This is a genomic window from Streptomyces sp. NPDC093149, from assembly GCF_044754145.1.
GTDB lineage: Bacteria > Actinomycetota > Actinomycetes > Streptomycetales > Streptomycetaceae > Streptomyces.
The window spans coordinates 1290812-1406154 of the sequence record NZ_JBIVON010000001.1 but is presented as its reverse complement, the minus strand read 5'-3'; the positions used below and the strand labels follow the sequence as shown (position 1 = coordinate 1406154).

The window sequence follows — 115343 nt, the reverse complement described above, 5'->3', positions numbered from 1 at the left end:
GGTCGCCAGGAGCAGCGCCAGGACGTAGCCGAAGGGCTGTCCGGGCAGCCTCACACCGAAGACGGTGCGGCCGACGGTCATCACCAGCGCGGCGGAGCCGAGGGCCGCGGCGCCGTGCAGGGCGATCTGCGCGGTGAGCAGGGCGGACGGCGGTACCGGAGTGGTCGACATCCGGCGCAGGATCCCGCGCTCGCGGTAGCCGGTGAGGAGGGGCGGCATGGCCCCGATCCCGGCCATGATCATGGCGAGCAGCACCGCGACCGGTACGTACAGATCGATGACGCGGCGGCCACCGAGCGCGTCGTCGGGGTCCCGGAAGGACGGGATCAGGCCGAGGATCGTCAGCAGCGCGGTGGGGAAGACGAGGATCCAGAACAGGCCGGCGGGCTCGCGCAGGAAGAGCCGCGTCTCGGTCCTGAGCACCGCTGCCCATGGGGTCGGCGTGTCCGTCGCCGTGGCCGGGTTCGCCGTGGTCATCTCAGGCCGCCTGTTCTGTGAGGTCGAGGAAGGCGTCGTCGAGCGTTGCCTCGGTGACGCGGAGCTGGTGTGCGGTGATGCGGTGGCGGGCCAGCAGCGAGATCACCGCGTTGACCGTCTCGTCGGTGCCGTTGATGACGATCCGGCCGTCGTTCCGTTCGAGGGAGACCGCCCCGGGCAGCAGGCCCAGCTCGGTGTCGTCGAGCGGCTGTGAAGGCGTGAAGGAGATGACCGTGGCGCTGCCGGCCCTGCTGACCAGGCCGGACGGGGTGTCGAGGGCGACGACCTTTCCCTTGTCGATCACGGCGACACGGTCGCAGAGCCGGCTGGCCTCTTCCATGAAGTGGGTGACCAGAAGGACCGTCACGCCGCTGTCGCGTACGTCTTCGATCAGCTTCCAGGTGTCCCGGCGGGCCCGCGGGTCCAGACCCGTGGTCAGCTCGTCGAGGACCACGACCTTCGGGTTGCCGACCAGGGCGAGCGCGATGGACAGCCGCTGCTTCTGGCCGCCGGACAGTTTGGCGAACCTGGTGTCGTACTTGGTGTGCAGACCGAGCCGTTCGGCCAGCGCGCGCCAGTCGGCGGGCTCCGGGTAGAAGGCGCTGTGCAGCTCCAGGGCCTCGGCCACGGTGATCTTGGGCTGGAGTTCGCTCTCCTGGAGTTGTGCGCCGAGCAGCCGGGTCACCCGGTCGTGGTCGGCGACCGGGTCGAGACCGGCGACGCGGACCGTTCCGGCGTCGGGCACCCGCAGCCCCTCGACGCACTCGACGGTGGTGGTCTTGCCCGCGCCGTTGGGTCCGAGGATCCCGAAGATCTCCCCCTCGTCGACGGCGAAGCTCACTCCGTCCACCACGGGGCGCCCGGCGTAGGCCTTGCGCACCCCGTCCACTTCGATGATTGCCATGCCCAGGAGCATCGCGTCGCGGGCACCGGCGCACCATCGTCCATCGCGCTCGAAGAGACATCGGCCGATCGGTTGATACGGGTACGACCTGCGGGTCCCACGGGATCCGGTCCGGGGCTCCGGCCCACCGGGCGTCCGAAAAACCACATGAGCGATGTCAGTGGTGAACCGTAGGCTCGCCTGTGATGCCCGAAAAAGATGCAGAGCCCAAGGAACGGTCCACCGTACGCTCACTGTTGCGGCTGTGGCCCTATGTGAAGCCGGTGCGCAACCGCATGTTCGGCGCCGCGCTGGTCGCGATAGTCGCCTCGTGTATCGGCCTGGTGATCCCTCTCGTACTGAAGTGGATCGTCGACGGCCCGGTCGCGGACCGTGATCCGGGGGGTGTCTGGCTGGGCGCGCTGTACCTGTTGCTGCTGGGCATCGCCGAGGCCCTGCTCTTCGGGATACGGCGGTGGCTGGTGGCCCGGCCGCTGGCGGGGGTCGAAGCGGCGATGCGGGCCGACCTGTACCGGCATCTGCAGCGGCTGCCGGTGGCGTTCCACGATCGCTGGCCGTCGGGGCAGTTGCTGTCACGCGGGACCACGGACCTGATGCTGCTGCGCATGTTCCTGGCCTTTCCGCTGACGTTCCTGCTGGTCAACGGCACGACGATCCTGGTCGGTTTCATCATTCTGCTGATGCAGCAGTGGACGCTGGGGCTGGTGCTGCTCGCCCCGGTGGTACCGATGGTGGTCATCTGCGCGGTCTTCGAGACGAAGTACTCGCTCGTGGCGCGCAAGGCGCAGGACCAGGTGGGCGATCTGACGACGGTCGTCGAGGAGAGCGTGCTCGGCATCCGCATCATCAAGGGCTTCGGACGGCACCGCAGTCAGGCCCTCGCGTTCCGGGCCCTCTCGCAGCGGCTGCGGAGCACGGAGCTGGACAAGGCGCGTCTCCTGGCGGGCATCTGGGCCGCCATCACCACGATCCCGGAGCTGGCCATCGGGGCGGCACTGGTCCTCGGCACGGTCCAGGTCGCGGACGGCGGGCTCTCGGCGGGCACCCTGGTCGCCTTCCTCTCCACGGCACTCGCGCTGCGGTGGCCGATCGAGTCGATCGGCTTCCTGCTGGCGATGAGCCAGGAGTCGGCGACGGCGACCGAACGGTTCTTCGAGGTGATGGACGTGGCCGAGGAGGACGACGCGGCCACCGCCGACGGCCCGGCTCCGAAGGACACGCCGGTCCGCGGCGAGATGGCCTTCGAGGGCGTGGAGTTCCGCTACCCCGACGCGCAGGCCGGTTCCGAACCCGTCCTGTCCAGGATCGATCTGCGTATCCGCCCCGGCGAGACCATGGCCCTGGTCGGGGCCACGGGTTCCGGGAAGACGACGCTCACCGCCCTCGTGCCCCGGCTGCACGAGGCCACGGCGGGACGGATCACGCTGGACGGCAGGGACATCACCACCATGCCCCGGGAGGAGTTGCGCGAGCTGGTGTCCGTGGCGTTCGAGGAGCCGACGCTCTTCTCGGCGACCGTCGGGGAGAACGTGCTGATGGGCGCCGAGGGCGCCGGGGAGGAAGAGCTGCGGCGCGCGCTCTCGGTCGCGCAGGCCGACTTCGTCCACGACCTGCCCGAGGGTACCGGCACCCAGGTCGGCGAGCAGGGGCTCAGTCTCTCCGGCGGTCAGCGCCAGCGGCTCGCGCTGGCCCGCGCCGTGGTCGGCCGGCCGCGCTTCCTGGTGCTCGACGATCCGCTCTCCGCCCTGGACGTGCACACGGAGGCGCTGGTGGAGGCCGCCCTGCGCCAGGTGCTGGAGGAGACGACGGCCATCGTCGTCGCGCACCGCCCGTCCACCGTGATGCTGGCGGACCGGGTGGCGCTGCTGTCGGAGGGCCGGATCACCGCTGTCGGCACCCATCAGGAGCTGATGCGCGACAGTGCGGAGTACGCCTGGCTGATGGCGGGCGCCACAAGCGCACAGGAGGGTGCCCTCGCCGAGGACGCCTTCCCCGACCCGTCCGCCGAGGACCGCCTCGTGCCGGACGTCCCCGCCGAGAAGGGCCGCACCCGATGACCAGTACGACGACGACCGGGCCCGCCGACCGGCGCGAGGCGCGCGAGGCGCCCGAGGGCCCGTCCCCCGCCGACGGCGCCGGGGACCGGTTCGACCGGGACGATCTGCCCACGCCCCGTGGTGCGACCCGCGCACTGCTGATGTCGTTGCTCCGGCCGCACCGGGGCCGGGTGCTGGTGTCCGCCCTGTTGCTGCTGGTCCAGCAGGCGGCGGTACAGGCGGGCCCGCTGCTCGTCGCGTACGCCATCGACAGCGGTGTGCCCGCCTTCCGGGACAAGGACTACGGGCCGCTGATCGCGGTGGCCGTGGGATACGCACTGTGCTCGGTGGCCGCGGGCGCCATGCAGTACGCGTTCATCCTGGCCTCCGCCCGGATCAACCAGGACGTGCTGCTCGATCTGCGCGGGCGGATCTTCCGCCACGCACAGGCGCTGAGCGTGGACTTCCACGAGCGCTACACCTCGGGCCGGCTGATCTCCCGTTCCACCACGGATGTGGAGTCGCTGCGGGAACTGCTCAGCGAAGGTCTGCAGGAACTGATCGGTGTCATCCTGTCGTTCGTCTCCATCTCGCTGATGCTGCTCTGGCTGGACTTCGGGCTGGGCGCGGTCGCGGTGCTCTCCTTCGTTCCGCTGTATCTGCTGGTACGGCTCTACCAGCGGCGGGCCGGAGTGCTCTACGCGGCGCGGTCGACGGCGATCGCCGCGGTCATCGTGAAGTTCGCCGAGTCGATGAACGGCATCCGTCCCGTCCAGGCCTTCCGCCGCGAGCGGATCAACGACCGGCACTTCGAGGACCTCAACAGCACACACGCGTGGACGAACGGCGGCGCGCTGCTGGAGATGGCGCGCTATGTCGTCGGCTCCCGGCTGGTCGCGAACACGGCGGTCGCCGGGATCGTGCTCTGGGGTGCGTACCGCGTGGCGTCGGACACCCTGGCGCTCGGTGTGCTGGCCGCGGCCGTGCTCTATCTGCGCCGGCTGTACGACCCGATCGACCGGCTCGGCATGTTCCTCAACTCCTACCAGTCGGCGGCGGCCTCGCTGGAGAAGATCGCGGGTCTGCTGGCGCAGTCCCCTTCCGTCCCCGAGCCGTCGAAGCCGCGGGAGCTGCCCGCGCTCACGGGTGAGCACCCCGGCCGCGAGGTCGTCTTCGACTCGGTGCGTTTCGCCTACCGCACGGGCGGCGAGGTGCTGCCGCGCTTCGACCTGACGGTGCCGGCCGGCCAGACCGTGGCCGTGGTCGGTTCGACGGGCGCGGGCAAGTCGACGCTCGCCAAGCTGCTGGCCCGCTTCTACGACCCGACCGACGGCCGGGTGCTGCTGGACGGCACCGACCTGCGGGACCTGGCCGTGCCCGAGTTGCGCCGGGGTGTGGTCATGGTGACCCAGGAGGCGTTCCTGTTCTCCGGGACGGTCGCCGAGAACATCGCGCTCGGCAGCCCGGACGCGACGCGCGAGGAGATCGAGCAGGCCGCCAAGGCGATCGGCGCGCACGACTTCATCGCCGGTCTGCCCGAGGGATACGACACGGACGTACGCAAGCGGGGTGGCCGGATCTCGGCCGGTCAGCGCCAACTGGTCGCGTTCGCCAGGGCCCTGCTGGCGAACCCGTCGGTGCTCATCCTCGACGAGGCGACGAGTTCCCTGGACATCCCCGGCGAACGCGCGGTGCAGCGGGCCATGGACACGGTGCTGCACGGCCGGACCGCAGTGGTGATCGCCCACCGCCTGTCGACGGTGGAGATCGCGGACCGGGTCCTGGTGATGGAACACGGGCGCATCGTGGAGGACGGCGCCCCGGCCGAACTCATCGGCGGAACGGGCAGGTTCGCGGGCCTGCACCGCGCGTGGCGGGAGAGCCTGGTGTGACGGGAGGGCTCCAGGATCCCCCGAATCCGTCAGGGTCCTCCGCCCGGCTCGGGCTGGGCCCGGTGCCGGGGATCACGGGGCGGAGGAGGGAGTCTCCTTCTGCCCGGCCGGCGCCCGGCAGGTCAGATCCTCGGCCGGCAGCCTTCCCGTGGTCAGGTAGGCCGTGGCGCTTTTGTCCGCACAGGAGTCGGTGCCGTAGATCCCATGCCCCTCCCCTCCGGCGACAGTGATCATCCGGGAGCCGTGCAGTGCCCGGTGCATGCCCTGAGCGCCGGCCAGGGGGGTTTGGGGGTCCCACTGGTTCTGCAGGATCAGTGCTTCGACCTCGTTGTCGACCGTTGTCGCGGGCTCGCTGCCCCGCTTCCAGAAGGCACACGGCTTGATGTTGGACGCGAAGTCGCCGTACAGCGGATACCGGGCCTTGTCGCGGATCGCGTCGCGGCGGTACTGCTCGGGGTCGCGCGGCCACGGACGGGTGTCGGCGCACAGCACGGCCCAAGCGCTCGCGGCGTCGTTGTCCGAGGGGACGTCACGGGCGAACGCCGGTGGAAGGGAGCCCGTGGCCCGCGCCGGCGTGCCGGACGGGGCGGACCCCTCGCCCTCTGCCGCCTTCTTCAGCTCGGCGACCCTTTCGGCGGCTCTCCGTACGTGGAAGAACATGGCGCGCAGCTCGGAGCGGATGTCGTCACCGGTGAGGGATACCTCGCCGGAGTCGATGGGCGTGCGATCGGCGCGGGCGATCAGCTTGCGGAAGGTCTCGCGGACCTCGGCCGGGGTATCACCCAGGTGGTACGTCGTGTGTCGCTCGGCAGTCCATTCGCTCCACCTCGTGAAGGCAGGCTCGGCCCCCTCCGCCATCCCCTGGAACATGCCCCGCCAGACCCGCCCGGGGTCGGTCGCACTGTCCAGCACGAACCGGTCGGCTCGCTCGGGGAACATCTGCGTGTACACGGCGCCGAGGTAGGTGCCGTAGGAGTACCCCAGGTAGGAGATCTTCCTCTCCCCCAGCACGGCGCGGATGATGTCCATGTCGCGAGCGGTGTTGCGAGTGGTGAGGTGCCGCAGCGTGTCACCCGCCTTGGCCCGGCACTTGTCGGCCACCGTGCGTGCCCACTCCACATCCTTCGCGAATGTCCCGGCCTTGTACGCGCGCTCGTCGTTCTTCTCGTCGTCGGTCAGACCGCAGCTGACGGGAGCGCTCTGCCCGATGCCCCTCGGGTCGAACCCGATGAGGTCGTACTGCCTCTTCACCTCCTCGGGAAGGTTCAATTCCGGGTCGACAGGCATGCTCAGGCCCGGCCCGCCGGGTCCGCCGGGGTTGAGCAGCAGAACGCCGCGACGTTCCTTTGCACTGCCTGCCTTCAGCCGGGACACCGCGATATCGATCTTCTTGCCGCCGGGATCGCTGTAGTCCAGCGGCACCTTGAGAGTCGCGCACTGATAGGCGGCGGGGCTCCCGGCGTCACAACGCTGCCATCGGGGATTCTGCTGCGTGTACTGCCGCAGAGGGGCCTTGGCCGCAGAGGACTGGGGTGCGGCCAAGGTCATTGCGGGTGCAAGGGCCGCAACAAAAATCGCCGCGACACCGACGGCCAGAAAAGATGCTGTTCGCTCGTTCTGCATAATTGCGCTCGTCCTTGCTGGGGAGAGGCGTCCGCCCCTTCCGCCCTTTTACGTAAGGAAGTTCGGCGATTTCATCGCCAGGCCATCGGCCGCCGGTCAGTTCCCGGCGAGCTGTTGGTGGACGCACTGCTTGTATTGCTGGAAGCTGTCGGGCCGGTAGCACTTCTGCGTGTTGTTGGCGTACCAGGCCATGAGGACTGCGACCAGGATGGACACCACGATCGCGATGAAGGACGTCACCACACCGGTGACGGACTTGCCCCGGCCGACGCCGGTCCGCCCGGCCTTCTTCAGGGCGACGATGCCGAGGATCAGGCCGATGACGCCGAGCGGGCCGCCGATGAAGACGATCGAGGTCATCAGGCTGATGATGCCGAGCACCATGGCGCCCACGGCCACGCCGTTCCCGCCTGTCGCAGGCCGCATCCCGTGGCCGGGCCCCTGGGGGCAGGGGGAAGACGGGTCTGCCCCGGCGCCCCGAGTCGATGCCGTCCGACTCGGGGCCGCCCGAGCCGGTGTTGCCGTCGTCCGAGTCGACACGGCCTCATCCGGCGCCGTGTGATGCGGCGATGTCTCTGTCCCGTGCATGTTCGTCATCCGTATCCGTCCTCCCGTCAACTGGGCAGGACACGATCCTGGCCTGCGGGATCTCGAATGCACATCGCGGAAAGGCGGGAGAAAACGCTCCCTCGATCGGGGGAGGCCACCGATGAACCATCCGGTCATACTGGTCTGTCGTGACCAGGGGAATTCGGCCGCTGTTGCGCGGCTCCACATACGCGGGTGCACTGTTCGCCTCTTGCGGCGCTTTGGCGAGCATTCCACTGCTGCCTGTCGCGCTGCTGCCGGCCCTTGCGTGGGAATCCGCCCCGGAGGGAGTGCAGGTTGCTCTGGCCCTGCTGGTCTGGGCGGTACTGATCGGCGTGGCCGGCCTGGCCCGCACCACGCGGCGGGTCCTGATCGCCGGCGCACGTCGGCTGCTGAGGGTGCCGTTGCCGGATCCGGTGGCCGTACGTCGGCCCGCGGGCTCACCCGGCACCGGGCCGGCCCCCGCCGTACCGTCCGGAACCGACCGTTGGCGGACTCCGGCCTGGCTGCTGCTGCACGTGGCACTGGGATGGGCGGGGACGGTGGTGAGCGGTGTGCTCGTCCTCGCGGGCCTGACCCTCCCGGTGGGTTGGTTCCGCGCCGAGGCGGGGCTGAGTCTGTTCGGCCGGACGGTGCGGGTGACGGATGGCTGGAGCGGATGGGTGGCGGCGCTCGGCTGCCTGCTGCTGGCGGCGGTTGTGTGCGTGGTGATCACGCACACGCTGCGGTGGCTGGCGCCGAGGCTGTTGGGGCCGTCGTCGGCCGAGCGGCTCGCGCTGGCGGCCGAACGGGAGCTGCGGCTGGCCGAACGCAACCGACTGGCCCACGAGTTGCACGACTCGATCGGGCACACGCTGACGGCGGCCACGATCCAGGCGGCGGTGGCGGGCGAGATCCTCTCCGCCGACCCGGTGGCGGCGCGTGCCGCCCTGCGCAGCATCGAGGAGTCGGCTCGGGCCGCGCTGGAGGACCTGGACTACGTGCTGGGCGTGCTGCGCGAGGAGAAGGCGGAGACAGCGCCGACTCGGACCTTGGCCGACCTGCCCGAGCTGCTGGACCGGTTGCGGCACGCGGGCGCGGTGGTGGAGCCGGAGTTCTCGGGCGAGCCGGCACAGGTCCAGGGGACGCTCTCCCGGGCGGCGTACCGGATACTGCAGGAGGGGTTGACGAACGCGTTGCGGCACGGGGCGGGCGGCCCGATCGAGGTCCGGGTGGCGGCCGCGCCTCACGGACTGGAGCTCAGTGTGGTCAACCTGATCGGGGCAGGGACGGGCACGGACAGAGCTACGGGCCCGGGTGCCTTCCCGACGTCCGGGCACGGTCTGCCCGGACTGGCCGAGCGCGTGCGGCTGCTGCACGGTGAGATCGAGGCCGGCCCGGACGGCCCGGAGCACTGGCGGCTGGCGGTCCGGCTGCCGGTACGGTTGTCGGCATGATCGGCTCCGACGCGGGAGAAGCCGTCACGACCGGCCCCGAGAGCTCAGCCGTCCTGACCGGCACCAGCACGAGCACCGCCACCAGCACCAGCACCAGCACCAGCACCAGCACCAGCACCAGCACCACGATCCCTGCCGGCACTCCCGTCACGCTCCTGATCGCGGACGACGACGAGGTGACCCGCAGCGGTCTGCGCACCCTGCTCGCGGTACAGCCGGGAATCACGGTGGTCGGGGAGGCCGTCGACGGGGTCGAGGCGGTCGAGCAGGCGCGGCGGCTGCGGCCGGACGTGGTCCTGATGGATGTGCGGATGCCGCGTCGCAACGGCATCGAGGCCACCCGGCAGCTCCTTGCCGAGTCGGCCGAACCGCCGAAGGTCGTGGTGATCACCACCTTCGAGAACGACGGCTACGTCACCGCCGCGCTCGGCGCGGGGGCCAGTGGGTTCGTGCTCAAGCGGCTCCCGGTCCGGCAGATCGCGGAAGCGGTGCGGGTGGTGGCGGCGGGGGAGGCGATCCTCTTCCCGGCGGCACTGCGCCGGATGGTCGCCGCCCGCCCGCTGGGCTCCGCCGAGGCGTTGCCGCGGGCGGCGCTGACGGGGCGGGAGGAGGAGGTGCTGCGGCTGATGGCCACCGGCCTGTCCAACCCGGAGATCGCCGAGTCCCTCACGGTGAGCCTGGAGACGGTGAAGACGCACGTCGGGAACGTGCTGACCAAGCTCGGCGCGCAGAACCGGACCCACGCGGTGGTGATCGCGTACGAGTCCGGTCTGGTGGTGCCGGGCTTCGCCGGCTGACACGTCCGGACGCGCGCCCGGTGCGCACCCCGCGGGCCCGGTGCACACGTCGCGGGTCCGTCCGCCGTGCGCCCCGTTCGGCCCCTCGTCCGCCCCGTCCGCCGCGCGTGACCGGGGCGGAGCTGGTCTGCTGGATCCGGGGGGGGCGTCCGCCCATGACCCGGAGAGATCCAGATGAGCGTCTATCGAACCGCGCAGGTCGCCACCGCCGGTGGTCCGTTCGAGATCGTCGAACGCGAGGTGCCGCAGCCCGGACCCGGCCACGTACGGGTGGCCGTGGAGGCCTGCGGTGTCTGTCACAGCGACTCCCTCTTCGTGAACGGCGGGCTCCCGGGCGTGCGGTTTCCGGTGGTCCCCGGGCATGAGATCGCCGGGCGGATCGAGGAGCTCGGCGCGGGAGCGGAGAACGCCTGGCAGGTGGGCGACCGGGTGGCGGTGGGCTGGTTCGGCGGCAGCTGCGGCCACTGCACGCCCTGCAGGCAGGGCGACTTCGTGGTGTGCCGGTATCTGAAGGTGCCCGGGTGGGCGTACGACGGGGGTTATGCCGAAACGGTGGTCGCGCCGGTGGACTCCCTGGCCCGGATCCCCGACGCACTGGCGGCGGCGGATGCGGCACCCATGGCCTGCGCGGGGGTGACCACGTACAACGGGCTGCGGCGCAGCTCCGCCCGGCCGGGTGACCTGGTCGCCGTGCTCGGCATCGGCGGCCTCGGACATCTGGGGGTGCAGTACGCGGCCGCGATGGGCTTCGAGACCGTGGCCATCGCCCGCGGAGCCGCCAAGGCCGACTTCGCCAAGGAGCTCGGCGCGCACCACTACGTCGACAGCACGGCGGACACCCCCGTCGCGGACGCGCTGCAGGCCCTCGGCGGCGCCAAGGCGGTCCTCGCCACCGCGGCCAACTCCGAGGCGATCTCGGCGACGGTGGACGGACTCTCCCCGCGTGGGGAGCTGGTGGTCATCGGCGTGGACCCTGAACCGCTGGCCATCAGCCCGGCCCAGCTGATCATGAGCGGCAAGGTCGTCCGGGGCCACGCGTCGGGCACCGCGCAGGACGTGCAGGACACCCTGGCGTTCAGCGCCCTGCACGGAATCCGCCCGATGACCGAGACCGTGCCGCTGGACGCGGTCGACGAGGCGTACCGGAAGATGATGTCCGGCGCCGCCCGTTTCCGGATGGTGCTCACCACCCGCTGACACGCCCGGCCCCGCCCCCGGGGCGACGCCGCTTCACCGCCGCCGGTGCTGCTCCTCGGCAGGTGTGCCGCCGCCCGCTTCACCGGCCGGTGCGGACCCCGTGCCCCTGAGCAGGGCGATGGAGAGCACGGCGGCACCGGCCATCGCGAGGGCGGCTCCCGCCGCGGCCGTGTTCATGCTGTGGGTGAAGGCCCGGTACGCGGTGGGCAGGACCGTGTCCCGGAGCTGGTGCGGAAGCTGCCGGGCCACCGCGACCGCGCCGGACAGCGTCTCGCGCGCGGCCTCGGGCACGGAGGTCTCGGTGCCGCGCATGTCCCGGCCGTACACGGCGGCGCCGACCGAACCGAGCAGCGCCATCCCCAGGGCGCCGCCGAGTTCCTGACCCGATTCGAGGACGGCGGCGGCGGAGCCCGCCTGCTCGGGCGGCGCGGCACCGAGGGCGAGTTCATTGGCGAGCGTCATCGCGGAGACCAGCCCGCCCGCGTAGACGGCCGACCCGGCGAGTGTCATCCACAGCGGTGAGTCCGTCCCGATCCCGGTGAGCGAGAGGAAGCCCGCGGCGGAGACGAGGAACCCGCCGCTCATGACGTACCCGCGGTCGAAGCGCCGGGCGAGCGCCCCGCCCACCGGGGCGGCCACCACGACGCCGAGGGAGGGCACGAGGCTCCACATCGCCGCCTCGAAGGGGCTCTTGCCCAGGACGGACTGCACGTACTGGGAGAAGAACGCGGCGAATCCGACGGTCGCCCCCATGGCCAGCAGGTTGACGAGGACCGATCCCCCGAAGGCGCGTCGGCGCAGGAGCGCGAGGTCGACCATGGGGTGGGCGAGGCGGGCCTGCCGGCGGAGGAAGACGAGGCCCAGGGCGAGGCCGACGGTGACGCCGAGGGCCGGCAGGGGTCGGTATCCGTGCTTGGCCAGCTCCTTGATGCCGTGGATCAGCGGCAGCAGCGCGGCGAGCGAGAGCACCGCGCCCAGGATGTCGAACCTGCCCCGGGTGGGCGCCTTGGACTCCGGCAGCAGCAGCGGTGCGAGGACGAGCAGCAGTGCCATCGCGGGCAGGTTGACGAGGAAGACGGCCCCCCACCAGAAGTGTTCGAGGAGCGCGCCGCTGACGACCGGTCCGAAGGAGACACCGGTGGCCATCACGGTCGTCCACAGGGCGACCGCCCCGGAGCGCTGTCGCTGGTCGTGGAAGAGGTTGCGGACGAGGGCGAGGGTGGACGGCATCAGACAGGCGCCGCCCACACCGAGGAGCGCCCGCGCGGCGATCAGCTGCCCCGGGGACTGGGCGTAGGCGGCGGCGACCGAGGCCGCGGCGAAGAGCACCGTGCCGCTGATCAGTACGGTCCGGCGGCCGATGCGGTCCCCGAGTGCGCCCATGGTGATGAGGAGCCCGGCGAGGACGAAACCGTACATGTCGAGCATCCACAGTTGCTGGGTGGAGCCGGGTTCGAGGTCCGCGCCGATGGCCGGCAGGGCGTAGAAGAGGATGGAGACGTCCATCGACACGAAGAGCAGCGGCAGCATCAGCACGCCGAGCGCGGTCCATTCACGGCGTCCGGCGCGCGGGGCCGCGGGCTCGGGCGCATCGGTGGCCGGGGCGGATACGGGTACGGCCGGGCTGTCTGGTCCTGAGGTCATGCGGGGAGCACAGCAGCCTCACCGCGTACACCGCAAACACCGCCGTAGTACACCTCCCGTCGCTCGCGCACTTCCCATCGGATAGCTGGAGTTGACGGGGCGTACGCCGGTTCTGGTGCACTAGTACAGTGCACCCGTGCAGACCGAACCGCCCTACCTCAGGATCGCCGGTGAGCTCCGTCGCCGGATCGTCTCCGGCGAACTCGCCCCGGGCGACAGGCTGCCGTCCACCCGTGCGATCGTCCGGGAGCGGGGTGTCGCCATGGCGACCGCCACCAAGGCGCTGTCGGTGCTGCGCCACGAGGGCCTCGTACGGGCGGTGCCGGGGGTCGGCACGGTCGTCGCCGAGCGTCCCGCTCCGGGGGTCGTCGGCGCGGGGTCCGGCCCCGCCCTGAGCCGTGAGCGGATCGTGCGCACCGCCATCGAACTGGCCGACGCCGAGGGGCTTCCCGCAGTGTCCATGCGCCGGGTCGCGACCACTCTGTCCACCTCCACCATGGCGCTGTACCGCCATGTGCCGGGCAAGACCGAGCTGGTCCGGCTGATGTCCGACGAGGTCTTCGGGGAACGACCGCTGGGCGCCGCGCCCCGTGACTGGCGGCCGGGGCTGGAACTCGCCGCCCGGTGGCTGCGGTCGGTGTACGGGCGCCATCCGTGGATGGCACAGGCCGTGGCTTCCTTCACCCGGCCCACCGCGTCCCCGCACGCGATGCGGTACACGGAGTGGGTGCTGCGCGCCCTCGCGGGCACCGGGCTGCCGGCGTACACGAAGCTGCACATCCATCTCACCCTTTTCGCCCACGTCCAGGGACTGGCCATGGCCGGCGACATGGAGACACAGGCACGGCAGGACACCGGGCTGTCCGCCGCGCAATGGATGGTAAGAAATGAGCCACAGTTCGATGCCATCTCGGCCAGCGGCGACTACCCGTTCCTCAACTCGCTGTTCGAACACGATGAGTTCGAGCTCGACCTGGACTCACTCTTCGAATTCGGGCTGCGACGCACGCTGGACGGCATCGCGGTGATGATCGGTGAAACGTCCGCTTAACGAACATGACCTTTACGGCAACGAACGACTTCCGGCCAACTTGTTGACGCGGTCCTGACAGGACCGTCCTCCGGCTGACACTCTTCACCCCGTTCTGCGCACTTCTCGCTCACCCCGGACGGCACGCCCTGCCGCCGGTACCCCCCTCGCAGAAGGAGTCCGCGTGAGATCCACGCCCAGCCGTCGTGCCACCGCGACCGGCGCTCTGATAGCCGCAGCAGCCCTCCTCGCCGTCGGCGTCCAGACCGGTACGGCCACCGCCACCCCCGGCACCACCGCGGCAGCGGCGGCGACCGCCGGCGCCAAGCACGGTGCAATGGCCAAGCAGCTGACCCCGTCCCAGCGTGCCGAGCTGATCCGTGAGGCCGACGCGACCAAGGCGGCCACGGCCAAGGAGCTCGGTCTCGGCTCGCAGGAGAAGCTCGTCGTCCGGGACGTCGTCCAGGACAACGACGGCACCACGCACACGCGTTACGAGCGCACCCTCGCCGGACTCCCGGTGCTCGGAGGCGACCTGGTCGTCGAGGCGTCCAAGGCCGGCGCGACCGAGAGCGTCACCAAGGCGTCCACCGTCAGCAGCAACACGCTGAAGGCCGTGGACACGAAGGCCGACGTCGCCCCCGCCGCGGCCGAGAAGCAGGCGCTCGGCCTCGCCAGGGCCGACGGCTCCAAGAAGACCGAGGCCGACCGGGCGCCCCGCAAGGTGGTCTGGATGGCCCAGGGCAAGCCGCAGCTCGCCTACGAGACCGTCGTCGGCGGCCTCCAGAAGGACGGCACCCCCAACGAGCTGCACGTCATCACGGACGCGACCTCCGGCGCGAAGCTGTACGAGTGGCAGGCGGTCGAGAACGGCGTCGGCAACACCGAGTACAGCGGCCAGGTCACCCTCGGCACCGCGCCGTCGTACACGCTGACCGACACCGGCCGCGGCAACCACAAGACGTACAACCTGAACCACGGCTCCTCCGGAACCGGGACGCTGTTCACCAACTCCACCGACGTCTGGGGCAACGGCTCCCCGTCGAACGCCGAGACGGCCGCCGCCGACGCGCACTACGGCGCGGCGGAGACCTGGGACTACTACAAGAACGTCCACGGACGCACCGGCATCCGGGGCGACGGCGTCGGCGCGTACTCCCGCGTCCACTACGGCAACAACTACGTCAACGCCTTCTGGCAGGACAGCTGCTTCTGCATGACGTACGGCGACGGCAGCGGCAACGCGAACCCGCTGACCGCCCTCGACGTGGCCGCGCACGAGATGACGCACGGCGTCACCGCCGCCACCGCGGCCCTGGTGTACAGCGGTGAGTCCGGTGGTCTCAACGAGGCGACCAGCGACATCATGGCCACCGCGGTCGAGTTCTACGCCAACAACGCCAGCGACAAGGGCGACTACCTCATCGGCGAGAAGATCGACATCAACGGCGACGGCACCCCGCTGCGCTACATGGACAAGCCGAGCAAGGACGGCGCGTCCAAGGACGCGTGGTACTCGGGCATCGGCAACGTCGACGTCCACTACTCCTCGGGTCCGGCGAACCACTTCTTCTACCTGCTCTCCGAGGGCAGCGGCGCCAAGACCATCAACGGCGTCAACTACGACTCGCCGACCTCCGACGGCCTGCCGGTGACCGGCATCGGCCGCGACAAGGCCGCGCAGATCTGGTTCAAGGCGCTCACCACCAAGTTCACCTCCACCACGAACTACGCGGCGGCCCGCACCGGCACCCTCGCCGCGGCCGGTGAGCTGTACGGCACGACCAGCGCCGAGTACAAGGCCGTCGGCGACGCCTGGGCCGGCATCAACGTCGGCACCCGTGACGGCGGCGGCAACCCGGACCCGGGCGGCAAGGTCTTCGAGAACACCACCCCGATCGCCATCCCGGACCGCGGTGCGGCCGTCACCAGCTCGGTCAACGTCACCGGTATCACCGGCAACGCCCCCAGCACCCTCAAGGTCGGCGTGGACATCACCCACAGCTGGCGCGGTGACCTGGTCATCGACCTCGTCGCCCCGAACGGGACGACTTACCGGCTGAAGAACTCCTCGATCTCCGACTCGGCCGCCAACGTCCAGACCACCTACACGGTCAACGCCTCGGCCGTGGCGGCGAACGGCACCTGGAGCCTCAAGGTCCAGGACGTCTACACGGGCGACACCGGCAAGATCAACAGCTTCAAGCTGACCTTCTGAACCCGGAGCCGGGCCTGATCCGGCAACGACCGCCCGGGAGGAGCTCTCGCTCCTCCCGGGCGTTTCCCTGTGCGCGGCGGGCAACAGTCACTCGGGGTTGTCCGCGTGGGTCAGGGTCTCCCGGGCGACGAGCAGGTTGTTGGACCCGGCGGGCCGCTGCTGCTCGGTGAGTGCCTGGGTGTTGGTCATGGCGATGCCCCCCGGCACCACGGGGGTGCCGGGTCCGGAATCAGGCGCGTCAGCGCATCACCAGGCCCGCGCCGTCCCCCATCGTCTCCGCGGGCAGTGCCACCAGGCCGAGTTCCGCACCGGTGGCCAGGAGCGGATGCGTGGGGAGCACCCGCACCGTGTAGCCGTACGGCCCGGTGCGGTCGAGGGCCAGCGGTCCCTCGTACAGCCAGCGTCCCTCCAGGTCCTGGCCTCCGACAGGCTTCAGCGGAAACGTCTGCGCGTCCGAGATCCCGTCGGCCGCGTCCACCCGGCCGGCCACCGCCTGCACCTCCACGTCGTCCGGCTCCAGTACCCCGAGGGCGATCCTGACCCGCACCACCAGCGCCGAGCCCAGCTCGGCCGAGCCGCCCGCGGCGTCGGGCGCCACGGCCTCCACATGGTCGACGGCGACCCGCGGCCACGCGGCGCGGACCCTGGCCTTCCAGCCGGCGAGCTGCCGCGCGGTGCCGGGATCCAGTGCCCGCTGGGCGCGTGCGGCGGGCGCGTACAGCCGCTCCACGTACTCGGACACCATGCGCCCCGCCAGAACCTTGGGCCCGAGGGTGCCCACCGTGCGGCGGACCATCTCGATCCAGCGCTCGGGGAGCCCGTCGCCGCCCCGGTCGTAGAAGCGCGGAGCGACCCGGTCCTCGATGAGTTCGTAGAGGGCGCCCGCCTCCAGGTCGTCACGGCGGTCCTCGTCCAGGGCCAGAGCGTCGGCCGTGGGGATCGCCCATCCGAAGTCCGGCTCGAACCACTCGTCCCACCAGCCGTCCAGGACCGAGAGGTTGAGGCAGCCGTTGAGCGCGGCCTTCATGCCGCTCGTACCACAGGCCTCCAGAGGCCGCAGCGGGTTGTTGAGCCAGACGTCGCAGCCCGGGTAGAGCTTCTGCGCCATGGCCATCCCGTAGTCCGGCAGGAACACGATGCGATGGCGCACCCGGGGATCGTCGGAGAACCGCACCAGCTCCTGGACCAGCCGCTTTCCGCTGTCGTCGGCGGGGTGGGCCTTGCCTGCGACGACGATCTGGACCGGGCGGTCCGGGTGGAGCAGCAGTGCCCGCAGCCGGTCGCGGTCGCGCAGCATCAGCGTCAGCCGCTTGTACGAGGGCACCCGCCGGGCGAAGCCGATCGTCAGCACGTCCGGGTCCAGGACGCCGTCGATCCAGCCGAGTTCGGCCGGTTCCGCACCCCGGGTGCGCCAGGAGGCGTGGAGCCGCTCGCGCACCTCGGCGACCAGCTGTCCGCGCAGGTGCCGCCGCAGGTCCCAGATCTCCCGGTCCGGGATGTCGGCGGCGGAGTCCCAGCGCCCCGGGGTGCCGCCGTACCGGTTGCGCAGCCGGAGAACCTCGGGTGCGACCCACGTGGGTGCGTGGACGCCGTTGGTCACCGAGGTGATCGGCACCTCCGCCGCGTCGAAGCCCGGCCACAGCCCGGCGAACATCTCCCGGCTGACCGAGCCGTGGAGGGTCGAGACCCCGTTGGCCCGCTGGGCGAGCCGCAGCCCCATCACCGCCATGTTGAAGAGCCGTGGTTCGCCGCCCGGGTAGGTCTCCATGCCCAGTTGCAGGATGCGTTCGGCACTCACGCCCAGGAGCTCGCCGTCGTCCCCGAAGTGCCGGGCGACCAGCTCGCGGTCGAACCGGTCGATCCCGGCGGGCACGGGTGTGTGGGTGGTGAAGACCGTGCCGGCCCGCACCGACTCCACCGCGGAGTCGAAGTCCAGTCCACTGGCGGAGAGTTCACGGATGCGTTCGAGTCCGAGGAAGCCGGCGTGCCCCTCGTTGGTGTGGAACACCTCCGGCGCGGGATGTCCCGTGAGGCGGCAGTACGTCCGCACGGCCCGTACGCCGCCGATGCCGAGGAGCATCTCCTGGAGCAGCCGGTGCTCGCTGCCACCGCCGTACAGCCGGTCGGTCACCTCGCGCTCGCCCGGCGCGTTCTCCTCCACATCGGAGTCGAGCATCAGCAGTGGTACGCGCCCCACCTGGGCCTGCCAGATGTGGGCGTGCAGCGAACGGCCGCCGGGAAGCGTGAGCACCACCCGGCCGGGGGTGCCGTCGGCCTCGCGCATCAAGGTGAGCGGGAGCTCGTTCGGATCGAGTACGGGATAGTGCTCCTGCTGCCAGCCGTCGCGGGACAGACTCTGGCGGAAGTAGCCGTGCCGGTAGAGCAGGCCGACCCCGATGAGAGGCACGCCCAGATCGCTGGCGGCCTTCAGATGGTCGCCGGCGAGGATGCCGAGGCCGCCGGAGTACTGGGGCAGCGCGGCGGTCACGCCGAACTCGGGTGAGAAGTACGCGACGGCGGCCGGGAGCCCGGCCCCTCGGGCCAGCTGTTCCTGGTACCACCTGGGCCCGTCCAGATAGTCCCGGAGGTCGGCGAAGACCTCGGTCAGCCGGTGCAGGAACTGCTCGTCCCGGGCCAGCTCGGCGAGCCGTCCGGCGGACACGGCACCGAGCAGCCGGACGGGGTCGCACTCCGCCGTCCGCCGCACCTGGGGGTCGACGGCCCGGAAGAGCTCACGGGTCTCGGTGTGCCAGGACCAGCGCAGATTGCGGGCGAGGTCGCTGAGCGGTCGAAGGGGATCGGGGAGAACGGGACGCACGGTGAATCGACGAATGGCCTTCACGCATTCCACCTTTACAGGGGACGTACGAATCCGACGGGACGCACCACGGGGTGCGTCTCTCCGTCACCCCCGACGTTAACGGTGGGCCGCACTCCGCAGCCACGGCGCGCGAACGGCTCACGGCGTGTGCCGCCGGACGGGGCGCCCGCACGGCCTCTGCTCCGGGGCGATCTCCGCGCTGCCCGCCCCGTGCCCCACCCACCCCGCCTCATTCGCACCCTGGGGCCCCTCTCGCCCCGTCGAGGCACACCGGTCACACAGGTAATGGCCGATTCCCTTCCCTCGTTCGGTCTTGTGGCACTTCACACCAAGGAGAAAGCTGCCCAGTGGCGTCCGGAAGAGCACCGGTGAGCCCGCGCACGCGGGGCGGTCCTCGGCGCATTCAGGTCGTCGCGGATACGCGCGAGTAGTTGACACACCACCGGATTGGCCCCCCGAGAACTGTGGGAAGGCTTCTTCGGTACACACTCCGAGCACATCCCGACAGCACGCGAATGCCGCCCGAATGCAGCATGAATGCGAAGCACCTGCGGGACCGGCGCCCATCCGGTTTACCTCCGCGAAACACATCCGCACCCAGCCATTCGAGTGCCATTCGAGTGAATGCGGACAGGAGCGGCCATGCCCACACCCCGTCAGCCGTCAACGGAGCAGCTAGAAAGGACGGACCCCATCGTTCGCGGTGCGCGAATTCCGCGCACCGCGGCCGTGTCGCGCCCCGTTCAGCCCGAACCCCAGTCCCCAGGTGATTCCATGATCGGTCGCATTCCCGTACTCGACGTCCGTCCCCTCGTCGACTGCGGCAGAAGGCCCGCCAAGGCCGTTGCCGGTGAGACCTTCCAGGTCACCGCGACCGTCTTCCGCGAGGGCCATGACGCCGTCGCCGCCAATGTGGTGCTGCTGGATCCGGCCGGGCGGCCCGGCCCCTGGACGCCGATGCGCGAACTCGCGCCCGGCACCGACCGCTGGGGCGCCGACGTCACCCCGGACTCCGAGGGGCACTGGACGTATACGGTCGAGGCCTGGAGCGATCCGCTCGCCACCTGGCGGCAGCACGCCGAGATCAAGATCCCGGCGGGGAGCGACACCGGGCTCGTCCTGGCGGAGGGCGCCGCACTGTACGAACGGGCCGCCAAGGGCGTACCCAAGCGGGACGGGCGCGAGGCGGTGCTGGCCGCCGCCGACGCGCTGCGCGACGAGTCCCGCCCGGCCGCCGCCCGGTTGGCCGCGGCGCTCGCCCCCGAGGCGCGGGCCGCCCTCACCCGTCACCCCCTGCGCGAACTGGTCACCGCCGCTCCCCCGCTCCCTCTGGTGGTCGAGCGCCGACGGGCCCTGTTCGGTTCCTGGTACGAGCTGTTCCCCCGCTCGGAGGGGGCCAGGGTCGAACCGGCCGGGCGGGCCGCAGCGGCCGGGAAGGGCAGGGCGGGAAAGGCGGCGGCCGCCCGCCCGGAGAGGATCGTCAGCGGCACCTTCCGCACAGCCGCCGAGCGGCTGCCCGCGGTCGCCGCCATGGGTTTCGACGTCGTCTATCTGCCACCCATCCATCCCATCGGAACCACCCATCGCAAGGGCCCCAACAACTCGCTCTTCCCCGCCCCCCATGACGTGGGCGTGCCTTGGGCGATCGGCTCGGCCGAGGGTGGCCACGACGCCGTCCATCCCGATCTCGGCACCCTCGACGACTTCGATCATTTCGTCGCCACCGCCCGCACCCTGCGCATGGAGATCGCGTTGGATTTCGCGCTCCAGTGTTCTCCCGACCATCCCTGGGTGGAGAAGCATCCCGAATGGTTCCACCATCGTGCGGACGGCACGATCGCCTACGCCGAGAATCCGCCGAAGAAATACCAGGACATCTATCCGATCGCCTTCGACAAGGATCTGGATGGACTGGTCGAGGAGAGCGTTCGCATTCTGCGCTTCTGGATGGATCACGGGGTGCGTGTCTTCCGCGTGGACAATCCGCACACCAAACCGGTGGTCTTCTGGGAGAAGGTGATCGCTGAAATCAACCGGACCGACCCTGATGTGATCTTCCTGGCCGAGGCATTCACCCGGCCCGCGATGATGCATGCGCTCGCCGCCATCGGCTTCCAGCAGTCGTACACGTATTTCACCTGGCGCAACAGCAAACAGGAGATCACCGATTACGTCACGGAACTGTCGGGCGCGACCGCCTCCTACATGCGGCCCAACTTCTTCGTGAACACCCCGGACATCCTGCCCGGTCATCTCCAGGACGGGGGCCGTCCGGCCTTCGAGGCACGAGCCGTTCTCGCCGCGACGCTCTCCCCGGCCTGGGGTGTGTACGCGGGCTACGAACTGTGCGAGAACACTCCGGTCCGTCCCGGCAGCGAGGAGTACCTCGACTCGGAGAAGTACGAGATCCGGGTCAGGGACTGGGAGTCGGCGGAGCGCGAGGGCCGCTCGCTGGCTCCGCTCATCACCCGGCTCAACCGCATCAGGCGCCGTCACCCGGCGCTGCAGCAACTGCGCGACGTGCACTTCCACTCCGTCGACAACGACGCGCTGATCGCGTACAGCAAGCGCGCGGGTTCGAACACCGTTCTGGTGGTCGTCAACCTCGACCCGCACCACACCCAGGAGGCCACGGTCTCGTTGGACATGCCGCGACTCGGCCTCGACCGGCACGAGAGCGTGCCGGTGCGCGACGAGCTCACCGGCGACACCTATCACTGGGGCAGGACCTTCTATGTGCGCCTGGAGCCGGGCGTCACGCCCGCACACATCGTCGTCCTGCGACCGTCCCCGCCGACCGGAGGGTCACCCACACCATGATCGTCAATGAGCCCGTCCACGACACGTTCGAGGACACCCCGGCCAAGGACCGCGATCCCGACTGGTTCAAGCGCGCCGTGTTCTACGAGGTCCTCGTCCGGTCCTTCCAGGACTCCAACGGCGACGGCATCGGCGACCTCAAGGGCATCACCGCCAAGCTGGACTACCTGCAGTGGCTCGGTGTCGACTGCCTCTGGCTGCCGCCGTTCTTCAAGTCGCCGCTGCGCGACGGCGGCTACGACGTCTCCGACTACACCGCCGTGCTGCCGGAGTTCGGCGATCTGGCCGACTTCGTGGAGTTCGTCGACGCCGCGCACCAGCGCGGGATGCGCGTGATCATCGACTTCGTCATGAACCACACGAGCGATCAGCACGACTGGTTCCAGCAGTCCCGGTCCGACCCGGAGGGGCCGTACGGCGACTACTACGTCTGGGCCGACGACGACAAGCAGTTCCCGGACGCCCGGATCATCTTCGTCGACACTGAGACGTCCAACTGGACCTTCGACCCGGTCCGCAAGCAGTACTACTGGCACCGGTTCTTCTCCCACCAGCCCGACCTCAACTACGAGAACCCGGCGGTGCAGGAGGAGATCATCTCCGCGCTGCGCTTCTGGCTGGACCTCGGCATCGACGGATTCCGCGTGGACGCCGTGCCGTACCTGTACCAGCGCGAGGGCACCAACTGCGAGAACCTCCCGGAGACGCACGACTTCCTCAAGCGGGTCCGCAAGGAGATCGACGCGCACTACCCGGACACCGTGCTGCTCGCCGAGGCCAACCAGTGGCCGGAGGACGTCGTCGACTACTTCGGCGAGTTCCAGGCCGGCGGCGACGAGTGCCACATGGCGTTCCACTTCCCCGTGATGCCCCGGATCTTCATGGCCGTCAGGCGCGAGAGCCGCTACCCGGTCTCCGAAATCCTGGCGAAGACCCCGGCGATCCCGAAGAACTGCCAGTGGGGCATCTTCCTGCGCAACCACGACGAGCTCACCCTCGAAATGGTCACGGACGAAGAGCGCGACTACATGTACGCGGAGTACGCCAAGGATCCGCGGATGCGGGCCAACATCGGTATCCGGCGGCGGCTGGCCCCCCTGCTCGACAACGACCGCAACCAGATCGAGCTGTTCACCGCGCTGCTGCTGTCCCTGCCCGGTTCCCCGATCCTCTACTACGGGGACGAGATCGGGATGGGCGACAACATCTGGCTGGGCGACCGGGACGCCGTGCGCACGCCGATGCAGTGGACGCCCGACCGCAACGCCGGATTCTCCTCCAGTGATCCCGGGCGGCTCTACCTGCCCACCATCATGGATCCGGTCTACGGCTACCAAGTCACCAATGTCGAGGCGTCGATGGCCTCGCCGTCGTCGCTGCTGCACTGGACGCGACGGATGATCGAGATCCGCAAGCAGAACCATGCCTTCGGGCTCGGCTCGTTCAACGAACTGCCCTCGTCGAACCCGGCCGTGCTCGCCTTCACCCGGGAGCACGGGGACGATCTCGTGCTGTGCGTGCACAACTTCTCGCGGTTCGCGCAGCCCACGGAGCTCGATCTGCGGTCGTACGACGGGCGTCATCCGGTGGAGCTGATCGGCGGGGTGCGGTTCCCGGCCATCGGGCAGTGGCCCTACCTGCTGACTCTCGCGGGACACGGTTTCTACTGGTTCCGACTGCGCAAGGACGCGCCGCCGAGCTGACCCTGCGCCACCGCGCACCACCCACCGCGGGGCGGTTTCCGCCGCCCCGCACGGGGCACCCTCTCCCCCGTATCGAGCGCTTCCGGTCTCTTCCGGGCCCCCTCCGGCGTTTCGATCCCTTCGAGTCGAGTCCGTACGGACCATCCTGACCCGACACGTCCCGCACAGCCGGACAGCTATTGCCGCAATCCGGGACACTCTTCGCATCCTGTGGTGTGCCCGGGGAAAGGACGCGATGCCATGTCGGAGGCTGCCTCCACTCGGGTCGCCCTGGCTGCCGCCAGCACAGCCCTGCTCCCGTCTCTCGCTCCCCTGCTGCACGAATGGCTGCCCAGGCAGCGGTGGTTCGCGGGCAAGGGGCAGCCGATCACCGCGTTCTCGCTGGTGTCGGCGACCGAAATACTGCCGGTGGACACCGATTCCGCGGGCGTCCGGTCCGGGGCCGGGCTGTTGCATCTGCTGGTCCGGGCCCACCAGCCGTCCATGCCCGCCCAGTCACCGGACGACTGCTACCAACTGCTGCTCGGCGTAAGGGCCGCGTTGCCGGCCCGGCTGGCGCCCGCGCTCATCGGCCATGTGACGGACGGGCCTCTCGCGGGCCGCACCGTCTACGAGGGCCTGCACGACCCGCGTCTCGCCGCACTCCTGCTGGAGCGCTTCCGCACCCCGGGCACCCTCGGCGTCCTGCACTTCGACCGGGGCGGCGCCCCCATCACCGCACCGCTCGCACCGCGCATGCTCGACACCGAGCAGTCCAACACCTCGCTCGTCTTCGGCGATGCCTACATCCTCAAGATCTTCCGCCGGATCTTCCCGGGCACCAACCCGGATCTGGAACTGCCGCTCGCGCTCGCCCGCGAGGGCTGCGGACGGGTGCCCGCCCCCGTCGCCTGGTTCGAGGCCAGCGCACCGAAACCGCTCACCCTCGGTGTGCTGCAGCCGTTCCTGCGCGGCGCGGAGGACGGCTGGCAGCTCGCCCTGCGCGCCCTGGCCGCGGGCCGCGACTTCACCGGCGAGGCCCACGCACTGGGCCGGGCCACCGCCGAGGTGCACACCGCGCTCGCCGCCGCCCTGCCGACGCCCGCCCTGCGCCGCGCCCAGACCGAGCATCTCGCCGCCGCGATGGTCCACAGGCTGGAGGCCGCCGCGCAGGCGGTACCGGCACTCGCGCCGTACGTCCCCGGACTGCGCACCGCCTTCGACGCGGTGGCCGCGCTGGGACACCGGGGCCACGGCTGGGCGGCACAGCGGGTCCACGGAGATCTCCACCTCGGCCAGACCCTGCGCGCGGCCGACGGCTTCTGGTCACTGATCGACTTCGAGGGCGAACCGGCCCGACCGCTGTCCGAGCGCCGCCGGCCGCAGCCCCCGGTGCGCGACATCGCCGGCATGCTCCGCTCCTTCGACTACGCGGCCCGCTCGCACCGCCCGTGGAACGCCGAGTGGGCGGCGCGCTGCCGGACCGCCTACTGCGACGGGTACGCCGGGGCCGCGGGGGTCGACCCGCGCAGCGAACCGGAGCTGCTGCGCGCCCACGAGACCGACAAGGCGGTCTACGAGGTGCTGTACGAGGCACGGCACCGGCCCGACTGGCTTCCGGTCCCGATGGCGGCGATCCACCGCCTGGCCGCCGTCGCCGACTGACGGCCCGGGTGCCGCCCGCCCGTTCGCGGTCCCGCCGTCGCCGCCCCGCTCCCCCGCACGGCCCCGTGCCCACGCCGCCCCGTTCCGCCCCGACAACACCTCCGAGGAGGCTGTCCCCGTGACCGCCCGCAAGCCGTCCCGCACGACGCCCGCCCCCACCGAACCCGAGGTCCGCCAAGTCCGGCCGCCGACAACGGCGAGGACGGCGTCCCCGGCCGCCTCCGACGCATCCGCCGCCGCCGTCCCTGCCGCTCCGGCCGCGTCCGGCGACCGTGCCGAGCGGACGCAGCCGGCGGCCGAGCGGGCCACCGGTGCCGCGCCGTCGCGCCCCCGGGAAGCCGCCGGCAGCCAGGGAGTGCGCCGGGCACGCCCCCTCGACGCCGCCGACCGGGGCAGGCTGCTCTTTGGCGAGCACCACGCCCCGCACGACCTGCTCGGCGCCCATCCCGTGCGCGGCGGTGTGACTTTCCGGGTGCTGCGCCCGTGCGCACGATCCGTGACCGTCCTGGCCAAGGGGTTGCGGGCCCGGCTGCACGACGACGGCGACGGTCTCTTCTCGGGCCTGCTGCCGATGACCTCCGTTCCCGAGTACCGGCTCCTGGTCGTCTACGAGGACGACGAGACCGAGGTGCAGGACCCGTACCGCTTCCTGCCCGCCCTCGGCGACCTCGATCTGCATCTGATCGGCGAGGGACGGCACGAGGAGCTGTGGACGGCCCTCGGCGCGCAGCCCATGGAACATCAGGGCGTCGTCGGCACCCGGTTCACCGTCTGGGCCCCCAACGCCCGCGGTGTGCGGGTCATCGGGGACTTCAACTACTGGGACGGCACCGGCTTCCCGATGCGTTCGCTCGGCTCCTCGGGGGTGTGGGAGCTGTTCCTGCCCGGGATCGGGGAGGGCACGCTCTACAAGTTCGACATCTGCCGCCCGGACGGTTCGCACACCAAACGCGCCGACCCGATGGCCCGCCGTGCCGAGGTGCCGCCCGCCACCGCCTCGATCGTGACGGCCTCGCACCACGAGTGGCGGGACCAGGAGTGGATGGCGCACCGCAGGGACGTACCGGTGCACGAGGCGCCGTTCTCCGTGTACGAGGTGCATCTGCCCTCCTGGAGACCCGGCCTGACGTATCGTCGACTGGCCGAGCAGCTCCCCTCGTACGTCAAGGACCTGGGGTTCACACATGTGGAGCTGATGCCGGTCTCCGAGCATCCCTTCGGCGGCTCCTGGGGCTATCAGGTCACCGGCTTCTACGCACCGACCTCGCGCATGGGCACACCGGACGACTTCCGCTTCCTCGTCGACGCGCTGCACCGGGCCGGAATCGGTGTCATCGTCGACTGGGTGCCGGCGCACTTCCCGCGCGACGACTGGGCGCTCGCGGAGTTCGACGGCCGCCCGCTGTACGAGCACTCCGACCCGTCGCGTGCGGCACACCCTGACTGGGGCACGCTGGAGTTCGACTACGGGCGCACGGAAGTGCGCAACTTCCTGGTGGCCAACGCCACTTACTGGTGCGAGGAGTTCCACGTCGACGGCCTGCGGGTCGACGCCGTCGCCTCGATGCTCTATCTCGACTACTCGCGCGAGAGCGGGGAGTGGTCGCCGAACGAGCGTGGTGGCCGGGAGAACCTGGACGCCGTCGCCTTCCTCCAGGAGATGAACGCCACCGTCTACCGGCGCAATCCGGGCGTCGTCACGATCGCCGAGGAGTCCACCGCCTGGAACGGCGTCACACGCGCCACCCATGTCGTCGGCCCCGACGGTTTCGGCGGGCTCGGCTTCGGGCTGAAGTGGAACATGGGCTGGATGCACGACTCCCTGCAGTACGTGTCGAAGGAGCCGGTGCACCGCAAGTACCACCACGACGAGATGACCTTCTCGATGGTGTACGCGTACAGCGAGAACTACGTCCTGCCGATCTCGCACGACGAGGTGGTGCACGGGAAGCAGGCCCTGGTCAGCAAAATGCCGGGCGACTGGTGGCAGCGGCGCGCCAACCACCGGGCGTACCTCGGCTTCATGTGGGCCCACCCGGGCAAGCAACTCCTGTTCATGGGCCAGGAGTTCGCCCAGGGCGGGGAGTGGTCGGAGGGGCACGGCCCGGACTGGTGGCTGCTCGACCCCTCGTACGAGGCGGAGGGCGACCACCGGGGCGTACGCACCCTGGTCGGTGACCTGAACGCGGTGTACGGCGCGACCCCGGCCCTCTGGCAGCGCGACACCGACCCGGGGGGCTTCGACTGGGTGGACGGCGGTGCGGCCGAGGACAACACCTTCGCCTTCCTGCGCTACGACAAGCACGGTTCGCCGCTGCTCGCCGTCAGCAATTTCTCCCCCGTGGTGCGGCACGAGTACCGCATCGGCGTCCCGGACGTCCTCGGTGACCAGGTCGCATGGGCGGAGGTTCTCAACACGGACGCCGCGCGGTACGGCGGCAGCGACGTGCGCCATCGCGGACCGCTGAAGTCCGAACCGGTCACCTGGCACGGCCGCCCCGGCAGCATTCTGCTGACGCTGCCACCGCTGGCGACGGTCTGGTTCAAGCCGGTGTGAACCGAACGGGGAGGGGCGCGCGACCGTCCTGCGGCCGCGCGCCCCCGCCGCGTCCGCGCGCTCAGCCCCGGAGCGCCTCGACCGTGCTCGCCCAGGAGTCGGCGCCGTGCCCCTTGGCGATGGCACGGTCGGAGACGGCCTTGATCGCCTCCAGCTGGGACGTGTCCAGGCCCCTGCCGGCGGCCGCGTGCAGCACGTGATCGACACCGGCGGTCATCATGGCGAGATTGGCTCCCGCCCCGTCGTACCGCTTCGCATCGATGTCGACCGCCGTCCCGGCCACGATGGGCGGCAGGATGTCCACGATGGTCCGCAGATACGGCGCGATGGCCGCAGCGGGAATGCTCTCCGCCCCGGCCATGGCGAAGGCGTGGACCAGCCCCGCCATGCTCCCGTAGAAGAAGTCCAGCATCGCCATGTCGTAGGCCGCGGCGAGTGCGTGCTCGGGCCCCAGGAACGGGACGTTGGCGCCGAGCGCCTTGAGCACGGCCTCGTGCCGGTCGTACGCGGACCGCGAACCCGAGAAGAAGATCAGCGCCTCCGGCCCGCCGACCACCTCGATCGGCACCATGATCGCGCCCGCCAGGTAGTCGAGCGCATGCGCCTCGGCCCAGGCCGCGGAGGCGCGGACCCGGTCCGGGGTGTCGGAGGTGAGGTCGACCAGGGCGCGCCCGGCGAGGGCGTCCGTCAACGGGGCGAGGATCTGCCGCGAGGCCTCGTGGTCGACGACACAGACGACCACCAATTCACTTGCCCGTACGGCCTCTTCGGCCGAAGCGGCCCGGACCGCGCCCCGGGTGACGAGCTCTTCGCCCTTGCCCGGGGACCGGTTCCAGACGGTGGTGCGGTGGCCGGCGTCCAGGAACGCGCCGGCGAGGGCCCGGCCCATGGCGCCGAGGCCGATGACGGTGACGGTGGCGGGGTTCGTATGCGTAGTCATACGCGTCATGATCATCGCGGTGGACGCACCCGCCAAGAGCCCACTTATTTCTCAGATACCCACCAAAAGGAAAGCATCCAGGCCAGGGCGATCGAGGCTCGGTACTCGGGGCTTGCGCGCGGTGATGAAGGCCGAGCGAATCCGAGACCTGGGCTTCGAGGGTCGGGGTTCGAGCTCCGGGACCGGCTGGTTCACTCTTTCGTGGGTACGAAGAGGGAGCCGGGCCCGGCGCTTGAGCTTCGGGATCCGGGCGTCGGGATCCGGGCTCCGGGATTCGAGCTTCTTTGGTCAACCGGTAGGTGAAAGAAGGGGTTCGGGGAAACCTCCCCGCCCTCCCGGGCCCGTCACGGCCAGCAAGTACGACTGGTCCTGACCGGCTTGCGGCGCGTGATCGCGGCTGCTTACGTTGCCCCCGACGAAACGACCCCGACACGGTGTTAGCAGCACCGGGCCGGGGTCTCACCCCACGATCGAATCGAGCGATCTCGTGGCTACCGAGAACTCTAGTGCCGCATCAGGCAACGTTCGCCCTGTCGATGACTTGGCGTAGGCGTTCGTGGGTGTTGTGGCGGTTTCGCCAGAGGATGTAGGGAGGTCTTCCAGGTCTCTATGCGTTGAAAGGACACGCCCTCCTCGCGGAGCAGGACCCGAAGGCCCTCGTGGCTGATGTCGTCGACCACCCCCTCGGCGACCAGGAAGTCGGCCAGCTTGGCCAGGCTCCAGGTCGAGAACGACAGGCCGTGCTCAGCCGGCTTGGACTTGGCGGTCTTCTTGATCTCGCGGCGTTCCGGGAGGGTGAAGGTCTTTGGACGGCCGCCCTTGTACTTCGGGTACAGCGAGGCGAAGCCATCGGCGTTGAAGTTGTGGATCACGTCGCGGACCCGGTCGGCGCTGGTGAACGTGACCTCGGCGATCTTCACCACGTCCATGCGCTGCGCGGACAGCAGCACCATCTGGGCCCGGCGCAGGTCACCACCGACCCGGTGCCTCTGCGGATGATCCGCAGCAGCCGCTGCCCCTCGTCGTCATCGATCTCGCGCACGCGCACACGTTCAGCCACCTGGGCACCCTGGCACGACGCGCCGCCCGGCACGGAACCCGGCGGCACGTCACTCACAGTAGGGCGGGCGCGACCTGATCTGGCGTCATACGCCAGTGGTGCCGTCGATGCGCTCCCGGACCAGGTCGGCGTGGCCGTTGTGGCGGGCGTACTCCTCGATCATGTGGACGTAGATCCAGCGGAGGTTGACGTCCTGCTCCATGAAGCGGCCTGCGTCGGTCAGAGCACGGTCGGCGCAGAGCTCGCGGGCGCGGGCGATCTCTGCCTGCCAGGTGGCGAGGGCGTCGTGCAGTGTGGCGCCCTCGGCCAGTTCGAAGCCGCCGTCGGGGGCAGACGGGTCGGCCTGCGGGTCGTAGATGGGTGGGGCCTGTTCTCCGGCGAACACTCGGCGGAACCAGTTCCGCTCCACCTCTGCCATGTGCTGGACGAGGCCGGTCAAGGTGAAGCCGGACGGTGGCACGGACGCGACGGCGGCCTGCCCGTCGTCCAGGCCCTCGCACTTCATGGCGAGGGTGGCGCGGTGAAAGTCAAGCCAGCTTTCGAGCACGGTGCGCTCGTCGACGTTCAAGGGCGGCAAGGGGCGTTCGATGGCACTCATCGGTCGATTATCGCCAGCGGCCGAAGCCGTCGACGGGCAGGGCCTCCGACAGGGCGAACGTTGCCTGATGCGGCACTAGCCCCGCCCTGTGTACGCCCGCACCCTCACACCCGTACGCGAAGGCCGGCCCCGGCTACGGCAAGCGGTCGGCACCGGACCAACGCCCGCCGCGCGCCGACGACTTCATGCTGCTGTCCGAGCGGGAGCGCTACATCGCCGGATACGTCGAAGGTCTCTGCCGCCCCTGCCGCACACCCGACCCGGACACCACGGGCAAGCAGCCCGTGGGAGCCCACGCGGAAGAGGACGTCCACGGCCTCGTCGCCGAACTCCGGGGCATGCTCAAACGCCCCTGACACGCGCCTGAGCCTGGGCATCGGCCTACGATGCCCAGCATCGCGGAGAACTTCTCGATCAAGGATCACGACAATGACACTTCTGCGCGCGAGCAGCAGCGGCGACACCGAATCCGTGCGGAAGCTCGTTCGGACCCGGTCCGACGTGGACGTGCGTGCCCGGGGAACGGGGAGAACTCCCCTTCTTGAGGCGGTCATAAGCGGTCACCTCGATACGGTCGCTGTCCTCTTGTCAGCGTCCGCAGATATCGAGGCACGTGACACCGCCGTCGGATTCACGCCGTTGGGCTGGGCCGCAGGACAAGGGAACACGCATCTTGTGCGGGTGCTCCTTGCGCACGGTGCCGATGTCGACAGCGCCAATGGCGACTTCGCTCGCACTCCCCTCATGCTCGCGTCCCAACAGGGCCACGCGGACGCCGTGCGCATCCTGCTTGAGCACGCCGCGTGTGTCGCCATCACGGACAGCTCCGGCCAGAATGCGCTCTCCCTGAACTGTGAATCGAACAGCACCGATGGGGCAGCCCATGTTCATCGGCTGCTCATCGAAGCCGGCGCCGTTCTCCCGCCACCCGTCGCAGAGCCGCCCGCTCTCTCCTGGCCTTCTGTGGACCCCGCCCGAGTGGACTACGACGACCCTGTCGCAGTCGTACGCGGCTACATCCTCCGGATGGCGAAGTGGGAACAGGCCGCCCTCGCCGATCGGACCCGGGACCTCAACGTGCTGTGTGCGGAGCGAGACGTACTCGCGTCGGCCTGTCTCAGCGTCCGCCCGCGCACCTACCGCCCGCACAGCATCGGGACACCGACAGAAGTGGATGAACGCGAGACTCTCCACTCCGTCCACTGTCCCAAGCCCAACAGATGCGAACTCCTCGTTCGTGATCCACTCGGCCACCCGTTTCGTTCCGAGCGGCTCTACACCGCAGTCAAGAAGCATGGCGAATGGCGCCTCGACACGCTGAAGACCCGCAGGCTGGGCACCGCCGACTGGTGCCGAGCGCTGCTCTGATCCCCGGTCGAGGTCCGCCGTTCCCGACAGGGCCCGCGTGGAAGGGTTCGGCCGTACGCCCCGTCTCACGCCGGCGCGAACACGTCCTCCAACTCCTGGAGCAGCTTGCGCTTGGGCCGGGCGCCCACCATCGACTTCACGGGTTCGCCTGAGCGGAACACCATCAGGGTCGGCGTCGCCAGCACCGCGTACCTGCTCGCGATCCCGGGGCTGGTGTCGACGTCGATCTGGACGATCTTGATGCGTCCGGCCTCCTCGGCGGCGACGGCGCCGAGGACGGGGGCGAGCTGACGGCACGGGCCGCACCAGTCGGCGGTGAATTGGACCAGGACGGGGAGGTCGGCCCCGAGCACCTCCGCGTCGAAGGTCGTGTCGGTGACCTCGGCCACACCCTCTGCCGCATGAATCATCTGTCATCCTCCCAGTTCACAACGTGGTTCCGGGCCGCCCGGAAGTTCTGCCGCGGCCTCCATCTCGGCTCTCGCGAGCTCTGCGCCCACCTGGGCGCGTACCGCCCGGAGCTGCTCGATGAGCGAGTCGAGCTCGCCGAGCTTGCGCCGGTAGACGGCGAGCGAGGCGGGGCAGGCGTCACCGGCCGGGTGGCCGGCGCGCAGGCACTCGACGAACGGCCGGGTCTCCTCCAGTTCGAACCCGAAGTCCTGCAGGGTCCGGATCTGCTGGACGAGGCGCAGATCGTCCTCGTCGTACGCGCGGTACCCGTTGTCGGCCCGCCGCGCGGGCAGCAGTCCACGTGACTCGTAGTACCGCAGGGTCCGCGTCGTCGTCCCGGCCCGTTCGGCCAGCTCCCCGATTCGCATGCCCTCGACCGTAGACCTTGACGCCGACGTCAAGGCAAGGAGGAAGCGCGGCAGAAGACGGCCCAGGGCCGTCGCGGAGGGTTCCGCGACGGCCCTGGGCCGTGTGGTGGGGTCGGGAGACACTAGCCCTTCGCCGCTGCCGGCTCCCGGTCGCCGTCGCGCGGCTCCGGAACGCTGTCCGTGCCGTCGCCGTGCCCGGCGTCCTGGTTGAGCATCTCGTCGTTCCACGGGAGCGCGCCGGAGAGGACCCGGTCCATCCGCTCCTTGTCGATCTCCTTGGTCCAGGTGCCGACGAGGACGGTGGCCACCGCGTTGCCCGCGAAGTTCGTCATGGCGCGGGCCTCGCTCATGAAGCGGTCGATGCCGACGATCAGCCCGACGCCGTCGACCAGTCCGGGGCGGTGCGACTGGAGGCCGCCCGCGAGGGTGGCGAGGCCCGCGCCGGTGACGCCGGCCGCACCCTTCGAGGCGACGATCATGAAGAGCAGCAGCGAGACCTGCTCACCGCCGCTGAGCGGGTCGCCCATCGCGTTCGCGATGAAGAGCGAGGACATCGTCAGGTAGATCGCGGTGCCGTCGAGGTTGAAGGAGTAGCCGGTCGGCACGGTGATGCCGACGACGGGCCTGCTGACACCCAGGTGCTCCATCTTCGCGATGAGCCGGGGCAGGGCGGACTCCGACGACGAGGTCGAGAGGATCAGCAGGAATTCGCGGCCCAGATACTTCAGCAGGGACAGCAGGTTGATCCCGGCGACCAGTCGCAGGATGGCGCCGAGCACCACGAAGACGAAGATCGCGCAGGTGAGGTAGAAGCCGACCATGATGATCGCGAGGGACTTCAGCGCGTCGACCCCGGTCTCGCCGACCACCGCCGCCATCGCGCCGAACGCGCCGACCGGGGCCACCCACATGATCATGGCGAGGATCCGGAACACCAGGCGCTGGATGTGGCCGATGCCGCGCAGGACCGGCTCGCCCGCCGACCCCATGGCCTGGAGCGCGAAGCCCGCGAGGAGGGCGATGAGCAGGGTCTGCAGCACCTCGCCCCCGGTGAAGGCGGAGACCATCGTCGTCGGGATGATGCCGAGCAGGAAGTCGACGGTGGACTCGCTCGCGCCCGCCGCCTGCTTCTCACCGGCGGCGCGTACCGCTTCGGTGAGGTGGAGGCCCTGGCCGGGCTCCAGGAGGTTGCCGACGAGCAGGCCGATGGCGAGTGCGACGGTCGACATCACCAGGAAGTAGCCCAGGGCGAGGCCGCCGACCGCGCCGACCTTGGCGGCCTTGCGCACCGAACCGACGCCCAGCACGATCGTGCAGAAGATGATGGGCGAGATCATCATCTTGATCAGGTTCACGAAGCCGGTGCCGATCGGCTTGAGTTCGACGGCGACGTCCGGGGCCACGAAGCCCACGAGGATGCCGAGGCCCACAGCCGCGATCACGGCCAGATACAGATAATGCGTACGGTCCCGCTTGGCGGCTGCCACTCCCACGGGGTTCTCCTCGGCTCGTCAGGGTCGCTCCCCCGTCCCTGGGGGGCTTGGCGACTATCCCGCCCCGCTGTGACGCCGGTCACTGTTACGTACATTTCGTTCATATGTTTTCGGCCAGGCACACTGTGGCCATGCGCTTCCCCCGTCCCCGTACCCGCCCGCGCAGTCTGGCCGGTCAGCTCTTCGCCATGCAGGTGGTGCTGCTCACGGCGGTGGTGGTCGGGTGTGCGTTCTTCACCTATGTCTCCGGCCGTGAGCAGGCGAAGCAGACCGCGACCCGGCAGGTCAGGACCGCCGCGCTGGCGATCGCCGACTCGCCGTCCGTACGGGAGGCCATCCGCACCCCGGACCCGTCCGCCGTGCTGCAGCCGTACGCGGAGAAGGTGCGCGCGGACACCGGGATCGCCTTCGTCACGATCATGTCCCCGGACCGGGTCCGCTGGACGCATCCGGACGCGGACCGGATCGGGGAGAGGTTCCTCGGACACACCGCGCAGGCGCTGCGCGGCGAGACGTTCTCGGAGACGTACACCGGCACGCTCGGCCCCTCGATCCGGGTCGTCACCCCGATCCGGGACGGCGGCCGGATCGTCGGTCTGGTCAGCGCGGGCATCACGGTCGACCGGGTCTCCTCGCAGGTGCGGGCGCAGCTCGGGGCGCTGGGGATGGCGGCGGGCGGGGCGCTGGCGCTCGGCGGCCTCGGGACGTATGTGATCAACGCCCGGCTCCGGCGGCACACGCACGGCATGAACGCGGCCGAGCTGAGCCGGATGCACGACTACCACCAGGCCACGCTGCACGCGGTGCGCGAGGGGCTGCTGATGCTCGACGGGCGGCGCCGGATCGCGTTGATCAACGACGCGGGCCGGGAACTGCTCGGACTCGAACCGGAGGCGGTCGGGCGCAGGATCACCGAGCTGAATCTGCCGGCCCGGCTGACCGGTGCGCTGCTCGCCTCCGAGAAGCGGGTCGACGAGCTGCATCTGACGGCGGACCGGGTGATCGTGGTCAACACCCGCCCGGTGGTCGGCGGGGAGCAGCGCGGCACGGTGGTGACGCTGCGCGATCACACGGAACTCCAGGCGCTGTCCGGCGAGTTGGACTCCGAGCGAGGGTTCACCCAGGCGCTGCGCTCGCAGGCGCACGAGGCGGCGAACCGGCTGCACACCGTCGTCTCGCTGATCGAACTGGGGCGGGCCGAGGAGGCGGTGGGTTTCGCCACCGCGGAACTGGAGCTGGCCCAGGCCCTCACCGACCGGGTGGTGGACGCGGTCGCCGAGCCGGTGCTGGCGGCGCTGCTGCTCGGCAAGGCGGCGCAGGCGAACGAGCGGGGGGTGGAGCTGGTGCTGGCGGACGACAGTCTGATCGACGACGGCGCCCTGCCCACGACGCTGCCGCACCGGGATCTGGTGACGGTCCTCGGCAATCTGATCGACAACGCGGTGGACGCGGCGTCGGAGGCGGTGGCCGGAGCGCCCGGTACGGAATCCGTGCCCGCCCCGCGGGCGGCCGGGCACGGCCGGGCCGCCCGCGCGCGGGTCACCGTCACCGCGCTCGCGGACGAGGGCGAGCTGCTGCTGCGGGTCGCCGACTCCGGGGCGGGGATCGATCCGGACGACGCCGCCGAGGTGTTCGACCGGGGCTGGTCGACGCGCGGCGCGGGCCGGGGCATCGGCCTGGCCCTCGTCCGGCAGGCGGTGCACCGCAACGGCGGGACGGTGACGCTGGACCGCGGCCCGGACGGCGGCGCGGAGTTCACGGTGCGATTGCCGCTGGCCGTCGGCGACCGCACGACGCACACCACGAAGGAGGCCACCGCATGATCCAGGTGCTGGTCGTCGAGGACGATCCCGTCGCGGCGGACGCCCATCGGCTGTACGTGGGCCGGGTCCCCGGGTTCACGGTGGCCGCGGTCGCGCACTCGCGCGCCGAGGCGGTGCGGGCGCTGGACCGCGTGCCGGTCGATCTGCTGCTGCTGGATCTCTATCTGCCCGACGGACACGGTCTGCAGTTGCTGCGCTCGCTGCGCGCGGCCGGGCACTCGGCCGATGTCATCGCGGTGACGTCGGCACGCGATCTCGCGGTGGTGCGGGAAGGGGTGTCGCTCGGTGTCGTCCAGTACGTGCTGAAGCCGTTCACCTTCGCGACCCTGCGCGACCGGTTGGTGCGCTACGCCGAGTTCCGCGCGGCGGCCGGTGAGGCGAGCGGCCAGGACGAGGTGGACCGGGCGCTCGGCGCACTGCGCGCCCCGCAGCCGTCCCGGCTGCCGAAGGGGCTGAGCGGCCCGACGCTGGAGGCCGTCACCCGTGTGCTGCGGGCCGCACCGGACGGCGTGACCTCCGGTGCGGCCGGGGCGGAGCTGGGCATCTCGCGGATCACCGCGCGCCGATATCTGGAGCACCTGGTGACGGTGGGACGCGCGGTGCGCAGTCCGCAGTACGGCCAGATCGGGCGTCCGGAGCTGTACTACCGGTGGGTGGCCCAGGGGCGCTGACCTCGGTCCCGCCGACGCCGCGTCGACGTCATCGGCACGGTGCCCTTCTTCGTCGACGCCGGCCCCTGCGTCGGCGGCATCGTCCCGAACGTCCGGCGCCTCGGCGGACGGGTTCGCCCCGCGACGGCCCCGGACGGTCCTCTATCGCCGGGCCCGTAGTGTCTCCCACTGCGCCGCGGCGCCCTCCAGCAGCAGCTCCAGGGCCGTGGGGTAGGCGCTGTCGACCATACGGGTCGCCAGAAGGGGCGCCGCCTCGGCTATCCGGGGGTGCGTGGTGCGCGGCAGGCGGGCGTACGTCGAGCGCCACATGTTCTCGTCGGAGCTGAGGCTTTCGCGCGGCAGGGCCAGCGAGGCGGCGTCGAGCGCGGCGAAGGCCAGGGTCTGGTCGATGAAGGCCTGGTAGATCCGTACCGTGTCCGGCAGCGGGAACCCCGCCGTGCGAAGTACGTCAAGGATGGCCTCGTCGGCCGCCAGCTCGTGGGCCCGGCCGGTGACCCGGTTCGCGGTCAGCAGTGCCGCGTGCGGATGCTCCAGGTACACGGCGTGGATGCGCAGCCCGAGGCCGCGCAGATCCGACCGCCACTCTCCCGTGGGTCGCCAGCCCTGCAGGGCCTGCCCGATGAGGGCATCGCCGATGGCGAGCGTCAGATCGTCCATGCCGCGGAAGTACCGGTAGAGGGTGCTGGGGTCGGCGTCCAGGGCCAGGCCGAGACGGCGGGCGGTGAGTCCCGCGCTGCCGTGCTCACGCAGCATCCGCAGGGCGGTCTCGACGATCAGTTGCTCGGACAGCACGGTCCCGCTCCTGGTGGGGCGGCGGCGCCGCCGTTTCTCCTCGGGCACCACGGCTTTTGCCACCGTCGCCTCCTCGCTCACCCTTATGCCAACGCCATTGACCTTACCTGGGCACCCGGCGTTGGATCTCCCGGCAGGGGCGCCGCATCTCCGGTCCGCGCGGACATGCCCCGTCTTCGGAGAGAGGAAGTCCGTGTCATGCGTGTTCTGCTTGTGGGAGCCGGCGGTGTGGGCACCGCGATCACCCGGATCGCGGCCAGGCGCTCGTTCTTCGACGAGATGGTCGTGGCCGACTACGACCTGAGCCGGGCCGAGGCGGCGGTCGCCGCCCTCGCGGGCGCCGCGGGCCGCTTCCGCGCCGAGCACGTCGACGCGTCCGATCAGGCGGCGGTGACGGAACTGCTGACGCGGCACGGGTGCGACGTCCTGCTCAACGCCACCGACCCCCGGTTCGTGATGCCGCTCTTCCGGGCAGCGCTCGCTGTCGGCGCAACCTACCTCGACATGGCGATGTCCCTGTCGCGCCCGCACCCCGAGCGGCCGTACGAGGAGTGCGGCGTCATGCTCGGCGATGCGCAGTTCGCGCAGGCCGCCGACTGGGAGAAGGCGGGCGCGCTGGCCCTCGTCGGCATGGGTGTGGAGCCGGGGCTGTCGGATGTCTTCGCGCGGTACGCGGCCGACGAACTCTTCGACGAGATCGAGGAGATCGGCATCCGCGACGGTGCGAACCTCACCGTCGACGGCTACGAGTTCGCCCCCTCCTTCAGCATCTGGACCACCATCGAGGAGTGCCTGAATCCGCCGGTCGTCTACGAGGCGGACCGCGGCTGGTTCACCACGGCGCCCTTCAGCGAGCCGGAGGTGTTCGACTTCCCCGAGGGCATCGGCCCGGTCGAGTGCGTGAACGTGGAGCACGAGGAGGTGCTGCTTGTTCCCCGCTGGATCGACGCACGCCGCGTGACCTTCAAGTACGGCCTGGGCGAGGAGTTCATCCAGACCCTCAGGACGCTGCACCTCCTGGGCCTGGACCGCACCGACCCGGTGACCGTGCCGAGCGCCGCGGGTCCGGTGGGAGTGTCGCCCCGCGACGTCGTGGCCGCCTGCCTGCCGGACCCGGCGACGCTGGGCGAGCGCATGCACGGCAAGACCTGCGCGGGCACCTGGGTGCGCGGCACCAAGGACGGCGCGCCGCGCGAGGTCTACCTCTACCACGTGGTCGACAACCAGTGGTCGATGGCCGAGTACGGCTCCCAGGCCGTGGTGTGGCAGACGGCCGTCAACCCGGTCGTCGCCCTCGAACTCCTGGCCACGGGCGCGTGGACCGGCTCGGGAGTCCTCGGCCCGGAGGCCTTCCCCGCCCGCCCCTTCCTGGACCTGCTCAGCGCGTACGGCTCTCCCTGGGGCATGCGGGAGCAGTGAGCGTCCCCGGCTCACCACGGGATCCGACGTCCCGCCCCGGTGAGGGCGGGCGTCGGACAGCCCTTAGCCACTGTCGGGGTACTCCCAGTTGTCGGCACCGGCCACCGGAAGCTCCTCCCCTGCGAGGGGCGTACCGCGCCGGAAGCCGCACCTCCTGTCGGGAGCGGTCCGGGAAATGACAGGGCACGCCTCGGTCCGGCCCCGGTCGACGACGGGCAGCACGCGGTTGCGGTACTGGGGCGTGCATCGAAAGCAGCGTCGTCCGCCCGCCTGGCAGACGAGACTTTCGAAACACATCCTAGGACGTTCCTACGAGCCGTGATATCGGTGGAACACACCGTAGTCAGGCCACCTGTTGACTCCTACGGTGGGGCCGTGCACCCCTCCCCGCCCTTCAACGCTCCCGCCGCGCGCCGACTCCGCGAGGCCCTGGGGATGCTTCCCGGACATGTCGCGTACGGCCTCGGGGCCCAGTACGGACTCCGGGTCAGCACGGAGACGGTGGTCGCCTGGGAGCGCGGGCTCACCGTCCCGAGCGAGTACGAACTCACGGCACTGGCAGGGGTGCTGTGGTGCTCGCCGGGCGAGCTGCTCACCGCCGCGCGCACGCTGCGGGAGCACCGGGTGGCCCGGGAGCTGGCCGCGGAGGAACTGGCGCGTCTGCTGGGGCTGAGCACCTCCGCGTATCTGCGGATGGAGGAGTCGGGCCGCTGGCGCGGCAACGAACGCCAGTCCGCGGTGCTCAGCGAGGTGCTGGGGCTGACGGCCGCCGGGTTCGTGGCCGTGTCCGGCCGGGAGGAGGATCTGGCGGACCTGTTGCGCGGCGCGGTGACGACGCGCTGGCAGGCGCATGTCCGGTCGGTGGCCAGGCTGGTTCCGCTGGAGCGCGGATTTCTGCAGGACGTGATGGAACAGCTGCATACCGACTACCAGGCGCTGATGGTGTCGACGCTCAGCTGGAGCAGCACCGGCACGGAACACGCCGGGGCGACGGGCGACGCGGGGCGGGAGTTCCTGGCGGGGATCGTGGAACGGTTCTGGCGGACGGCGGGGGTGGAGGGGGCGAGCCACTGAGAGCCTGTCGGGTGGCCTCGGATCGGATGACGGACGCGGTCCGGTGCGTGCGATTGCGAGGCGGAGGAGGGAGTCGGATGGGGTCTCCCCTGCTCGAACGCGGCTGAGAGCTCGGGGAAGGAATGTCGGCGACAACGCGGGAAGCGTGCGTGCCGGGGCGCGCCCGCCCGGTCGGAGGCCACCCGACAGGCTCTGAGCCGTGCGGCTCGCGGTGACCGTGCCGTTCTCAGCCTTCGGCCGCGTGCGCGGCCACCGGGGCGCAGCCCATCCGCACCGCCCCGGTGGCCGCGGGCCGCGGGCCGGCGAGCGGCCCCGACCGTCCACGGGAGGACAGTCGGGGCCGTCGGCCACTGCTGGTGACGCTGCCGCGCGCGCCCGGGGTCAGAAGACCGATTCGGCCTCGTCCATCCGGTCCGCCGGCACCGTCTTGAGCCGGGTGATGGCGTCGGCGAGCGGAACCATCTCGATGTCGTTGCCGCGCAGGGCCGTCATCCGGCCGAAGTCGCCCCGGTGCGCGGCCTCCACCGCGTGCCAGCCGAAGCGGGTGGCGAGCACCCGGTCGTACGCGGTCGGCGTGCCGCCGCGCTGCACATGGCCGAGAATGACGGGCCGGGCCTCCTTGCCGAGCCGGGTCTCCAGCTCGATGGCCAGGCGGTTGCCGATGCCCTGGAAGCGCTCGTGACCGTACTGGTCGATCTCGCCCTTGGCGTACGGCATGGAGCCCTCAGCCGGGTGCGCGCCCTCGGCGACGCAGATGACCGCGAACTTCTTGCCGCGCGCGAAGCGCTCCTCGACCATCTTGACCAGGTCCTCGACCTGGAAGCGGCGCTCGGGGAGGCAGATGCCGTGCGCGCCGCCCGCCATTCCGGACTCCAGCGCGATCCAGCCGGCGTGCCGACCCATCACCTCGACGACCATGACCCGCTGGTGCGATTCGGCGGTGGTCTTGAGGCGGTCTATGGCGTCCGTGGCGACGCCCACCGCCGTGTCGAAGCCGAACGTGCGGTCGGTGGCGGAGATGTCGTTGTCGATGGTCTTGGGAACACCGACGACAGGCATTCCGGCGTCCGACAGCATCCGCGCGGCGGTCAGAGTGCCTTCGCCGCCGATCGGGATCAGCGCGTCCATGCCGTAACGGCGGCTCAGCTCGGCGCAGTTCTCGGCGGCCTCGCGCAGCCGGTCGCGCTCCAGCCGGGCCGAACCGAGGATGGTCCCGCCACGGGCCAGGATGCCGCTGACCGCGTTGAGGTCGAGGGGGCGGAAGTGACCGTCGAGGAGTCCCTTGAACCCGTCCTCGAAACCGATGACTTCATCGCCGTGACCCACCACGGCTCGGTGCACGACCGACCGGATCACTGCGTTCAGGCCTGGGCAGTCGCCGCCTGCGGTGAGAACTCCGATGCGCATCGTGCTGTATCTCCTGCTCGCTAGTGTCGTGCATTCCGGGGGCGACTACAGAATCCCCCGTACCGTGAGCCACCACGATTGTCCCACGTCAGGTCTGGACCTCGCGCTCCCGGCCGACGCGGGGTGACCGCAGGGGTGCCCCGCCGGACATGGCAGTGGATCCGGCGGCGGTCAGACCGGACGAGCGGAGGGGTCCCGCGCCCCTGCGCACACGGCCTCTCGCCCGGCGGGCGGCGCCTTGGCCCCCACAGGTATCGTCAACATGGCAATACCATCCCAAACCACAGAATTGGACGGGAGAGCACGCGTGACGCGCAGCGTGTACGTGACCGGTATCGACCGGGGAGACGGCCGCCAGGTCGTCGATCTGGGAGTCATGGAGCTCCTGACGCGTCAGGTGGACCGGGTCGGGGTGTTCCGGCCGCTCGTCCACGACGGCCCCGACCGGCTGTTCGAACTGCTGCGGGCCCGCTACCGGCTCCCCCAGGACCCCGCTTCGGCCTACGGTCTCGACTATCACGAGGCATCCGCGCTCCAGGCGGAACAGGGTACGGACGAGCTGGTCTCCCAGCTCGTCGAACGCTTCCACCAGGTGGCCCAGAAGTACGAGGTGGTACTGGTCCTCGGCACGGACTTCGCCGCCACCCAGCTGCCCGACGAACTGGCGCTCAACGCCCGTCTCGCCAATGAATTCGGCGCCTCCGTGATCACGGTGGTCGGCGGGAAGGACCAGACCGCGGAGTCCGTACGGGCCGAGGCCCGCAACGCCTACCGGGCGTACGCCGGTCTGGGCTGCGACGTCCTCGCGGTGGTCGTGAACCGGGTGGCGGCCAAGGACCGCGATGCCATCGCCGAGCGGCTGGCGGCCCAGCTTCCCGTCCTGTGTTCCGTGCTGCCGGACGATGCCGCGCTCTCCGCGCCGACCGTCGCCCAGATCACCGCGGCGCTCGGCGGCACGGTGCTGCTCGGCGACGACTCCGGGCTGGCCAGGGACGCGCTGGACTTCGTGTTCGGCGGCGCGATGCTGCCGAACATGCTGAACGCGCTGACCCCGGGCTGTCTGGTGGTCACGCCCGGGGACCGGGCGGACCTGGTGATCGGCTCGCTGGCCGCGCACAGCGCCGGGACCCCGCCGATCGCGGGTGTGCTGCTGACCCTGGACGAGCGTCCCGGCGAGGAGATACTCAAGCTGGCCGCGCGACTCGCACCGGGCACCCCGGTCGTCTCGGTGGCCGGCGGCTCCTTCCCCACCGCGGGGCAACTCTTCGCGATGGAAGGCAAGTTGAACGCGGCGACGCCCCGAAAGGCGGAAACCGCACTCGGGCTCTTCGAGCGCCATGTGGACACCGGCGCCCTGCTGGACCGGATCTCGGTGGCCCGCAGCGGCCGTGTCACCCCGATGATGTTCGAGCACGAACTGCTGGAACAGGCCCGCGCCGACCGGCGCCGGGTCGTCCTGCCCGAAGGCACCGAGGAACGGGTGCTGCGCGCCGCCGACGTGCTGATGCGCCGCGACGTCTGCGACCTCACGCTCCTCGGCGACCCCGACGTCATCCGCAAGAAGGCCGCCGACCTCGGCATCGACCTCGCCGCCACCCAGCTCATCGACCCGCACTCCTCCGAACTGCGCCAGGCGTTCGCCGAGCGGTACGCACAACTGCGCGCGCATCGCGGGGTCACCCTGGAGCTGGCGTACGACGTCGTCGCGGACGTCAACTACTTCGGCACGCTGATGGTCCAGGAGGGGCTCGCGGACGGCATGGTCTCCGGGGCCGTGCACTCCACCGCGGCGACGATCCGCCCCGCTTTCGAGATCATCAGGACCAAGGGGGCCGCGCGGAGCGCGTCGGGCGGGGCGGCGGGAGACGGGCAGGCCCCGGCGGACGCCTCGATCGTCTCGTCCGTCTTCTTCATGTGCCTCGCCGACAAGGTCCTGGTGTACGGCGACTGCGCGGTCAACCCCGACCCGGACGCGGCACAGCTCGCGGACATCGCGATCCAGTCGGCCGCCACCGCCGCCCGCTTCGGTGTGCAACCGCGGATCGCGATGCTTTCGTACTCGACGGGCACCTCGGGATCGGGCGCCGACGTCGACAAGGTGCGCGAGGCGACGAACCGGGTCCGCGAGAGCCGGCCGGACCTCAGGATCGAGGGCCCCATCCAGTACGACGCCGCGGTGGAGCCGAGCGTGGCCGCGACGAAGCTGCCGGGCTCCGAGGTGGCGGGCCAGGCGACGGTGCTGATCTTCCCGGACCTGAACACCGGCAACAACACCTACAAGGCCGTACAGCGCTCGGCGGGCGCGGTGGCCGTGGGCCCGGTGCTCCAGGGCCTCCGCAAGCCCGTCAACGATCTGTCCCGGGGCGCCCTGGTCCAGGACATCGTCAACACCGTGGCCATCACGGCGATCCAGGCGCAGAGCGAGGAGCGAACCGCATGACCACCCCGACCGCAGACGCCCCTTCCATCGCGCCCGCGCATCGCGTCCTCGTTCTCAACTCCGGTTCGTCGTCGGTGAAGTACCAGCTCCTGGACATGAGCGACCACTCCCGCCTCGCGGCCGGACTGGTCGAGCGGATCGGCGAGGAGACCTCCCGGCTGGTGCACACCCCGCTGGCCGTCAAGGGCGCCGAGCCGCGTGAGCGGATCGGCCCGATCGCCGACCACGAGTCCGCGCTGAAGGCGGCGGCCGAGGAACTGGCCGCCGACGGGCTGGGCCTGGACTCCCCCGCACTGGCGGCGATCGGGCACCGGGTGGTGCACGGCGGGCTGCGCTTCACCGAGCCGGTGGTCGTCGACGACGAGGTGCTGAAGGAGATCGAGCGCCTGGTCCCGGTGGCCCCGCTGCACAATCCGGCGAACATCGTCGGCATTCGTACCGCGCGGGCCCTGCGCCCGGACCTTCCACAGGTGGCGGTCTTCGACACGGCGTTCCACACCACGATGCCGGAGTACGCGGCGCGGTACGCGATCGACACCGAGACCGCCGACGCGCACCGCATCCGGCGCTACGGATTCCACGGCACCTCGCACGCGTACGTCTCCCGCAAGGCCGCCGAGCTGCTGGGACGCACCCCCGAGGAGGTCAATGTCATCGTGCTGCACCTGGGCAACGGCGCCTCGGCCTCAGCGGTGGCGGGCGGCCGTTGCGTGGAGACCTCGATGGGGCTGACCCCGCTGGAGGGGCTGGTGATGGGGACGCGTTCCGGCGACATCGATCCGGCCGTCACCTTCCATCTCAAGCGGGTGGCGGGGATGTCGACGGACGAGATCGACGAACTGCTCAACAAGAGGAGCGGCCTGCTCGGGCTCTGCGGCGACAACGACATGCGGGAGATCCGGCGCCGGGTCGACGCGGGTGACGAGCGCGCGGCGCTGGCGTTCGACATCTACGTGCACCGGCTGAAGAAGTACATCGGCGCCTATTCGGCGGTCCTCGGGCGGGTGGATGCCGTGGTGTTCACGGCGGGGGTCGGGGAGAACTCGGCACCGGTACGGGAGGCTGCGATCGCCGGTCTCGAGGAGCTCGGTCTGGCGGTGGACGCGGATCTGAACGCCGTACGGTCCGGCGCATCGCGGCTGATCTCGCCGGACCACGCACGGGTCGCGGTCGCCGTGGTACCGACGGACGAGGAGCTGGAGATCGCCGTCCAGACCTTCGCGCTCGTCGGACAGGACCACAACTGAGCACCCCCGCGCCCCTTTGTACCTTCCACCAGACGGAATATTCCGCAGCGAAACAAACCGATAGGATCCGCCTCATGCGCCGTTCCAAAATCGTCTGCACACTCGGTCCCGCCGTCGACTCCCATGAGCAGCTCGTCGCTCTGATCGAGGCCGGCATGAGCGTGGCACGCTTCAACTTCAGTCACGGCAGCCACGAGGAGCACCAGGGTCGTTACGACCGGGTCCGTAAGGCCGCCGCCGAGACCGGCCGTGCGGTCGGTGTCCTGGCCGACCTCCAGGGTCCGAAGATCCGCCTGGCGAAGTTCGCCGAGGGCCCCGTCGAGCTGGTCCGCGGGGACGAGTTCACCATCACCTCGGAGGACGTCCCCGGCGACAAGTCGATCTGCGGCACGACCTACAAGGGTCTGCCCGGCGACGTCGCCAAGGGCGACCCGATCCTGATCAACGACGGCAACGTCGAGCTGAAGGTCGTCGCGGTCGACGGCCCCCGGGTCAGGACCATCGTCATCGAGGGCGGCGTCGTCTCCGACCACAAGGGCATCAACCTGCCCGGCGCGGCGGTCAATGTCCCGGCCCTGTCCGAGAAGGACGTCGAGGACCTGCGGTTCGCCCTGCGGATGGGCTGCGACCTGGTGGCGCTCTCCTTCGTACGGGACGCCAACGACGTCAAGGACGTCCACAAGGTGATGGACGAGGAGGGCCGCCGGGTCCCCGTCATCGCCAAGGTCGAGAAACCGCAGGCCGTCGAGCACATGGAGGGCGTCGTCATGGCGTTCGACGGTGTGATGGTCGCCCGCGGCGACCTGGCCGTCGAGTACCCGCTGGAGAAGGTCCCGATGGTGCAGAAGCGCCTGGTGGAGCTCTGCCGGCGGAACGCCAAGCCGGTGATCGTGGCGACCCAGATGATGGAGTCGATGATCACCAACTCGCGGCCGACCCGCGCCGAGGCGTCCGACGTCGCCAACGCGATCCTGGACGGCGCGGACGCGGTCATGCTGTCGGCCGAGTCCAGCGTGGGCGCGTACCCGATCGAGACGGTCAAGACGATGTCGAAGATCGTCGTCGCCGCCGAGCAGGAGCTGCTGTCCAAGGGCCTCCAGCCGCTGGTGCCGGGCAAGAAGCCCCGCACCCAGGGCGGTTCGGTGGCCCGCGCGGCCTGCGAGATCGCGGACTTCCTGAACGGCAAGGCGCTGGTCGCCTTCACCAAGTCCGGCGACACGGCCCGCCGTCTCTGCCGCTACCGCGCCGCGCAGCCCATCCTCGCCTTCACCACGGACGAGTCCACCCGCAACCAGCTCGCCCTGAGCTGGGGCGTCGAGGCCCACGTCGTCCCGCACGTGGACAACACGGACGCGATGGTCGACCTGGTCGACGCGGAACTCCTCAAGCTGGACCGCTACAACGAGGGCGACACGATGGTCATCACGGCCGGCTCGCCCCCCGGCATCCCGGGCACGACGAACATGGTGCGGGTGCACCACGTGGGAGGCGGGGCGCGCGACTGACGCGACCCGTACCCCTGCGGAAAGGCCTGTGGGCCGCGCTCCGGAAGGAGTGCGGCCCACAGGCCTTTCCGCACGGGCCGACACCGGCCAGGACCTCTCGTTCGGATCACGCCGGGGCCCGGGCCACGGCCGTACGGGGCGCCGACAGAACAGCTGACCGACAACACTCCCGCCCGGCAGAAGCCACCGGCAATAATCGGCCACTTTGATGCCACACCAACCACACGGCCTTCACAGCTCGCACACAACTCGCACACAAAGCGAACCCTTGGTGCCCGGCGGCCACACGCGCCAGCCGGGACCACGGCGCGAGCCGGGAGCTATGGAACAGTTCACGCCAACCCGCGTTCCAGGGAACTCTATTCGCCGCCCTGAAGTATCGACTTCTCCTTAAAGTGACGCAGCACCTGACCGGATCCTTCTCCTTTCCGCGATCGTGCACGTCTTTTGAGCGACCGGGGGAGCAGTGACGCCGAGGGGGAGGCATGTCGCCATGCCGCAGCATTCGTATTCCGCGCATCTCGTGCCGGCCGGACGCCGTCTTTCCTGACGCCGCGTCGGCGGGCCGGACGGTCGGTCCACGGCACCCCTGATCCGGCCGTCGGCCTCCTTACGGTCGTGTCCGCCCTTCACGAAGAGGTTGCGCACTTGCGTTCCACATCACCAGGGTCGCCAAGACCCGTGCCCCGACGGTTCCGGCGGTCAGCCCGCATCGTCCCGCCCCTGCTCGTCGTCTCACTCATGGCGGCTCTCGGAGTCCGCCCGGACGTGCTCGACCGGTTCGCCGGCCCGGCCACCGAACCGGTCGGTGGCTCCTACGACTGGTACGAGGACACCGCCGCCGAACAGTTGCGACAGGACCAGTGCCTGATGAGCGACGTCCTGCGGCTCGGTGGGCCGTCCATGGCCCAGACCGCGCAGGACGGCCTCGGCAAGACGCCCGAACAACTCCATGTGCTGGCGAACCGGGACCACTGGGAGGACACCCCCCTCGCGGTGTCCTACGACAAGGACCGCAGCACCGCAGAAAGTAAACTGGCCGCCATCGACGCCCTCCATGAGGGCTGGAAGGCTCCGGTCTCCGGTCTCGAGACTCCGGCCGGCTTCACCGGCGCTGCCTTCCACTGGCCGCCGGGCACCAGCAACGACGGCCAGAAGGACTTCCACACGCAGACCGGCCTGACCACGTGGGTCGCCGATCAGTTCTGGAAGGACGAGAGCGACTTCTACGAGGACCCCACCCCCCGGGCGGACGACCGGACCGTCAAAGCCGTCAAGGACCTGGGCACCCCGCTGTACGGGCACGATCCGGACCCCGGTCTCCCCTCGGACGAATGGAACCGTGCGCTCGCCGAGCGGGACGCCTTCGAGTATCTGACGGACTGGTCCCTGGAGCCCACCGGCGCGGACAACTCCCGCCTCTTCCTCGCCTCGGGAGGATTCGCCCGCACCGCTCCCGATCCGGGTACACCCGAGCACCGCATCGCGGTCGAGGACATGAAGTCCCGGTTCGCCGCGTGCGCGTGGCGTGACCCGATCGACCCGAACAAGGTGCTGGGCGACATCTCCGCCACCGCCGCCGCGGAGTGGCAGCAGGAGATCGCCTCCCAGGCCACGCAGCGCGATCAGATCCTGAACGCCGACAAGGACGCCACCAAGGCCCTCACCGCCGGTGCCGAGGCGCTGGGCCAGATGCTGGGCCACTCGTGGGTCGCCGACCACCTCACCCGCTGGCAGGACTACTGGTCCTCCGGTGGCATCGGCTGGATCGGCAGCTCACCGACGGTGATCCAGGTTCCGGGGGCGGCAGGCATGTGCCTGGATGCCGCGGGTGGTGGAAAGACCAACGGCACGGTCGTCCAGATGTACACGTGCAACAACAGCGCGGCGCAGCAGTGGGAGGTCTACGGCGACGACCTCGGGTTGCACCTGCGCAACGTGAACTCTCTGAAGTGCCTCGACGTGTCCTCCAACAACGCGGCGAACAACACGAAGATCCAGCTCTGGACGTGCAACAGCTCTCCTGCGCAGACCTGGGAGTACAACGTGCGGGCCACCACGGCCCTGAAGAGCGTCGGCACGGGCAAGTGCCTGAACCTGCCCTCGTTCACCAACGGTCAGGACGCGCTGACGTACACGTGCAACAGCACCAGCGCGCAGAAGTTCACCATCAAGGTGTCCGCCCACAACGGCACTCTTCCGCCGACGGCCCAGTTCGACAAGGCCAAGAAGGGCATCGCCGACGCACAGGCCTCCGCGAAGGCGCAGCTCGCCGTCCTCAAGACGCAGGCCGCGGCAGCAACGAAGGCCGCCACGACCAGCGCCACCGCCGAGCAGGCCGCCTACGCCGTCGCCGACGCGAACGGCGCGCCGCGCGGCCGTGGCCTGCTGGTCGGTCAGCAGAAGGCCCAGGTCACCCAGGGCGCGGCCGCCGCTCTCACCGCCATGGTGAAGGCGGGCGAGACCGCTGAGGCGGCCACCCGGGCCGCAGCCGGCGACAGCGCGACAATCACGCAGCGGGCGTTGGCCCAGGCGGCTCAGTCGAAGGCCGAGTTCCGCAAGCAGGCGGCCAATACCGCCGAGTTGCAGGCGAAGGCGGCGGCGGACGCGGCCAAGGTGCACCGGGACAACGCCAAGAAGGACAAGGAGACCGCGGAGGCCAAGCTCGTCGAGGCCACCAAGGCGGAGGCGGACGCCAAGGCGGCCGCCGCCGAGGCCCATGCCAAGCGGCTCTCGGCCGAAGCGGAAGAGCTGACGGCGAAGAAGGAGAAGGAGACCGCGGCGGCCAAGCAGGCCGAGGCGGCCCAGCACAAGCAGAACGCCGAGACCGAGGCAACGAAGGCCAAGACGGCGAAGGAGAAGGCCGAATCGGCCGAGAGCACCGCCGTCGCGAAGCAGAAGGCTGCGGAAACGGCCCGCGACAACGCCCGGAACCTGCGGGACGACGCGTGGGACGCCGAGCAGAAGGCGGACGCGGCACGCGCCAAGGCGAACGCGAAGGAGGCGTACGCCCAGGCCCACGAGTCCGACAGCAACGCCGTGGAGGCCAGGGCGGCGGCGGACGCGGCGGCCGGGCACGCCGACGACGCCGAAGCAGCCGCCGGGAAGGCCCGCTCCGAAGCCGACGCCGCGACCCGGGCGGCTGCGGACGCGGACGCCGCGGCCACCCGTGCTGAGGCAGCCGCCAAGCGGGCCCGCTCCGACGCGGACGCCGCCCAGGCCGCGAAGCTGAAGGCCGACGCCGCGGTGAAGACCGCAACCAGCGCGGCGGCCGACGCGATCGCGGCCTCCCAGCACGCCGCTTCGGAGGCGAAGACCGCGGTCGCGCTGGCCGACGAGGCGGAGGCCCAGGCCAAGACCGCCAAGTCCCATGCGGACGAGGCGCGGAGGGAAGCGGCCAAGGCCGTGGCGGCATCGGTGAAGGCTGCGGGCTACGCGCACACCACCGCCCTGGCCGCCGTGGACGCCGGCAACGCCGCCGCCCAGGTCGCCGAACCCGCGAACGACGCCATCCAGCTCGGCTCGGCCTACGCCACCAAGGACTCGGCCGCGGGACTGGTGGTCCTGACCGGCCAGGCGTCGAAGACGATCGCCGAGCAGCAGAAGTCCGTCGCGGACGCACATGCCAAGAACGCCGCCGAGGAGGCCGCAGCCGCCAAGGCCATCGCCGACGCCGCAACGGGCGATGCGAAAGAGGCGTACCAGCACGCAGCCAACGCCGCCCAACACGCGGCGAACGCCCGCGGATACGCCAAGGAGGCACTCGGCTACGCGGCCGACGCCGCCACCGCCGCCTCAAAGGCTGCGGCGTCCCTGGCACGGACGATCGAGTACGACCGTCAGGCCACCGAGGACGCCGCCGCTGCGGACAAGGCCGCCGGACGGGCCGAGAGCTACGCCGTGCAGGCACGCGATTCCGCCGACCAGGCGGCCCTCGACGCCCAGGCGGCACGCGACGCCGCCGCCGCGGCGGAGCAGGCAGCCACGGACGCGCGAGCAGCTGCCGAGCGTGCCGACACGGCGGCCACCGCTGCCGAAGAAGCCGCGAAGGACGCCCAGACGTACGCCGAGTCCGCGCAGGAAGCCGCGGCGTCGGCCGAGCGGAAAGAAGCCAACCAGCAGGTCTCGACGGGAGCCGGCACGGGAATCGGCGCGACGTTCTACGTCGTCGACGGCATCAAGGTGACCAAGGCCGACCAGCAGAACCCGTGCGAGATCAAGGTCGGGTTCGAGGGCTGTGAGGTGACGTTCGTCGTCCACTTCGACGCCACGCTCGACTTCTACGTGTGCACCGACCCCGACGTCCCCGCCACTCGGTCCGGGTGCCCCCAGGAGGAAACGGTCTTCCTGAGCACCAAGACCTTCCCGGACCAGACGAAGGAGGTCACCAGGTACTTCAGCAAGCTGGACATCATCCAGCAGACGGTCGTGTACCAGATCCTGAAGGAAGTCCTGATCGGTGACTTCGTCGACTGCTGGCACGGCAGTGTCAGCGGGTGCGCGTGGGCCGCGTCCAACTTCGTCCCGGGCAAGGCGATCGAGAAGGTCGTCGACGGGATCCGGGCCCTGGACGCCGCCATGCACACGGGCGTCGGCGTCGCGGACGCGTTCAAGGCCCTCAAGGCCCTGGACGTGGACCCGACGACCCTCGCCGACATCCAGCGGACGGTGAACGCGTACGAGGACCTGCGCACCGCCTGCACGGTCAACAGCTTCCCCGGGGACACCCGGGTACTGATGGCCGACGGTACCCGCAGGGCGATCAGCGAGGTACGCCGGACGGACCAGGTGCTGGCCACCGACCCCGTCACCGGTGAGCTGCGCCCCGAGCCGGTGCTCAGCACCTTCCGGCACGATACCGACCGCTTGGTGGACATCGCTCTGGCCGAAGGCGGCCGGATCTCCAGCACGGTGGGGCACCGCTTCTACGTCGTCGACCGCAGCTGGACCATGGTGTCCGACCTCCGGGTGGGCGACCGGCTGCGGACTCAGGACGGCCAGGTCCGGGCCGTGACCGCGCTCCATGACCGGCGAGGTCTGACGGACCAGCGGGTCTACGACCTGACCGTGGACAACGCACACACCTTCTACGTCCTGGCGGGCAGCTCTCCCGTCCTGGTCCACAATTGCAGCAACCTCGTCGCCGACGCGGCGAAGTTCCCCGGGCAGGCCCACATCCTCGAAAAGCACGTGACGTCCGAGGCCACGGCGCTCGCGCGAGCCAAGCTGGACAACGAGAAGATCAGTGTCTTCAACGACCTGGCGACGGCACAGCGGGTCGTGGACAACGTGCTGGCGGCCAAAGCCGCCGAGATCAGCAAGTGGCTCCGCGGCAGCCAGCAGCAGAAGACGCTGAGGGGATCGCTCGGGGGCAAGGACGACTCACTCGGTTTCGTGGCCCACCCGGACGGCACCACGGTCACCCGCACCGGCAACCAGTTCGTCATCATCCTGAAGCGTGCGCCCGGGCACAAGCCGGGCGGATACTACGTCTACACCGGGTACCCGGTGTAGAGGAGGGAACGATCGATGGATCGGTCTACGGAGTTCACGTTCGGCATCCCGTGGGTCATGAGCTTCTTCCACCAGGACTGGACGCTGGACGCCTCCACGGAAGCGGAGGCCGTGGCCGATCAGTTCGTGGAGGAGCTGGAGCCGGCAGCGGTGCTCCTGGTGCGCCGCGACGCCCGGCTCCTCCACGACGGGCTCTCCCCCGACCGGCTCACCGTGCTGTGGGAGGCGTGCGTGGAGGGTGGGGAGTACTTCTTCCACCGTGGTCGCATCGCAGACGGCGCCGCGTGGATGCGGCAGGTGCTCGAGGTGTGCGACGCATGGCTCGCCCGCCGTCCGGACACCGTGACGCTGTCCGAAACGGACCAGTACGAGGGGCGGGAACTGACCGGTCAGGTTCTTTCCGCCGTGGACGAGTTCAGCGGCGTGCTCGACCAGGAGACGGCCCAGGCACTCGCGGAGTGCGTCCGTCGCTGCACCCCGGATCTCGCCTTCCGTCTGCTGCTGCGCGCCCTGTGCGTGAAGAGCGACTCACTGTCTCCGCACTACCTGCGTCTGTCGAAGGAGCAGTATGCGCGGCTGGCAGCGCTGGGGAGGGTGTTCCGGTACGGGGAGTACGTCGTGAGCGACATCGAGCACCTCGTGGACACGTAGCCCGTGTCCGGGCAGCGCCCCTGCGGTCCGCCGTAGCGGTGCGGTGCCTGACACATCCCTACGACACGACTGTGGGCCGTGCCCCTCTGGTGAGGGGCACGGCCCACAGTGCTGTGCGGCTCCCGAACAGGTCTGCGCGGGCTAGCTGTTGCCGCCGGTGAAGTAGTTGTGCAGCCCGGGCACCGTGAGCGAGCCGCCGAACTGCCCTGCCTGGGTCACCTTGACCTTGGTGAAGAAGGCGAAGGGAACGTTCAGCGGCGGCGGTGTCTTCGGGCTGAACGTCACCGGGATGAGGCCGAAGAGATTGCCCTTCAGCTCCTCGGTGTACATCGTCACCGTGCCGTTGCGGATGGTGGACGTGGAGCCCTTCCGCGCCTGGACATGGGCCGTGGTCCCGTTCGGGCCGACCGTCAGCTGGTGGAGGTCCTTGATGTCGACGGAACTCGCGGTGAACTTCAGCACCTTCTTGATGGTGCCGTCCTGCGTCTTCACCTCGACGATGCCCTTGTAGTCGAGCCCGTTGAGGGTGAGCAGCGAGCTGTCCAGGATCCACGGGTCGGTCGGGAGCAGCGGGACACCGGTCTCCAGATCGGCCGCGGCCAGCGCCTCGGGGTCGGGCGTCGGACACGGGAAGCGCTCCTTGGCGCCGTCCGGGATGTCCTCGTCCTTCTTGGCGTCGAGCCCCTTGACGCTGTCGTCGAGCTCCTTGACCGTCTGACCGGCCTTGCCGGCGGCTTCGCGGATGGCTGCGGCGGTCTTGTCGGCGGTCTCCTTCGCGGCAGCCGTGGCCTTCTCCGTCGCCTTCTCCACCGGCTCGGCGGTGTCGCTCTGCGACGGCTTCGGGGACGCGGTGCTCGCGCTCGGGGACGGGCTCGCCGTGGCCTTGTCCGGCCCGTCGAAGAGGTCCTTCAGCGCGTCGCCGACGCCCAGCGGGTCGAGCGGGTTGGTCGACTTCGTGGCGGTGGGCGAGGCGCTCGGCGCAGCGGCGGCGGGCGCCTCGGCGGCCTTCGCCTCCGGCTTCGTCGCGTCGCTCGCCGACGGGGTGTCCGAGGGCTTCGGCGTCGCCGTGTCGCCCTTGCCGACGGAATCGGTGGCGGACGGGGACGGGGACGGCGACTTCGTCTCCGACGCGGACGGGGACGGGGACTCGCTCGGCTCGTCGGAGCGGGTCACGCAGGGGCCGGGCGCGAAGGGAATGTCCGAACTGTCGTCGGCCAGCGCGAGCTTGGGGGTGAGCCCCATGCCCACGAAGACGGCCGTCGGCATCGCGGCGAGCGCGAACGCCTTGCCCGCGGGTATGTGCAGCTTCGTCAGCAACGACTTCCGGGGGGCCGCGTGGCGCGGCCCGCTTCTCGTCCGGAGGTCCTCCCCGGTCGAGTTCAGCTGCGTCTCGTCACCCCGCACGATGCCTCCCGCCGTCGACCTCAACTGTCGTGTCGTGCTGCTCCGGCTGCTGGGGCACCGCCGCCGTGCTGTGGAACTCGGGTTCGGGCTCCCGCGTCCCGGGACCGGCGTCCTCGGCTGTCGGCCCCTGGGTACCGGCGTCCATGGGGTCGGGCTTCGGTTCGCCCGGGACCCAGGAGACGGAGAGTGCTCCACCGAGCATGGCGAACAGGAAGCCGACCAGGAACCCGCCGATGTTGGCGACCGGTATGGAGATCAGCGCCAGCAGGATCGCGGCGACTCCGGCGAACACCCTCACGATGTGGTGGAACCACATCGTGAGGCCCAGCGTGATCAGCAGGACCCCGATGATCAGCGATCCGGCACCGGCGGTCGTGGACATCGCCAGCGTGATGTTGCCGAGGTGCATGTTGGCGTACGGGAAGTACGCGATGGGTAGACCACCCACCATGGTGAACAGGCCCGCCCAGAACGGCCGGTTACCCCGCCAGGTGCGGAATCTCCGCCGGAAGACGCGGAGGTAGTGCTCGTTCTGCCCTGTGGACTCGGGGCTCATGGAAAACAGCTCCCTGGAACCGGTACTGCTGTGAGAAGAGAAAGGGCGGGCGGCCGGAGGTCCGTGGCGGGCGCACCGGCCGCCCTGGGCAAGTGCCCTAGTAGCAAGGCTGGTTGCCGGACTTCAGCCGCAAGCTCAGGTTGCTGAGCTTGAAGGTGCCTGCGGTGGTCGCCCACGCCTCCTGCTTCACGTCCTTCAGCACGGCCGTCTGGGCGCGCTGCGCGAAGCCGTTCGGGTTGACGGCCTTCTCGGTACCGGACTGGATGCCAGGCTTGCCGACGGAACCGGCCGCCACACCGATGTCGATGTTCTCGAAGTACGCATCGGCGTCGAGCTCGGCGACGTCCAGGTACAGGTTGGTCGCCTTGACCGGCTTCTTCGGGTTCGTACCCGCGTTCAGCTGCAGCGTGACGGTGCCGAGGCCGAACGGAAGGTTCGGAGTGACCACCGACTGGCACATGTTGGTGATCGTGGCGTCACTGAAGCCGGACACGGCCACGGCGTGCGCCCCGTTCTTGCCTTCGGGGTCCGTGCCGGTGGCCACGCTGCCGTACTGCACGAAGTTGTGGCCGACCAGCTTGTCGGCGTGCACCTTGAAGCTCTGGCCGGACACGCTGAACGACGCCGCGAGCGCGCCCTGCGCGAGACCGACACCCACTGCGGCGGTCGCGACGACGCTCGGCACCATGACCAGAGCGAAACGCTTCCATCTGGTGCCGCCACGAACCTGGGAACTCATAAATTTTCCTCCTTCTCGGACGTACATCTCCGGTCCGGGCCTCGGCCCGTCCTGGGATGGGAGAAGTGCTACGTCCTCGGAAAGAGAGCGCCGCGCACGGAGGCAGGAACCGCGTCCGAATCACCGGCGATCACCCCCGAGCGACAACCACTGGCCGCGCGAACGCGCAACCTGTTCGGACAGGCCCTGCCGGACGGCAGGAACCCCCCTGTCCGGAGTCGGCTCCACTGCCGCCGACCCACTCGGTGGGGACCCAACAGGGCCGCCGCGCCGACTGGCAGTCGGGCTGGCGTTATTGGACCGAGCGTGGCCGATCGTGGTGCATTCCCGCCCGTGGCACAAGGGGGTTCGTTACTGGCTAGTAACGGCCCGATAACCGATGCGCGACCGGGTGGCATCGCCCGGCCACACAGGGTGGCGCCGGGCGGAAGGACGAAAGGGAGGATCGGATCCCTTATACGGACAGATCCCGAGGGGTGATTTACTGCGAGTAACAGATCGTACTTTTATCAAGATTTGGTAAAGCAGGGGCGTCTCTTATCGCCCGCTCGCGAAAACGGCCGTGACACCCGGGGGGTGCCACGGCCGCGTTGTCACATCAGAACAAGACCCGCGCCAGCGCCGTGCGCGCGGCACCGACCCGCGGATCGTCGGGGCCGATCACCTCGAACAGCTCCAGCAGCCGCAGCCGCGCCGTGTCCCGGTCGTCACCGAAGTGACGGCGCACCGTCTCGACGAGCCGGCCGAAGGCGTCCTCGACGTGCCCGCCGACGAGGTCCAGGTCGGCGGCCGCGAGCTGTGCCGCGACATCGGCAGGGTTGTCCGCGGCGTCCTTGCGGACCTGCTGCGGGTCCATGTCCTTGACCCGGGCGAGCAGTTCGGCCTGGGCGAGACCGAGCTTGGCCTCCGTGTTGGCCGGGTCGTCGGACAGGATGTTCCGGTACGCCTGGATGGCACCGGCGAAGTCATTGGCGTCCAGGGCCTGTACGGCCGCTTCGAGCAGGGCGTCGTACGGTCCCGCGGGCGCCTCGGCCGGAGTCCGGTCGGCTCCCTCGACGGCGGCGTCCTGGTCGACCACGATCCCGGTGAGACCGAACCGCTCCTCGCCGACCTGGATCAACTGGTCGAGCGTCTGCCGGATCTGGGCCTCGGGGGCCGCGCCCTGGAAGAGCGGGAGGGCCTGCCCGGCGACGACGGCGAAGACCGCCGGGATGCCCTGGATGCCGAACTGCTGCATCAGCATCTGGTTGGCGTCGACATCGACCTTGGCCAGCACGAAGCGGCCGTTGTACTCACGGGCCAGACGCTCCAGGAGCGGGCCCAGCTGCTTGCACGGTTCGCACCACTCGGCCCAGAAGTCGATGACGACCGGGACCTCGGCGGAGCGCTGCAGGACATCGCTCTCGAAGCCCGCTTCATCGACGTCGATCACCAGGGCGGACGGCGACACGGCACCGCCACCACCCTGCCGGGCGGCCTCGGCACGGGCCTGCTCCGCCTTCACCTTGGCCTCGCCGGCCGCCTTCACCGCGGCGAGGTCGACGACGCCGCTCATGGACATGTTCCTAGGCTGCATACGTACATCCTCCCCCCTCGGCGCACCGATACGGAAAGCGATCCGGGAACCGCACCCGTCCGCGGGTCCCCACCGGAGTGCGGGGCGCACGGACAGACACGGCCCGAGGGCCCCTGAATGGCCCGTTCCGGCGCCGGGTCCCCACCCGGTGCCTGTGGCTGTCGTTCGGTCGTGGCGTCACGACGGCACGACCGTCGTCCTTACGCTACGACCCGTAGCGTAACTGTCGGGCACCCCTCGCGCACAAGTGTGTTCGGTGATCTGTCTCACGGTGAACGAGGCCGGTCGGTTCTACTTACTGACCGGTATGGTCGCGGCATGCTGAGCCACGGCCACCCCAAACCCGTTCGAGCGGGGCGTCCGCGCAGCGCCGCGGCCGATGAAGCGATCCTGGAGGCGACCAGAGCCTCCCTGGTCGACCTCGGCTGGTCGAAGCTGACGATGGGCGACGTGGCGACGCGGGCCGGGGTCGCGAAGACGACGCTGTACCGGCGGTGGGCGGGCAAGAACGAGCTGGTCGTGGACGCCGTCGCAGTCCTTTTCGACGAGTTGGAACTGCCCGACCTGGGCAGCCTGTCGGCCGATGTGCAGGCGGTGGTTCTGCAGTTCGCCGCGCTGCTGGAGCGGCCGGAGACCCGGACGGCGCTGATGGCGGTGGTCGCGGAGTCGACCCGTGACGAGGCCCTGCGGACCCGGATCCGCGACTCGATCGTGGACCGGCAGAAGCGGCTGGTGCTCCAGGGCCGCCAACGGGCCCAGGAACGCGGGGAGTTGCCCGTCGAATCGGACGAGGCCGTGGCGGCGACGACCGCCGATCTGATCTTCGATGTGATCGCCGGCGCGGTCGTGCACCGGACCCTGGTGAGCGCCGAGCCCGTCGACGCGGACTGGGCCCGGCGCTTCACCGTACTGCTGCTCGCGGGGCTGGGCGCGGCGGCCTCGGCGTGAACCGGGCGGGCCGCGGCGGCCGGGCGCGACCGCACTCGCCCGCTCGGAGGCGACACCGATCGCCGCCGCCCGCCCGTCAGAAGCCGGGCGGCTCCGTGTAGGTGCCCCACTCCTCGCGCAGGACCCCGCAGATCTCACCGAGCGTCGCCTCGGCCCGTACCGCGTCGAGCATCGGCGCGATCATGTTGGAGCCGTCGCGGGCGGCGGCCAGCATCGCGTCCAGCGCCGACTTGACCCGGGCGTCGTCGCGGGCGTCCTTGCGACCGCCGAGCACCCGGACCTGCTCGCGCTCGACCTCGTGGCTGACCCGCAGGATCTCCAGGTCGCCGGTGACCGAGCCGTGATGGACGTTGACGCCGACGACGCGCTTGTCGCCCTTCTCCAGCGACTGCTGGTACCGGAAGGCGGATTCGGCGATCTCGCCGGTGAACCAGCCGTCCTCGATGCCGCGCAGGATGCCGGAGGTGATGGGCCCGATGGGGTGCTGCCCGTCCGGGTGGGCCCGGGTGCCGCGCTCCTTGATCTGATCGAAGATCTTCTCGGCGTCGGCCTCGATCCGGTCGGTGAGCTGCTCCACGTACCAGGAACCGCCCAGCGGGTCGGCCACGTTGGCGACGCCGGTCTCCTCCATCAGCACCTGCTGGGTGCGCAGCGCGATCTCGGCGGCCTGCTCGGAGGGGAGCGCGAGCGTCTCGTCGAGGGCGTTGGTGTGCAGCGAGTTGGTGCCGCCCAGGACCGCGGAGAGTGCCTCGACCGCCGTCCGTACGACGTTGTTGTACGGCTGCTGGGCGGTGAGCGAGACACCGGCGGTCTGGGTGTGGAAGCGGAGCCACTGCGCCTTGTCGGTCCTGGCGCCGTACGTCTCCTTCATCCAGCGGGCCCAGATCCGGCGGGCCGCGCGGAACTTGGCGATCTCCTCGAAGAAGTCGAGGTGCGCGTCGAAGAAGAAGGAGAGACCGGGCGCGAAGGTGTCGACGTCCAGCCCGCGGGAGAGGCCGAGCTCCACGTAACCGAAGCCGTCGGCGAGGGTGTACGCGAGCTCCTGCGCGGCCGTCGCCCCGGCCTCCCGGATGTGGTAGCCGGAGACGGAGAGCGGCTTGTAGGCGGGGATGTCGCGGGCGCAGTGCTCCATCAGGTCGCCGATGAGGCGCAGATGGGGCTCGGGCTGGAAGAGCCACTCCTTCTGCGCGATGTACTCCTTGAAGATGTCCGTCTGGAGCGTGCCGTTGAGGACGCCCGGGTCGACGCCCTGGCGCTCGGCTGCGACCAGATACATGCAGAAGACGGGGACGGCGGGTCCGCTGATCGTCATGGACGTCGTGACGTCGCCGAGCGGGATGTCCTTGAAGAGGATCTCCATGTCGGCGGCGGAGTCGATGGCCACGCCGCAGTGCCCGACCTCGCCGAGCGAGCGGGGGTCGTCGGAGTCGCGGCCCATCAGGGTCGGCATGTCGAAGGCGACACTGAGCCCGCCGCCGCCCGCGGCGAGAATCATCTTGTAGCGCTCGTTGGTCTGCTCGGCGTTGCCGAAGCCGGCGAACTGGCGGATGGTCCAGGTCCGGCCCCGGTAGCCGGTCGGGTGGAGCCCCCGGGTGAAGGGGTACTCGCCGGGCCAGCCGATCCGCTCGAAGCCCTCGTACGTGTCCCCCGGGCGGGGGCCGTACACGGGCTCCACGGGGTCTCCGGAGAGCGTGGTGAAGTCCGCGTCACGCTTGCGGGCCTTGTCGTAACGGGCCTGCCAGCGGCGGCGGCCCTCCTCGATCGCGTCAGCGTCCATACCATCGAATTTACTAGGACGTCCTAGTAAATGTCGATGGCAAACCGCCCGGTGCTTCGCACGGGGCGGTTCGGGTGGTGTGCGGTGCGGCCGGGAGCCCGGCCCGCTCAGGCCTTGACGGTCACGGGGGAAGCGTCGGCGACCAGCGGCTCGATCTCGCGGACGACCTTGCGTTCGACGAAGAACGCGGCCGTCGGGATGGTGCCGGAGATCAGCACCCAGAGCAGCTTGCCCACCGGCATCTTCGCCTTGGAGCCCAGATCGAAGGCGAAGATCAGGTAGATGATGTAGAGCACGCCATGGATCTGGGAGACGACGAGCGTCAGATCCTTGCCCGTGTCGAAGCCGTACTTGAAGACCATGCAGGTGCAGAGCACCAGCAACATGACTGCGGTGACGTAGGCCATCACCCGGTACCGGGTCAGCACACTGCGTTTCATGGAATCGAGCGTAACCGGACGCCCTGGGCGATCTTGCAGCGGGCCGGGCCTCGAAATGTTGTCCTACGGCTCCTCGAAATCCTGGGCCGCGATCCGCAGCGGCCGCAGCATGGCGAAGATCTCCGCGCACTCCTCGGCGTCGTACACCCCTAGCCCGAACTCCATGTCGACCAGGTCCTTGGTGGCGGCCTCGACGACCTCGCGGCCCTTGTCGGTGATGGAGGCGAGGGTTCCGCGGCCGTCGTTCGGGTTGGGGCGCTTGGCGACCAGGCCGGAGCGCACCAACCGGTCCACGGTGTTCGTGACGGAGGTGGGGTGGACCATGAGCCGCTCACCGATCTTGGACATCGGCAGCTCGCCCGCCTTGGAGAAGGTGAGCAGCACCAGCGCCTCGTACCGCGCGAAGGTCAGCCCGTACGGCTTGACGACCGCGTCGACCTCCGCGAGCAGGATCTGCTGCGCGCGCATGATCGAGGTGATCGCCCCCATCGAGGGCACCGGGCCCCAGCGCTGCTGCCAGAGTTCGTCGGCGCGGGCGATGGGATCGAAGGGGAGACTGAGCGGCTTCGGCACGCCGTCGACCTTACCCACTGGTCATATGCCGGTCAGCCCTGTCTCGAAGTTCGGTCCGAGGACCGCTCGCGGTCGCTGTCGCCCTGACCTCACGGACCAGCAGGAGCGTGCACACCGTACCGATCGCCCCGGACCCCGCGACCACCAGATGCACGGGGACGAATTCGGCGGCCAGCCCGGCCAGCGCCATGCCGATGCCCTGGACCGTCATCAGCCCGGCGGTGAGCAGGGTCATGGCCCGGCCCCGCAGCTCCTCCGGGACGGCATCGACGAACCACTGGTCGAGGCCGATGATGTACGCCGCCCCCACCCCGGCCAGCGCAAGCGCCACCAGGGTCGGGACCATGCCGGGGCGGATCCCGTACAGCAGGAACGGCAGCAGCCCGGCGGCGGCGACCGGCAGCACGATCCGGGAGCGGACGCGTGGGGTCAGCACGGCGCCCGCGTACAACTCGGCCGCGATGTGCCCGACCGGCATCGCGCACATCAGCAGCCCGAGGGCGGCCGGGCCGAGACCGATCTCGTGCGCGTACGGGGCGGCGAGCGCCTCCGGTGCGACGACGAACAGGGCGGGTACCCAGAACAGCAGCATCAGCGCGCGGATTCTGCGGTCGGCGAGGACGATGCGGGCCCCGGCCAGTGATTCCTTGAGCAGCGCGCCGCCGCTGTCACCGCCGGTCCTGGCGGGCCGGTCACGGGTGCCGAAGCGGAGCAGGGCCGCCGAGCAGAGGAACGTCCCGACGGTGATGGTGATCGCTCCGCGCGCGGACAGCGCGGCAAGCAGCACACCGCCGACACCGAAGCCGGTCAGCAGGGCGCTCTGCGAGACGATCCGCAGCAGCGAACGGCCCAGGACGTAGAGGTCGCCCTCGCCGAGGATGTCGGTGAGCGCGGCGGTCCGCGTCCCGGTGAACACGGGCGCGACCGCCGCCACGGCGCACCGCAGTGCGAGGAGCCCTCCGACGGGGGTGCCCGGCAGCACCATGACGGCGACGCAGCAGGCGCAGACCAGATCGCAGACGACGAGGACGCGACGTGCGGGATAGCGGTCGGCGACCCCGGCGAAGAGCGTGCCGCCGACGAGGTAGGGGAGGAAGCCCAGCGCGAAGGTGAGGGCGGAGAGCAGCGGCGAGCCGGTGAGGTCGTAGACGAGGACGGTGAGGGCGAGTTCGCTGACGACCACGCCCAGCAGCGAGAGCAGGTGCGCCGCGAACACCGCCCGGAACTCCCGCACCCGGAACACGGCCCGGTAGCCGCCCTCGGTCCCCGGTCCCGCCCCGCCGTCGGCCGCGGCACCGGGGCCGGGCGCGCCGCCGGGGACGTCGGTACCGGCGGTTCCGGCCGCGCCGGGAGGCCCGCCGTCGCCGTCGGCCCCGCCCGGGAGTCCCCGCCCGCTGCTCGGGTCGTGCGGGTCGCGGGGCTCCGGGGCGCATACCGGGAACGGCGCGTCGGGGGCGGGGGCGGTGCGGGGTGTGCCCGCCTGCGTACGGTCGTCGTTCGGCATGGACGCAGCCTGGCCGAACGATGCGGCCCATCCGTAGACTTTCGGCTGACGCCGAATCCTGCCGGAGCCTTTGTGCCGTTCCATCTCCACTTCGACGAGAGCGACCTGCTCCGCTGCCGCTTCGCGCTCTCCCCGCTCTGGGAGACGCAGGAGGCCGTACGCACGCTCGACCGGCCGAGCCGGCACGGTTACCACCTGCCCTGGCTGCGCCGGATCGGCGAGGCCGCCGCCGGACTGGACCTCACGCCGCTGTGGCGGCTGATGCCCGACGGCGGGCACAACCCCGACTTCATCTGCCCGCCCCCGCTCGGCCCCCTGGCCACCTTCGAGGAGGAGATCGCCGCCGTCCGCGCGGTCGATCCGCTGGTGGCCCGGGACGACATGGCGCAGGCCCTCGCCGGCATGCCCGGCGGCCTCGGTTCGCCCGCCGCGCGGCGGATGCTGGCCGATCCCGCGCGGACGGTCCGGGAGCTGACCGATCTGCTGGAACAGGCCTGGCGGGTCATGGTCGAGCCGCACTGGCCGCGTCTGCGTGCCCTGTTGGAGGCCGACATCGCCTACCACTCACGGCGTCTCGCCGAACTCGGCTTCGAGCGGCTGCTCGGCGAGCTGAGTCCGCAGCTGCGCTGGACCGGTTCGACGCTCACGGTCACCGGCACACGCGGCGATCATTCCCGGGTGCTCGGCGGCGAGGGGCTGGTCCTGATGCCCAGCGTCTTCGTCTGGCCGGAGGTGGTCGGCGGGCACGAGCCGCCCTGGCAGCCGGCCGTGATCTACCCGGCGCGCGGTATCGGCGGGCTGTGGACGGAGTCCGCGGACCACACCCCGGACGTGCTGGCCCGGCTGCTCGGACGGGCCAGGGCCGACATCCTGTGCGCGCTCGACGAACCCGCCGGGACGACGACGCTGGCGCACCGCCTCTCCCTCGCGCCCTCGTCGGTGTCGGAGCATCTGTCGGTGCTGCGTGCCGCGGGCCTGCTCGCCTCGCGGCGGTACGGCCACCAGGTGCTGTACGAACGCACACCGCTGGGCATCGCGATGGCGGCGGGAGCTCCCTGAGCACCGCGCACCGGGGCAGCGCGCGCGGGAACGGGACGAGCCCCCGGCCGGGTGGGCGCGGGGGCTCGTCGGGGCGTGGAACGGGCGGACGGCTGCTCAGTCCGCCAGGTACCGCTCGACTGTCTCGACCTTGGACGTCAGGCCGTCGGTGACACCGGGGCGGATGTCGGCCTTCAGGACGAGGGAGACGCGTCCGGCGCGGGCCTCGACGGCGGCGACGGCCCGCTTGACGACGTCCATGACCTCGTCCCACTCGCCCTCGACGGAGGTGAACATGGCGTCCGTACGGTTGGGCAGCCCGGACTCCCGCACGACCCGGACGGCGTCGGCGACGTACTCGCCGACGTCCTCACCTACGCCCAGCGGGCTGACCGAGAACGCGACGATCATGCGCTGACCACGCCTTCCCGGCGGGCGCGGGCGGCGATGACGCCGTCGGCCTCGTAGCGCTTGAGCACCTTGTCGCCGTACAGGCCGCCGAACGGCAGCAGTGCGAGGAGGAAGAAGAACGCGACGCGCTTCAGCGGCCACTTGGTCTTGGACCAGACGTCGAGGAGCAGGACGGCGTAGATCACGAAGAGCACGCCGTGCAGGATGCCGAGCGGCATCATCAGGAAGTCGATGTCGGAGACCCGGCTGAGGATCGAGCCGAAGATGATCAGCGCGGGGAAGGAGAGCGCCTCGGGAATCGAGATGAGGCGCAGCCGGTGCAGGGCGGTAGCGGTCTTGATGTCCACGAGGGCACCTTCGGTGGGAGGGTCGTGACGGCTTGTGAATGGAGGCACAAGCGCACCCCATTGTGGCATCGACACGGGCGGAACTCGGCGCCGGGGGCCGTATGTCTCCGGTCACGTTCCGCCGTCGTGTCCGGACGGGGGGCCGCCGTCATGTCCGGACGGGGGGCCGCCCCCGCGTCCGGACGGGGGGCCGCCGTCGCGTCCGGACCATGGGGCCGCCGTCGCTCCCCGTCGCGCATCGCCGGGCCGCGTCCCGATCCGTCGTCGCTCCGTACGGGATACGTCCCGATCACGTCCGGGTCCCGTACCGGATGCGTATCAGGGGCGGTTCAGGGTGCCGGTTCCGCCCTGCGGCCCTGTCCCGGCCGGTGCCCGGCCGCTACCGTCGGCTCCGTGGCAATGTTCCGACTCCAAGGCAGCAGAACGCTCGCCGTCGACCTGACCGGCGACGCCGTCAAGGCGAAGAACGGTTCGATGGTCGCGTACGACGGCCGGATGACGTTCAAGAAGATGACCGGCGGCGGTGACGGCCTGCGCGGCATGGTGACCCGCCGGCTGACCGGCGAACAGATGTCCGTGATGGAGGTGAAGGGGCAGGGCACCTGCTACTTCGCCGACCGCGCGAGCGAGATCAGCCTCGTCTCGCTGCGCGGCGACAAGCTCTACGTCGAGGCGAGCAATCTGCTGTGCACCGAGGCCGGTCTGCGCACCGGCACCAGCTTCACCGGCCTGCGCGGCGGAGCGACGGGCAACGGCCTGTTCACCACCACCGTCGAGGGCACCGGGCAGGCGGCGATCATGTCGGACGGCTCGGCGGTGGCGCTGCGGGTCTCGGCCCAGTACCCGCTGTTCGTCGACCCCGGCGCCTACATCGCCCACCAGGGCAGCCTCCAGCAGCACTTCCAGTCGGGGGTGAACTTCCGGACGCTGATCGGCGAGGGCTCCGGGGAGTCCTTCCAGATCCGGTTCGAGGGCGAGGGCGTCGTCTACGTCCAGCCGAGCGAGCGGAACACCATCGGGGGCGATGTCTGATGCCGTTCCGTGAGATCAACTCGAAGATGGTCGAGGCGACCGTGCTTCCCGGCCAGAAGATGTACAGCCAGCGCGGAGCGATGCTGGCCTGTCGCGGCGAGGTCTCGTTCACGCCGAACATCCAGGGCGGCCAGGGCGGCGTGATGTCGATGATCGGCCGTCGGGTGGCCAACGAGGCGACCCCGCTGATGACGGTCGAGGGCAACGGCACGGTGATGTTCGGCCACGGCGGCCACCACATCCAGGTGATCAACCTGTCCGGCGACACCCTCTATGTGGAGGCCGACCGGCTGCTCGCCTTCGACGGGACGCTCCGGCAGGGCACGATGTTCATGGGTTCGCAGGGCGGGGTGATGGGCATGGTGCGCGGCCAGGTGACCGGGCAGGGGCTGTTCACCACCACTCTCCAGGGTCATGGCGCGGTCGCCGTCATGGCACACGGCGGGGTGATCGAGCTGCCGATCACCCCGGGCCGCGAGGTGCACGTGGACCCGCAGGCGTATGTCGCGCACCACGGCGACGTGCGCAACAAGCTCTCCACCGCGCTCGGTTGGCGCGACATGGTGGGGCGCGGCTCCGGCGAGGCGTTCCAGCTGGAGCTGAGCGGCAGTGGCGCGGTGTACGTCCAGGCCTCGGAGGAGAAGCTGTGAGCACGCCCGTGGTCTTCGATCCGATGACACTGCCGTCGGACGACAACGTCAACGCGTACACCTTCTGCGTGGAGCTCAAGGGGAGCCAATGGTTCCTGCAGAAGGGCAAGATGATCGCCTACTACGGGCGCATCGAGTTCGACGGCATCGGCCATGGCCGCTTCGAGCGGCTGCTCCGGACGAGCTTCCACTCGCCGCTGCACGCGAGCGACTGGGTGGTGGCCGAGGGCAGCGGCAAGATGCTGCTCGCGGACCGCGCCTTCGACGTGAACTCGTACGACCTGGACGACGGAAACCTGACGATCCGGTCCGGCAATCTGCTGGCGTACCAGCCGACGCTGGCTCTCAAGCAGTCGATCGTGCCGGGCTTTCTGACCCTGATCGGCACCGGGAAGTTCGTGGCGGCCTCCAACGGCCCGGTGGTCTTCATGGAGCCGCCGCTGCGGGTCGACCCGCAGGCCCTGGTGGGCTGGGCGGACTGCCCCTCGCCGTGCCACCACTACGACCACGGCTACATGACGGGCGTGCTGGGCGGGCTGCGGTCGATGACGGGGATCGGCGGCACCTCCGGCGAGGAGCACCAGTTCGAGTTCGTCGGCGCGGGCACGGTGCTGCTCCAGTCGACCGAGGCACTGATGCCCGAGCGGCCGACGGGGACGACACCGGCACAGGCCGGGGTGCCCGGCCTTCCGGGTCAACCCGGCTCCTCGCACCGTCCGGCCGGTCAGCTCGGGGACCTCCAGCGTCGCTTCGGTTGGTGAACGGTAGTCTGCGGAGTGTGACGTCGAACGTCTGCACCTCGCACCCGAGCCCGGATCCGAGCGGGTGCCGGGCGTCACACTCCCCCACTTCGTCCGGCTTTCAACTTCTTAGGTAGAATCCATATATGGAGACCGAGACGGCCACCCGCTGGCTGAACGACGCGGAGCAGTGCGCCTGGCGCACCCACCTGGACGTCAGCAGGCTGCTGATGCACCAGCTGGAGAAGGACCTCCAGCCGTTCGGCCTGACCAACAACGACTACGAGATCCTGGTCAACCTCTCGGAGTCGGACGACCAGCGCATGCGGATGAGCGACCTCGCCGCCGCGACGCTGCAGTCCAAGAGCAGGCTCTCGCACCAGATCACCCGTATGGAGAACGCCGGCCTGGTCCGCAGGGAGAACTGCGAGTCCGACCGGCGCGGTCTGTACGCGGTCCTCACCGAGGACGGCGCCGAGACGATGCGGAAGGTGGCCCCGCACCACGTGGCGTCGGTACGCAAGCACTTCATGGACCTCTTGACGCCGGAGTCGCTGGCGAACCTGCACGCGGCGCTGGCACCGATCGCCGATCATCTGCGGGGGCGACGCGGCAAGGTGTGACGCACGGCGGGGCTGCGGTCTCGCACGGCTCGGAACGAGACGGCGACGAGGCGGCCCCGCGCTGCCCGGAAGGTGACCCGCGGCGAAACGGCGGCCGTGCGCCGCCCGGGACATGAACCGCCGCGGGAGCGGGACGGCGTTCAGCCGGCGCTCGGCAGCCACAGCTCGAACCGTGCACCGCCCTCCCGCGCGCCCTCCACCGTCAGCCGGCCCCCGTGCCGGGACGCGACGTCGCGGGCGATGGCGAGGCCCAGACCGGCGCCGCCCTCGTCCCGCGTGCGGGCGTCGTCGAGTCGCACGAAACGCTCGAAGATCCGCTCGCGCTCGTCCTGCGGGACCCCCGCCCCGTCGTCGGTGACCGCGACGACGACGCCACCGCGTTCCGCGCGTACCGAGATCGACACCGCACGCTCCGCGTGACGTTCGGCGTTGTCCAGCAGATTGCCGATCACCCGCGCCAACTGCCCACGGGAGCCGGTCACTTCGAACCCACCGGATTCGGGCACCGACACCGCCGCCCCGATCCGGTCGCCGGTGCGCTGCGAGACCTCCTCGTGGACGAGCGCGCCCAGGTCCAGCGTGGTGCGTCCCGGCCGCTCCCCCGCGTCCAGCCGGGCCAGCAGCAGCAGATCGGCCGCCAGCGCCTGCAGCCGTACGGTGTCGGCGACCGCGCCCGGTACGTCCAGCAGCTCGGGATGCGCGGCGCCCACCTCCAACTGGGTACGCAACGAGGCGATCGGGCTGCGCAGTTCGTGCGAGGCATCGGCCACGAAGCGACGCTGCCGGTCCACCGACGCCTCCAGCGCCGTCAGGGTCTCGTTGGTGGTACGGGCCAGCCGGGCGATCTCGTCACCGGAACCGGGCTCCGGCACCCGCCGGCTCAGGTCCTCGGACGCCGTGATCGCGGCCATCTCGCGCCGGATGCCCTCGACCGGACGCAGCGCCCGCCGGGTCACCAGCCAGGTCACCCCGGCGACGACGAGCAGCAGCACCGGCAGCCCGATCAGCATCGCGCCGCGCACGCTGCCCACCGCCTCCTGCTCGGCGGCCAGCGGGGCGCCCGCGTGGACGGTCAGGGTCACCCCGGCGGAGGTGGTCGCCCGGACGGTCGCGAAGCGGTAGTCGGCCGTCTCGCCGTCGACGGTCGCGGTGCCGTTGCCGAAGTCCGGTTCTCCGGAGTCGACTTCGCCCCGGCCGGGGGTGCTGCGCCGCCCGTCGTCGTCGCTTTCGTCGTTGTCGCCGTCGTCGTCGTCGGAACCGGCGGAGCTCCCCGCGGCCGGTGACGGGGCCGGGGTGACCTGTCCCGTACCGGTGCCGGAGATCGCCTGCAGGTCCTTGGAGACGGCCACCACGCGCCCGTCCTCGTCGGTCACCTGGACCGGATGGTCCTCCTCCGTACGCATCTCCAGCCGGTCGTACGGCACGTCGAGGGCCAACTGCCCGGCCACTTCACGGGCCACCACCTCGGCCTGCAGACCGGCCTGGTCGGTGAGGTTGGCCCGCAGCACGAGGAGTACGGCGAGCCCGGCGCCGACCAGCGCGAGGGCGACGACCACGGTGGCACCGAGCGCGGCCCTGGCCCGTACCGACCTCACAGCGCCTCCAGCCGGTATCCGGCGCCGCGCACCGTGCGGATGGCGGGCGCGCCGAGCTTGCGCCGCAGCGCGCTGACGTACACCTCGACGATGTTCGGGTCGCCGTCGTAGGCGAAGTCCCAGACGTGTTCCAGGATGTCCGCCTTGCTGACCACCTGTCCGGGCCGCAGCGCGAGCTGCTCCAGCACCGCGAACTCCTTGGCGGTGAGGGTGATCTCGGCCGTGCCGAGGTGGACGCGGCGGGCGGCGGTGTCCATGCGCAGGGCGCCGACGGTGACCACCGGCGAGGCGGAACCGCCGCCCCGGCGCCGCAGCAGCGCCCGGATCCTGGCCACCAGGACGACGTACGAGAAGGGCTTGGTCAGGTAGTCGTCGGCCCCGGTGTCCAGGCCCTCCGCCTCGTCGTACTCCCCGTCCTTCGCCGTCAGCATCAGGATCGGCATCTCGTGGCCGGCGGCGCGCAGGGCGGCGCAGACCCGGTAGCCGTTCATCCCGGGCAGCATGATGTCGAGGACGACGAGGTCGTACACCCCTTCGGCGGCCCGGTGCAGCCCTTCGAGACCGTCGTGCACGACGTCCACGGCGAAGCCCTCGGCGGTGAGCCCCCCGGCCAGGGACATCGCCAGCCGCTTCTCGTCCTCCACGATCAACAGGCGCATACGCACAGGGTCGCAAACCGAACCTGAAGACGGCTTCAGGCGGCTTCAGGCTGCGTTCAGCATCACCCCGGCAGTGTGGACCACGTCGTAACCGGCTACCCGATCCGGGGAGGAACCCTCATGAAGCGCAAGATCGTCATCGCCGCCGTCACCGCCGCCGTGCTCGCCGGCGGCACGGCCGCCACGGCCGTCGCCTTCGCGGACGACGACGGCCACGACCGCGGGGCCAGGAGCAGCGCGGCGAGCGGCAATACCGCCCGTGTCGCTGTCGGGGACGCGGTCGCGGCCGCCGTCGGGGCCGTCCCGGGCACGGTCACCGAGGCCGAACTGGACGACGAGGACGGCGGGCCGGTCTGGGAGCTCGACGTGTACGGCTCCGACAAGGCCTGGCACGACGTGACGGTGGACGCGGGCAGCGGCAAGGTGCTCGGCCGGCACGCCTCGGACGACAAGGACGACGACCATGACCGGCGGGCCCCCCGTTCGGCCCCCGTCTCGCTGAACGCGGCGGTCGACGCCGCGCTGAAGGCGACGCCCGGGACGGTGACGTCGGTCGACCTGGACGGCGGGGACGACGAAGGCGACGGGGCGCTGCACTGGGAGGTCGACGTCCGGGGCGAGGACGGCAAGCAGCACGAGCTGGACGTCGACGCGAGGACGGGCAAGGTGACGGCGGACCGGGTGGGCGACGACCACGGCCGGGACGAGGACCACGGGGACGACGAGCGGGACGGCCACGACGACTGACCCCGCTCCACGGGGACCCTCAGGGCGCGTACCCGGAGAGGACGGTGCCCTCGTCCAGGCCCGCGAACACCACGTCTCCCTTCACCAGAAGGGAGACGGCCCGGGGATCCGCCTCGGGGGCGGGCGGCCAGCCGTCATATCGCTTGGTGTTGACCGGGGCGCTCTGCCCCTCGGGGGCCAAGTCGTAGGACTCCAGATAGCCGTCGGGGGTGACGAGGTAGGCGCGGTCGCCGACGACGACCGGCGCGCCCGAGTGGTCGACCGCATCGGGTGTCGCCCAGATCTGCCGTCCGTCGGCGAGCCCGAACGCGTACACCCGGTGCCGGGTGCTCACCACGACCGTGCCGTCCCGGGTGACGGCGGGCCGGTAGGCGACGTCGAGACCGTCGGCGATCGTCCGGCGGTTGTGCGGGGCCGTCACCTCGACGACCGTCAGTCCGTCCGGGCCCGAGCAGAGCAGCCGCGCCCCCTTCAGAACCGGCGTGCGGCAGGTCACGTCGCCTGCCGCGACAGCCCCCAGCCCGGCGCCGTCCGCGCCCTTCAGGACGGTGATGCCGTCGCCGGCCACGACCAGCCGGCCGTCTGCGAAGGCCAGTTCCGCCTCGGCGGCCGGGTCGTTCCACGGCTTCTCCCACAGGCGGGCGTGCTTGCCGGTGAGCCGATGGGCGACGATCCGGCCGGTACCGGTGCCCGCGGGCCTCGTGGCGTAGTAGAGGACGCCACCGGACTGGAGGGAGTCGGCCACCCGTGCGCCGTCGGCCTGCGGATCCCGCCACTTCTCGGCGCCGTCGGCAAGGTCCAGCGCCGCCAGCGCGCCGTCCTCGAAGGCGTACACGGTGGTACCGATCACCGCGGCCACCGAGGCGGGCCCGCTGTCCGCCCTCCCCGGCCGGGTCTGCCAGCGCCGCTTGCCGCTCGCGGCGTCCAGCACCGTGATGCGCTCCGGGCCGCCGCAGACCAGGGAGGTGTCCGCGAGCAGGCACCTGACCCGGCCGGCCGCGATCCTGACATGCCAGGGCTGCCAGCCCGCGGGTCTGGTGGAGGCATCGGCGGCGGCTGTCCCGAAGTCACCGGTGTGACCCGTGTCCGCGCCGGGAACGACAGCGGGCCCCGCCGCGGTCCGCGCCGCCTCGGAGGCGGAGACGGTCGGCCGCGCGCCTCCACCGCCGGTTCCGCCCGCGCCGTCGCCGCCACCGCCGTCGAAGAGACCCGGCAGCAGTACCGTCCCCAGCACCGCGCACACCGCCGTGGCCGCTGCCGCGAGCCCGATCCACAGCCCCCTGTTCCCCCGTCCGTCACCCGGCACCGCCACGGGCACGACGGGCGTCGGTGCAAGGGCGGGCCCGACGGGGGCCGGGGAGTGGAACGGCACCGCCGGTGCGGCGGCCGACGGCGCGGCCGCCTCCGCGCAGGCACGGGCCCCGGCCGCGTGCGCGACGAGCTGACCCCGTACCGCTTCCGTCCAGGGGAATGCTCCGGTCGCCGGGCCGCCCGGCCGCTCCTGCGGCCCCTGCGGCCCCTGCGGCTCCTGCGGCTCCTGCGGCAGCAGCATGCCGACGAGCTGCCGAGGGGTCGGCCTGGCCTCGGCGTCCGTACGCAGGCATGCCTCGATCACCGCTCGCAACCGCGGTGGCACGCCGGACAGTTCGGATTCTCCTCGGGAGATCCGGAAGATGACGGCCGCCATGTCGGAGTCGTCGAAGGGCCCCCGGCCGGTCGCCGCGAAGGCGAGCACCGCGCCGAGGCAGAACACGTCGGACGCCGGTACGAGCGCGCGCGAGCCGTTGACGTGCTCGGGCGAGATGTAGCCGGGGCTGCCCACCACGACACCCGTCCGGGTCAGCTGGGTGGCGTCGAAGGCCTGCGCGATTCCGAAGTCGATCACCTTCGGACCGTCGGCGCCCAGCAGCACGTTCCCCGGCTTGAGGTCGCGGTGCAGGACGCGTACGGCGTGCATGTCGGCGAGCGCGCGGGCGAGACCGGCGCCCACCTCGCGCACCAGCTGCTCGGGCAGCGGTCCGCCGCGGGTCACCGCCTCGGCGAGCGAGGGGCCCGGGACGTACTCCGTCGCCAGCCAGGGCAGCCGGCCGCTCGCGTCGCCGCCGACGAGGGCGGCGGTGTGCGGACTGCGGACGGCGCCCGCCGCGTCGATCTCGCGGCGGAAGCGGATCCGGAAGCCGTCGTCCAGATCGAGATCCGGGCGTACGGTCTTCAGCGCGACCAGGCCTTCGAGCGGGTCGCGCGCACCGGTCGGCCGGGCCAGGTACACCTCGCCCATGCCGCCCGCGCCCAGCAGTCCGAGAAGCTGGTACGGGCCGATCAGCCGGGCCCGGCCGGGTGGAAGCGGCTCGATCACCGCGCGGCTCCTCCGCAGATCGTCGGACGGTTCACTTGGGCAGCGGTACGGAGACGGCGGTGCCGTCGTCGTAGACGACATGGACGACGCCGCCGACCGGCAGCACCTGCGGGTCGAGCAGTTCCTTGTCCAGATACACGCCGTCGGTGACGGAGTCGTACGTCGGTGTCCGGCTCGGGCCCGGGGCGCCCGGAATCCGGGTTCGCGCCAGGGACCCCAGGGTGCCGTCCCGGCGGATCGGGACCGTGTACAAGGCCGTGCTGTCGGCCCAGACCAGCGTGTTCTCGACGATCAACGGGTCGGACACCGGATTGCTCATGCCGCTGGCCTGTTTCCCGCCGAGCGGGAACCTGCCGAGGGCCCGGCCCCCGTCACGGCTCACGACGACGAGTTCGTCGGGCACCCCTTCGCCGCTCCTGCGGAATGTGATCACCCGGTCGTCGAGCGCGGTGAGCGTCGCCTCGGCGACGAGCGCGGGGTCCACCGGGACCCGGCCCAGCGTCTTGAGGGTCCCCGCCGAGAAGCGCAGCAGGTGCATGTCGTCGCCGGAGCCCGAAGGGTCGCCGCTGGAGACGTACGTCGCGCAGAAGGCGGAACCGTCACGTACCCGCAGACCCCCGCAGCCCGTGTTGCGCTCGACGGCCTCCTGCACGGCCTCGCCGCCGGCGGTGCCCAGCAGCGTGCCGTCCTTGGGCCGGAACGCCTTCGGCGCGTCCTCACCGACCGCGTACACCACCTCGCCATCGGTGGCGACCGGCCAGAAGTTGCCCTGCTGGGCGTTGGAGACGGCCTGAGGGGCCAGCGGCTTGCGCCATTTCTCGGCGCCGGTCCTCAGGTCGTACGCGGCGAGGGCCGCACCCTCGGGCGTCGGTGTGGTGGAGGCGAAGACCATGTCGCCGACGACGAGTGGCGCACTGTCCAGGTCGTGCGCCCCGCCGGACCGGGCCGTCCAGCGGACCGTCCCCGTACGGGCGTCCAGCGACTGCAGCCGGTCGCCCGCGGCGAGCAGGACGGTGTCGTCGTACACGGTGGGACGGGTGGCCCCGGCCGGCATGAAGAACTGGCCCCGGGGTCCCCAGCCCGCCGAGCGGGTGGTCTCCCCCGCGTCCAGCGTCCACAGCCGGTGACCGTCCGCCGCCGACAGCGCCTCGTACGTGCCGTCCGTCTTCCGGCAGACCAGGACGTCGCGACCCGCGGAGCAGCCGACCGGGGATCCGCCGAACCTGCCCTTCCACGGCTTCGACCACCCTGTCGGGCGGACGTCCCGGCCGTACGGGACCGTGCCCGAGCCGTCCGGGCCGCCGTTCTCGTCCACGCCCGCCACGATCCGGGCAGGCGTGGACGAACCGTCTCGGGGGGAAGCCGCGTCGGGAGTGCGGTGGTTGTCGCGCCAGGCCAGAATGCCCCCGGTGGCCGCCCCGAGCAGGATCAGCGCGGCGAGGGCCGCCCCCAGGGTGCGCCGGGAGCGGCGCGGGGACCGGGCGAGGCCGGGGCCCTGGGTGGGGGCGATATGCAGGCCAGGAGTGAAATCGGTTCCCTGAGTGGGCAGTTGGTGGGGTTCGACGTGACGCCCGGCGGCCACCTCGGTCGGTGTGTAGCCCGGCAGCAGCGGGCCGTCCAGCGCGACGACCCGGTCCAGTTCGCGCTCGTGCTCGGCGATGTGCCGCGCCACGTCCTTCGGCCAGCGCGCGGCCGCTCCGGGGGCGAGCCGCCGGGCGAGTTCCGCGGCGGTGGGGCGGGCGGCGGGGTCGACGGTCAGACAGTCCGCCAGCACGGCACGCAGCGCCTCGGGCACACCGTCCAGATCGGCCTCGACGTACTTCACCCGGTAGAGCACGGCCGCGACCGGGCCGTCCCCGAAGGGGTCGCGTCCGGTGACGGCGTAGCAGAGCACGGACGCGAGAGAGAACACGTCGGACGCGGGGACGACGCGTCCGCTGCCCGCCACGTGTTCCGGGGACATGAAGGCGGGGCTGCCGACCATGCGGCCGGTGGTGGTGAGCGGGGTGGCACCGGCGTCGCGGGCGATCCCGAAGTCGATGAGGCGCGGCCCGTCCGCGGCGAGCATCACGTTGCCGGGCTTCACATCGCGGTGGACGATCCCGGCCGCGTGGACGGCCGTCAGCGCGCGGGCGAGTCCGGCGCCTAGCATCCGCACCTCGGCCTCGTCCATCGCGCCCGCCCCGCGCACCGCGGCGGACAGGGTCGGTCCGGCCACGTATCCGGTGGCGAGCCAGGGCACCTCGGCGTCCGCGTCCCCGTCGAGCAGCGGGGCCAGATGGGGACCGTCGACGGACCGGGCGACGGTGATCTCGCGGCGGAAGCGGTCGCGGAAGCCGGGGTCCCGGGCCACGTCACGGCGGACCGTCTTGACGGCGACCGGGTCGCCGCCGCCCTCCGGGGAGCCGAGGAAGACCTCCCCCATGCCGCCCGCGCCGAGCCGGGCCCGTATCGCGTACGGCCCGATCCGTCCGGGCGAGTCCTCCCGCAGCGGACCCAGCATGCGCCACTCCCCCCGTCGGTACGCATGGAACGCTGACACCCCGTGCGCGCATCCGGCCGCAATCCTGCCACGGACACGTCATGAGCCTCAGCGCCGGCCTTACGGCCTCCCCCACGACAGGGAGTGGATCGCCGGGAGCCCGCTCCCTATCGCGGGGGGAGGCCGTTAACGGAACGCGCACGCCGGGACCACACCTGCCGATACGTCGGTGGCGGAGGGCGGGGAGGAATGGCGCTCCGGTTCCGCGGCACCGGGCGCACGCGTCCGGGCGGCCCGGGAGGCGGCCCGCACGCCGCCCTCCGAAACCGCCCGGTCGCCGCCGTCAGGCCTCGGTGAGTCCCGCCACCAGTTCGTCCGCCGCCGCGTACGGGTCGAGGCTCCCCGCCACGATGCGTTCGGCGAGCGCGCCGATGTGGCGGTCGCCGTGCAGATCACCGATCCGCTCGCGCAGGCGGGTGACGGCGATCGTCTCGACCTCGCGGGCCGCACGCGCCGTGCGCCGCTCGGCGAGCACCCCGTGCTCCTCCATCCACGCCCGGTGCTTCTCCAGGGCCTCGACGACCTCGTCGATGCCCTCGCCCCGGGCGGCGACCGTCTTCACGATCGGGGGCCGCCAGTCGCCGGGCCCCCGGGACTCGCCGAGGCCCAGCATGTGGTTGAGCTCGCGCGCGGTGGCGTCCGCGCCGTCCCGGTCGGCCTTGTTGACGACGTACACGTCGCCGATCTCCAGGATTCCGGCCTTCGCCGCCTGGATGCCGTCACCCATGCCGGGCGCCAGCAGGACGACGGAGGTGTCGGCCTGCGAGGCGATCTCCACCTCCGACTGACCGACACCGACCGTCTCCACCAGGATGACCTCGCAGCCCGCCGCGTCCAGTACCCGGATCGCCTGCGGTGCCGACCAGGCCAGGCCGCCCAGATGTCCGCGCGTCGCCATCGAGCGGATGTAGACGCCGGGGTCGGAGGCGTGCTCCGACATCCGGACCCGGTCACCGAGGAGCGCCCCGCCGGAGAACGGGGAGGACGGGTCGACGGCCAGGACACCGACCCGCTTGCCCTCCCTGCGGTAGGCGGAGACCAGAGCCGACGTCGATGTCGACTTGCCGACACCGGGTGAACCGGTGAGACCGACGACATAGGCGTTGCCCGTCAGCGGCGCCAGGGCCGCCATCACCTCGCGCAGCTGCGGCGACGCCCCCTCCACCAGGGAGATGAGCCGGGCCACCGCCCGCGGCCTGCCCGCACGGGCCTGCTCGACCAGGGTGGGGACGTCCACCATCACCGCTCCGTTCGCTCGCTGCGTGTTCCACGTGCACTACGTACTACGTACGGCCTGCCGCGGCCGTTCCTGCCTACTTGGGGACGCGGATGATCAGCGCGTCGCCCTGCCCGCCGCCACCGCACAGCGCCGCCGCACCGGTGCCGCCGCCGCGCCGCTTCAGCTCCAGCGCCAGATGCAGCACCACCCGGGCACCGGACATGCCGATCGGGTGACCCAGTGCGATGGCACCGCCGTTGACGTTCACCTTGTCCGGGGTCACGCCGAGGTCCTTCATCGACTGGACGGCGACCGCCGCGAACGCCTCGTTGATCTCGATGAGGTCGAGGTCCGCCACCTCCAGGCCGTCCTTCTTCAGGGCGTGCTTGATGGCGTTGGACGGCTGCGACTGGAGCGAGTTGTCCGGGCCCGCCACATTGCCGTGGGCGCCGATCTCGGCGATCCAGTCCAGGCCCAGCTCCTCGGCCTTGGCCTTGCTCATCACGACGACCGCGGCGGCTCCGTCGGAGATCTGCGAGGAGGTGCCCGCGGTGATCGTGCCGTCCTTGGTGAAGGCCGGGCGCAGCTTGCCGAGGGACTCCGCGGTCGTCTCCGGGCGGATGCCCTCGTCCTTGGAGAAGAGGACCGGGTCGCCCTTGCGCTGCGGGATCTCGACCGGGGTGATCTCGGCCTCGAAGAGCCCGTTCTTCTGGGCGGCGGCGGCGCGCTGGTGGGAGAGGGCGCCGATCTCGTCCTGATCGGCGCGGGACAGACCCAGACGGGTGTTGTGCTTCTCGGTGGACTCGCCCATCGGGATGTTCTCGTAGGCGTCGGTCAGTCCGTCGTACGCCATGGAGTCGAGCATCTCGATCGCGCCGTACTTGTAGCCCTCGCGGGACTTCGGGAGCAGGTGCGGGGCGTTCGTCATGGACTCCTGGCCGCCGGCGACGACGACGTCGAACTCACCCGCACGGATCAACTGGTCGGCGAGCGCGATCGCGTCGAGCCCGGACAGACACACCTTGTTGACGGTGAGCGCGGGGACGTTCATCGGAATGCCCGCCTTGACCGCGGCCTGACGGGCCGGGATCTGGCCCGCACCGGCCTGCAGCACCTGGCCCATGATCACGTACTCGACCTGGTCGCCGCCGATACCGGCCCGGTCCAGCGCGGCCTTGATGGCGATACCGCCGAGGTCGGCCCCGGAGAAGCTCTTCAGCGAGCCCAGGAGGCGGCCCATGGGCGTACGCGCGCCCGCGACGATCACTGAGGTGGTACCTGTCGTTCCTGACATGAGGGGCAGCCCCTTGGGATGAGGAGTGAACGAGGGTTTACATGAATGTACTGAGCGGTACCTCACCCGTCATCCGGCAGCGGGTGTGATCGCGCGCACGTTGCGTAACCATCGGCGGAGCGCTGCACTGGTTGCATGCTGACGCGAATCGACCACATCGGGATCGCCTGTTCCGACCTCGACGCGACCGTCGAGTTCTACCGCTCGACCTACGGGTTCGAGGTGTTCCATTCCGAGATCAACGAGGAGCAGGGCGTGCGGGAGGCCATGCTCAAGATCAACGATACGTCCGACGGCGGCGCTTCCTACCTCCAGCTCCTGGAGCCGACGCGGGAGGACTCGGCCGTGGGCAAGTGGCTGGCGAAGAACGGGGAGGGCGTCCATCACATCGCCTTCGGCACCGCCGACGTCGACGCCGACGCGGCGGACATCCGGGAGAAGGGGGTCAGGGTGCTCTACGACGAGCCCAGGACCGGGTCCATGGGGTCACGCATCACCTTTCTGCACCCCAAGGACTGCCACGGCGTCCTGACCGAACTGGTCACGTCCGCAGCTGAGCACTGACCTCCGGATACCCGGCCCGGTAGAGTGGGCCGTTCCGGGCCGGGGCCGGGTCGGGGCCGCGCCGCGTCCCCAGCCGTTGATCTGTCACCATTCCCCGGGGGACCGTTCGCCGGCGAACGGTACTCGTTGGAGAGTTGCGACCAGGGTTGGGGTCTCTCCTGCTCAGTGGGGCATCCCTTGCTCGAACGAAGTTGAGAGTTTGGGGAAGAAGTTGAGAGCTCGGGGAAGGATGGGACCGCGCAGTGCGGGGCTACGAACGCCAGGAGAGCCACCGAGCTGACGACGACCATCTCTCGCGGTTCGAGGCCGAGATGGACCGGCTGAAGACCGACCGGGAGAAGGCCGTCCAGCACGCCGAGGACCTCGGTTACCAGGTCGAGGTCTTGCGCGCCAAGCTGCACGAGGCTCGGCGCAATCTCGCGACCCGTCCCGCCTACGACAGCGCGGACATCGGCTACCAGGCCGAACAGCTGCTCCGTAATGCCCAGATCCAGGCCGAGCAGCTGAGGACCGACGCCGAGCGGGAGCTCCGCGACGCCCGTGCGCAGACGCAGCGGATCCTGCAGGAGCACGCCGAGCACCAGGCGCGGCTCCAGGCCGAGCTGCACAACGAGGCCGTGCAGCGGCGCCAGCAGCTCGACCAGGAGCTGGCCGAGCGCCGCCAGACCGTCGAGTCCCATGTCAACGAGAACGTCGCCTGGGCCGAGCAGCTCAGGGCCCGGACGGAGTCCCAGGCACGCCGGCTGCTGGAGGAGTCCAGGGCCGAGGCCGAGCAGTCCCTGACGGCCGCGCGCGCCGAGGCGGGCCGGCTGGCCGACGAGACCCGGCAGCGGCTGGGCTCCGAGGCGGAGTCCGCCCGTGCCGAGGCGGAGTCGATCCTGCTGCGCGCCCGCAAGGACGCCGAGCGGATGCTGAGCGCCGCCTCCAGCCAGGCGCAGGAGGCCACCAGCCACGCCGAGCGGCTGCGTTCGTCGACGACGGCCGAGACCGAGCAGACCCGGCAGCAGACCGCCGAGCTGAACCGGGCCGCCGAGCAGCGCATGCAGGAGGCCGAGACCCGGCTGCGGGAGGCCCGGCTGGAGGCCGAGAAGGTCACCGCCGAGGCGAAGGAGGCGGCCGTCAAGCGGCTGGCCGCCGCCGAGTCGCAGAACGAGCAGCGCACCCGTACCGCCAAGTCGGAGATCGCCCGGCTGGTCGGCGAGGCCACCAAGGACACCGAGAACCTCAAGGCGGAGGCCGAGCAGGCGCTCGCCGATGCCCGCGCCGAGGCGGACCGGCTGAAGTCCGAGGCCGCCGAGAAGGCCCGCACGGCTGCCGCCGAGGACGCCGCGGCCCAGCTCGCCAAGGCCGCCAGGGCCGCCGAGGAGGTGCTGACCAAGGCGTCCGAGGACGCGAAGTCCACCACCGGCGCGGCGAGCGAGGAGGCCGACCGGATCCGCCGTGAGGCGGAGGCCGAGGCGGACCGCCTGCGCGGCGAGGCCGCCGAGCAGGCCGATCAGCTCAAGGGCGCGGCCAAGGACGACACCAAGGAGTACCGGGCCAAGACGGTCGAGCTGCAGGAGGAGGCGCGCAGGCTGCGCGGCGAGGCCGAGCAGCTGCGCTCCGAGGCCGTCGCCGAGGGCGAGCGGATCCGCGGCGAGGCCCGTCGCGAGGCCGTGCAGCAGATCGAGGAGGGCGCGAAGTCCGCCGAGGAGCTGCTGTCCAAGGCGAAGACGGACGCGGAGGAGCTGCGCGGCGCCGCGTCCACCGAGAGCGAGCGAGTCCGTAACGAGGCGGCCGAGCGGGCGGGCGCGCTGCGCAAGCAGGCCGAGGAGGCACTGGAACGCGCCCGCGCCGAGGCCGAGCAGTTGCGCAGCGAGTCCGAGGAGCAGGCCCGGTCCACCACCGCCGGGGCCGAGCAGGCCGCCGAGGAACTGCGCGAGGAGACCGAGCGCGCGGTCGCGGCCCGGCAGTCGGAGGCGGCCGAGGAGCTGGCCCGGCTGCATTCCGAGGCCGAGAACCGGGTCACCACCGCCGAGCAGACGCTCACCGACGCGCGCGCCGAGGCGGAGCGCATCCGGCGTGAGACGAACGAGGAGTCCGAGCGGCTGCGCGCGGAGGCCGCGGAGCGGTTGCGGGCGTTGCGGGAGCAGGCCGAGACCGAGGCGGAGCGACTGCGCGACGAGGCCGCGGCGGACGCGTCGCAGTCGCGGGCGGAGGGCGAGTCCACCGCCGTGCGACTGCGCGGCGAGGCGGCCGCCGAGGCGGAGCGGCTCAAGTCCGAGGCGCAGGAGAGCGCCGACCGGGTGCGGTCCGAGGCCGCCGCGGCCGCGGAGCGCGTGGGCGGGGAGGCCGCCGAGGCATTGGCCGCCGCCCAGGAGGAGGCCAACCGCCGCCGCCGGGAGGCCGAGGCGACCCTCGACGGAGCACGCACCGAGGCGAACCAGGAGCGCGAGCGCGCCCGCGAACAGAGCGAGGAGCTCCTCGCCTCCGCCCGCAAGCGGGTCGAGGAGGCGCAGGCCGAGGCGCAGCGCCTGGTCGAGGAGGCGGACGGCCGGGCGACGGAGCTGGTCTCCACGGCCGAGCAGACCGCCCAGCAGGTACGGGATTCGGTCAGCGGGCTGCAGGAGCAGGCCGAGGAGGAGATCGCCGGGCTGCGCTCCACCGCCGAGCACGTCGCGGAGCGGACGAAGTCCGAGGCGCAGGAGGAGGCGGACCGGGTCCGCGGCGACGCGCACGCGGAGCGGGAGCGGGCCGGCGAGGACGCGGCCCGGGTCCGCCGGGAGGCGCAGGAGGAGTCCGAGGCCGCGAAGGCCATGGCCGAGCGGACCGTCGCCGACGCGATCAGCGAGTCGGAGCGGCTGCGCGCGGACACCGCGGAGTACAGCCAGCGGATGCGCACCGAGGCGTCCGACGCACTGGCCTCGGCCGAGCAGGACGCGGCGCGCAGCCGGGCCGAGGCCCGCGAGGACGCCAACCGGATGCGTTCCGACGCGGCGGCCCAGGCCGACCGGCTGGTGGGCGAGGCGACGAGCGAGGCCGAGCGGATCCGTACGGAGTCGACGCAGCAGGCCGAGCAGCTCGTCGAGGAGGCGAAGCAGCAGGCGGCCCGGGTGGCGGACGAGGCCGCGGACGAGGCCGAGCGGATGCGCGCGGAGGCGGCGGCCACCGTCGGTTCGGCGCAGGAGCACGCGGCCCGTACCCGCGAGGAGTCGGAACGGGTGCATGCCGAGGCGGAGGCGGCGGCCGAGCAGATGCGGGCCGAGGCCCGTCAGGAGGCGGACCGGCTGCTCGACGAGGCGCGGGAGGCCGCGGCGAAGCGCCGTGCCGATGCCGCCGAGCAGGCCGACCAGCTCGTCAACAAGGCCCAGGAGGAGGCGCTGCGCGCTGCCACCGAGGCCGAGGAGCAGGCCGACACGATGGTCGGCGCGGCCCGCAAGGAGGCCGTGCGGATCACCTCGGAGGCGACCGTCGAGGGCAACTCCCTGGTGGAGCGCGCCCGTACGGACGCGGACGAGCTGCTGGTCGGCGCGCGCCGGGACTCCACGGCCATCCGGGAACGGGCCGAGGAGCTCAGGACCCGGATCGAGGGCGAGATCGAGGAGCTGCACGACCGGGCCCGGCGGGAGACCTCCGAGCAGATGAAGACGGCGGGCGAGCGCGTCGACAACCTGATGAAGGCGGCGACCGAGCAGCGCGACGAGGCGGCGGCCAAGGCCAAGGAGCTGCTGGCGGACGCCAATTCGGAGGCGAGCAAGGTCCGGATCGCGGCGGTGAAGCGGGCCGAGTCACTGCTGAAGGAGGCCGAGCAGAAGAAGGCCACGCTGGTCCGCGAGGCCGAGAAGCTGCGGGCCGACGCCGAGGCGGAGGCGAAGCGCACGGTCGACGAGGGCAAGCGCGAGCTCGATCTGCTGGTGCGTCGGCGCCAGGACATCAACACCGAGATCTCCCGAGTCCAGGACGTACTGGAGGCGTTGGAGTCGTTCGAGACGCCGACGGGCGGCAAGGGCTCGGGCAGCGGCGCCGCAGGCGGCGTCAAAGCCGGGGCCGGTACTCGTTCGAGTGGCAAGTCGTCCGAGGGGTAGTCGTCCTGTCATCTCCCGTGCTTCGTCAAGGACGTTCAACCCCGAGAGTGGCAAGAGTTGCGGGGGTCAGCCACTCAAAAGGGGTGTCATTCTCCAGATCAAACGGGCATCCACTCGATGACACGCCGTCCGGGCCCCTAGGATTCCCCCTAACACCTCACCGGTCTCATTCGACAGGAACCTCATGAGCGACCCTTCCTCCCCCTTCGGCTTCGAGCTCGTGCGACGTGGATACGACCGCGGTCAGGTGGATGACCGCATTACCAAGCTCGTCGCCGATCGTGATAGTGCTCTCACCCGCATCACGTCTCTGGAAAAGCGCATCGAGGAGCTCCACCTCGAGACGCAGAACGCCCAGGCCCAGGTGAGCGACGCGGAGCCGTCGTACGCCGGCCTCGGCGCACGCGTGGAGAAGATTCTCCGCCTGGCCGAGGAGGAGGCGAAGGACCTGCGCGAGGAGGCCCGTCGCGCCGCCGAGCAGCACCGTGAGCTCGCCGAGTCGGCTGCCCAGCAGGTGCGCAACGACGCCGAGTCGTTCGCCGCCGAGCGCAAGGCGAAGGCCGAGGACGAGGGCGTGCGCATCGTCGAGAAGGCCAAGGGTGAGGCCGGCGCGCTGCGTACGGAGGCCCAGAAGGACGCCGCGCAGAAGCGCGAGGAGGCGGACGCCCTCTTCGAGGAGACCCGTGCCAAGGCCGCCCAGGCCGCCGCGGACTTCGAGACCAACCTGGCCAAGCGCCGCGACCAGTCGGAGCGCGACCTCGCGTCCCGTCAGGCCAAGGCCGAGAAGCGCCTCGCCGAGATCGAGCACCGCGCCGAGCAGCTCCGCCTGGAGGCCGAGAAGCTCCGTACGGACGCCGAGCGCCGGGCCCGTCAGACGGTGGAGACCGCGCAGCGCCAGTCCGAGGACATCGTGGCGGACGCGAACGCGAAGGCCGACCGGATCCGCAGCGAATCGGAGCGCGAGCTGGCGGCGCTCACCAACCGCCGCGACTCGATCAACGCCCAGCTGACCAACGTCCGCGAGATGCTGGCGACGCTGACCGGTGCGGCGGTGGCCGCCGCCGGCGCCCCGGCCGACGACGAGCCGGCCACCCGCGGCGTCCCGGCTCAGCAGACCCGCTGAGCTTCCCGGCACGGACTCGCTGACCGCTCAGCAGTCCGGCCGACTCCGCAGTACCGCACTCGTACTCCTTGCGCGCCCGGTTCCGCCCTTGTGGTGGCGCCGGGCGCGCGGCCGTTCTAGCGTGAACGCATGATCGAGCTCGATGGTCTCACCAAGCGCTTCGGCAACAAGGTCGCCGTCGACCGGCTCTCGTGCCGGGTCAGGCCAGGAATGGTGACGGGCTTTCTGGGCCCCAACGGGGCGGGCAAATCCACGACGATGCGGATGATGCTCGATCTCGACAACCCGACCAGTGGTTCGGTGCGCATCGACGGCAAGCACTACCGCGACCTGACGGAACCTCTCAAGTACATCGGTGCGCTGCTGGACGCCAAGTCGATGCACGGCGGGCGCAGCGCGTACAACAATCTGCTCTGCCTCGCGCAGAGCAACCGCATCCCGGAGAGCCGGGTCGCGGAGGTGCTGGACACCGTGGGTCTGAGCGCGGTGGCGAGGAAGAAGTCCAAGGGCTTCTCGCTCGGCATGGGCCAGCGGCTCGGCATCGCGGCGGCGCTGCTGGGCGACCCGCAGGTGCTGCTCTTCGACGAACCCGTCAACGGCCTCGACCCCGAGGGCATCCACTGGATCCGCAACCTGATGAAGGCGCTCGCCGCGGAAGGCCGGACGATCTTCGTCTCCTCGCATCTGATGAGCGAAATGGCACTCACCGCGGACCACTTGATCGTGATCGGCCAGGGACGGCTGCTCGCCGACACCTCGATGGCCGACTTCATCCACCGGAACTCGCGCAGTTACGTGCGGCTGCGCTCCCCGCAGCAGGAGCGGCTGCGCGATGTGCTGCACGAGGAGGGCATGGTCGTGGTCGAGGCGGGCGGCGGCACGTTGGAGATCGACGGCGCCACCACCGAGGAGCTGGGCGAGCTCGCCGCCCGGCATCAGATCGTGCTCCACGAACTGAGTTCCCAGCGGGCGTCGCTGGAGGAAGCGTTCATGCAGATGACGGCGGGTTCCGTCGAGTACCACGCACACTCGGACCTCGGCGAGGCAGCGCCCGTGGGCCCGCAATGGGGCGATCAGTACGACCGGCGGACGGCCACCGGAGGTGCCGGGCACGTCGCGCCGGGCGCACCCGGCACCGGCAAGGGGGTGTGACGACGATGGCATCGGTACCCGCGGTCCTCACCTCCGAATGGACCAAGATCCGCACGGTCTCCTCGACCGTCTGGACCCTGATCTCCGCGTTCGTCGTCACCGTCGCGATGAGCGCGGCGCTCTGTGCCCTGATGAACGCACAGTTCAAGGACCTTCCTCCGGTGGAGCGGGCCACCTTCGACCCGACGCTCATCAGCTCCTCCGGGATGGTCCTCGGCCAGCTGGCCATGGTCGTCTTCGGCGTGCTGGTGGTCGGTACGGAGTACAGCTCGGGCATGATCCGTACCTCGCTGGCGGCCGTGCCCCAGCGCGGGTCGTTCCTCTTCAGCAAGGTCGCCGTGGCCGGGGTGCTGGCCCTGGTGGTCGGCATCGTCACCAGCTTCGTCTCGTTCTTTCTCGGGCAGGCGCTCCTCGGCGATCACCGCACGGACATCGGTGCGGAGCACGTGTTGCGCGCGGTCGTCGGCGGTGGCCTCTACATGGGCCTGATCGGGATCTTCTCCATGGGCGTGGCGACGATGCTGCGCAGCTCCACGCTGTCGCTCGGCATTCTGATGCCGTTCTTCTTCCTGGTCTCCCAGATCCTGTCGGCGGTACCGGGCGCGAAGAAGGTCGCCCGCTACTTCCCCGACCAGGCCGGGTCCAAGATCATGCAGGTGGTGCCCGACGCCATGAACAGCAATCCGGCCCCGTACGGACCGTGGGGCGGGTTCGGCATTCTGCTCGCCTGGGTGGCGGCCGCACTGGTCGGCGGCTACCTCGTACTGAAGAAGCGGGACGCGTGACGGGGGCGGGCGGGACGCACCGCCGGTGAGCGTCCCGTCCGCCCCGGCCGGAAGCGTCCCGTCCGCTCCGACGCGGAGCGATGCGCTCCTGTAACGACTTGGCCGGAACCGTCAAGGCCTGGATATCCTCCTAACTCTTACGGGGGGCATGCGGCCGGACGGCCTCGGCCCCGACGACGGACAAGAGTCGATGGGGCTGAAGCATGATCGAGGCAGTCGGCCTGACCAAGCGCTATGGCGCGAAGACGGCCGTGTACAACCTTTCCTTCCAGGTGCGGCCGGGCGCCGTCACCGGATTCCTCGGTCCCAACGGGTCGGGCAAGTCCACCACCATGCGCATGATGCTGGGCCTGGACCAACCGACGGCCGGTCATGTCACGATCGGTGGCCACCCCTTCCGCAGTCTGCCGAACGCCCCGCGACAGGTGGGTGCGCTGCTGGACGCGAAGGCGGTGCACGGCGGCCGCAGCGCCCGTAACCACCTCCTCTCGCTCGCCCAGCTCGCCGGCATCCCGGCCGCCCGGGTCGACGAGGTGCTCGGTGTCGTCGGCCTGCACGAGGTCGCGCGGAAGCGCTCCAAGGGCTTCTCGCTCGGCATGGGCCAGCGGCTCGGCATCGCGGCGGCTCTGCTCGGCGACCCGCAGGTGCTGCTCTTCGACGAGCCCGTCAACGGCCTCGACCCCGAGGGCATCCTCTGGGTCCGCAACCTGATGAAGACGCTGGCGTCCGAAGGCCGTACGGTCTTCGTCTCCAGCCATCTGATGAGCGAGATGGCGCTCACCGCCGACCATCTGATCGTGATCGGCCGCGGACAGCTGCTCGCCGACATGAGCGTCAAGGACTTCATTTCCGCCAATTCGGCGGACTTCGCCCGGGTGCGGGTCGCGGACGGCGTTCCGGAGCAGCGGGAGAAGCTGACCGCCTCGCTCACCGAGGCGGGTGGCCGGGTCATGCCGGAGCCGGACGGGGCGCTGCGGATCACGGGGCTCGCCCTGCCGCGGATCAGCGACCTGGCCCACGAGTCGGATGTCCGGCTGTGGGAGCTCTCGCCGCACCAGGCCTCGCTGGAGGAGGCGTACATGCGGATGACGCAGGGCGCCGTGGACTACCGCTCGACGGAGGACCAGAAGGCCGGGCTGCAGCAGCCGGTGCACGGCGGCTACGGACCGCAGCCCGGTTACGGGGCGCCGGCCCAGCAGCCGGTCCCGGAGGTGCCGCAGCAGGGCTGGTACGCCCCGCCGCCGCCCGGACAGAACCCGTACGCGGGGGCCCCGGCGGCACCCGCCGCCCCGGCCTCCCCCGAGGCCGCCGCAGCCCCCGCAGACCTGACCAAGAGCGAGACCAGCGAGGACGCCCGATGACCACACCGCCGACCCCGCAGGCGCCGTACCAGCAGCCCCCCGCCCCGCAGCAGAACGCGCACGGGCTCTACGCGTCCCCGATCCCGGTGCGCGCCGCCACCCTCGGCGACGCGCTCGCCTCCGAGTGGACCAAGATCCGTTCCGTGCGCTCGACGATGTGGACGCTCGGCGTCCTGGTCGTGCTGCTCCTCGGTTTCGGCATCATGGCGGCGGTCCTGCTGAGCATGACCGACGCCGTCATCGGCGATGTCCCGGAGCTCAGCTTCGGCTTCTTCGGCGTGCTCCTGGGATCGATCTGCGTGATCACGCTCGGCGTGCTGACCATCGCCTCGGAGTACAGCACGGGCCTGATCCGCACGACGCTGACGGCCTGCCCCAGCCGGGGCCGGGTGCTCACCGCCAAGGCGATCGTCTTCTTCCTGCTCACCTTCACGATCACGACCGTGGTGACCGCCGTGGTCGGCGCGGTGCAGGTGGCCATGCTGGACGGCAAGGAGCCCAGCGGCGACGACTGGCTGCGCGCCACGGTCGGTGTCGGCCTCTACATCGCGCTGCTGGGCTTGCTCTCGCTGGCGATCGGTGCGCTCATCCGGCATTCCGCGGGCGCGATCACGATCATGATCGGGGTGGTGCTGCTGCCGCTCGTGCTGGCCATGTTCATGTTCTCGGACTCGCTGGCCGATCTGCGCCAGGCACTCTTCGAGTACTCGATCCCCAGCCAGCTCAGCGCGTTCTACGACACTTCGGTCACCGGATCGGGGCCGTCCGGCTGGGACCCGCTGTGGATCATGCTCGGGCTGACGGCCGTGGCCATGGTCGCCGCCTACGCGACGCTGGACCAGCGCGACGTGTGACCGGTCGCCGGTCGGCCGGGCCCCGGCCGCCGGACCTCAGTAGCGAGGCGCGTTCCTGGACCGCTGCACCTGTGTGGTGCGGCGGTCCTTCGCGTTCCAGCAGGCCTTGTGCCAGTGCCTGCGGTCGTCGATCCCGCCGTACTCGGACCAGGCCACCAGATGCGGGACGCCGGACGGGATCTCCTGGTCGCAGCCGGGACAGCGATAGCGCTTTCCGGCCGCGCTCGCACCACTCACCGGGCGGACCGACCACTCCTCGCCCCGCCACTCCTCCGTCCGCCCGCCTCCCCCGTACCGGGCACCCGGCTCCCCTGCGCTGTCGTGGGGACTCTCGCCGCCTCGGGGGCGGTTGCGGCGCGGGGACACGTGACACCTCACACGGGGCGGGCTGGGCAGTTCCCGTCCAGCGTAGGGCCATTTGGCCGATGCGGGCGTCCCGTACCGTCCGGGGCCGCTTCCCGGAGGGAGTGGGTTACCGGAAAATCGCAACAACCTGCCACCGGACCGTGCCTTTGGCACGTGTCAGACGTTGTTGCCAGTAGGGGAGAGCCACGTCGGCCGTAAGGAGGCAATTGGCCATGCGTGTGGGAACGTTCGTACTGGCAGCCCAGTTTCCGGGGCAGGGACCGGGAGAAGCGCTGCATCGCGCGATCCGGTCCACCGAGGTCGCGGAGGAATCCGGCCTCGACTCGGTCTGGCTGGCAGAACATCATTTCGTGCCGTACGGGGTCTGTCCGTCCGCCGTCACACTGGCCGCGCTGCTGCTCGGCCGCACCCGGAGGATCCGGGTGGGCACGGCGGTGAGCGTACTGCCGACCCAGCACCCGGTCGCGCTGGGCGAACAGGCCGCGCTGCTCCATCTCACCAGCGGCGGCAGATTCACGCTCGGCGTCGGCCGGGGCGGCCCCTGGGTGGACCTGGAGGTGTTCGGAGGAGGCCTGGAGGCGTACGAGAAGGGCTTCCCGGAGGCCCTGGGGCTGCTGCTGGACTGGCTGCGCGAAGCACGGGTCGCGGGCAACGGCGAGCGCTACGGCTTCCGCGAGGTGGCGGTGGTCCCCCGGGCCGACGAACTGCTCGACCGGGACGGCGGCGAAAGCGTCAAAGGCCCCGAGGTCGTCGTCGCGTGCACCTCCCCGAAGACGGTACGGCTCGCCGCGGAGAACGGTCTGCCGATGCTGCTCGGGATGCACTGCGGTGACGAGGAGAAGGCCGAGATGGTCGCTCTGTGGCGCTCCTCGGCTCTCGCCGCGGGCCGTTCGCCCGAGAGCGTCCGCGAGGCCGGACATGTGTCCGCGGGGGTGGCCCAGATCGCCGACCGTTCCGAGGGCGCCGTGGAGACGCTCGTGAAGGCGATGCCCGGCTGGCTGCGGCAGGGCCTGGACGCCCATGTGACGGTCGACGGCCGGCACCGGGTGATGCGCGACCCGGTCGCCTATACGGAGTTGCTCTGCGGCCTTCATCCGGTGGGCCCGCCCCGGCTGGCGGCCGACCGGCTCGCCGCCACGGCCGAGCGGACGGGCATCACCCGCTTCGCGCTCCTGACGGAGGGTTCGGGAGATCTGGCGGCCACGGAGGAGAACGTAGCGCGGCTGGGCACCGAAGTACTGCCGTTGCTCACATGAGAACTCGTCAGGAGTACGGGGACTGCAGCCCCAAAGAGCCGGTCGCACCTCCAACGGCCCGGAACAGCGGCAGCAGCGTTCGGCGCGAGTCCGGCGGCTCATGGCCGGGGGCGCGACGCCCTGCACGGCATCTCGCGGCCTTGCCGGAACATCCGAACGGCAACCTGCCCGAACTCACGACCTCGTTCGAGCAGGGGTGGGTCCGCCCGGGACGTTCCGGCACCGCGCGATGCACCGCGCGGGACGCCGCGCCCTGTCCGACCCTGATCCGCCGGACAGGCGCGGGAACGCCCCCCAGGGCGTGTTTCGAAAGTCCCGCCTGCCAGGCGGCGTCTGGCACGCACGCTCGCCGCGTTGTCGGGCTCGCCCCGATACGACCAGTATCGGGGCGACCCTCCGCCTTGCGATCGCACGCACCAGACGCCGCCTGGCCCGCCCTGCGGGCGGACGACGCTACTTTCGAAACACGCCCTAGGCCGGCACGGCCCAAGGGCTGTCCCGTAGTCCGTGGTGGAGCAGCGCGCGGCGTCGGATGCGGTGCATCGCACGGCGGAGGGGCGTCCGCATACTGGATGTATGCGGATGTTCCGACAACGCGGCGAGGTGCCGTAGCTGTCGTCGCGCGCCCGCCGGGGTTACGGAACAGCCCTCAGCAGTCCCGAAGTTCGGGCGACTGGTTGAGCAACTGGCCCCTCACCGAGGTGAAACGGGCCAGACGCTCGTCGACCGAGGCGTCCAGCGGGAACACCGCGACGCGGTGGCAGTTCTGGAATGCCAGGCGCACCCCGAAGTGCCGCTGCAGCGCGCCGCGTATCGCATCACTCGCGAGCGCGCGCAGCAGCTGACCACGTGCCTGCTCGTCCGGCGGCGGCGTCTGGTTGTCGGCGAACTCTCCGCCGTCGACCTTCAGCTGAGCCACCAGAGAGCTGATCATCTCCCATGCGTAGGGCAGGGAGGTCCGGACGCAGTCGACGAAGTCGGCTTCGTCGACCTCGCCTCGCTCGGCCTGTTCCAACAGCGCCGGTGAGACGTCGAGCGACATGGGTTCTCCTCTCGCGACCCCGACTGCGGGCCGGGGCCTTACGGGCAGGGAAGGAGGACGGCGACGCAGCGTGCACGCGCGGCGACCTCCCGCTTACACGGTAAGGGCGCAGTCCTGGCCGCACCAGGAGATTGGGAACACAACCGGCCAATAACGAAGGGGAGCAAAGAGGGGCAAGCCCGGAACGCCCCAGTCCGGTGGCGGTGGCGGGCGACGGAGGGAGAATCGCGTGGAGCCCCCGTCGTCGAGTAGCGTTGCCGACCATGCGTCTCGTCATCGCCCGCTGCTCCGTGGACTACGCCGGCCGGCTCACGGCCCACCTGCCCTCCGCTCCCCGTCTGATCCTGGTGAAGGCGGACGGGAGTGTTTCGATCCACGCCGACGACAGGGCGTACAAACCGCTCAACTGGATGTCACCGCCCTGCACGCTCAAGGAGGGCACGGACGACACCGCCGGTGTGTGGACCGTGGTGAACAAGGCGGGCGAGAAACTGATCATCACGATGGAGGAGATCCTCCACGACTCGTCCCATGAGCTGGGCGTCGACCCGGGCCTGATCAAGGACGGCGTCGAGGCGCATCTGCAGGAACTCCTCGCTGACCGGATCGAGACACTCGGCGAGGGCTACACCCTGATCCGCCGCGAGTACTTCACCGCCATCGGACCGGTCGACATCCTGTGCCGGGACGCCGACGGGCAGACCGTGGCCGTGGAACTGAAGCGGCGCGGCGACATCGACGGCGTGGAGCAGCTGACCCGCTATCTGGAACTGCTCAACCGCGATCCCCATCTCGCCCCCGTGAAGGGCATCTTCGCGGCGCAGGAGATCAAGCCGCAGGCCCGGGTGCTGGCGACGGACCGCGGGATCGACTGTGTGGTGCTCGACTACGACGCGTTGCGCGGCATCGAGGACGACAAGCTGCGCCTGTTCTGACCTTCCGGTCCCTGTCGACGCCGGACGGGCGTGGCCCGTCCGGCGTCCGGCGTTTCCGGGGCGGTTCAGGCCACCGTCGGACCGCTGTCCGTGCTTGCCGCCGGGGACGAGGCGGCGGGCCCGCTCGCCGAGTCGGAGGTGTCCGGCGAGGTCGGCGGGGGCTCGCTGACCGATTCCGTCGGGTCGGGGGAGTCGGGGTCCGACTGGCTCGGGCTCGGGTTGCCCGGCTTCGTCGGCGTGGGCGACTTCGTCGGGCCGGACGACCTGGTCGGCTTGCCCGACGACGGCCTGCCGCTGGACGGAGCGGACGACGACGGGGTGCTGTCCGGCCCCGTCGGGTCCGTGGACGGCGTGGCGCTCCCGCTCGGCGTCGTCCGACCGTCCGAGGGGCCCGGCGTCCCCACGCCGCCATCGGTCGCCGCGTCCGCGGGGGCCGGGCCGTCCGTGGAGCCGTCGGCCGGAGCCTCGTTCCCGGTGTCGTCCCGGCCCACCGATTCCTCGGTCGTGACACGGGGATTCCCCGGGGTGTCACGGTCGCCCGTCATCCCCAGTGCCACCACCGTGCCGAGCACGCCGACGAGGAGCACGCCCGCGCCCGCCGCGGCCAGATTGCGCCGGGCCCCGCGCAGCGCCGCGAACCGTCCGCGCCGCACGCCCCCGGGGGCCGCGGGGGCGCTCTGCCGGGACATCACCGCGGTGACGTCCTCGTACGGCCGTGACAACGCCTGTGTCACGGCCGTCGCGGGACCGGCGACGGGCGGCACGGTCGCTTCGTACGGCGTGACCGGTGTGTCCTCGACGCCCGGGGTACGACCGCCGGGCAGCGGGCCGCCGGAGAGGTCGGCGACCAGCGCGAGCGCGCGTCGTCCGGCCACCGCGCCCGACTTGTCGGCGAGCACCCCGCGCATGCTGATCGATGTCTCCAGCTCCGCCCTGGCCCGGTCCGGGTTGCCGTCGCAGAGCGCCAGGACACCCAGCTCGTGGTGGAAGTACGCCTCTTCGGCGACCTCACCGGCGATCCTGGCCGCCTCCTGACCGATCCTCAGCGCCCTCTCCCAGGCACCCCAGTGCAGTCCTGCCGCGAAGGCCGGGGACGCGCTGCGGGCCAGCAGCACGGCCACGCTGGTCTGCCCCGCCCCGTCGCCGGGCACGAGCCGTGTCATGGCCGCGATGACGGCGTCGGCCTCGGCGGTCGCCCGAGCGGGGGCGACCGAGGGGTGGCCGGCCCACCAGGCGTAGTGCTGGGCCGCCGTCCGCGCCCGGTCGGTGCTGTCCTCTCCGTATCCGGCGGCCTCCAGCTGGGCGACGACTCCGGCGGCCAGCCGGTAGCGCGGGCCCGCCGGGGAGAGCAGCCCGCAGCCGGCCAGTTCGCCGAGCGCGGCGTCGGCGTGGGTGTCCCCCACGAGCGCCGGCAGATGTGCCTGGTGCGGTACCTCGCCGCCGAGTGCGACCGCGAAGCGCAGGGTGTCACGGGCGGCGCCGCTCAGCCGTGAGGCGAGCAGCGCGGCGGGCGCCGCGCCTTCGCCGAGGCTGGGCAGCGGGATGTGGACGCCGTCGACGGCCTCGTCGTACCCGAAGGGCACGTCGGTGCTCCGGCCGTCGAGGCCCTCGTAGGCCTCCGGGTCGGTGCGCAGCATGTCGCGCTGGCGCAGCAGGGCGCCGGCCTGGACGAAGCGCAGCGGCAGCCCCTCGGACTCGAACCAGAGGTCTCCCGCCCAGTTCGCCTCCTCGTCGGTGAGCGGACGCTCGACGACCCGTTCCAGCAGCTCGATCGAGGAGCTGCGGCCCAGGCCCGCGAGGAAGACCTCTTCGAGGTACGAGTCGGCGGTGGCGGCGGCGACATCCGGATCCGTCGCGAACAGGAACGCGCACTCCGGTGTGGCGTCGAGCAGCTCCTCCAGGGCGGCTCCGCCGAACTCCAGGTCGTCGAGCACGACGACGGCGCCGACGCTCCGGACCGCGTCGAGGAGACCGGGGCGGTCGGGCCGGTGCAGCGGTGCGTCATGGACGGCTTCGTAGAGCCCGTACAGCAGGTCGGTGACGGTCCGCTTGTAGCCGGAGAGCCGTACGACTCCGTCGGGCGCGAGATCCGCGCAGTCGTCGGCGACGGCGTTCAGCAGCGTCGTACGGCCGGATCCGGCCTGTCCGGTGAGCCGTACCGAGCGGCCGCGGGACAGCAGGCGCACGAGCCGTTCGCGTTCCTCGGCGCGTTCCAGGAGCGGCAGCCGGGGGGCGGGCGGCCCCGGCGGCACGGGCGGTGCGGTGGCGCGTTCACGCTCGGCGCGCTGGGCGGCGGTGCGCCGGGCCGGGGGCTCGGGCTCCTCCCCCGGCGGGCACAGCTCGACCTCGCTGCCGTCGACCGGGTTGACGGTGAGGAGGTGGGCACCCGATATGAGCCGGACGACCCGCGCCTGTTGCGGCGTTTGCTGACCGAAATCCGGACTCATGGGGCCTCCCCTGCTCGGACGGAACGAAGAGCTCGGGGAAGGGTCGCCGGACGGTCGTCGCCGGTCGGCCTCCTCGCCGAAGCCGTCGTTGTCCCGGCCGTACTCTTCCGGCCCCCGATGTGTCGGGTCCATCACCAAAGCCCCCAGACGCGTCGCGCACGATTGCCCCTCCCGGCCTCGCACGCCCCGCTGTCGCCTCCGGTCCGGTGTCCGCCCGGTGGGTTCCCGTCAATCGGCGGACGGCCGAACCCTAGACGGTCGTACCGTCTCCGCGCACAGTCGGGGGGCCACGCCGCCCGAAGCGCACGTTCTCGTGCGAAATGTGCACCTTCGGCCGACCGTACGGCCGGGACCGGTCCGCCGGACCGGGTCGGGCGGTCCCTCAGTGCCGTGTCCGCAAAGGTTCACCGGCTCGCGACGCCCGGCACGGCGCCTCGCCGCGTTGTCGCATCACCCGAGTACGTCCAGTACGAGGGCGATCCTCCGCCTTGCGACGCATCACCGGACGCCGCGAGCTTCCCGGCAGACCTTTCCGGACACAGCACTGGAGGAGGGTCGCCCCGATACCGGTCGTATCGGGGCGGGCCCGACAACGCAGCGAGCGTGCGTGCCAGACGCCGCCTGGCAGGCGGGACTTTCGAAACACGCCCTAGCTAGACGCGCGGCAGGGAGTCCGCGGCGATTCCGCCCTCGATCGCCAGGATGCGGTGCAGCCGGGTCGCCACGAGGAGGCGCTGCATCTGCGGCGGCACCCCGCGGAGCACCAGTCGTCGTCCGGCCCGTCCGGCCCGGCGGTGCGCGCCCATGATGACGCCGAGCCCGGTGGCGTCCCAGGAGTCCAGCTCGGTCAGGTCGAGCACCAGGTCGCCGACTCCGTCGTCGAGGGCCGAGTGCAGGGCCGTACGGGCGTCCGCCGCGCTTCGGACGTCGAGGCGGCCCCCGACGACCAGCTCGGCGTGGTCGCCCCTGATGTGCATATGCGCTCCCCGGGAATACTCCGTAGAAAGGTTCGTCCGTCTGTTCTGTCTCTCCCACAACTGACTGTGATGGAGACAGGGAGGTTGCCGTCTGTAAGCGAACCGATACCGAATTCACTCCGTGGAGTGACCATGGACCGGCAAGGACCCGAGCGGGCCCACCGAATCCGAAAGACGCCCCCCGGACCTCCGGGCCCGACCGACGGCGGATCGGGCAACCGGAGGACCGAAAACGATCAGTACGTGTAGAAGCCCTGCCCGCTCTTGCGGCCGATGTCACCTGCATCCACCATCCGGCGCATCAGCTCCGGAGCGGCGAACTTCTCGTCCTGCGACTCGGTGTAGATGTTGCTCGTGGCGTGCAGCAGGATGTCGACGCCGGTCAGGTCCGCGGTGGCGAGGGGTCCCATGGCGTGACCGAAGCCCAGCTTGCACGCGATGTCGATGTCCTCGGCCGAGGCGACGCCCGACTCGTACAGCTTGGCGGCCTCGACGACGAGCGCCGAGATCAGCCGGGTGGTGACGAAGCCGGCCACGTCCCGGTTGACGACGATGCAGGTCTTGCCGACGGACTCGGCGAACTCCCGTGCGGTGGCGAGGGTTTCGTCGCTGGTCTTGTAGCCGCGGACCAGTTCGCAGAGCTGCATCATCGGGACCGGCGAGAAGAAGTGCACACCGACGACGCGCTCCGGACGCTCCGTCACGGCCGCGATCTTCGTGATCGGGATGGCGGAGGTGTTGGACGCGAGGACGGTGTCGTCCCGGACGATCTTGTCGAGGGCCCGGAAGATCTCGTGCTTCACCTCCAGCTTCTCGAAGACGGCCTCGACGACGACATCCGCGTCGGCGACCGCGTCGAGGTCGGTGGTGGTGGTGATGCGGGCCAGCGCGGCGTCGGCGTCGGCCGCCTCCAGCTTCCCCTTGGAGACGAACTTGTCGTACGAGGCCTTGATGCCGTCACGACCACGGGTCAGGGCCTCGTCGGTGACGTCCCGCAGCACGACGTCCCAGCCCGCCTGGGCGGAGACCTGCGCGATGCCGGATCCCATGAGTCCGGCTCCGATGACGGCGAGCTTCCTGGCCACGTGTGCACCCCTTGGTTTCTGTTCGCCCCTGCAGCTGGTCCCTGCACGGCCCGGTCCTGATGGTTTTTCGCATGCTCTCCGGCGGAGATTAGTACCCGTGAGGGGCCCTGTGACCGTGAAGAGATGCGCGTCACGTCTCACATGACGGACATCACACCGGCAAGGGTCATTCGGCGGCGCGCCGGGCGTAGTTGAGGACCTTCTCGCCGAGGAGGTCCTCGATCTCGTCGAGCAGGACGAGCGCGTCCCGGGACACCTCGGCGGCTCGGCGGCCCGCGACCATCTCACGGCCGATGTACCCCACGAGCGTGCTCTGCACCCAGGAGAGCTGACCGGCCACCAGGATCGGGGCCGGGTCGTCCGCCTCGGCCCCGGATTCCTCCTGGAGCGTCGTCTCCAGATGCAGCAGGGCCTCCTGCTGCACGTGCCACAGGCGGGCCTTGAGACCGTCGGCGCCCTCGACGACCCGCGCGAAGTGTGCGTACCCCTCCATCAGACCGACGGTGGGCGACACGCCCTCCACCTGGACGCGCAGTTCACGCAGGACGGCGTCGGCCGCGGACTCGCCCTTGTCGCGGCCCCGGACGTAGCGGGAAAGGCGGTCGACGATGCTGCGGCTGCGGTCCAGGAAGAGGTCCTCCTTGGTCGGGAAGTAGTTGTAGACCGTGTTCACCGAGACGTCGGCGGCCCGGGCGATCTCGGCGATCGTGACCGCGTCGAAGCCGCGCTCCAGGAAGAGACCGGTCGCCACGTCCGAGAGGTGCTGCCTGGTCTGGCGCTTCTTGCGCTCCCTGAGTCCCTCAGCCATGGGCCCATCGTAGGGCTCGCATGGGGTCCATGAATTTTTGGAGTCATTGCATTTTTTCAGTGACTCTGTTTTTGTAGTCGCTATGCCAATCATCAGCACGGCCGGCCTCGCGCGGACCTTCGACACCAGGAACGGCCCGGTGACGGCCGTACGCTCCATCGACCTGCAGGTCGCGAGCGGCGAGATCGTCGGCCTCCTCGGCCCCAACGGAGCGGGCAAGACCACCACCCTCCGCATGCTCACCACGCTGCTCGCCCCCACCGGCGGCGCGGCCACCGTCGCCGGCTGCGACCTGCTCACGGATCCGGCGGGCGTACGGGAGAAGTGCGGCTACGTCGCCCAGTCCGGCGGCGTCGATCCCCACATCACCGTGCGGGAGGAGCTCGTCACCCAGGGCCGGATGTACCGGCTCGGCAAGTCCGCCGCGGTGGCCCGTGCCGGAGAACTCGCCGCCGGCCTGGGCCTGACGGAGCTGCTCGACCGCAAGACGGCCACGCTCTCCGGGGGCCAGCGGCGGCGGCTCGACATCGCGATGGGGCTCACCCACCGCCCCGCCGTGCTCTTCCTCGACGAGCCGACCACCGGACTCGACCCGGGCAGCCGCGCCGATCTGTGGGCGCTGGTCCGCCGACTGCGCGACGAATCCGGCACGACCGTCGTGCTCACCACCCACTACCTCGACGAGGCGGACGCACTCGCCGACCGCCTGGTCGTGGTCGACGGCGGCCGAGTGGCGGCGGAGGGCACGCCCGCCGCGCTGAAGACCCGGTACGCGGGCTCGGCCGACGCCTCGCTCCAGGACGCCTTCCTCGCGATCACCGGGCGCTCGGCCGCGCCCGCAGATCCCACTCCCGTCGCCGTCTGAGAGCCTGTCCCGAAGGAATCCGATGCTTCTCCACGACACCGCGCTCGTCTTCGGCCGGTACGCCCGGCAGACCCTGCGCTCCAGGTTCCAGATCCTCTTCGGCATTCTCATGCCGCTGCTGTACCTGCTCTTCTTCGGCCCGCTGCTCACCGGACTGCCGCTCGGCCCGGCCGGTGACTCCTGGCAGATCCTGGTCCCCGGCCTGCTGCTCCAACTCGGCCTGTTCGGCGCCTCGTTCGCCGGGTTCGCCGTCATCATCGACAACTCGAACGGAGTTGTGGAGCGGATGCGGGTGACCCCGGTCAGCCGGACCGCTCTGCTGCTGGGCCGGGTCCTGCGGGACGCGCTGCTGTTCATGTTCCAGGCGGTGCTGCTGGTCCTCGCCGCCCTGGTCATGGGGTTGCGCGCCCCGTTCTGGGGGGTGCTGATCGGCTTCGCGTTCGTCGGACTGCTGACGGTCTCGCTGGCCTCCCTGTCCTACGCCCTGGCCATGAAGGTCCGCACGCCGCAGGAGTTCGGACCGGTGATCAACTCGGTCACCATGCCGGCCATGCTGCTCTCCGGTCTGATGCTGCCGATGACGCTGGGCCCCGGCTGGCTGGACGTGCTCTCCCACCTCACCCCGTTCCGCTACCTCGTGGACGCGGTACGGGACGCGTACGTGGGCTCGTACGCCACCGCGCACATGCTGTACGGCGTCCTGGTGGCGCTCGGCTTCGCGGCACTCGCCGTCACAGTGGGCACACGCGTCTTCCGCCGGGCCGGGGTGTGACCGGGCCTCTCGTTCGGATCGCACCGGGCCCCATCCGAACGAGAGACCCTAGGCTGGTCCCATGGTCAACCTGACACGTATCTACACCCGCACCGGCGATCAGGGCACCACCGCCCTCGGCGACATGAGCCGGACCGCCAAGACCGATCTGCGGATCTCGGCGTACGCCGACACCAACGAGGCCAACGCCGTCATCGGCACGGCGATCGCGCTCGGGCAACTCCCCGAGGACGTCGTGAAGGTCCTCGTCCGTGTGCAGAACGACCTGTTCGACGTGGGCGCCGATCTGTCGACCCCGGTCGTCGAGAACCCCCAGCACCCGCCGCTGCGGGTCGAGCAGAGTTACGTCGACAAGCTGGAGGCGGACTGCGACCACTTCCTGGCGGAGCTGGAGAAGCTGCGCAGCTTCATCCTCCCGGGCGGTACGCCGGGGGCGGCGCTGTTGCACCAGGCGTGCACCGTGGTCCGGCGCGCGGAGCGGTCCACCTGGGCGGCGCTGGAGGTGCACGGCGAGGTGATGAACACACTGACGGCGACGTACCTCAACCGGCTCTCCGACCTGCTGTTCATCCTCGCGAGGACGGCGAACAAGGAGGTCGGCGACGTGCTGTGGGTACCGGGCGGCGAGCGGTAGCCATGCGTGCCGAAGGCGCCGGACGGGCCTGGTCCGCACAGCCCGTCCGGCCGTTCAGCGCCGCGCGCCCTCCCGCTTGGGGAACAACGTGTAGCTCCCCGCGATCACCACGTTGAGCCCGATCACGAACAGCATCTTCTGCTGCCACGCCTGAAGCGACGACACGTCACCGTCCCCGCCCACGTACCAGATCGCCGCCTGCAGCAGCGCCATCGCCACCACCGCCGCGACCGTCCAGCGCGCCGCGGTCCGCCACTCGTGCGCCGCGCGCTCCATCCCGTACTTCGGCGGTTTCACCGGCGGCGGACCGCCCGCGAAGCGGTGGGCGACCCGGGCGTCGACCCAGCGGATCGTGGAGTGGCCGAGCCCCACCGTGAAGCCGATGTAGACCGCGGCGAGCCCGTGCTTCCAGTCGGGCTCCGCCCCGTTCTTCAGGTCGATGGCCGTCACCACCAGCAGCACGACCTCCAGCAGTGGCTCGCACAGCAGCACGGCCGCACCCAGTCGCGGCTTCCTCGCCGGGTACCGCAGCGCGAGCCCCACGGCCAGCAGCACCCAGAAGCCGACTTCACAGAGCACGATCAGCGTGACGATCACGGCACTTCTCCTTCCCGTCCCCTCCAGCCTTCCGGCCGGGACGCCCGGAATCGTCGTCACCAGTGACGAACCGCGACTGCATCCTTCGATGTACTCATACCTCGCCCCCCATGGGGAGGTCCGGGGCCGGGCCGCCGTGTTGGATGGGAGGGTGCTCTCCCTCGCCCGCCCGCACCGCCACGACGTGCTCATCGCCGCCATCGGTCTGTTCGGCGGCCTGTTCCTGTGGCTGCTCGGGCTGCACACGCAGGGCGACCGGGCCTTCGTCGCGCCCTGGGTCTCCCTGCTGCCGCTCGCCGTCGTCTCGGGCCTCGAACTGGTACGCAGGACCGCTCCGCAGACGGCACTGGTCGTCGGTACGCTCGCATTGGTCGCGGACCAGTTCACGATCGGGAACCTGGCGACGGTGATGATGTTCACCGACCTCATGTACGCGGCCGTGCTGTACGGGACACCGTCCGCCGCCCGCCGTATTCCGGTGACCACGATCCTGATCACGGTCGCGGTCACCATCGGTTTCCTGGCGTGGTTCCGCGATCCCCAGGCACTGCTCATCGGCGTCGTCACCGGCATGGTCTCGTTCCTGCCCGCCATCACCGGGGTCAGCGTCCGCAACCACCGGGACGCCGCCGAGGCCGCCCGGCTGCGCGCCGACCAGACCGCGCTGCTGGCCGAGATGGACCGCACCCAGGCGGTGACCGCCGAACGCGCCCGGATGGCCCGCGAGTTGCACGACATGGTGGCCAACCATCTCTCCGCCATCGCCATCCACTCCACCGCCGCGCTCTCCATCGACGAACCGGAGACCTCGCGCGAAGCGCTCGGGGTGATCCGGGAGAACAGCGTCGACGGCCTCGCCGAGATGCGCCGGCTGATCGGACTGCTGCGCGCCGGCGGCGCGGCAGGCGAACCGAGCGCCTCGCCGACGCTCGCCTCGCTGGACGCGCTGGTCGAGCAGACCCGTACGCACGCCGCGTCGAGCGGACTGACCTGCACCTTCGAGGACACCCGTGGCGAGCGGGGACCGCTGCCGGCGCCCGTCGAGCTGGCCGCGTACCGGATCGTCCAGGAGTCCTTGACCAACGCGCTCAAGCACGCCGCGCCCGGCCCGGTCGTGGTGCGTCTGGGCCGGGACGGGCCGCTGCTCACCGTGGAGGTCAGCAGCGTGCTCGGGGACCGCACCGGGCCGCGCGCACCCGGATCGGGGGCCGGCCTGGTGGGGATGCGCGAGCGGGTGGCGCTGCTGGGCGGCGCCATCGAGGCGGGTCCGGCCGGCCCCGGCGGCGGCCCGGAGACCTGGCGGGTGCGAGCCGAACTGCCCGCGGAGGAAGGGATGCTGAAGACATGACGATTCGGGTCGTGGTCGCCGAGGACCAGTCGGCCGTCCGGGCCGGGCTGGTGCTCATTCTGCGCAGCGCATCGGACATCGACGTCGTCGGCGAGGCCGGGGACGGCGAGGAGGCGGTGCGTCTGGCCCGCGAACTGCGCCCGGACGTGGTGCTGATGGATGTGTCGATGCCGCGCCTGGACGGGGTTGCGGCGACCGGGCAGGTGGTGGCCGAGCAACTCGCGGACGTGCTGGTGCTGACGACGTTCGATCTGGACGAGTACGTCTTCGGGGCGCTGCGGGCGGGGGCGGCGGGCTTCCTGCTGAAGGACACCGAAGCGCGCGATCTGCTCGAAGCGGTACGCACCGTGGCGCGCGGCGAGGGTCTGATCGCCCCGGCCGTGACACGCCGTCTGATCGCGGAGTTCGCCGGGACCACCCCCGTACGGGCGGCGAACGCACCCGACCCGGCGGTCCTCGACGCCCTCACCCGGCGGGAGCGGGAGGTGCTCGGCTGTCTCGGCGCGGGACTGTCGAATGCCGAGATCGCGGTCCGGCTCTCGATGGCCGAGGCGACGGTGAAGACGCATGTCAGCCGATTGCTCGGCAAGCTGGAGCTGCGCAGCCGGGTCCAGGCGGCCGTACTGGCCCAGGAGTTGGGCATCTGAGGTCCGAGGGGGCGCGGCACCGCCGGAGGCGGTGTCGCGGGGCCGGACCGCCCACCCTCTGACCACGATCTTTGGTCTGGACCTCTTGACGATTGGTCCAGACCTTCCTAATCTCACCGAGCACACTGCGGTGAGTGCGCCATGACAAGGCGCGCTCAGGGCGGCGCAGGGTTTGCAGTCCACGGACCACCCCCGTTTGTCCGGACCTCACCCGAGGAGCACCGTTGAGCACTGAAACCCCCCTACGCCGGACCCGATTCAAACTCGGGACCGGAAGAGCCACCAGATCCAGAGCGGTCGCGGGACTCACCGCGCTGCTTCTTCCGCTCGCCGCGATGGTCGGCCTGGCCTCCCCCGCCGAAGCCGCCACCTCGGCAACCGCCACGTACCTCAAGAAGTCCGACTGGGGCAATGGCTTCGAGGGACAGTGGACGGTGAAGAACACCGGCACCACCGCCCTCTCCTCCTGGACCATCGAGTGGGACTTCCCCTCGGGCACCGCGGTGGGCTCCGCCTGGGACGCCACCGTCACCAGCTCCGGAAACCACTGGACGGCCAAGAACGTCGGCTGGAACGGCTCGGTCGCGCCGGGCGCCAGCGTCTCCTTCGGCTTCAACGGCACCGGCTCCGGCGCCCCCACCGGCTGCAAGCTGAACGGTGCCTCGTGCGACGGCGGCAGCGTCCCCGGTGACAACGCCCCCTCTGCGCCCGGCACCCCCACCGCGAGCGCGGTCACCGACACCTCGGTGAAGCTCAGCTGGACCGCCGCGACCGACGACAACGGCATCAAGAACTACGACGTGCTGCGCGACGGCGCCGTCGTCTCGACGGTCACCGGTACGACGTACACCGACTCCGGCCTCACGGCCGGAACCGACTACTCGTACACCGTGCAGGCCCGTGACACCGCCGGCCAGACCGGTCCGGTCAGCGGCGCGGTCAAGGTCCACACCACCGGTGGCGGCGGCAACCCCGACCCCGGCACCGGCGGCAAGGTCAACCTCGGTTACTTCACCGACTGGGGCGTCTACGGCCGGAACTACCACGTCAAGAACCTGGACACCTCGGGTTCCGCCGCGAAGATCACGCACATCAACTACGCCTTCGGCAACGTGACCGGCGGCAAGTGCGCGATCGGTGACTCCTACGCCGACTACGACATGGCGTACACCGCCGACAAATCCGTCGACGGCGTCGCCGACACCTGGGACCAGCCGCTCCGCGGCAGCTTCAACCAGCTGCGCAAGCTCAAGGCGAAGTACCCGAACATCAAGGTCCTGTGGTCGTTCGGCGGCTGGACCTGGTCCGGCGGCTTCGGCGAGGCCGCGAAGAACCCGGCCGCCTTCGCCGAGTCCTGCTACAACCTGGTGGAGGACCCCCGCTGGGCCGATGTCTTCGACGGCATCGACATCGACTGGGAGTACCCCAACGCCTGCGGTCTGACCTGCGACACCAGCGGTCCGGCCGCGCTGAAGGGCATCACCTCGGCCCTGCGCGCGAAGTTCGGGACCAAGAACCTGGTGACGGCCGCCATCACCGCCGACGCCTCCACCGGCGGCAAGATCGACGCCACCGACTACGCGGGCGCCGCCCAGTCCCTGGACTGGTACAACGTGATGACGTACGACTTCTTCGGCGCCTGGGACGCGAAGGGCCCGACCGCCCCGCACTCCCCGCTCACCTCCTACAGCGGCATCCCGCAGGCCGGCTTCAACTCCGCCGACGCCATCGCCAAGCTGAAGGCCCAGGGCGTCCCCGCCTCCAAGCTGCTGCTCGGCATCGGCTTCTACGGCCGCGGCTGGACCGGAGTCACCCAGGACGCACCCGGCGGCACCGCGACGGGCGCCGCACCGGGTACCTACGAGGCGGGCATCGAGGACTACAAGGTCCTGAAGACCAGCTGCCCCGCCACCGGCACCGTCGCCGGCACGGCGTACGCGCACTGCGGCACCAACTGGTGGAGCTACGACACCCCGGCCACCATCGCGTCCAAGATGACCTGGGCGAAGGGCCAGGGCCTGGGAGGCGCGTTCTTCTGGGAGTTCAGCGGTGACACCACCAACGGTGAACTCGTCAGCGCGATCAACAACGGTCTGAAGTGACCACCGCGCGGTAGCGCGCACCACCCCGGAAAACGACCGGGGAGACGGGTCCGCCCCCCGTCTCCCCGGTTCTTCGTGCGTTGACGTGCGCGACCTCGCGGGCCGACGCCGAACTGGGCCGTCAGGCCGCCTACGCCTTCCCCCGGACCTCGTCCTCGTCCCGGCCCTCGCCCGGGAGGTGAGGTGCTGACTTCCGGCGAGCCCCTGGCTACGCCACGTTGACCCGCTGGCCGGGCGGAGCCGCCTCCAGCCAGGCGAGGAATCCGGTCAGCGCGTCCTCGCTCATGGCCAGCTCCAGGCGGGTCTCACGGTGGAGACAGCCGAGCACCACGGCGTCGGACAGGAGCGCCAGCTCCTCCTCGCCCTCGGGCAGCCGGCGGGCGATCACCTCGATCGCGGAACGCTCCAGGACCCGGCGCGGGCGGAGGGCGTACGAGAAGACCCGGAACCAGTTGATCCGGTCGCCGCTGTACCGGGCGACCCCGTACACCCAGCCCTTGCCCGAGTAGTCGGGCTCCTCCGGCACATTCCATCGCAGGCTGCAGTCGAAGGTCCCGCCGGAGCGCTGAATCAGCCGCCGGCGCAGACCGAAGACGAAGAGACCAACCGCGACCAGTGCGACGACCAGCCCGCCCACCCACAGCGCGAGGAACATCTCCACCGACCTCCTCGCGTCGTCGAGTAACGGATACCGCCAGAACCGCACCTGCACCTGCATCGCCTCAGCCGCGGCACGGTCTGGAGTGGTCTCCAGCTCGGGCCGCGGCTGAGGGTAAAGCTACGTTGTCGCGGAGCGCTAGCGCACCGCCACCGCACGCAGTCGCACTTCGGCGCGCCGCTCGGAAGCGGCGTCCGTGTCCGACTTCGCACGCTCCAGCGCACGCTCGGCGCGCTGGACATCGATCTCGTCCGCCAGCTCCGCGATCTCCGCGAGCAGCGAGAGCTTGTCGTCCGCGAACGAGATGAAACCGCCGTGCACAGCGGCGACCACGGTCGCGCCGTCGCTCGTACGGATCGTCACCGGGCCCGATTCCAGCACACCCAGAAGCGGCTGGTGACCGGGCATGACGCCGATGTCGCCGGACGTGGTGCGCGCGACGACCAGGGTGGCCTCGCCGGACCAGACACTGCGGTCCGCGGCGACCAGCTCGACGTGCAGCTCAGCAGCCAAGGGTGGCTCCTCGGGTCACCACCCGGCCGTTCGAGCCGGGTGTTGGGTCAATTCTACGGGGCGTGGTGAGGGGGACGGGACGCACCCGCCCCCCTCGGTGAGCCTCGGGCTCAGGAGACGCCAAGCTCCTTGGCGTTGGCCTTGAGGTCCTCCAGGCCACCGCACATGAAGAACGCCTGCTCCGGGAAGTGGTCGAACTCACCGTCGGCGATCGCGTTGAACGCGGCGATCGACTCGTCGAGCGGAACGTCCGAACCGTCCACGCCGGTGAACTGCTTGGCGACGTGGGTGTTCTGGGACAGGAAGCGCTCGATGCGACGGGCGCGGAAGACCGTGAGCTTGTCCTCCTCGCCGAGCTCGTCCATACCGAGAATGGCGATGATGTCCTGGAGGTCCTTGTACTTCTGCAGGATTCCCTTGACCCGCATGGCGGTGTCGTAGTGGTCCTGCGCGATGTAGCGCGGGTCCAGGATCCGGGACGTGGAGTCCAGCGGGTCCACGGCCGGGTAGATGCCCTTCTCGGAGATCGGACGGGAGAGAACCGTCGTCGCGTCGAGGTGGGCGAAGGTGGTGGCCGGAGCCGGGTCGGTCAGGTCGTCCGCGGGGACGTAGATCGCCTGCATCGAGGTGATCGAGTGACCACGGGTCGACGTGATGCGCTCCTGCAGCAGACCCATCTCGTCGGCCAGGTTCGGCTGGTAACCCACCGCGGACGGCATACGGCCGAGCAGGGTGGACACCTCGGAGCCGGCCTGGGTGTACCGGAAGATGTTGTCGATGAAGAAGAGCACGTCCTGCTTCTGCACATCGCGGAAGTACTCCGCCATGGTCAGACCGGCCAGCGCCACACGAAGACGCGTGCCCGGCGGCTCGTCCATCTGACCGAAGACGAGCGCGGTCTTGTCGATGACGCCGGAGTCGGCCATCTCCTCGATGAGGTCGTTGCCCTCACGGGTACGCTCACCGACGCCCGCGAACACCGACACACCGTCGTGGTTGTTGGCGACGCGGTAGATCATTTCCTGGATCAGAACGGTCTTGCCGACACCGGCACCACCGAACAGACCGATCTTTCCACCCTTGACGTACGGGGTGAGCAGGTCGATGACCTTGACACCGGTCTCGAACATCTCGGTCTTGGACTCGAGCTGGTCGAAGTTGGGCGCCTTGCGGTGGATCGGCCAGCGCTCGGTGACCTCGGCCTCGGCCTCGGGCTTGTTCAGGATCTGACCAAGGGTGTTGAACACCTTGCCCTTGGTGATGTCGCCGACCGGGACCGTGATGCCGGTGCCCGTGTCGGTCACCGGGGCCTGGCGAACCAGGCCGTCGGTGGGCTGCATCGAGATCGCGCGGATCACGCCGTCGCCGAGGTGCTGGGCGACCTCGAGCGTCAGCGTCTTGAGCTTGCCGTCCTCGGCCGGGTCGGCCACCTCGACGGTCAGCGCGTTGTAGATGTCCGGCATCGCGTCGACGGGGAACTCCACGTCGACGACCGGGCCGATGACCCGGGCGACGCGGCCCGTGGCAACGGCCGTCTCAACTGTCGTCGTCATTACTTGTCACTCCCCGCGGTCGCGTCGGCCAGCGCACTGGCACCACCGACGATCTCGCTGATTTCCTGGGTGATTTCGGCCTGGCGGGCCGCATTGGCAAGCCGGGAGAGGCTCTTGATGAGCTCACCGGCGTTGTCGGTGGCCGACTTCATCGCACGGCGGCGGGCGGCGTGCTCGGAAGCAGCGGCCTGCAGCAGCGCGTTGTAGATCCGGCTCTCGACGTAGCGCGGAAGCAGGGCGTCGAGGACGTCCTCCGCCGACGGCTCGAAGTCGAAGAGCGGCAGGATCTCGCCCTTGCCGTCCTCCTCCTTCGCGGCGTCCAGACTGAGCGGCAGCATCCGGTTGTCCACCGGGTTCTGCGTCATCATCGACACGAACTCCGTGAAGACGATGTGCAGCTCGTCCACGCCGCCCTCGGCGGTCTCCGTGGTGACCGCTTCGATCAGCGGGGCCGCGGCCCGCTTCGCATCCGCGTACGTCGGGCTGTCGGTGAAGCCCGTCCACGATTCCTCGATCTTGCGCTCGCGGAATCCGTAGTAGGCGACACCCTTGCGGCCGATCACATACGTGACGACCTCCTTGCCCTCACCGCGCAGCCGCTCGGTCAGTCGCTCCGCGGCCTTGATGGCGTTGGAGGAGTAACCGCCGGCCAGACCGCGGTCGCTCGTGATGAGCAGGACCGCGGCCCGCGCCGGAGCGTCTGCCTCGGTGGTCAGCGGGTGCTTGGTGGTGGAGCCGGTCGCGACCGCGGTCACCGCGCGGGTGAGCTCGGTCGCGTACGGCGTCGACGCCGCCACCTGGCGCTGCGCCTTGACGATGCGCGAAGCGGCGATCATCTCCATCGCCTTGGTGATCTTCTTCGTGGCGGTGACGGAGCGAATGCGGCGCTTGTAAACGCGAAGCTGAGCGCCCATCGATCAGCCCTCGCCCAGGAGCTTGCCGTCCGAGGTCTCGAACTGCTGCTTGAAGGCGGCGACCGCGTCGGCAATCGCCTGCAGCGTGTCGTCGGACATCTTGGCGCCCTCGGCGATGCTGGTCAGGAGGTCCTTGCGCTCACGGCGCAGGTACTCCAGCAGCTCGCTCTCGAAGCGACGGATGTCCTCGACCGGGACGTCGTCCATCTTGCCGTTGGTGCCGGCCCAGATGGAGACGACCTGCTCCTCGACCGGGTACGGCTGGTACTGCGGCTGCTTCAGCAGCTCGACCATGCGCTTACCGCGCTCCAGCGACGCCTTCGAGGCCGCGTCCAGGTCGGAACCGAAGGCGGCGAACGCCTCCAGCTCGCGGTACTGGGCGAGGTCGACACGGAGTCGGCCGGAGACCTGGCGCATGGCCTTGTGCTGGGCGGAGCCACCGACACGGGAGACCGAGATACCGACGTTCAGGGCCGGACGCTGACCGGCGTTGAACAGGTCGGACTCCAGGAAGCACTGGCCGTCGGTGATGGAGATGACGTTGGTCGGAATGAACGCCGACACGTCGTTCGCCTTGGTCTCGACGATCGGGAGACCCGTCATCGAACCGGCGCCCATCTCGTCGGAGAGCTTCGCGCAGCGCTCCAGCAGACGCGAGTGGAGGTAGAAGACGTCGCCCGGGTAGGCCTCGCGGCCCGGCGGACGGCGCAGCAGAAGCGACACGGCGCGGTAGGCGTCGGCCTGCTTCGAGAGGTCGTCGAAGATGATCAGGACGTGCTTGCCCTGGTACATCCAGTGCTGACCGATGGCCGAACCGGTGTACGGCGCCAGGTACTTGAAGCCGGCCGGGTCGGACGCCGGGGCGGCGACGATGGTCGTGTACTCGAGCGCGCCGGCCTCTTCCAGGGCACCACGCACGGAGGCGATGGTGGAACCCTTCTGACCGATGGCGACGTAGATGCAGCGCACCTGCTTGTTCACGTCACCCGAGCGCCAGTTGTCGCGCTGGTTGATGATCGTGTCGACGGCCAGAGCGGTCTTACCCGTCTGACGGTCACCAATGATCAGCTGACGCTGGCCGCGGCCGATCGGCACCATGGCGTCGACGGCCTTGTAGCCGGTCTGCATCGGCTCGTGCACCGACTTACGGACCATGACGCCAGGGGCCTGCAGCTCGAGGGCGCGGCGGCTGTCGGTCGCGATCTCGCCGAGACCGTCGATCGGGTTGCCGAGCGGGTCGACGACGCGGCCGAGGTAGCCCTCGCCGACGCCGACGGAGAGCACCTCACCGGTGCGCTGCACCGGCTGGCCCTCTTCGATGCCGCTGAACTCGCCGAGGACGATCGCACCGATCTCGCGCTCCTCAAGGTTGAGGGCGAGACCGAGGGTGCCGTCCTCGAACTTCAGCAGCTCGTTCGCCATGGCCGAGGGAAGACCCTCGACCTTCGCGATGCCGTCGCCAGCAACGCTGACCGTACCGACCTCCTCGCGCGAGGCCGCGTCCGGCTTGTACGACTGGACAAAGTTCTCCAGCGCGTCCCGGATCTCCTCCGGCCGGATCGTGAGCTCCGCCATCTGGGTTCCCTGCTCTCCTTGTTGGGCCCGAAGTTTCTTAAGGGGGTCTGGGGGCCGACCCCCAGGAATCTTCTGCAATTTCTGCACGGCCCAACCGGGCCGCTGGTCTTGCTCTGTTCTGTTGCTGCGCTGTGCTCGTCAGCCGGCCATGCGACGGGTCGCCTCGTCGAGGCGCTCCGCGATGGTGCCGTTGATGACCTCGTCACCGACCCGCACCGCGATCCCGCCGAGGACCGTGGGGTCCACATCGAGATTCAGGTGCATCGGACGGCCGTAGATCTTCGCCAGTGCGGCGCCGAGACGCTGCTTCTGCCGATCGCTCAGCGGCACTGCCGAGGTGACCACGGCGACCATCCGGTCCCGGCGCTCCGCGGCAAGCTTGGAGAGGGACTCGAGTCCCGCTTCCAGGCTACGTCCACGCGGCTGGGTGACAAGCCGCACGACGACGCGCTCGGTGGCGGGCCGCGCCTTGCCGCCGAGCAGGCTGCGCAGCAGCTGGCCCTTGGCGGCGGAGGACGCGGACCGGCTGGTGAGCGCGGCGCGCAGCTCCTTGTCGGAAGCCACGATCCGGCCGAACCGGAACAGCTCGTCCTCGACGTCGTCGAGGTCTCCGCTGCGCTGGGCGGCGGTGAGGTCCGCGGTGTTCGCGAGTTCCTCGACCGAGTCGACCAGGTCACGCGACTGCGACCAGCGGGAGCGGACCATGCCGGAGATCAGGTCGACGGTCTCGCCGCCCACCTGGCCGCGCAGCAGTCGTCCGGCCAGCTCGGCCTTGGCCTCGCCGGGCTGCGACGGGTCGGTCAGGACCCGTCGCAGTGAGACCTCGCGCTGGAGCAGCGCCGTTACGGCGGCCAGCTCCTCGGCGAGCTTCGCCGCGTCGACCGACGTGTGGTCGGTCAGCGCGTCGAGACGCTCACGTGCGGCAGCCAGCGCCTCGCGGCTCGCGCCGTTCATCGGACAGCCTCGGCCTTCGCCTCGAGCTCGTCGAGGAAACGGTCGACGGTGCCGCTCTGCCGGGCGTGGTCCTCCAGGGACTCGCCGACGAGCTTGCCGGCCAGGTCGGTGGCGAGCTTGCCCACGTCCTGACGCAGCGCGGAGGCGGCGGCCTTGCGGTCGGCCTCGATCTGGGCGTGGCCGGCAGCGATGATCTCCTCGCGCTGCCGCTGGCCTTCCGCCCGCATCTCCTGCAGGATCACAGCGCCCTGCTCCTGCGCCTCCTGGCGCAGGCGCGCGGCCTCGTGACGAGCCTCGGCGAGCTGAGCCTTGTACTGCTCAAGAACGCTCTGGGCTTCGGTCTGGGCCGCATCGGCCTTCTCGATACCGCCTTCGATGGCCTCGCGACGCTCTTCCAGAACCTTGTTGATGTTCGGGAGGAGCTTCTTGGCGAGGAAGCCGAAGACGATGACGAAGGCGATCAGACCGATGACGAGCTCAGGGATCGGCGGAAAGAGCGGATTCTCTTTTTCGGCCGCGAGCTGAACCAGGGGGTTCACATCAGTGCCTTTCGTCGGAACGGACTAGTCGCGGTTCGTCAGCTGTAGACGAACGGCATGACCAGACCGATGAGGGCGAGCGCCTCACAGAAGGCGAAGCCGAGGATCTGGTTGGCGCGGATCAGACCGGCAGCCTCGGGCTGACGGGCGAGAGCCTGCGTGCCGTTACCGAAGATGATGCCGACGCCGACGCCCGGGCCGATGGCGGACAGGCCATAACCGATGGAGCTGAGGGAACCGGTGACGGCGGCAAGGGTCTGGGACATGCCAGTTCTTCCTTCTCTTTCACGGACCGGCGGGGGTTGGCCACCGGACGACTGGGGGTAGGGGAGGCGCGATCAGTGGTGCTCGGCGACAGCGCCCTGGATGAAGCTGCACGCCAGGAGCACGAAGACGTACGCCTGAACAGCCTGGATGAAGAGCTCGAAGGCCGTCATCACGATGACCATCACGAACGAGACACCCGCGTAGGCGATACCGATGCCGTTGAGCAGGTACCAGCTGGCGATGGTGAAGAGCAGGAGCAGCGTGTGACCCGCGAACATGTTCGCGAAGAGTCGGACCGCGTGCGTGAAGGGGCGGACCAGGACGTTCGAGAAGAACTCGATGACCATGACCAGCGGCAGGACCGGGCCGAGCGACTTGTCGTAGCCCGTCAGGTTCTTGAAGCCGCCGACGAAGCCGTGCCGCTTGAAGGTGATGCTCATCCAGAGGACGTAGACGATCAGCGCCAGGCCGGCCGGGTACGCGATGACCGACGTCACCGGGAACTGGGCGAGCGGGATGATCGACCAGAGGTTCATCATCCACACGAAGAAGAAGATCGAGACCATCAGCGGGACGTACTTCTCGCCCTCGCGCTTGCCGAGCGTCTCGTAGACGATGCCCCGGCGGACGAAGTCGTATCCGGCCTCGGCGACCATCTGCAGCTTGCCCGGAACGACCTTCGGCTTACGGAAGGCGGCCCAGAAGAAGCCGACGATGATGACCGTACCGAGGAGCGCCAGCAGCATCGTCTTGTTGAAGTAGATGTTGCTGTCCGCGTCACCGAAGATCGGCTCGAACAGGAAAGAGTGCAAGCCAGGACCCGGGAAACCACAACCGGAGAAGATGTGGCAATCGGTCTCGAAGGCGAGCACCTGTGTCGGGTCAGCACTCACCGCGGGCTCCTTCAGCGTGGCGCATAGGTACGGCAACCTCGTTGTGTCGGCGCGGCGCGCAGCCGCGGTTCGGCACTGGACTGGTGTTACGGATGTGTGAGCGGCAGTCAGGCATTGAGCCTCGCGATCGAGCAGGCGTCAGCTCACATGCCCGCGCCCGCAGTGCCGCAGTTGGAACCGGACGATAGCAGGGTCCCGGACTTGCACTTATTCCGCCCCTACCCTTCACGTCTCGGACCCGGTGTTCTTGGGCTTCTCACCCTTGTCCTTGCCGGATTCGGGTTCGACGTAAAGGATCTTGGCCTTCATGTGCGCACGCGTCTGCGCGCCGATCCACACGAGGGTCGTCGCGACCAGCGTGATCGCGAAGGCCTTCGGGTTGAACATCGTGGTGTTCTTGAATGCGGCGACGAAAATGAACAACAGGAGAAGCTGAGCCGTATACAGCATCAGCCCCATCGCCTGGAACAGGTGGGGGAGGGACCGCGCGGTCCGCTGCAGGACCATGAGTCCGATCCCCATGAAGAGGATCACCACGATCGCCGCAACGGCTGCGCCCAGGGCTCCCTTGCCGCCTGCGACACCACCGCTGACGGCGGCAGCAACAGCGCCGGCGACAGCGGTGGGTACGGCGGCTTGGAGGAGAGTCCGGACGTCGTTGGACGGCATGGCGGCAGCTCCGCTTGCTGGGGGTGGGCAGTGTGTCGTCATGGACGAGCGTAGGCCCGGTCCGAGTCGATGCCTCGGGCCGATGGACCGTGGCACTCAGGTCCTTCAACTCCGTCACCGGGCTTCGTGAACGGTATCACAAACTATTTGATGAGGTCTTTACCAAGAAAGTGTGCTTGCTGTCACACGTGAGAGTGAACATGCGCGTGTGAGCAAGACAACTCAATATCTTGTCTGGTATTGCCCCTCGATGACCGAATAGTCAGTGCGTGGAATCAGCCTTATCTCTGTCCGAAAAACGCGAACGGGGGCCAATGGCGGTCGCCCCGTTGACGCCGGAGACTCCCACGACGACCGGTGTGCGCTCCTGCCTCTCGTGCTCCTCCTGCCCCATCTGCGTGTCCAGGGGCCGCTGTTGGGCTCCGTTCACCGATGAGCGCGCCGCCTCGGGCATCCCGCCCCGGCCGCGGTGACGACGATACCTGGGCGGCACGAAGCGTTCCGCCCAGTACGGCGCGTGCGGGGTGAAGCGCGGCATCAGCAGCAGTACGAGGCCCAGCGCGCTCAGCCCCATGATCACCAGCACGATCCACAGGGAAGCCGAGTGCACGGAGTAGCCGACCGCGCCGAAGGCGATCAGGGCCGACCAGAAATACATGATCAGCACGGACCTGCTGTGCGAGTGGCCGATCTCCAGCAGCCGGTGGTGCAGGTGCCCGCGGTCCGCGGCGAACGGCGACTGACCGTTCCAGGTGCGCCGCACGATCGCCAGCAGCAGGTCGGCGGCCGGGATCGCGATGATGGTCAGCGGCAGCAGCAGCGGGATGAAGACCGGCAGCATCGCGTGGGTGGCCTCGCGCTCGCTGCCCGCGAAGAGCTTCATCGTGTCCGGGTCGACCTGCCCGGTGACCGAGATCGCCCCGGCCGCCAGCACCAGGCCGATCAGCATCGAGCCCGAGTCGCCCATGAAGATCCGGGCGGGATGCATGTTGTGCGGCAGGAAGCCCAGGCACATGCCCATCAGGATCGCTGTGAAGAGCGTCGCCGGGGCCGCCGCCTCGATCATGTGCCCGTACCAGAGCCGGTACGTGTACAGGAAGAACGCCGCGGACGCGATGCAGACCATGCCCGCCGCGAGACCGTCCAGACCGTCGACGAAGTTGACCGCGTTGATGGTGATGACGACCAGGGCGACCGTGAGCAGCGTGCCCTGCCACTGGGTGAGCGCGACGGTGCCGACGCCGGGGATCGGCAGCCACAGGATTGTCAGACCCTGGATCACCATGACCGCGGCGGCGATCATCTGCCCGCCGAGCTTGATCAGCGCGTCGATCTCGAACTTGTCGTCCAGAACACCGATCAGCCAGATGAGCGCGGCGCCGGAGAGCAGCGCCCGCGGCTCGTTGGAGAGTTTGAAGACCCAGTCGAGGTTGTACAGATGCGCCGCGACGATCAGTCCGGCGCACAGCCCGCCGAACATGGCGATGCCACCGAGCCTCGGTGTCGGTTCTCGGTGGACGTCGCGCGCACGGATCGCGGGCATCGCCCCGACCGCAATGGCGAACTTGCGCACCGGGCCGGTCAGCAGATAGGTCACCGCGGCCGTGACACAGAGCGTCAGCAGGTAATCACGCACGGGCTGCCCCAGAGAATTCGCCGGCCATCTCAGCCCTCACCTTAACTACGTCGGACTCATGGTCGAGGACACTGCGAGAGGGCCGTTGGTTGCATGGGACGCGTCTACCCCGGATAGGGCGGATATTTCCGGGCCAGTTCCCGGACCTCGGCGCGGATGTCGCCCTCCTCACGCACGGCCGCCCCGAAGAGCACCGCCAGCCGCGCCATGTCGGCGTCGCCCATGCCCTGGGTGGTGACGGCCGCGGTGCCGAGCCTGATCCCCCGGGCGTCCCCGTACGGAAGCGCGCAGGTGTCCAGCACCAGACCGGCCGCCATCAGCCGGGCACGGGCGACGGGGCCGTCGACGCCCAGCGGGGCCGGGTCCGCGACGATCAGATGGGTGTCCGTGCCGCCCGTGGTGACGTCGAAGCCCTCGGCCTCCAGGCCGGCGGCCAGCACCCGGGCATGGGCCACCACCCGATGGGCGTACGCCGTGAACGCCGGAGTGGCCGCCTCCCCGAACGCGACGGCCTTCGCGGCCACCGTGTGCATCTGCGCGCCGCCCTGGGTGAAGGGGAACACCGCACGGTCGATCCGCTCGGCCAGCCCCGCGCCGCACAGGATCATCCCGCCGCGCGGACCGCGCAGCACCTTGTGCGTGGTCGCGCAGACCACGTCGGCGTACGGGACGGGGCTCGGCGCCGCTCCCCCGGCGATCAGTCCCATCGGGTGCGCGGCATCGGCGATCAGGTACGCGCCCACCTCGTCGGCGATCTCCCGGAACAGCTCGTAGTCGGGGTGGCGGGGGTACGAGATCGAGCCGCTGACGATCGCCTTCGGGCGGTGCGCGCGCGCCAGGGTGCGCACCTGCTCGTAGTCGATCAGGCCGCTCTCGGAGTCCACGCCGTAGCCGATGAACTCGAACCAGCGGCCGGAGAAGTTGGCGGGCGAGCCATGGGTGAGATGTCCGCCGTACGGAAGTCCCATCGCCAGCACCGTGTCGCCGGGGCGCAGCAGGGCCGCGTAGGCGGCGAGGACGGCGGAGGAACCGGAGTGCGCCTGGACGTTGGCGTGTTCGGCGCCGAAGAGCGCGGTGGCCCTTCGGCAGGCGATGCGTTCGGCGGCGTCGGCCTGGTCGCAGCCGCCGTGGTGGCGGGCGCCGGGGTAGCCCTCGGCGTATTTGTTGGCGAGCGGCGAGCCGAGTGCGGCGAGGACCGCGGGCGAGGTGAAGTTCTCGGCGGCGATCAGCTGCAGGGTGCTGGACTGCCGGTGCAGTTCCTTCAGCAGCACGGCGGCGATCTCCGGGTCCTCCCGGAGCAGGGCACCGAAGTCCTGCGGCAGGGCGGCCCCGGCGGCGGAGGGGGGTGCGGCGGGAGTGGTGACCGGCATCGATGAACTCCGGGCCTGGAGAGGGTGCGCTGGCGTCAGCTCCAATGTAGGCCCGTGACGGGCCTCCTGCCCGCTGTGCGGCGACGTCGTACACCCGTTGGGCCCTGGGGTACCCGGCCGACGTGTACGGCCGTCAGAGTGGCGCGAGCGCGCGCCCGTCAGTGCGGGCCGGTACCCCGGTCGGTGCGGGGTCGGCACCCCGGTCAGGGCCGTGACGACCGGGTCGAGGGCCTGGTTGAACACCTTTCCCGACGCGCGCCTCGCACCGCTCGGTCCCAAGGGGCCTCCGGCCGTCGGGACGGGCGGCGACCTCGCGCCCTCAGCGGTCGGCCGTGATGCCCGTCAGGGCCGTGACCACCGGGTCGAGGGCCTGGTTGATCTCGTCGCCGATGGAGCGGAAGAACGTGATCGGGGCGCCGTACGGGTCGTACACCTCGTCGGCCTCGGCGGTGGGGGCCAGCAGCCAGCCGCGCAGCGCGGCCGCGGCGCGGACCAGTGCGCGGGCGCGCTCGACCACGCCCTCGTCGCGCGGGTCGGGCAGTGTGGCCGGGTCTATGGCCCGGACCAGCCGGGTGAATTCCTTGAGGGTGAAGGTCCGCAGCCCGGCCGAGTGACCCATCGAGATCACCTGTGCCCGGTGGTCGCGGGTGGCGGTGAGCACCAGGTCGGCGCGGATCACGTGTTCGTCGAGCAGTTCCCGGCCGACGAAGCCGGTGGTGTCGGCGCCGAAGTCGGCGAGGACGATCTCCGCGTTGGCCTCCATGGGGGCGCCTTCGTGGCCCCAGGTGCCCGCGCTCTCCACGATCAGCCCGCCCTGACGCGGATCGCCGAGGCGGTCCACCAGGGCGTGCCGGGTCAGCCGCTCGGTGATCGGTGAGCGGCAGACGTTGCCGGTGCTGACGTGGAGGATGCGGAAGGTGTCGGACTGCCCCGCTATGCCACGCCCCTCAGGGGCGGTCAATTGGCCACCTCAAGGTCGGGTACCACCTTGCGGAGCTCCTCCACGGAGAGCGCGCCGGCGCGCAGCAGCACGGGGATCCT

Annotated in this window: 93 protein-coding genes and 2 pseudogenes (2 of these 95 running past the window's edge); 44 read left to right on the top strand and 51 right to left on the bottom strand. The window is 70.6% G+C overall.

The features are described 5' to 3' along the window. Together ACIQCZ_RS06495 and ACIQCZ_RS06490 are read right to left on the bottom strand one after the other, a co-directional pair. Positions 1-477 carry the 5' portion of an ABC transporter permease gene (locus tag ACIQCZ_RS06495; protein ID WP_402280119.1) on the bottom strand. It extends 300 nt beyond the left edge of the window, so only the first 477 of its 777 coding nucleotides appear in the window; its start codon is at positions 475-477; its stop codon lies beyond the left edge, outside the window. A gap of 1 nt (position 478) precedes the next feature. Continuing rightward, on the bottom strand, positions 479-1381 hold the full coding sequence (locus ACIQCZ_RS06490; RefSeq protein WP_402280117.1) for an ABC transporter ATP-binding protein: 903 nt from the start codon (positions 1379-1381) through the stop codon (positions 479-481). Between the two features lie 185 nt (positions 1382-1566). On the opposite strand from ACIQCZ_RS06490, the gene ACIQCZ_RS06485 reads away from it, so the two are divergent. Both ACIQCZ_RS06485 and ACIQCZ_RS06480 read left to right on the top strand, forming a co-directional pair. Further along, complete coding sequence (locus ACIQCZ_RS06485) at positions 1567-3438, top strand: ABC transporter ATP-binding protein (RefSeq protein WP_402280115.1); 1872 nt, start codon at positions 1567-1569, stop codon at positions 3436-3438. After that, positions 3435-5309, top strand: coding sequence for an ABC transporter ATP-binding protein (locus ACIQCZ_RS06480; RefSeq protein WP_402280114.1), 1875 nt, complete (start codon positions 3435-3437; stop codon positions 5307-5309). The genes ACIQCZ_RS06485 and ACIQCZ_RS06480 overlap by 4 nt, the downstream gene beginning before the upstream one ends. Before the next feature lie 72 nt (positions 5310-5381). Here the strand turns inward: ACIQCZ_RS06480 and ACIQCZ_RS06475 are convergent, their stop codons facing one another. Beyond that, positions 5382-6932, bottom strand: a complete 1551-nt coding sequence (locus ACIQCZ_RS06475) for an alpha/beta hydrolase (protein ID WP_402280113.1) — start codon at positions 6930-6932, stop codon at positions 5382-5384. A 96-nt stretch (positions 6933-7028) separates the two neighbouring features. Beyond that, positions 7029-7358, bottom strand: coding sequence for a DUF4190 domain-containing protein (locus tag ACIQCZ_RS06470; protein ID WP_402280112.1), 330 nt, complete (start codon positions 7356-7358; stop codon positions 7029-7031). Positions 7359-7669: 311 nt separating this feature from the next. Here ACIQCZ_RS06470 and ACIQCZ_RS06465 point away from each other — a divergent pair, with 311 nt between their 5' ends. From ACIQCZ_RS06465 to ACIQCZ_RS06455, 3 genes are all read left to right on the top strand, one after another. Then, positions 7670-8956, top strand: a complete 1287-nt coding sequence (locus tag ACIQCZ_RS06465) for a sensor histidine kinase (protein ID WP_402280110.1) — start codon at positions 7670-7672, stop codon at positions 8954-8956. Beyond that, positions 8953-9753, top strand: a complete 801-nt coding sequence (locus ACIQCZ_RS06460; RefSeq protein WP_402280108.1) for a response regulator — start codon at positions 8953-8955, stop codon at positions 9751-9753. Before ACIQCZ_RS06465 ends, ACIQCZ_RS06460 begins: the two co-directional genes overlap by 4 nt. 174 nt (positions 9754-9927) lie before the next feature. Then, positions 9928-10950: an alcohol dehydrogenase gene (locus ACIQCZ_RS06455; RefSeq protein WP_351074685.1), complete on the top strand. Its 1023-nt coding sequence runs from the start codon at positions 9928-9930 to the stop codon at positions 10948-10950. 33 nt (positions 10951-10983) lie between these two features. Here the strand turns inward: ACIQCZ_RS06455 and ACIQCZ_RS06450 are convergent, their stop codons facing one another. After that, entirely contained in the window at positions 10984-12594 is a 1611-nt protein-coding gene (locus ACIQCZ_RS06450) for an MFS transporter (protein ID WP_402280106.1), read from the bottom strand. 136 nt (positions 12595-12730) lie between these two features. On the opposite strand from ACIQCZ_RS06450, the gene ACIQCZ_RS06445 reads away from it, so the two are divergent. After that, entirely contained in the window at positions 12731-13645 is a 915-nt protein-coding gene (locus tag ACIQCZ_RS06445) for a TetR/AcrR family transcriptional regulator C-terminal domain-containing protein (RefSeq protein ID WP_402280104.1), read from the top strand. Between the two features lie 163 nt (positions 13646-13808). Then, positions 13809-15842 (top strand): M4 family metallopeptidase, encoded by a 2034-nt coding sequence (locus ACIQCZ_RS06440; RefSeq protein ID WP_402280102.1) that lies wholly within the window; start codon positions 13809-13811, stop codon positions 15840-15842. 238 nt (positions 15843-16080) lie between these two features. On the opposite strand, the gene glgP is transcribed toward ACIQCZ_RS06440, so the two are convergent. Next, complete coding sequence (gene glgP, locus ACIQCZ_RS06435; RefSeq protein WP_402280100.1) at positions 16081-18684, bottom strand: alpha-glucan family phosphorylase; 2604 nt, start codon at positions 18682-18684, stop codon at positions 16081-16083. Between the two features lie 753 nt (positions 18685-19437). On the opposite strand from glgP, the gene ACIQCZ_RS06430 reads away from it, so the two are divergent. From ACIQCZ_RS06430 to glgB, 4 genes are all read left to right on the top strand, one after another. After that, entirely contained in the window at positions 19438-21483 is a 2046-nt protein-coding gene (locus tag ACIQCZ_RS06430) for an alpha-1,4-glucan--maltose-1-phosphate maltosyltransferase (protein WP_402280099.1), read from the top strand. Further along, a complete protein-coding gene (treS, locus tag ACIQCZ_RS06425) occupies positions 21480-23186 on the top strand; it encodes a maltose alpha-D-glucosyltransferase (protein WP_351074694.1) in 1707 nt (568 codons plus the stop codon). Before ACIQCZ_RS06430 ends, treS begins: the two co-directional genes overlap by 4 nt. Positions 23187-23426: 240 nt before the next feature. Next, positions 23427-24830 carry a maltokinase gene (locus ACIQCZ_RS06420; RefSeq protein WP_402280098.1) on the top strand — a complete coding sequence of 468 codons (1404 nt, stop codon included), beginning with the start codon at positions 23427-23429 and terminating at the stop codon, positions 24828-24830. A 118-nt stretch (positions 24831-24948) separates the two neighbouring features. Next, on the top strand, positions 24949-27387 hold the full coding sequence (glgB, locus tag ACIQCZ_RS06415) for a 1,4-alpha-glucan branching enzyme (RefSeq protein ID WP_402280097.1): 2439 nt from the start codon (positions 24949-24951) through the stop codon (positions 27385-27387). 61 nt (positions 27388-27448) lie between these two features. On the opposite strand, the gene ACIQCZ_RS06410 is transcribed toward glgB, so the two are convergent. The 3 genes and pseudogenes from ACIQCZ_RS06410 to ACIQCZ_RS06400 all read right to left on the bottom strand — a co-directional run bounded on the left by ACIQCZ_RS06410 (position 27449) and on the right by ACIQCZ_RS06400 (position 29985). After that, positions 27449-28327 (bottom strand): NAD(P)-dependent oxidoreductase, encoded by an 879-nt coding sequence (locus ACIQCZ_RS06410; protein WP_402280095.1) that lies wholly within the window; start codon positions 28325-28327, stop codon positions 27449-27451. Positions 28328-28908: 581 nt separating this feature from the next. Then, positions 28909-29387, bottom strand: a pseudogene (locus ACIQCZ_RS06405) (transposase); the annotation flags it as partial. Positions 29388-29472: 85 nt separating this feature from the next. Beyond that, positions 29473-29985, bottom strand: a complete 513-nt coding sequence (locus ACIQCZ_RS06400; RefSeq protein ID WP_402280093.1) for a DinB family protein — start codon at positions 29983-29985, stop codon at positions 29473-29475. Between the two features lie 86 nt (positions 29986-30071). On the opposite strand from ACIQCZ_RS06400, the pseudogene ACIQCZ_RS06395 reads away from it, so the two are divergent. Then, a pseudogene (locus tag ACIQCZ_RS06395) lies at positions 30072-30221 on the top strand (MarR family transcriptional regulator); the annotation flags it as partial. A gap of 193 nt (positions 30222-30414) precedes the next feature. Further along, positions 30415-31353, top strand: a complete 939-nt coding sequence (locus ACIQCZ_RS06390; RefSeq protein WP_402280091.1) for an ankyrin repeat domain-containing protein — start codon at positions 30415-30417, stop codon at positions 31351-31353. A gap of 65 nt (positions 31354-31418) precedes the next feature. Here ACIQCZ_RS06390 and trxA read toward each other — a convergent pair whose 3' ends face one another. From trxA to ACIQCZ_RS06375, 3 genes are all read right to left on the bottom strand, one after another. Then, a complete protein-coding gene (trxA, locus tag ACIQCZ_RS06385) occupies positions 31419-31763 on the bottom strand; it encodes a thioredoxin (RefSeq protein ID WP_402280090.1) in 345 nt (114 codons plus the stop codon). Between the two features lie 3 nt (positions 31764-31766). Next, positions 31767-32171: a MerR family transcriptional regulator gene (locus tag ACIQCZ_RS06380; RefSeq protein WP_402280089.1), complete on the bottom strand. Its 405-nt coding sequence runs from the start codon at positions 32169-32171 to the stop codon at positions 31767-31769. Between the two features lie 122 nt (positions 32172-32293). Next, positions 32294-33664: a cation:dicarboxylate symporter family transporter gene (locus ACIQCZ_RS06375; protein WP_376560065.1), complete on the bottom strand. Its 1371-nt coding sequence runs from the start codon at positions 33662-33664 to the stop codon at positions 32294-32296. Positions 33665-33795: 131 nt separating this feature from the next. On the opposite strand from ACIQCZ_RS06375, the gene ACIQCZ_RS06370 reads away from it, so the two are divergent. Further along, positions 33796-35487, top strand: coding sequence for an ATP-binding protein (locus ACIQCZ_RS06370; RefSeq protein WP_402280088.1), 1692 nt, complete (start codon positions 33796-33798; stop codon positions 35485-35487). Continuing rightward, positions 35484-36158, top strand: coding sequence for a response regulator (locus ACIQCZ_RS06365; RefSeq protein WP_376222543.1), 675 nt, complete (start codon positions 35484-35486; stop codon positions 36156-36158). The genes ACIQCZ_RS06370 and ACIQCZ_RS06365 overlap by 4 nt, the downstream gene beginning before the upstream one ends. A 141-nt stretch (positions 36159-36299) precedes the next feature. Here the strand turns inward: ACIQCZ_RS06365 and ACIQCZ_RS06360 are convergent, their stop codons facing one another. Continuing rightward, positions 36300-37013 carry a TetR/AcrR family transcriptional regulator gene (locus ACIQCZ_RS06360; RefSeq protein WP_402280087.1) on the bottom strand — a complete coding sequence of 238 codons (714 nt, stop codon included), beginning with the start codon at positions 37011-37013 and terminating at the stop codon, positions 36300-36302. 135 nt (positions 37014-37148) lie between these two features. On the opposite strand from ACIQCZ_RS06360, the gene ACIQCZ_RS06355 reads away from it, so the two are divergent. Beyond that, positions 37149-38369 carry a saccharopine dehydrogenase family protein gene (locus tag ACIQCZ_RS06355; RefSeq protein WP_402280086.1) on the top strand — a complete coding sequence of 407 codons (1221 nt, stop codon included), beginning with the start codon at positions 37149-37151 and terminating at the stop codon, positions 38367-38369. Between the two features lie 435 nt (positions 38370-38804). Next, positions 38805-39443, top strand: coding sequence for an XRE family transcriptional regulator (locus tag ACIQCZ_RS06350; protein ID WP_402280253.1), 639 nt, complete (start codon positions 38805-38807; stop codon positions 39441-39443). A 381-nt stretch (positions 39444-39824) separates the two neighbouring features. Here ACIQCZ_RS06350 and ACIQCZ_RS06345 read toward each other — a convergent pair whose 3' ends face one another. Further along, complete coding sequence (locus ACIQCZ_RS06345) at positions 39825-40850, bottom strand: ATP-dependent 6-phosphofructokinase (protein WP_351074711.1); 1026 nt, start codon at positions 40848-40850, stop codon at positions 39825-39827. 307 nt (positions 40851-41157) lie between these two features. Here ACIQCZ_RS06345 and pta point away from each other — a divergent pair, with 307 nt between their 5' ends. The 5 genes from pta (at position 41158) to ACIQCZ_RS06320 (ending at position 52207) form a co-directional block, all read left to right on the top strand. Continuing rightward, entirely contained in the window at positions 41158-43290 is a 2133-nt protein-coding gene (pta, locus tag ACIQCZ_RS06340; RefSeq protein ID WP_402280085.1) for a phosphate acetyltransferase, read from the top strand. Next, complete coding sequence (locus ACIQCZ_RS06335) at positions 43287-44537, top strand: acetate kinase (protein ID WP_402280084.1); 1251 nt, start codon at positions 43287-43289, stop codon at positions 44535-44537. Before pta ends, ACIQCZ_RS06335 begins: the two co-directional genes overlap by 4 nt. Before the next feature lie 74 nt (positions 44538-44611). After that, positions 44612-46042, top strand: coding sequence for a pyruvate kinase (gene pyk / locus ACIQCZ_RS06330; RefSeq protein WP_376284345.1), 1431 nt, complete (start codon positions 44612-44614; stop codon positions 46040-46042). Positions 46043-46783: 741 nt separating this feature from the next. After that, on the top strand, positions 46784-51556 hold the full coding sequence (locus ACIQCZ_RS06325; RefSeq protein WP_402280083.1) for an RICIN domain-containing protein: 4773 nt from the start codon (positions 46784-46786) through the stop codon (positions 51554-51556). Between the two features lie 15 nt (positions 51557-51571). Continuing rightward, positions 51572-52207, top strand: coding sequence for a hypothetical protein (locus tag ACIQCZ_RS06320; protein ID WP_402280081.1), 636 nt, complete (start codon positions 51572-51574; stop codon positions 52205-52207). A 141-nt stretch (positions 52208-52348) separates the two neighbouring features. On the opposite strand, the gene ACIQCZ_RS06315 is transcribed toward ACIQCZ_RS06320, so the two are convergent. From ACIQCZ_RS06315 to ACIQCZ_RS06300, 4 genes are all read right to left on the bottom strand, one after another. Further along, positions 52349-53611 carry a hypothetical protein gene (locus tag ACIQCZ_RS06315; RefSeq protein WP_402280080.1) on the bottom strand — a complete coding sequence of 421 codons (1263 nt, stop codon included), beginning with the start codon at positions 53609-53611 and terminating at the stop codon, positions 52349-52351. Beyond that, positions 53601-54167, bottom strand: coding sequence for a DUF6114 domain-containing protein (locus ACIQCZ_RS06310; protein ID WP_376276368.1), 567 nt, complete (start codon positions 54165-54167; stop codon positions 53601-53603). The genes ACIQCZ_RS06315 and ACIQCZ_RS06310 overlap by 11 nt, the downstream gene beginning before the upstream one ends. A gap of 97 nt (positions 54168-54264) precedes the next feature. After that, positions 54265-54906 (bottom strand): DUF6230 family protein, encoded by a 642-nt coding sequence (locus tag ACIQCZ_RS06305; protein ID WP_351074719.1) that lies wholly within the window; start codon positions 54904-54906, stop codon positions 54265-54267. 598 nt (positions 54907-55504) lie between these two features. Beyond that, a complete protein-coding gene (locus tag ACIQCZ_RS06300) occupies positions 55505-56482 on the bottom strand; it encodes a tetratricopeptide repeat protein (protein WP_402280079.1) in 978 nt (325 codons plus the stop codon). A gap of 318 nt (positions 56483-56800) precedes the next feature. Here ACIQCZ_RS06300 and ACIQCZ_RS06295 point away from each other — a divergent pair, with 318 nt between their 5' ends. After that, positions 56801-57430: a TetR/AcrR family transcriptional regulator gene (locus tag ACIQCZ_RS06295; protein ID WP_402280078.1), complete on the top strand. Its 630-nt coding sequence runs from the start codon at positions 56801-56803 to the stop codon at positions 57428-57430. 76 nt (positions 57431-57506) lie between these two features. Here ACIQCZ_RS06295 and ACIQCZ_RS06290 read toward each other — a convergent pair whose 3' ends face one another. The 4 genes from ACIQCZ_RS06290 to ACIQCZ_RS06275 all read right to left on the bottom strand — a co-directional run bounded on the left by ACIQCZ_RS06290 (position 57507) and on the right by ACIQCZ_RS06275 (position 61724). After that, positions 57507-59207, bottom strand: coding sequence for a methylmalonyl-CoA mutase (locus ACIQCZ_RS06290; RefSeq protein ID WP_376213728.1), 1701 nt, complete (start codon positions 59205-59207; stop codon positions 57507-57509). Between the two features lie 107 nt (positions 59208-59314). Further along, the gene (locus ACIQCZ_RS06285; RefSeq protein ID WP_402280077.1) at positions 59315-59647 is read right to left on the bottom strand and encodes a DUF3817 domain-containing protein; all 333 of its coding nucleotides are present in this window, start codon (positions 59645-59647) and stop codon (positions 59315-59317) included. A gap of 63 nt (positions 59648-59710) precedes the next feature. Continuing rightward, positions 59711-60220, bottom strand: a complete 510-nt coding sequence (locus tag ACIQCZ_RS06280; RefSeq protein ID WP_402280075.1) for a MarR family winged helix-turn-helix transcriptional regulator — start codon at positions 60218-60220, stop codon at positions 59711-59713. A gap of 10 nt (positions 60221-60230) precedes the next feature. Then, complete coding sequence (locus tag ACIQCZ_RS06275; RefSeq protein ID WP_402280073.1) at positions 60231-61724, bottom strand: MFS transporter; 1494 nt, start codon at positions 61722-61724, stop codon at positions 60231-60233. A gap of 72 nt (positions 61725-61796) precedes the next feature. Between ACIQCZ_RS06275 and ACIQCZ_RS06270 the strand changes: the two genes are divergently transcribed. Then, positions 61797-62783 (top strand): DUF5937 family protein, encoded by a 987-nt coding sequence (locus ACIQCZ_RS06270; RefSeq protein WP_402280072.1) that lies wholly within the window; start codon positions 61797-61799, stop codon positions 62781-62783. A 96-nt stretch (positions 62784-62879) separates the two neighbouring features. Here the strand turns inward: ACIQCZ_RS06270 and ACIQCZ_RS06265 are convergent, their stop codons facing one another. Together ACIQCZ_RS06265 and ACIQCZ_RS06260 are read right to left on the bottom strand one after the other, a co-directional pair. Continuing rightward, positions 62880-63173, bottom strand: a complete 294-nt coding sequence (locus tag ACIQCZ_RS06265; RefSeq protein ID WP_014048385.1) for an MTH1187 family thiamine-binding protein — start codon at positions 63171-63173, stop codon at positions 62880-62882. Then, on the bottom strand, positions 63170-63520 hold the full coding sequence (locus tag ACIQCZ_RS06260; RefSeq protein WP_351084937.1) for a DUF3817 domain-containing protein: 351 nt from the start codon (positions 63518-63520) through the stop codon (positions 63170-63172). Before ACIQCZ_RS06260 ends, ACIQCZ_RS06265 begins: the two co-directional genes overlap by 4 nt. A 399-nt stretch (positions 63521-63919) precedes the next feature. On the opposite strand from ACIQCZ_RS06260, the gene ACIQCZ_RS06255 reads away from it, so the two are divergent. The 4 genes from ACIQCZ_RS06255 (at position 63920) to ACIQCZ_RS06240 (ending at position 66565) form a co-directional block, all read left to right on the top strand. After that, the gene (locus ACIQCZ_RS06255; RefSeq protein WP_402280251.1) at positions 63920-64552 is read left to right on the top strand and encodes an AIM24 family protein; all 633 of its coding nucleotides are present in this window, start codon (positions 63920-63922) and stop codon (positions 64550-64552) included. After that, on the top strand, positions 64552-65202 hold the full coding sequence (locus ACIQCZ_RS06250; RefSeq protein WP_376291499.1) for an AIM24 family protein: 651 nt from the start codon (positions 64552-64554) through the stop codon (positions 65200-65202). The genes ACIQCZ_RS06255 and ACIQCZ_RS06250 overlap by 1 nt, the downstream gene beginning before the upstream one ends. Continuing rightward, entirely contained in the window at positions 65199-65963 is a 765-nt protein-coding gene (locus tag ACIQCZ_RS06245; protein WP_402280069.1) for an AIM24 family protein, read from the top strand. Before ACIQCZ_RS06250 ends, ACIQCZ_RS06245 begins: the two co-directional genes overlap by 4 nt. Positions 65964-66088: 125 nt before the next feature. Then, positions 66089-66565 carry a MarR family winged helix-turn-helix transcriptional regulator gene (locus ACIQCZ_RS06240; protein ID WP_402280068.1) on the top strand — a complete coding sequence of 159 codons (477 nt, stop codon included), beginning with the start codon at positions 66089-66091 and terminating at the stop codon, positions 66563-66565. Between the two features lie 140 nt (positions 66566-66705). Here the strand turns inward: ACIQCZ_RS06240 and ACIQCZ_RS06235 are convergent, their stop codons facing one another. Next, a complete protein-coding gene (locus tag ACIQCZ_RS06235; protein ID WP_402280066.1) occupies positions 66706-68160 on the bottom strand; it encodes an ATP-binding protein in 1455 nt (484 codons plus the stop codon). After that, complete coding sequence (locus ACIQCZ_RS06230; RefSeq protein WP_402280065.1) at positions 68157-68819, bottom strand: response regulator transcription factor; 663 nt, start codon at positions 68817-68819, stop codon at positions 68157-68159. The genes ACIQCZ_RS06235 and ACIQCZ_RS06230 overlap by 4 nt, the downstream gene beginning before the upstream one ends. A 120-nt stretch (positions 68820-68939) precedes the next feature. Here ACIQCZ_RS06230 and ACIQCZ_RS06225 point away from each other — a divergent pair, with 120 nt between their 5' ends. Continuing rightward, positions 68940-69566, top strand: a complete 627-nt coding sequence (locus tag ACIQCZ_RS06225; RefSeq protein ID WP_402280063.1) for a PepSY domain-containing protein — start codon at positions 68940-68942, stop codon at positions 69564-69566. Between the two features lie 19 nt (positions 69567-69585). Here the strand turns inward: ACIQCZ_RS06225 and ACIQCZ_RS06220 are convergent, their stop codons facing one another. The 4 genes from ACIQCZ_RS06220 to ACIQCZ_RS06205 all read right to left on the bottom strand — a co-directional run bounded on the left by ACIQCZ_RS06220 (position 69586) and on the right by ACIQCZ_RS06205 (position 76977). Next, entirely contained in the window at positions 69586-71922 is a 2337-nt protein-coding gene (locus ACIQCZ_RS06220) for a protein kinase (RefSeq protein WP_402280061.1), read from the bottom strand. A gap of 31 nt (positions 71923-71953) precedes the next feature. Continuing rightward, the gene (locus tag ACIQCZ_RS06215) at positions 71954-74425 is read right to left on the bottom strand and encodes a protein kinase (RefSeq protein WP_402280060.1); all 2472 of its coding nucleotides are present in this window, start codon (positions 74423-74425) and stop codon (positions 71954-71956) included. A 322-nt stretch (positions 74426-74747) separates the two neighbouring features. Beyond that, positions 74748-75704 (bottom strand): methylmalonyl Co-A mutase-associated GTPase MeaB, encoded by a 957-nt coding sequence (gene meaB / locus ACIQCZ_RS06210; protein ID WP_402280058.1) that lies wholly within the window; start codon positions 75702-75704, stop codon positions 74748-74750. 73 nt (positions 75705-75777) lie between these two features. Next, positions 75778-76977 carry an acetyl-CoA C-acetyltransferase gene (locus tag ACIQCZ_RS06205; RefSeq protein WP_402280056.1) on the bottom strand — a complete coding sequence of 400 codons (1200 nt, stop codon included), beginning with the start codon at positions 76975-76977 and terminating at the stop codon, positions 75778-75780. A gap of 135 nt (positions 76978-77112) precedes the next feature. On the opposite strand from ACIQCZ_RS06205, the gene mce reads away from it, so the two are divergent. The 7 genes from mce to ACIQCZ_RS06170 all read left to right on the top strand — a co-directional run bounded on the left by mce (position 77113) and on the right by ACIQCZ_RS06170 (position 86880). Further along, on the top strand, positions 77113-77541 hold the full coding sequence (gene mce / locus ACIQCZ_RS06200) for a methylmalonyl-CoA epimerase (protein ID WP_351084960.1): 429 nt from the start codon (positions 77113-77115) through the stop codon (positions 77539-77541). Between the two features lie 242 nt (positions 77542-77783). After that, positions 77784-81605, top strand: coding sequence for a polarized growth protein Scy (scy, locus tag ACIQCZ_RS06195; RefSeq protein WP_402280055.1), 3822 nt, complete (start codon positions 77784-77786; stop codon positions 81603-81605). Between the two features lie 184 nt (positions 81606-81789). Next, positions 81790-82728 (top strand): cellulose-binding protein, encoded by a 939-nt coding sequence (locus tag ACIQCZ_RS06190; RefSeq protein WP_402280053.1) that lies wholly within the window; start codon positions 81790-81792, stop codon positions 82726-82728. A 129-nt stretch (positions 82729-82857) separates the two neighbouring features. Next, positions 82858-83880: an ABC transporter ATP-binding protein gene (locus tag ACIQCZ_RS06185; protein WP_402280051.1), complete on the top strand. Its 1023-nt coding sequence runs from the start codon at positions 82858-82860 to the stop codon at positions 83878-83880. 5 nt (positions 83881-83885) lie between these two features. Further along, on the top strand, positions 83886-84665 hold the full coding sequence (locus ACIQCZ_RS06180) for an ABC transporter permease subunit (protein ID WP_402280050.1): 780 nt from the start codon (positions 83886-83888) through the stop codon (positions 84663-84665). 203 nt (positions 84666-84868) lie between these two features. After that, positions 84869-86026 carry an ABC transporter ATP-binding protein gene (locus ACIQCZ_RS06175; protein WP_402280048.1) on the top strand — a complete coding sequence of 386 codons (1158 nt, stop codon included), beginning with the start codon at positions 84869-84871 and terminating at the stop codon, positions 86024-86026. Beyond that, positions 86023-86880 carry an ABC transporter permease subunit gene (locus ACIQCZ_RS06170; RefSeq protein ID WP_402280046.1) on the top strand — a complete coding sequence of 286 codons (858 nt, stop codon included), beginning with the start codon at positions 86023-86025 and terminating at the stop codon, positions 86878-86880. Before ACIQCZ_RS06175 ends, ACIQCZ_RS06170 begins: the two co-directional genes overlap by 4 nt. 36 nt (positions 86881-86916) lie before the next feature. On the opposite strand, the gene ACIQCZ_RS06165 is transcribed toward ACIQCZ_RS06170, so the two are convergent. Beyond that, complete coding sequence (locus ACIQCZ_RS06165) at positions 86917-87246, bottom strand: ATP/GTP-binding protein (RefSeq protein ID WP_402280045.1); 330 nt, start codon at positions 87244-87246, stop codon at positions 86917-86919. A gap of 212 nt (positions 87247-87458) precedes the next feature. Between ACIQCZ_RS06165 and ACIQCZ_RS06160 the strand changes: the two genes are divergently transcribed. After that, positions 87459-88502: an LLM class flavin-dependent oxidoreductase gene (locus tag ACIQCZ_RS06160; protein ID WP_402280044.1), complete on the top strand. Its 1044-nt coding sequence runs from the start codon at positions 87459-87461 to the stop codon at positions 88500-88502. 649 nt (positions 88503-89151) lie between these two features. Here the strand turns inward: ACIQCZ_RS06160 and ACIQCZ_RS06155 are convergent. After that, a complete protein-coding gene (locus ACIQCZ_RS06155) occupies positions 89152-89544 on the bottom strand; it encodes an SCO5389 family protein (protein ID WP_030971516.1) in 393 nt (130 codons plus the stop codon). 263 nt (positions 89545-89807) lie between these two features. Between ACIQCZ_RS06155 and nucS the strand changes: the two genes are divergently transcribed. Next, a complete protein-coding gene (gene nucS, locus ACIQCZ_RS06150) occupies positions 89808-90479 on the top strand; it encodes an endonuclease NucS (RefSeq protein ID WP_402280043.1) in 672 nt (223 codons plus the stop codon). 65 nt (positions 90480-90544) lie between these two features. Here the strand turns inward: nucS and ACIQCZ_RS06145 are convergent, their stop codons facing one another. The 4 genes from ACIQCZ_RS06145 to ACIQCZ_RS06130 all read right to left on the bottom strand — a co-directional run bounded on the left by ACIQCZ_RS06145 (position 90545) and on the right by ACIQCZ_RS06130 (position 95796). Beyond that, positions 90545-93058 carry an ATP-binding protein gene (locus ACIQCZ_RS06145; RefSeq protein WP_402280041.1) on the bottom strand — a complete coding sequence of 838 codons (2514 nt, stop codon included), beginning with the start codon at positions 93056-93058 and terminating at the stop codon, positions 90545-90547. Between the two features lie 521 nt (positions 93059-93579). Then, complete coding sequence (locus tag ACIQCZ_RS06140) at positions 93580-93903, bottom strand: STAS domain-containing protein (protein ID WP_072486732.1); 324 nt, start codon at positions 93901-93903, stop codon at positions 93580-93582. A 236-nt stretch (positions 93904-94139) separates the two neighbouring features. After that, on the bottom strand, positions 94140-94988 hold the full coding sequence (locus ACIQCZ_RS06135; RefSeq protein WP_351087230.1) for a 3-hydroxyacyl-CoA dehydrogenase family protein: 849 nt from the start codon (positions 94986-94988) through the stop codon (positions 94140-94142). 166 nt (positions 94989-95154) lie between these two features. After that, positions 95155-95796, bottom strand: a complete 642-nt coding sequence (locus tag ACIQCZ_RS06130; RefSeq protein WP_402280040.1) for a TetR/AcrR family transcriptional regulator — start codon at positions 95794-95796, stop codon at positions 95155-95157. An 82-nt stretch (positions 95797-95878) separates the two neighbouring features. On the opposite strand from ACIQCZ_RS06130, the gene ACIQCZ_RS06125 reads away from it, so the two are divergent. The 3 genes from ACIQCZ_RS06125 to ACIQCZ_RS06115 all read left to right on the top strand — a co-directional run bounded on the left by ACIQCZ_RS06125 (position 95879) and on the right by ACIQCZ_RS06115 (position 98067). Next, complete coding sequence (locus ACIQCZ_RS06125) at positions 95879-96661, top strand: ABC transporter ATP-binding protein (protein ID WP_402280038.1); 783 nt, start codon at positions 95879-95881, stop codon at positions 96659-96661. Between the two features lie 22 nt (positions 96662-96683). After that, positions 96684-97433, top strand: coding sequence for an ABC transporter permease (locus ACIQCZ_RS06120; protein ID WP_402280037.1), 750 nt, complete (start codon positions 96684-96686; stop codon positions 97431-97433). A gap of 61 nt (positions 97434-97494) precedes the next feature. Further along, a complete protein-coding gene (locus ACIQCZ_RS06115; protein WP_402280036.1) occupies positions 97495-98067 on the top strand; it encodes a cob(I)yrinic acid a,c-diamide adenosyltransferase in 573 nt (190 codons plus the stop codon). Between the two features lie 54 nt (positions 98068-98121). Here ACIQCZ_RS06115 and ACIQCZ_RS06110 read toward each other — a convergent pair whose 3' ends face one another. Beyond that, positions 98122-98664, bottom strand: a complete 543-nt coding sequence (locus ACIQCZ_RS06110) for a hypothetical protein (RefSeq protein WP_402280034.1) — start codon at positions 98662-98664, stop codon at positions 98122-98124. Positions 98665-98815: 151 nt separating this feature from the next. Between ACIQCZ_RS06110 and ACIQCZ_RS06105 the strand changes: the two genes are divergently transcribed. The 3 genes from ACIQCZ_RS06105 to ACIQCZ_RS06095 all read left to right on the top strand — a co-directional run bounded on the left by ACIQCZ_RS06105 (position 98816) and on the right by ACIQCZ_RS06095 (position 102761). Further along, entirely contained in the window at positions 98816-100012 is a 1197-nt protein-coding gene (locus ACIQCZ_RS06105) for a sensor histidine kinase (protein WP_402280249.1), read from the top strand. After that, complete coding sequence (locus tag ACIQCZ_RS06100) at positions 100009-100659, top strand: response regulator (protein WP_402280033.1); 651 nt, start codon at positions 100009-100011, stop codon at positions 100657-100659. The genes ACIQCZ_RS06105 and ACIQCZ_RS06100 overlap by 4 nt, the downstream gene beginning before the upstream one ends. A gap of 224 nt (positions 100660-100883) precedes the next feature. Beyond that, a complete protein-coding gene (locus tag ACIQCZ_RS06095) occupies positions 100884-102761 on the top strand; it encodes a glycosyl hydrolase family 18 protein (RefSeq protein WP_402280032.1) in 1878 nt (625 codons plus the stop codon). A gap of 208 nt (positions 102762-102969) precedes the next feature. Here the strand turns inward: ACIQCZ_RS06095 and ACIQCZ_RS06090 are convergent, their stop codons facing one another. From ACIQCZ_RS06090 to ACIQCZ_RS06025, 14 genes are all read right to left on the bottom strand, one after another. Beyond that, positions 102970-103416, bottom strand: a complete 447-nt coding sequence (locus ACIQCZ_RS06090; protein WP_351077908.1) for a DUF2550 domain-containing protein — start codon at positions 103414-103416, stop codon at positions 102970-102972. Positions 103417-103557: 141 nt separating this feature from the next. Continuing rightward, positions 103558-103932 carry a F0F1 ATP synthase subunit epsilon gene (locus ACIQCZ_RS06085; protein ID WP_124716359.1) on the bottom strand — a complete coding sequence of 125 codons (375 nt, stop codon included), beginning with the start codon at positions 103930-103932 and terminating at the stop codon, positions 103558-103560. 110 nt (positions 103933-104042) lie between these two features. Then, complete coding sequence (gene atpD, locus ACIQCZ_RS06080) at positions 104043-105485, bottom strand: F0F1 ATP synthase subunit beta (protein ID WP_376276443.1); 1443 nt, start codon at positions 105483-105485, stop codon at positions 104043-104045. Continuing rightward, positions 105485-106399: a F0F1 ATP synthase subunit gamma gene (locus ACIQCZ_RS06075; protein WP_402280030.1), complete on the bottom strand. Its 915-nt coding sequence runs from the start codon at positions 106397-106399 to the stop codon at positions 105485-105487. Before ACIQCZ_RS06075 ends, atpD begins: the two co-directional genes overlap by 1 nt. Positions 106400-106402: 3 nt before the next feature. Next, entirely contained in the window at positions 106403-107974 is a 1572-nt protein-coding gene (gene atpA, locus ACIQCZ_RS06070) for a F0F1 ATP synthase subunit alpha (RefSeq protein WP_093894471.1), read from the bottom strand. A gap of 138 nt (positions 107975-108112) precedes the next feature. After that, entirely contained in the window at positions 108113-108928 is an 816-nt protein-coding gene (locus ACIQCZ_RS06065; RefSeq protein WP_402280028.1) for a F0F1 ATP synthase subunit delta, read from the bottom strand. Continuing rightward, positions 108925-109467, bottom strand: a complete 543-nt coding sequence (locus ACIQCZ_RS06060; RefSeq protein ID WP_376213636.1) for a F0F1 ATP synthase subunit B — start codon at positions 109465-109467, stop codon at positions 108925-108927. The genes ACIQCZ_RS06065 and ACIQCZ_RS06060 overlap by 4 nt, the downstream gene beginning before the upstream one ends. A 38-nt stretch (positions 109468-109505) precedes the next feature. Beyond that, positions 109506-109733 (bottom strand): F0F1 ATP synthase subunit C, encoded by a 228-nt coding sequence (locus ACIQCZ_RS06055; RefSeq protein ID WP_351077768.1) that lies wholly within the window; start codon positions 109731-109733, stop codon positions 109506-109508. A 72-nt stretch (positions 109734-109805) separates the two neighbouring features. After that, the gene (atpB, locus tag ACIQCZ_RS06050) at positions 109806-110642 is read right to left on the bottom strand and encodes a F0F1 ATP synthase subunit A (RefSeq protein ID WP_376213743.1); all 837 of its coding nucleotides are present in this window, start codon (positions 110640-110642) and stop codon (positions 109806-109808) included. A gap of 210 nt (positions 110643-110852) precedes the next feature. Continuing rightward, a complete protein-coding gene (locus ACIQCZ_RS06045; protein WP_376213633.1) occupies positions 110853-111296 on the bottom strand; it encodes a hypothetical protein in 444 nt (147 codons plus the stop codon). Between the two features lie 262 nt (positions 111297-111558). Continuing rightward, entirely contained in the window at positions 111559-112944 is a 1386-nt protein-coding gene (locus ACIQCZ_RS06040; protein ID WP_402280246.1) for an MraY family glycosyltransferase, read from the bottom strand. A gap of 92 nt (positions 112945-113036) precedes the next feature. Beyond that, the gene (gene glyA, locus ACIQCZ_RS06035; protein WP_402280025.1) at positions 113037-114302 is read right to left on the bottom strand and encodes a serine hydroxymethyltransferase; all 1266 of its coding nucleotides are present in this window, start codon (positions 114300-114302) and stop codon (positions 113037-113039) included. Positions 114303-114621: 319 nt separating this feature from the next. Next, positions 114622-115263 carry a protein-tyrosine-phosphatase gene (locus tag ACIQCZ_RS06030; RefSeq protein ID WP_402280023.1) on the bottom strand — a complete coding sequence of 214 codons (642 nt, stop codon included), beginning with the start codon at positions 115261-115263 and terminating at the stop codon, positions 114622-114624. Then, positions 115260-115343, bottom strand: the 3' portion of a protein-coding gene (locus ACIQCZ_RS06025; RefSeq protein ID WP_351077780.1) for an L-threonylcarbamoyladenylate synthase. 564 nt of this gene lie beyond the right edge of the window; only the last 84 of its 648 coding nucleotides appear in the window; its start codon lies off the right edge, out of view; it ends in the stop codon at positions 115260-115262. The genes ACIQCZ_RS06030 and ACIQCZ_RS06025 overlap by 4 nt, the downstream gene beginning before the upstream one ends.

Bases quoted from the DNA above. Each gene is read 5' to 3' on its own strand.
- ACIQCZ_RS06290 (WP_376213728.1), bottom strand. From the start codon at position 59,207: ATGGACGCTGACGCGATCGAGGAGGGCCGCCGCCGCTGGCAGGCCCGT.
- ACIQCZ_RS06350 (WP_402280253.1), top strand. From the start codon at position 38,805: ATGCTTCCCGGACATGTCGCGTACGGCCTCGGGGCCCAGTACGGACTC.
- ACIQCZ_RS06065 (WP_402280028.1), bottom strand. From the start codon at position 108,928: ATGAACGGCGCGAGCCGCGAGGCGCTGGCTGCCGCACGTGAGCGTCTC.
- glyA (WP_402280025.1), bottom strand. From the start codon at position 114,302: ATGCCGGTCACCACTCCCGCCGCACCCCCCTCCGCCGCCGGGGCCGCC.
- ACIQCZ_RS06410 (WP_402280095.1), bottom strand. From the start codon at position 28,327: ATGACTACGCATACGAACCCCGCCACCGTCACCGTCATCGGCCTCGGC.
- ACIQCZ_RS06190 (WP_402280053.1), top strand. From the start codon at position 81,790: ATGAGCGACCCTTCCTCCCCCTTCGGCTTCGAGCTCGTGCGACGTGGA.
- ACIQCZ_RS06475 (WP_402280113.1), bottom strand. From the start codon at position 6,932: ATGCAGAACGAGCGAACAGCATCTTTTCTGGCCGTCGGTGTCGCGGCG.
- ACIQCZ_RS06170 (WP_402280046.1), top strand. From the start codon at position 86,023: ATGACCACACCGCCGACCCCGCAGGCGCCGTACCAGCAGCCCCCCGCC.
- ACIQCZ_RS06470 (WP_402280112.1), bottom strand. From the start codon at position 7,358: ATGCGGCCTGCGACAGGCGGGAACGGCGTGGCCGTGGGCGCCATGGTG.
- ACIQCZ_RS06185 (WP_402280051.1), top strand. From the start codon at position 82,858: ATGATCGAGCTCGATGGTCTCACCAAGCGCTTCGGCAACAAGGTCGCC.
- ACIQCZ_RS06075 (WP_402280030.1), bottom strand. From the start codon at position 106,399: ATGGGCGCTCAGCTTCGCGTTTACAAGCGCCGCATTCGCTCCGTCACC.
- ACIQCZ_RS06300 (WP_402280079.1), bottom strand. From the start codon at position 56,482: ATGCAGCCTAGGAACATGTCCATGAGCGGCGTCGTCGACCTCGCCGCG.
- ACIQCZ_RS06140 (WP_072486732.1), bottom strand. From the start codon at position 93,903: ATGCACATCAGGGGCGACCACGCCGAGCTGGTCGTCGGGGGCCGCCTC.
- mce (WP_351084960.1), top strand. From the start codon at position 77,113: ATGCTGACGCGAATCGACCACATCGGGATCGCCTGTTCCGACCTCGAC.
- ACIQCZ_RS06250 (WP_376291499.1), top strand. From the start codon at position 64,552: ATGCCGTTCCGTGAGATCAACTCGAAGATGGTCGAGGCGACCGTGCTT.
- ACIQCZ_RS06155 (WP_030971516.1), bottom strand. From the start codon at position 89,544: ATGTCGCTCGACGTCTCACCGGCGCTGTTGGAACAGGCCGAGCGAGGC.
- ACIQCZ_RS06450 (WP_402280106.1), bottom strand. From the start codon at position 12,594: ATGACCTCAGGACCAGACAGCCCGGCCGTACCCGTATCCGCCCCGGCC.
- ACIQCZ_RS06265 (WP_014048385.1), bottom strand. From the start codon at position 63,173: ATGATCGTCGCGTTCTCGGTCAGCCCGCTGGGCGTAGGTGAGGACGTC.
- ACIQCZ_RS06180 (WP_402280050.1), top strand. From the start codon at position 83,886: ATGGCATCGGTACCCGCGGTCCTCACCTCCGAATGGACCAAGATCCGC.
- atpA (WP_093894471.1), bottom strand. From the start codon at position 107,974: ATGGCGGAGCTCACGATCCGGCCGGAGGAGATCCGGGACGCGCTGGAG.
- ACIQCZ_RS06160 (WP_402280044.1), top strand. From the start codon at position 87,459: ATGCGTGTGGGAACGTTCGTACTGGCAGCCCAGTTTCCGGGGCAGGGA.
- ACIQCZ_RS06205 (WP_402280056.1), bottom strand. From the start codon at position 76,977: ATGTCAGGAACGACAGGTACCACCTCAGTGATCGTCGCGGGCGCGCGT.
- ACIQCZ_RS06305 (WP_351074719.1), bottom strand. From the start codon at position 54,906: ATGAGTTCCCAGGTTCGTGGCGGCACCAGATGGAAGCGTTTCGCTCTG.
- nucS (WP_402280043.1), top strand. From the start codon at position 89,808: ATGCGTCTCGTCATCGCCCGCTGCTCCGTGGACTACGCCGGCCGGCTC.
- ACIQCZ_RS06460 (WP_402280108.1), top strand. From the start codon at position 8,953: ATGATCGGCTCCGACGCGGGAGAAGCCGTCACGACCGGCCCCGAGAGC.
- ACIQCZ_RS06370 (WP_402280088.1), top strand. From the start codon at position 33,796: ATGCGCTTCCCCCGTCCCCGTACCCGCCCGCGCAGTCTGGCCGGTCAG.
- ACIQCZ_RS06255 (WP_402280251.1), top strand. From the start codon at position 63,920: ATGTTCCGACTCCAAGGCAGCAGAACGCTCGCCGTCGACCTGACCGGC.
- ACIQCZ_RS06045 (WP_376213633.1), bottom strand. From the start codon at position 111,296: ATGCCGTCCAACGACGTCCGGACTCTCCTCCAAGCCGCCGTACCCACC.
- ACIQCZ_RS06345 (WP_351074711.1), bottom strand. From the start codon at position 40,850: ATGCGCATCGGAGTTCTCACCGCAGGCGGCGACTGCCCAGGCCTGAAC.
- ACIQCZ_RS06100 (WP_402280033.1), top strand. From the start codon at position 100,009: ATGACGATTCGGGTCGTGGTCGCCGAGGACCAGTCGGCCGTCCGGGCC.
- ACIQCZ_RS06320 (WP_402280081.1), top strand. From the start codon at position 51,572: ATGGATCGGTCTACGGAGTTCACGTTCGGCATCCCGTGGGTCATGAGC.
- ACIQCZ_RS06380 (WP_402280089.1), bottom strand. From the start codon at position 32,171: ATGCGAATCGGGGAGCTGGCCGAACGGGCCGGGACGACGACGCGGACC.
- ACIQCZ_RS06485 (WP_402280115.1), top strand. From the start codon at position 1,567: ATGCCCGAAAAAGATGCAGAGCCCAAGGAACGGTCCACCGTACGCTCA.
- ACIQCZ_RS06400 (WP_402280093.1), bottom strand. From the start codon at position 29,985: ATGAGTGCCATCGAACGCCCCTTGCCGCCCTTGAACGTCGACGAGCGC.
- meaB (WP_402280058.1), bottom strand. From the start codon at position 75,704: ATGGTGGACGTCCCCACCCTGGTCGAGCAGGCCCGTGCGGGCAGGCCG.
- atpD (WP_376276443.1), bottom strand. From the start codon at position 105,485: ATGACGACGACAGTTGAGACGGCCGTTGCCACGGGCCGCGTCGCCCGG.
- pyk (WP_376284345.1), top strand. From the start codon at position 44,612: ATGCGCCGTTCCAAAATCGTCTGCACACTCGGTCCCGCCGTCGACTCC.
- ACIQCZ_RS06125 (WP_402280038.1), top strand. From the start codon at position 95,879: ATGCCAATCATCAGCACGGCCGGCCTCGCGCGGACCTTCGACACCAGG.
- ACIQCZ_RS06225 (WP_402280063.1), top strand. From the start codon at position 68,940: ATGAAGCGCAAGATCGTCATCGCCGCCGTCACCGCCGCCGTGCTCGCC.
- ACIQCZ_RS06490 (WP_402280117.1), bottom strand. From the start codon at position 1,381: ATGGCAATCATCGAAGTGGACGGGGTGCGCAAGGCCTACGCCGGGCGC.
- ACIQCZ_RS06240 (WP_402280068.1), top strand. From the start codon at position 66,089: ATGGAGACCGAGACGGCCACCCGCTGGCTGAACGACGCGGAGCAGTGC.
- ACIQCZ_RS06120 (WP_402280037.1), top strand. From the start codon at position 96,684: ATGCTTCTCCACGACACCGCGCTCGTCTTCGGCCGGTACGCCCGGCAG.
- ACIQCZ_RS06420 (WP_402280098.1), top strand. From the start codon at position 23,427: ATGTCGGAGGCTGCCTCCACTCGGGTCGCCCTGGCTGCCGCCAGCACA.
- ACIQCZ_RS06175 (WP_402280048.1), top strand. From the start codon at position 84,869: ATGATCGAGGCAGTCGGCCTGACCAAGCGCTATGGCGCGAAGACGGCC.
- ACIQCZ_RS06145 (WP_402280041.1), bottom strand. From the start codon at position 93,058: ATGGACCCGACACATCGGGGGCCGGAAGAGTACGGCCGGGACAACGAC.
- ACIQCZ_RS06090 (WP_351077908.1), bottom strand. From the start codon at position 103,416: ATGTTCCTCGCGCTGTGGGTGGGCGGGCTGGTCGTCGCACTGGTCGCG.
- ACIQCZ_RS06230 (WP_402280065.1), bottom strand. From the start codon at position 68,819: ATGCGCCTGTTGATCGTGGAGGACGAGAAGCGGCTGGCGATGTCCCTG.
- ACIQCZ_RS06335 (WP_402280084.1), top strand. From the start codon at position 43,287: ATGACCACCCCGACCGCAGACGCCCCTTCCATCGCGCCCGCGCATCGC.
- ACIQCZ_RS06275 (WP_402280073.1), bottom strand. From the start codon at position 61,724: ATGCCGAACGACGACCGTACGCAGGCGGGCACACCCCGCACCGCCCCC.
- ACIQCZ_RS06130 (WP_402280040.1), bottom strand. From the start codon at position 95,796: ATGGCTGAGGGACTCAGGGAGCGCAAGAAGCGCCAGACCAGGCAGCAC.
- ACIQCZ_RS06215 (WP_402280060.1), bottom strand. From the start codon at position 74,425: ATGCTGGGTCCGCTGCGGGAGGACTCGCCCGGACGGATCGGGCCGTAC.
- ACIQCZ_RS06055 (WP_351077768.1), bottom strand. From the start codon at position 109,733: ATGTCCCAGACCCTTGCCGCCGTCACCGGTTCCCTCAGCTCCATCGGT.
- ACIQCZ_RS06365 (WP_376222543.1), top strand. From the start codon at position 35,484: ATGATCCAGGTGCTGGTCGTCGAGGACGATCCCGTCGCGGCGGACGCC.
- ACIQCZ_RS06480 (WP_402280114.1), top strand. From the start codon at position 3,435: ATGACCAGTACGACGACGACCGGGCCCGCCGACCGGCGCGAGGCGCGC.
- ACIQCZ_RS06285 (WP_402280077.1), bottom strand. From the start codon at position 59,647: ATGAAACGCAGTGTGCTGACCCGGTACCGGGTGATGGCCTACGTCACC.
- ACIQCZ_RS06295 (WP_402280078.1), top strand. From the start codon at position 56,801: ATGCTGAGCCACGGCCACCCCAAACCCGTTCGAGCGGGGCGTCCGCGC.
- trxA (WP_402280090.1), bottom strand. From the start codon at position 31,763: ATGATTCATGCGGCAGAGGGTGTGGCCGAGGTCACCGACACGACCTTC.
- treS (WP_351074694.1), top strand. From the start codon at position 21,480: ATGATCGTCAATGAGCCCGTCCACGACACGTTCGAGGACACCCCGGCC.
- ACIQCZ_RS06430 (WP_402280099.1), top strand. From the start codon at position 19,438: ATGATCGGTCGCATTCCCGTACTCGACGTCCGTCCCCTCGTCGACTGC.
- ACIQCZ_RS06310 (WP_376276368.1), bottom strand. From the start codon at position 54,167: ATGAGCCCCGAGTCCACAGGGCAGAACGAGCACTACCTCCGCGTCTTC.
- ACIQCZ_RS06455 (WP_351074685.1), top strand. From the start codon at position 9,928: ATGAGCGTCTATCGAACCGCGCAGGTCGCCACCGCCGGTGGTCCGTTC.
- ACIQCZ_RS06115 (WP_402280036.1), top strand. From the start codon at position 97,495: ATGGTCAACCTGACACGTATCTACACCCGCACCGGCGATCAGGGCACC.
- ACIQCZ_RS06390 (WP_402280091.1), top strand. From the start codon at position 30,415: ATGACACTTCTGCGCGCGAGCAGCAGCGGCGACACCGAATCCGTGCGG.
- ACIQCZ_RS06355 (WP_402280086.1), top strand. From the start codon at position 37,149: ATGCGTGTTCTGCTTGTGGGAGCCGGCGGTGTGGGCACCGCGATCACC.
- ACIQCZ_RS06325 (WP_402280083.1), top strand. From the start codon at position 46,784: ATGGCGGCTCTCGGAGTCCGCCCGGACGTGCTCGACCGGTTCGCCGGC.